The organism is Marinobacter guineae (genome assembly GCF_002744735.1).
Lineage (GTDB): Bacteria > Pseudomonadota > Gammaproteobacteria > Pseudomonadales > Oleiphilaceae > Marinobacter > Marinobacter guineae.
In genome coordinates this window covers 518,655-630,198 of sequence record NZ_KZ319340.1, presented here as the reverse complement: position 1 = coordinate 630,198, position 111,544 = coordinate 518,655, and the positions used below count along the sequence as shown (strand labels likewise).

Sequence of the window (111,544 nt, the reverse complement as noted above, 5' to 3'; positions counted from 1 at the left end):
TGGACGTGGATATTGTCTCGGTCAATCTGCCGGAACTGCTGGATGAAATCCGGGCCTTCTTCGCGCCCCGGGCCCGGGAAAAGGGGCTCGATTTCAGCATTATCTGTGAATACCCGTTGCCGGAGCAGATCCTCACAGACCCGACCCGGTTGCGCCAGATCATTATAAATCTGTGCGGAAATGCCCTGAAATTCACTGAAAAAGGCTCGATTTCCCTGGTTGTTCGATGCGATCGCGATCAGGAGCTTCTGGTGGCCCGGGTGGTAGATACCGGCATCGGTATGAAATCGGAGCAGTTGGGACGGCTGTTTGATCCCTTTGCCCAGGGTAGTGCCGCCATCTCCAGACAATACGGTGGAACCGGCCTGGGGCTCAGCATTTCCCGGCGTCTGGCGGAAATGTTGGGGGGCAGTATTCGGGTAAACAGTACCTATGGCGAGGGCAGTGAATTTGAACTTTCGATCCGTACCGGGTCACTGGAGCAGGTGCATTTCCTGCGGGATGCCTCGGAGCTGAGCCAGCGTCGCCGAACCATGCCCATGGTGGTGGCGCCGAGACTTTCTGGCCGAATCCTGTGTGCTGAGGACAACGACGTTAACCGGCGCCTGGTATCCCTGCTGGTTTCCCGCACTGGGGCAGAGCTGGTGCATGTGGGCAATGGCGCCGAAGCACTGGAGCTGGCCATTCGTGAGCCTTTTGATCTGATTCTGATGGATATCCAGATGCCAGTCATGAATGGTCGGGATGCGACTGCGGCGCTGCGCGAAGCCGGAGTGAATACGCCGGTCATTGCCCTCACGGCCAATGTGATGTCTGAGGACATTGCCGATTACCGGCTGGCGGGCTGTAATGAGCATCTGGCCAAGCCTATCGACAAACAGCGGTTTTTCGAAACCCTGGCCCGGTATCTGGTGGTGAGCCCGGACAACATCCATAAGTCCGCGCGGCGTTACCAGGGCAGGGTGCTGGTGGCCGAAGACAACGAGGAAAACCGCCAGCTGGTGGAGCGTATGCTGCGCCGCGAGGGGCTGGACGTGGTGGCCGTTACCACCGGAGATGAGGCGGTCAGGACGGCACTTTCAGACACCATTCATCTGGTCCTGATGGATCGTCATATGCCGGGTATGGATGGCGTTGCTGCCACCACGCTGCTCCGCCAGGCAGGGTTCCGGCGGCCAGTGATCGCCTTTACCGCCGGTGATCAGCAGGAAACGGATGCTCTGCTTGAGGCCGGTTGTGACGGGGTTCTGAATAAGCCCATTGACCAGTCGCATCTCCGGTCGTTGCTGGAACGGCTACTGGGTGCCAGCCCGGCCTCCGTCACGGAGGCCGATGAGGACGCCGAGATTGCCCACCTGGTTGCGCAGTTTCTTGATAGTCTGGCGGATCGCCGGAACAGGATGGAAGAGGCGCTGGCCCATCGCCAGCAGGGACTTATAAAAACAGAAGCCCATCAGATCAAGGGAACAGCAGGGGCCATGGGCTATCCGCTGATGACCCGCCAGGCGGGCAGGCTTGAAGATCTTTTGAAAGTCACTGACCCGGACTGGGATCGGGTTCGCAGCGAGCTTGAGGGGCTCGGTGAAATGATAGACCGCGCCCTGACTGCTTCGCAGACCCCGGGCTGAGATCTGACCCGTGAATAACCAACAGGAACAACGCAATGAGTGAACTTCCGGAACGCCGAGAGCACCATTCCCTCAGTATGATGTACGGGACCTACGCGGACATCCTGTTCGTTCTCTTTCCCTTTCTGATCATTGGCATGCAGCGGCTGTGGGAAGGCCGGTTGTACGAAACCCTGCTGCGACCGGATCTGAGTATTGCCGCTGCCATTCTGGCGGGTCTTGCCATTGGAAAGTTTGTGCTCGGGCTGGTGACCAACCGGGATCTGGGGCGCTACAAGGAACGCATTGTTTTCTTTATCGCACTTACCCTGTTTGTGGTGCTTGGCCCGGCAATCATTTTGATATTGAGTATACTGGGAAGTTCCGATGTGCCCGGCTTTGTTACCTTTGTTCAGCCGATTCTGCTGATCATCGCCATCTCCCTGTACACAACGGCGGTGAGCATCAGCAATATCCTGACCCGATTTGGTATGGAGGAATCACTTACCGGGCTGCAGGATGTATCGATCCGTTCGGATCTCAGGGAGCCGGACCAGCCCCGCCCTGCGCCACTGGATCTGCCCCGGCGCACAGGCAACGACCCAACAGCGTGACAGGAGCAAACCATGACGGATCTCAGAGTGTTGGTAGTGGAAGACGAGCCGGTGATGAGAGAGCGGCTGGTGGAGATGCTCTACAACGCCGGGGCAACGCAGGTGGCCGAATGCGTCGATGCGGGCTCAGCCAGGGCGGCTTTTGAAGCCCAGGAGTTCCAGATCATTTTACTGGATCTGGGCCTGCCTGACGGCGATGGCCACGAGCTGATGCTGGAGTTCAAGCGTAGCCGTGAGGAGCAGCATATTGTGTTGGTGACGGCCGACGATTCCATTGAGAGTATTCAGCGGGCCATAAGTGCCGGCGCTAACGGTTACGTCGTGAAGCCCTACTCTCAGGAGAAGATTCATGATGTGGTGAATAACTACGCCATGGTCCACGGGGGAGACACGGCCATGATGCAGGGCCTGAACCGGCGCCACTAACCGATTCAGGCCCTGAGCAGGGCGCTTACGCGACCTGCCGTGCAATCCAGGAGTCATAGCGGGTGGCCAGTGCCCTGACGTACCGCGCCTCTGCGTCGTTCAGGTTGCCCAGAACCCCCTTGAAGATCCAGCCCCGCTCGTATACACCCAGCACCCGCTGCTCGTCATCCAGGTTGACGCGCTGATTCAGTTTTTTGCAAATAGCATCCAGCAGCGGCAGCTTCTCAGGAGGCTTGATCGGCCCCTGGCGATTGTTCATGGGCTGGTTCGCTGCTCGTGTTGTAGGATGTCTTTTCATGATGTTCTCCTTGTCGTTTTGCGGCTGCAAAAACAAAACCCCGGTGCCGAAGGCGACCGGGGTTTCGCGGAGAAGCTGACCCGGTCGCTACAAAGGCTCCCGGGACTGACCGAAAGCCGTTAGATGTCTTTCACCATCGCGCGAGCAGACTGCCCTGTGTGGCAACCTGCGGCTGTGTAAGCAATGAACTGTGGAATCATTCTGGTCATATCGGCTCTTGTGTTTCGGTTCGACTACCAGTGTATAGGCTAACGGGCCGTTTGCAATAGCCCGCCATCTTCGGCAAACCCTTACAGACGGCCTTATACCACGTTGGCATAATTCCGACCGTCACGTGTTTTACGTTGTGCAATCCTGACTGCCTGCCGCGCCAGGCAGTTGATGGATCTCTCCTTTATACGCAGCCTTTATGGCTGCGTTTTTTTTGGCGTAGTGGAAACCTCGTAGCCACTAATTCGTACAGATTTCCGACCCTGTTCCGGTGATAATTCGCATACTAACCATTCATTTATTTCGACAGACAGAGGTTGAAATCTAGCAAAATGCCCGACGAAGCCGGATCTGCAAGCAAAAAGTTCCGTTCCCATGTTTTTATTGAGCTCGCCCTGATCGTTGCACTGGGTCTTTACCTGCTGGTAGCACAGCGACAGGTGGTGGGCGACGATTTTGTCTTCACGGTGGCTGGTGCCGGCCTGATGGCTCTGGTGACCTACTGGACACTCAACACCATGCGTGATGGCCTGGAAGTCATCGCACTGCGATCCCGCCGCATCAGACACTGATTTCCGGGTAAGTGATCAGGCCTGGCGGCTGTGACCAGCCAGTGGCAGTGCGGAGTCTTCTGCCAGGGCGATCCATTCCCAGGTTTTATGGAGGATCAGGGCGTCATTGGCCGCCCGGTGCACTGGCAAGCCGAGTTCTGAGATCACCTGCTGGCGCTTGGCGGACCAGTGCCTTAGCTGCCGCGAGTCCAGAAGCGCCGAGATAGATTCAAGCTGGAAACTGGGTCTGATACGGGCTGCCCTGAACAATCGGTGTAACCAGAAGCTGTCGAAGGTCCAGGCATCGCAAAATACCTGTTCCGGTAGCAGCTCATTCAGGGCGTGAGCCACTTCACTGGCCGCAACGCCCTCTGCCTCAAGCGTCTGGCGGGAAATACCGTGAATCTTTTCAGCGCTCTCCGACCAGTCTTGCCACAACACGTGCGGACAGATCAGCCAGCTGTGCAGGGTGCCGTCCGGCATACAGATGCCTACCTCAATTGGGTAGCTTGCGATCAGATCAAGACTGGATGCCTCGAAATCGATAAATGCCGGGCGGATAGTGGTCATGGATTTAGTGTAGATGATGAGTTGTTTTTCGCTGAGTTTACCCGCCCCGAACCCGAGACGCGAACCCAACCTGTGCCTGCACTGTTACAATATGTCCATTCATTGTAAAAGCCCGATGACAGCAACAGGTAGCGGGCGTGACAGTAAACCAGCCGAATTCGAATCGAACCATACGGGGAGCCCGAATGACTGACACCGTGGTTGTAATCTATTCCGGAGGCATGGACTCCTACACGCTGCTGCACCTGGCCAGAATTCGTGGTTGCAGGGTCCATGCCCTGTCCTTCAATTACGGGCAGCGGCACGTCCGGGAACTGGAATACGCCCGTTCGGTGTGTGAAACCCAGGGCATTCCCCACAAGGTGATTGATATCCGTGCCATGAGCGAGGTGATGTCCGGATCGTCGCTGACCTCCGATCGGGATGTGCCCGAAGGGCACTATGAAGAGGAAAGCATGAAGGCCACCGTGGTGCCCAACCGCAACATGATCCTTTTGTCCCTTGCGACCGGGTATGCGGTGACAGTGGGCGGCGGCACCGTGTGGTACGGCGCCCACGGTGGTGACCATGCCATCTATCCGGATTGCCGCCCGGAATTCGTGGCAAAAATGGATGCAGTGTGCCGGGTAGCCAACTATGAACCGGTGGGCATTGAGGCGCCCTTCATGGCCATGGACAAGGGCCAGATCCTGGCCGAAGGTCTCCGTCTCGGGCTGGACTATTCACAGACATGGACCTGCTATAACGGTCGCGAGCGTGCCTGTGGCCGCTGTGGCTCGTGTGTGGAGCGGCTTGAGGCGTTCGCTGCCAATGGCGTTACAGATCCTCTCGAGTACGAGGACAGTCGCTGATGTACCGGGTTAAGGAAGCCTTTTATACCTTGCAGGGTGAGGGCGCTCAGGCCGGCCGTGCCGCCGTCTTCTGCCGATTCAGCAAGTGCAATCTGTGGACCGGGAGGGAGAAAGACCGTGCCAGTGCGGTCTGTAATTTCTGTGACACGGATTTCGTTGGCACCGATGGCCAGAACGGAGGCCGTTTTGAGTCCCCGGAAGCCCTGGCCCGGCATGTTCGCAGCCTCTGGCCGAATGCGCCCGGAAAACCGTATGTGGTCTGTACCGGCGGCGAACCTCTGTTGCAGCTCGACACTGCCCTGATAGAGGCGTTCCACCGGGAGGGATTTGAAGTCGGCGTGGAAACCAACGGCACCCTGCCAGCCCCCGCTGGAATTGACTGGCTGTGTGTCAGCCCCAAGGCCGATGCGCCGGTGGTTGTCGAAGCCTGTGACGAGCTGAAACTGGTGTACCCGCAGCCCCTGGCGATGCCGGAGAGGTTCCTGCATATCCGGGCCAGTCACTACTTTCTTTCCCCGATGGCATCGCCTTCAGCGCCGGAGGGTAGTGTTGATGGCGTCAAGCAAAGCAATACCCACCTTGCGACGGAATACTGTCTGGCTCACCCGCAATGGCGTCTGACCCTGCAAATGCACAAGATTATCGGTATCGACTGACTACCCGGCTGCCAATATCCGGCGCGTTGGCGCTGGCATGGCGCCAGAGGCCTTCGAAGCATTTCGGTACTGGCTCGGGCTGGTGTCGGTCCAGCGCTTGAAGGCCCGGGTAAAATTGGCGGCATCGGCGTAACCCATGGCATCAGCAATCTGGCTAAGAGTCATGGTGGTGTTCCGTAGCAGGTCTCTCGCCCGCTCCAGGCGGACCCGATCCACCAGCTGCTGGAAGCTGGCCTCTTCCTCCTGCAACCGGCGCTTGAGTGTCCGCTCGGAGACAAACAGAGTGCCGGCAACCCGGGCGAGTTTCGGTGGGAACGGATGGCTGGTTTCAATAACCCGTCGTACCCGACAGGCGAATCCGGCGTCCTCGGTCAGCTGCCGTAATGCCTCTTCGCATTGGGCCCGGGACGAAGCGGCCAGCTGGTCGTCGGTGAACCGCACGGGCAGGCTAAGCCTGGAGACGGGAATCACCAGGGCATTGTCGGTGCCACCAAATTCCACCGGCACCGGTATCTGTGAGCGAAACCGCTGAAAATAGGCGGGTTCCGGGCCCCGTCTAAGAATCCGCAAGCCGTCAACGACCGATCCGGTCAACTGGGCTCCCATGGAAACGCAACCGAACAGCATGGCATCCATAATGAAGCCGTGCAGCGGCCCGAGGTCGATATCGCAGGTCACGAGGTACCAGGCGAGGTTGCGGTCTTCGCGCTTGCTGATCTGAAGGTGAGGTACCCGCAGCGTGAGATACCGGGTCATCAACTCCATGGCCTCATTCAGGGTGCGACTGCTCATGATGGCGGTTCCCAAAGCTCCATGGAGCGGAAGCTTCAATTCCCGGGCGAGCATGATACCGAGCCCGGGCTCTCCGCTTTCGATGATGGCCCGGGTGACAAACTCGCTGGCCTGGGTCTGGCTGACCCGGAGTTCGGTGGATTCCAGTCTGACGGGGTCCAGCCCGACCCGGAGCAGAAGGTCCCGCTCATCAACACCAATGGTGTTCAGCAGTTCGGCCAGAAGGTGCAGGTAAATGGCCGGCATGCCCAGATCCTGTGCCGTTGATACTGAGGCGCGCATGGGGTTTCCTCGTGTGGTTCTGTTCTTGTTATTTCGCGGATCGTTTGGCGCTTCAGATTATGACGCCTCAGGATGCATTCCCCCATGACTTCGCTGACGGAATAATTGGCCCGAAAGGCCAATTGCCGGTTTTTCTCAGAGCTTGAGGTCGACAATTACCGGGTTGTGGTCGGAGGATCGCCAGGGCCCTTGCTGGCCGGATGGGACAATGCCCTGATATCCGAGCGCCCGGGGTTCATCGGAATTGATCAGCCAGGTCTGGGCCTGGAGTACCAGTGGTCGGAGGCTTTTGGAGGCCAGGGCATAATCCAGAGAGCCTTTCTCGCCCTTGTAGCGATAGGTGTAGTGTGGGCAGTTAGCGCGAGTGCAGGGGTGGAACTGGTGCACCATGCTGGCAAAACCGGCCCTGGACAGAACGGAGAGAGGCTGCTCACGGGCATAACTGTTGAGGTCACCGACAATCAGGGTTCCGGCGGATCGGGTGTCCCGGGAATTGGCACCGGGCCAGTTGGCCAGGGCCCTGGCTTCGGCGACCCGCCGGCTGGCATAGCAACCCTGCCCGTCGGATTGATCCTGATCTTCGCCCACGGCGCCCCGGCAGGATTTTGATTTCAGATGGGGGACAATAATCCTGACCGTCTGCTCACCGACGGTACGCCGGAAATCCTGTGCCAGAGGGGGTCGGCCTCCGGATCGAAAGACACCGTCGGTCAGGCGGGCGGCCGCACCAACTGGAACGATCCGGTCGCGGCGGTATAGCAAGGCGGTACGGATTTCGTCGTCACCGTCGTTACCCGGAGTGCTGATAAATCCCCAGTGATTCCCCAGAAAACGGGCCAGCCCGGCGACTGCACTGGCGGAGCCATAGCCGTCATTTTCCAGTTCGGCAACCGCCAGGATGTCTGGATCTGGCTCCTGAAGGGTCTGAATCAGGCGCTGTCGCTGCTCGCGAAACTCAGCGCTGCTTTCAGCGCCTCGCGGGGTTGGAAAGCCAGCGCCCTGGCCATTTCCGTTGAAGAAGTTTCCAAGATTCAGGGCCATCACCCGCACAGAATCGCCCGGCGGACGTGGAGGTGCCTTTTTTCGAGGGTTGGCGGCAAGGAACCGGGGATCTTTCGCCGGTTGGATTCGCCAGGCGTCGAAGCGGAAATCGAGAATGCCAGCGAGTCGGTCGATCTGGTCACCGGCCCGCACGGTGGTTGATGGTGACAGCCCCATGGGTGGCCAGGGTACCGGCCTGGGATCCCGGACGGACTGGTTGTCGTCGAGCAACACACGGTTCTGGCGGTGGCTGGCAGACCGTCGGTGTGCCTGCTGCCCGGGTGACAGGTATTCGGTGGGCTGGACCTGATCCGATGCCGCCAATGCCAGTTCGCCGTATTTCGCCAGGTTGTAGTTATCCACCACTGTCAGGGGGTAGCGGAAGATCACCCTCATGTTTTCCAGGCTCTCGGGATTCATGGACCAGGGCAGCTCGATGGTGACCGGCTCCGGCTTCGTTTCCAGGCCGCACATCCGGATGCTCCGCACCGCTACCAGCTCGGTGAGTCCGTGAAATTCCCTCACCTTGCCGGTTACTCGCAGGCGCATGCCGGGTTGTCCGGTATCCCGATTGGTATAGACGAAAACCGCTTCAGAGGTGGCCGGGTTGTTGTCGGTCTGATGGTCTGCCTGTTGCAGATAGAAGCCGCCAAACCCACCTTTTGAGCGGGAGTCCTGGGTAAGTATGCCCTCCACCGTTACCGTCTGGCCGGTGAGCGCAGAGACGGGGCCGTTACCCTGGACAGCAGAAATAGCCGTGGCTGGCTCACCACAGGCTGACGCTGCCGTAGCTGCAACTGGCAGGAACGGCAGAACAAGAAAACTGAGGAAAGGAAGTAACCGGAATTCGACGCTCACACCGGCAGTTTAGCAGAGGCCGGCAACGGCTTTGAGTGCCTGTTCACGTTTGCTGCCGAATCCGAGCTGATCCGGGTTGGCCAGTTCAAGTTGCTGTACAAGCGGATCCGGGTGCTGGTTGTCGAAGGTAATCCCCAGCCTCGACAGTACGTAGGGGGCCAGTGCTGCCCGGGTATCAATCTCCAGCCGGCCGCGTTCCATGCCGTAATCTCCCGCAATAATCTGTTGCTGGGCCTGGGTCAGGCGCTGGTCCGGTGTGACGACCAGAGTAACCTCGCGATTCCAGTCTTTGTCCTGCTCACGGGTGTGTTTTGCACGTTGTCTCAGGGCGTCCGGAGAGGTGCGGAAACGGCTCAGGGCGAAGTCGCGGAATTCCCGGTTTGAATCACACCAGGCCCTCAGGTGCCAGCTGTTGCCTGCACAAACCAGGGTGTGTGGTTCAAGGATGCTTTCCACGGCTTCCGGCCGGCTCAGGGACGCGTAGCTGGCCCGTAACTGTCGGCCTTGCCGCGTCGCAGTAACCACCGCGCGCATGGTTTCCGGCGCAATCACCCGGTTGGGGCCCTGGACAACGATACTGTCGGGCAGGCCGATGTCCAGGGACTCAAAGGTGTTGCTCAGGTTTTGCTGGCGGGCAAGCAGGTCCAGGTACTCGTTCACCAGTCCCCGGGTAACCACCGGCCGAAATTTTTCGGCTGGTACATAGCCCTTCAGGTGGCGATCGTAAACCAGATTGCCGGGCGCCAGCTCACGCAGGTAAGTATTGATGTCCTTGGATGCTTGCTGACGACCAATGCCAAAGCTGTGACAGATGTGGTTAGTGGTCAGGCGACCTTCCCACAGGGCAATGGTTTCAATCAGTCGGTAGCGAAGCAGCAAATCCCAGCGGATGGGCCAGTCCGTTTTTTTCATAACCAGGCGCTCATGATCCTATGAATAGCTTGGTTTCATGTTACCCGCTCCGGCAGGCAGGGTCTGTTACGGCACATTAATGTAAAACTCTGTTAAACAGCATTATAGCGGCCTTTGCCGGTTTTTGTGATGCAGTTAACGGGTTGCGGGAAGTGCTTAGTGGTTTCACCTCAGGCTCCTGATCTAATACGCAGCCGGCAAAGTCCGGTGGTTGCTGCTACTTTGAGTTTCATCATTCCGAAATCACCCTGTAACGCCCGGAGCTGCTGTAATGACCCGAATGGTCACCTCCCTGTCTGCCCTGATGTTGAGCATCATTCTGCTGGTCAGCGGTAATGCGTTCCTGATGACTCTGTTGGGCATCCGTCTCAGTATTGAGGCCATATCGCCGGATATTATCGGCTGGATTCTGGTGTGTTACTCCATAGGGTTTGTTCTGGGCACACTGTACGTTCACCGGATTATTGGCCGGGTCGGTCATATCCGTGCATTTGCAGTGTTTGCCGCTATCGCGGCTGTAACTTCCCTGCTCTATCCGATGGCCATCTCCGAGATTTTCTGGGCGGCATTGCGAGTGCTTTCCGGTTTCAGCATTGCAGGGGTTCTGGTTGTTATCGAGAGCTGGTTTTCGAGCCGGGCAACCAACGCCAACCGGGGCGCATTGTTTGCCATTTACCAGATTGTATTTTACCTCTCGGCTGCCGGTGGCCAGCTGATCGTCAATATTGGCGACCCAGCCAACTTCATGCCGTTCTCGATTGCCGCAATTTTGTTGGTACTGGCCCTGGTGCCGCTGTCGTTGACCCGGATGGAAGCACCGGTGATTGAGCAGGTTCAGCGCATTTCCATCTTCACCCTGGCCCGTGAGTCCTTCACCGGCGTCGCCGGTGCTTTGGTGTGCGGCATCATGATTGGCGGTTTTTACGCGCTCGGGCCGGTTTACGCCACGTTGATGGGGCTGGACGTTGCCAGGACATCCACCTTCATGGCCAGTGCTATCGTGGCCGCAATGATACTGGCCTGGCCCCTGGGCCGGCTCTGTGACCGGTTTGACCGTCGTCGGGTGATGTTCTGGGTGGCCTTGTTTGCCGCTTCCGCGGCTGGCGGTGTCGGGGTTCTGGGGGCGTCCAACCTTTGGTTGCTGACCCTGCTTGTGGGCTTGTTTACCGGCCTCTCCGCCACCCTGTATCCAATTGCGGTGGCCATCACCAATGACCGCATGGAGAGTACCCGCATTGTCGCTGCCAGCGCCACGCTGCTGCTGAGCTACGGGGTTGGCAGTGTGATCGGGCCTGTCGCCATGGCCGAACTGATCAATCTGCTGGGGCCAAAGGGGCTGTTTCTGGGCAATGCCGGCTTCCTGCTGATGCTTGCCGTTATCACCAGCTACCGGATCAGTCATACCGAGGATGTTGCGGTGAAAGATCAGGAGCACTTTGTGCCGGCCATGCCGGAAACATCACCGGTGCTTACCGAAATGGATCCACGGAATAACGAGTTCCACCAGTCTCCTGAAGTCGATGAGATGCAGGACGAGCTGCGTCAGGCTGGCTGACGCAGCTCTCGGTTTTCCCCGATTTTGTTTTTACTTCCACATCTGTTTTTATTTCAATGGTTAGCATACTATTGGTAACTTTCCGATAGTGTGATTTGTTGGCCGATTGCCAGTCTTTCCGAAGGCTTGAACTTGGCCCTTATTGAACGGAGTGACGACAGATGAGAGACCAGTTTCCTTTTGCGGTAGCCCGGGTTACCCGCCGCTGGAGAAAAATGCTGGATGAGCGCCTGAAGGATCTTGGCGTAACCCAGGCACGGTGGAGCACCATGGTTTACCTGGAAAAAGGCGGCGAAGGCCTGACCCAGCGTGAGCTGGCCAGCCTCATGGCTATCGAGAATCCGACCCTGGTTCGGCTTCTGGACAGCCTGGAACAGCAGGGGCTGATTGAACGCCGGCCCTGCCCGAACGATCGCCGGGCCCGCCGCCTGCACCTGACGGACGCAGGCCGCGCCTTTATGAATGATCTTTCCGGGCGCGCCGAGGTGCTTCGGGAGGAAATGCTCGAGGGCATCAGCGACGAAGAGATCGAGTGTACCGTCAAGGTTTTCCACAAAATCCTGGAAAACGCTGAAAAGCAGAAGTAATCCTTGGCTGATAACTCGGTTGAGGGCCTGAAGGCCCGCTACGGAGATCGCTGGCGTTGGCTGGCACTGGTTACGGTGGTTACAGGTACCATGGCCACTGTTCTCAGCGCCACTGTGGTCAACGTGGCGCTTCACGACATCATGGTGGAATTCGGTATCCGTCAGGGCCAGGTGCACTGGCTGGCAACCGGATTCATCGCCGCCATGACCACCACGATGCTTGCCTCTTCCTGGTTGCTGGATCATTTCGGGGTTCGCAAAACCCTGGCCACGGCCATGTTCCTGTTCACGCTGATTTCCGTCGCCGGTGGCTTTGCCAGCTCGCCCGAACAGTTGATTGCTGCGCGGATTGGTCAGGGCGCCATGGCTGGTCTTATGCAACCCATGGGGATGTACCTGGTGTTCCGTATTTTCCCCCGGAACCGTCGCGGCCAGGCCATGGGCATCTATGGCATGGGCGTGATCCTGGCGCCGGCTCTGGGCCCGGTACTGGGCGGCTTTCTGGTTGATCAGCTGAGCTGGCGATATGTGATGTTTGCCCCGGCTCCGGTCACGCTTGTCGGTGTCCTGATGGCCTGGCGCTTCCTGCCTCTGCCAGTGTCCCGGCCGGCCCCCTACCGTTTTGACCTTCCCGGCCTGGTGCTGCTCGGGGTTACCATTGCACTGTCACTCGATACCCTGAACAGGCTACAGCAAGCGGACGGACAGCAGGCATGGATCGCAGCCGAGGCACTATTGGCCTTGGCAACGCTGGTGTTCTTTATTTTTCGGGAGCGGCGCACCCGGCACCCGTTAGTGAACATTAGCCTTTTGCGCAAGCCGTCTTTTTTCTATGCCTGCCTGGGGGCTATGGCATTGGGTTTTGCCCTGTTCGGATCCACCTACCTGATTCCCCTGTTTGTGCAGACTGCCCTGGGATTCACGGCGACAGAAGCCGGGCTGTTGATGTTGCCGGCCGGTATTGTTCTGGGCATGATTTTCCCGTTGGCGGGCCGGCTGGCGGACAAACAGAGCGCCCGCAAGCTGGTGATCTTCGGCATTGCAGTATTTGCCCTGTCGGCGGTGCTGTTTGCCCTTTCGGATCTGGATCTGGCCTTTGGCTGGCTGGTGCTATGGGCAGTGCTGGGCCGGATCGGTATCGGCTTTATGCTTCCGGCACTGTCAACGGGCGCTCTTAATCCGCTGGAACCTCGGGAACTGGGTGCCGGCTCCAGTACCCTGAACTTCATGCGGCAGCTCGGTGGCGCATTCGGTGTCAACCTGGTGGCACTGACCATTGAGTTTGGTGAGCACAGTGCGGGAATGCCAACGATCAACGCCTTCCATTCGGCCTGGTGGCTGGTGGCGGCGTTTGTTGCCGTCGCAGCGATACCGGTATGGCGGATGCGGGTCTAGTCCCGTCTGGGTAATCCCGGGAACCACGGTGGGGATGTTGCTCGTCAACATACGGGTTATTATGGCGGGGCACTCGCTGATGGAATGGTTGTCCCTTGCCGCAGCGCGACGCGAATTGGTGCGAGCGTTCTGTTTATTGCGCTTGCTGTAATCACGGTATGGGCGACCAACGTGAACTCCTGAAGGTACCTACTGTCATTACCGGGGTGCCCTGATGCTTTCGGAACTTTGTCTATGTGGTTGAGATGTTTAGCGGTGCTTTTCCTGGCGCAATCTCTGATGCTCCCGGCGCTTCAGGCGGCGGAGCCGGCAGCGGGCGTTGCTGCAAACGGTGCAGGGAATGCCAGCGATCCCGAAAGCCCGGCAGCGCCGGATCGAAGCCCCCGTGTTCCAACTTTTCCGGTTCAGGGCGATCTGGCGGGACAGTTGGGAGTCTATGAGACCAGTTACGAGGATACCTTTGCGGCTATTGGCAATCGCCTGGCCATGGGGTATCTGGAGCTGGTTAAAGCCAATCCCGGCGTCGACCCCTGGCTGCCCGGGGAAGGCACAATGATCACCCTGCCGCGGCAATATGTGCTTCCGGATGCCAGGCGGGAGGGTATTGTCATCAATTTGGCGGAATACCGTCTGTACTACTTTACTGATGAAGGCGTGCAGGTTTATCCAGTCGGGGTGGGCACCGCGGAGAATCCGTCACCGCTGACTGACGCGAAGGTGACCATGCCACTGGAATCCCCTGCCTGGTACCCGCCGGCCAGCATTCGGGCTGAGTATGAGGCGTCGGGTGATTACCTGCCCCGGATGATTCCTCCTGGTCCTGGTAATCCACTGGGTAGTCATGCCCTGATGCTGAGTAAAGAGGGTTACCTGATCCATGGCACCAACAAACAGTTTGGTGTGGGTATGCCGGTCAGCCATGGCTGTTTCCGGATGTATAACGAAGATATTTCAAGGTTCGTGTACCAGGTCGAGAAGGGAACACCCGTCCAGATAGTGCGTGATGCCGTCAAGATTGGTTTGTCCGAGGGTGAGGTCTGGCTGGAAGTGCACCGTCCTTATGAAGAGTACCCCCGTGAGGATCGGGATCGTTTGTGGCAGCAGGTTTTCTCGGAGGTTGAGGCCTTCCGCGCCGGCAATCCGGGTGTCGAGGTCAAGAGGGCCGCCATTGAGCTTGCGGTGGATCAGGCTGATGGTATACCTACCATGATCGGGGAACGGGTTACCCAAATGGCTGCGGACAAGACAGTCGAGGAGAAAGCGCCTGACTCCGCGACGGAACCCGAGCAGCGGCTTTATTTCTGAGACGGCCCGGCCCCGGCCGGCACCACCATTACAATAACCGGAAACAGCGAGTGTCCATGAGCCAGACCATTCTGATTACCGGTGCCAGTTCCGGCCTGGGCGAAGGTATGGCCCGGGAGTTCGCGGCCCAGGGTGACAACCTGGCCCTGTGCGCCAGGCGCACAGACCGTCTGGAAATCCTGAAGGCAGAGCTCAACCGCGACTACCCGAAAGTGACTGTCAGCCTCCGCGCCCTTGATGTGAACGATCACGATCAGGTGTTTTCGGTGTTCCGGGCATTCCGGGACGAATTCGGATCCCTTGACCGGGTTATCGTGAATGCCGGAATCGGCAAGGGGCAGCCACTGGGTACCGGAAAATTCGGTGCCAACCGGCAGACTGCGGAAACCAATTTCGTGGCGGCTCTCGCCCAGATGGAAGCGGCCATGGAAATTTTCCGGGAACAGAACCGGGGACATCTGGTCACCGTATCTTCCGTAACAGCGATCCGGGGGCTGCCGGGTAATGTCACTACCTACGCGGCAACCAAGGCTGGCCTGGCTTCTTTGTCCGAGGGGTTGCGGGTGGAGCTGGCAAAAGCGAAATCCCCGATAAAGGTGACTACACTTTATCCAGGATACATTCGCACCGAGATTAACGAGAAAGTCCGGAATACCCCGTTCATTGTTGACGCAGAAACGGGATGCAGGGCCATGGTAAAGGCCATCAACTCAGGCAAGGCAGAGTGCTTTGTGCCAGCCTGGCCCTGGACACCCATCGGATTTTTGCTTCGGCGTCTGCCGGTTTCGGTGCTGGCCCGAATCTTTTGAATTTCTTCCGCATCCGGGGAGGCGTTATGCAGGTAAACCGTCCCATGCGATCTCGGGGTCCCGTCCGCCTGCGGCTTTGGGCGCTGGCATTGCTGACTGGCGCGTTGCTGGCACTGAGTTCCTTGGCGCACCAGGTATTTGCTCAGCAGAATTCTTCCGGTACCGCTCTGGTGCTGACGGTTGAAGGGGCAATCGGCCCCGCCACCATGGATTATGTCACCCGTGGCATTCGTCAGGCTGAATCCGAAGGTGCCGGCCTTGTCATCATCGAAATGGACACGCCCGGCGGGCTGATGGACTCCATGCGGGACATCATCAAAGTCATCCTTGCCTCCGAAGTCCCAGTGGCCACCTATGTTTCTCCTCAGGGCGCCCGGGCAGCCAGCGCCGGAACCTACATTCTGTATGGCAGCCACATCGCCGCCATGGCACCGGCAACCAACCTGGGCTCGGCGACTCCGGTCCAGATGGGCGGCCTGCCGGGAAGTCCGGAGCCGGAGAGTGAACCTGCATCCAAAGACGCTGATGCCAAGCAGGGTGATGGGTCCGGGGCTGAATCGCCTGCTGCCGAAGAAGGCACCGGGGAAGAGGACAGCAAACGTCGCGGCAGCACTGCCATGGAGCGTAAGGTACTGGAAGATGCCGTCAGTTACATTCGCGGGTTAGCTGAGCGCCATGGCCGCAATGCTGACTGGGCAGAAGAGGCGGTGCGGGAAGCGGTGAATCTTGGTGCCGCCGAAGCGCTCGAGAAGAACGTTATAGACGTGGTTTCTCCGAATCTTCGGGATCTGCTTCAGCAAGTCGACGGCCGCACGGTTCGCATGGCTTCGGGAGACATGAAACTGGCAACCGGAAATCTTGAAATCGTCCGCTCCCAGCCAGACTGGCGCACCCGCCTGTTGTCCGTGATTACCGATCCAAACGTCGCCTATTTCCTGATGATTATCGGGTTTTATGGCATTATTTTCGAACTGGCCAACCCCGGCGCCGTGGTTCCCGGCGTGATTGGTGCCATCTGCCTGATTCTGGCTCTGTTTGCCTTTCAGGTGCTGTCTGTCAATTACGCTGGGTTGGCGCTGATTATGCTCGGTCTTGCTTTCATCGTCGGGGAAGCCTTTGTGCCCAGTTTCGGGATCCTGGGTGTTGGAGGAATCGTGGCCTTCGTAACCGGTTCGGTCATCCTGATGGATGGCAGTCACCGGGATATTTCCCTGCCGACGATTGGCGGCACTGCAGTCGTCGCTGGCGGGTTTATCCTCTGGACCGTCACCAGGTTCATTGGTCTGCGTCGCAGGCACCCGGTCAGTGGTGCGGAGCAGTTGAGTCATGAAGAGGGCGTGTCACTGGACGATTTTTCCGGAGAGCACGGTCACTTCAGGGGTCATGTCAGAATCAGCGGTGAACGATGGAATGCCATCAGTGATGAACCAGTCAGGGAGGGTGACCGGTTGCGTGTTACGGCAATCGAGGGTTTAACGGTAAGTGTCAGGGTCATTCCGGAAAACGGCTGATCCGGCAAACAGCGACGAACGGCAAAACAAGGAGGCCATATGATTGGCGAATTGGTTCCCTATCTTGCACCCATCGTGGTGTTACTGCTGATTCTTGGTTCGGCCATCAAGATTCTGCCGGAGTATGCGCGTGGCGTTGTCTTCTTCCTCGGTCGGTTCCAGGGGGTGAAAGGCCCAGGCCTGATGATCATAATCCCGGGTATCCAACAGATGGTGCGGGTTGACCTGCGGGTCATTGTACTGGATGTGCCCAGTCAGGACGTGATTTCCAAGGATAACGTCACGGTTCGGGTAAATGCCGTGCTCTATTATCGGGTAGTGGATCCGGAGCGAGCGATCATCCGGGTTGAGGATTTCAACTCGGCCACCAGCCAACTGGCCCAAACGACACTGCGCTCAGTGCTGGGCAAGCATGATCTGGATGAAATGCTCTCTGAGCGGGACAAGCTCAATGCCGATATTCAGGAGATTATCGATGCCCAGACCGAGGAGTGGGGCATCAAGGTGGCAAACGTGGAAATCAAGCACGTGGACCTGAACGAATCCATGATCCGGGCCATTGCCCGTCAGGCGGAGGCTGAGCGCGAACGTCGCGCCAAGGTGATTCATGCCGAGGGCGAGTTGCAGGCCTCAAAGAAGCTGGTGGAAGCTGCAGATGTAATGTCCCGAAATTCGGGATCAATGCAGTTGCGGTACCTGCAGACCCTGGCGGATATGAGTAATACCAATTCAGCCACCATCGTCTTCCCGTTGCCGATGGAACTGATGACCACGTTCCTGAAGCAGAACAAACCGGTGACTCCGGAAAAACCGGAACCCGAGGCATAAAAAAGGCCGGCAGTGCCGGCCTCTTCCATCACGCTTCAGCTTTACTTCTGGCTGGAACGCTCGAGCATACGCTTGGCACGCTCGTTTGCTTCGTCAGCAGCTCTCTGGGCTGCCTTCGCTGCGGCCAGTGCTTCTTCCGCAGTCCGCTGGGCGGTGCGGGCAGTACTGGCAGCGCTGTTAGCGGTGTTCATTGCATTTTCAGCAGTGCTCTCAGCGGAGCTTGCTGTTGCATTTGCTTCGTCGATGGCACCCTGATCCGTTGTGGCACAGCCTGCAGTCAGAGCAGTGGCAAGTGCTAAACCGGCGATCGTCAGTTTACGCATTGTAAATCCCCTTATTGGTCGAGTTATTTCCTGTGATCCGAAAGTCAGTATAGACGACATCCTGTCGACCTGCCCGATAGGTGCAATAGGCAATGACTACCGGAGTCGTTAAACAGTGTAAAACACTGTAAGGCAAAATGTTAACTCAGGATAGGTAAATATTCCTGGCCTATGACAACAACTTAATCCTGGTGCCAGACTTTCTTCAGGGACGCTTCAGGGATGAATACTGATCGGAGTGCCGTTGGAAACAAGTTGCCAGATTTCGTCTATCTCTTCATTGGTAACGGCGATGCAGCCGTCGGTCCAGTCCAGTCCGCGATAGGCAAACGCCATGTCTTCCTCGCCGTTTGGCAAGCCGTGAATCATGATGCTGCCACCGGGATCCAGCCCCCAGGCAGATGCCAGCTCCCGATCCCGCTCGCTGGGGTAGGAAATGTGGATGGATCTGTAGAAATCGCTTTCAGCGTTGCGCCAGTCCAGGGTGTAAGTGCCTTCAGGAGTGCGTTCGTCACCCTCGTACAACTTGTGGCCCTCCGGATTGTCGCCCAGGGAAATGCGATAACTGCGCACCACCCTTTCGCCATTCATCAGGTACAGTCGCCGCTCATTTTTTCGAACCACCACCTTGCTGACATCCTCGATATCGGCGGGGGTGTATGTGGTTTCTGCAGGCATCCGGGTGTCGGCTTTGGCCAGCAACTCCGTGGCCACAGCCTGAGGTGCCATTGTCAGCCAGAACAGGACCAGGGCGGAGAAAGCAGCGCGAGTAATCAGCATATCGTTAACTTACCAATGATTAATCTTTGTACAGACGGGTTATATCATAGCCCGCCTGCGATCTGTTAAGGGGTTTTGTTAACTTTTTTGGCTATCCCGTGAACTGTCCATCTTGAGACCCACCTTGGTCACCTGGTCAGCATTGGTGGCCCTGGCAACCAGTGTGACCGGCCCAAGAGTTACGATATCACCAACAACCGGGTGCCCCTTGGTTCGCCTGGCGAAGCATTCGGCCAGGGACAGTTCCGGGGGCAGTTCGTCGAATTCGATGCCGTAGACCTGCTCTACATCTCCCAACAGGGCATCGCCATTGAGCACGAAATCACCGAAGAATGCCCGCTCGGCAAGGTATTTGGGGGCATGGCGACCACTGAGAGCCTTGCCCAGCTCTGGCAATACGCCAGGCGTGGCGAACATCGCCACCATATCGCCACTGGCCACTTCCAGATCACCTTTCGGTTGCAGGCACACCCGGTTCCGGAATACACCAGCGACCGCCGTGTTCTCCGGGAATCTCAGCTGGCTAAGACGGCGCGGTGTCTCCCAGCTCTCACCGCGCAGGGGGAAGAGCATCAGCTCGTGATCACCCGCCGCAGGGGCATCGAGGGGTAGCCGGCGGTAAGGGTCCTCGCCGGCGGGAACCTCCAGTCGCAGTTTGCGGGCCAGGGGCGCCATGGTGGTGCCCTGAACCAGCAGGGAAACAAGGACGATAAAGAAGGCGGCATGGAACACCAGCTGCGCCTCCGGCAGGTCCGCGATAATCGGGAACAGTGCGAGAACGATCGGAACCGCTCCGCGCAGCCCAACCCAGCTGATAAATCCCAGCTCCCGCCGATTAAAGGCAAATGGCCAGAGGGTGAGCATGACAGTGAGCGGGCGAATCACAAAAATCAGTGCCAGCGCCAGTATCAGGCCACCACCGGCCAGCGGAATCAGATCGGACGGATTGACCAGCAGGCCGAGCATCAGGAACAGGCACAGCTGGGCCAGCCAGGCCAGGCCATCGTGGACCTGAAGAATCATCGGCATCATCCGCACATGGCGATTGCCGATCACCACACCGGCCAGGTAAATCGCCAGGAAACCGCTGCCCCCCAGCGCGTTGGTGGCGGAAAACACCGAAATGCCGGCAGCTGCCACCAGTAACGGATAGAGTGAGGGCGTCAGGCGAATGCGGTTGGCCAGCTCCACGACCGCAAAGCCGCCGAGAATGCCCGCGATACCGCCGATTCCGAACTGTTTGATCAGCAAGGTCAACGCTGCCCAGCCGGCCTGGTCGCCGGTGTTGGCAATCAGGGTAACCAGCATCAGGGTCAGGAAAATGGCCATCGGATCGTTGCTGCCGGATTCAATTTCCAGGGTGGCACTGACCCGCTCGTTCAGGTGCAGGCCGCGGCCCTGAAGCAGGGAGAATACGGCGGCGGCATCGGTGGAGGAAATGATGGCGCCAATCAGCAGCGCAGTCAGCCAGTGCAAATCGAACACCCACCAGGCGACAATCGCAGCACCGCCAGCTGTCATGGCCACACCGAGCGTCGCCAGCACGAGGGCGGGCTTCAGACCGACCCGGAAAGTTTCGGCCCGGGTGCGCATGCCGCCATCCAGCAGGATGACGCCCAGTGCCAGATTGGCAATCACGAACGCCAGTTCAAAATCATCGAACTCGATTCCGCCCGGGCCGTCCTCGCCCATCATCATGCCAACAACCAGAAAAATCAGCAGCACAGGCATGCCCACCCGGCTGGAAAGCGGGCTGAGCACGATGCTGATAACCAGCATCAGGGCGCCAATCAGGGTCAGGGTGGGGTCCATTTATGCTCCAGACAGAATGCTTGCCCCGGGGCGGGCAGAGCGCTTATATTGCTCTCGCAGTCATCGCGTTCGCGGGTGTAGTTCAATGGTAGAACGGCAGCTTCCCAAGCTGCATACGAGGGTTCGATTCCCTTCACCCGCTCCAATTCTATCTTCTCATACTCCCCTGCATCATCCGTAACATCTTTTGCATCATATGGTTGCGCATTTGCGAGCCTTTCGCCCTCTGCAGTTTGCGCAATCCGGAGGCCGTTGCTAGCTTTTAATACAGGTGTCCAGCATGGCGGCTGTTAGGTCGCTGAGGGGAAACTCCATGTTCGAAAGCGTGCAAAATGGCAATGCCGAATATTGGGCTACCGGCTTTTTTATCCTCGCGGTAATGGGTCTTTGCGCCTTTATGGTGGGTGCATCGAGTCTTCTGGGCGGGCGTAGCCATGGCATCAGCAAATCCCTTCCTTTTGAATCGGGCATTGTCGGCGCCGGCAGTGCGCGTCAGCGTTTTTCGGTCAAGTTCTACCTGGTAGCCATGCTGTTCGTGATCTTCGACATCGAGGCGGTGTTCCTGTTTGCCTGGGCCCTTGTTATCCGCGATGTCGGCTGGACCGGATTCTGGGGGGCTGCCGTGTTCATCTTTATCCTGCTGGCCGGTCTCATCTACGACAGCCGTAGCGGCGCCCTTGACTGGGCCCCGCAAACCAGGGCGGCAGGCAAAAGCGGTTCTTAGCAAGTCATCCCCTGCTCCTCCTGGCCCGTCGGGTGACAGGATCGAGAGGGTTGCGTGAGCATCAATGGAGGATTTCCATGGCCTATACCCTGACCCGGGCCGAGGGTTCGCCGGGGGGCGACGCCCGTTATCCGGTTGACCGCCGGGAAAGAACCGAGGACCCGGTGAAGCAGCAGCTTGAGCGCAATGTGTTTACGGGCAGGCTCAGCGAGGTACTCAATTCGGCGGTGAACTGGGGCCGGAAAAACTCCTTGTGGCCTTACAACTTCGGGCTGTCCTGTTGCTATGTGGAAATGACCACCGCGTTTACCTCACCCCACGACATTGCCCGTTTCGGCTCGGAAGTGATCCGGGCGTCCCCGAGGCAGGCGGATTTCATGGTGATTGCCGGCACCTGTTTCATCAAGATGGCGCCGGTTATCCAACAGCTCTATGACCAGATGCTGGAGCCCAAGTGGGTGATTTCCATGGGCTCCTGCGCCAACTCCGGAGGCATGTACGACATCTACTCAGTGGTCCAGGGGGTAGACAAGTTTCTGCCGGTGGATGTCTACGTGCCCGGATGTCCTCCTCGGCCCGAGGCGTTCCTGCAGGGCCTTCAGTTGTTGCAGGATTCGATTCAGGAAGAGCGGCGCCCGCTGTCGTGGGTGGTCGGCGATCAGGGGGTTTATCGGGCCGAGATGCCCTCCCAGCGGGAAAAGTGGCGGGACCAGCGGATCCAGGCCACTGAATTGAGGACGCCAGACAAGCTGTAGAACTGTTCGCCGTCGTTTCATAACCTGGATTCAGGAGTCAAACCACGAGCATGAACACAGACACCGCCGAAGCCGAACTTGTCGAATCCCTGCAACGGGACTTCGGCGACCGTGTGCTGCACTGTCAGCAGACCCGTACCGGTATGCCTGTGCTCTGGGTAATGAGAGAATCTCTGACCGATGTCCTGGGCTACCTGAAGAGCCTGAACGCCCCCTTTGACCTGCTGTACGACCTGTCGGCCATCGACGAACGGCTGCGCGGCCACCGCCACGGCCTGCCGGCTTCGGATTTCACCGTTTTCTACCAGCTGATGTCGATTACCCGGAATCGGGACATCATGCTGAAGGTGGCCCTGAGCGAAGACGACCTTAGTGTGCCCACAGCCACCGGTGTGTTCCCGGCCGCGAACTGGTACGAGCGTGAGGTGTGGGACATGTTCGGGATAGGATTTTCCGGCCATCCCCACCTGGAACGACTCCTGATGCCTCCAACCTGGACCGGTCACCCGCTGCGCAAGGATTACCCTGCCCGTGCGACCGAGTTCGATCCCTACACGCTGACCGTGAAAGGTCAGGCAAAGGAGCAGGAAGCCCTGAGGTTCGTGCCGGAAGCCTGGGGCATGGCGCGGGAACGGGAAGGTGCCGAGTTCATGTTCCTGAACCTGGGACCGAACCATCCCTCCGCCCACGGCGCCTTCCGTATTGTGCTGCAACTGGATGGTGAGGAAGTTGTCGACTGCGTGCCGGACATCGGCTACCACCACCGGGGCGCGGAAAAAATGGCCGAACGCCAGTCCTGGCACAGCTTTATTCCCTATACCGACCGCATCGACTACACCGGCGGAGTGATGAATAACCTGCCCTATGTGCTGGCGGTGGAAAAGCTGGCGGGCATTGAGGTGCCAGACCGGGTGAAGACGATTCGGGTGATGATGGCCGAAATGTTCCGGATCACCAGTCATCTGCTGTTCCTGGGTACCTACCTGCAGGACCTTGGGGCCATGACGCCGGTGTTCTTCACCTTCAGTGACCGGCAGCGGGCCTATAAGGTGATCGAGGGTATCACCGGCTTTCGCATGCACCCGGCCTGGTACCGCATTGGCGGAGTGATGCAGGATTTACCCGTGGGCTGGGAAAAACTGGTCCAGGAGTTCCTGGACTGGATGCCGCCGCGGTTGCGTGAGTATGAGCGGGCGATGATGGAGAACGCCCTGGTGCGGGAGCGGACCGTTAATGTGGCGGCCTTTGATACCGCCGAGGCCATCGCCTGGGGGGTCACCGGCCCGAATCTTCGAGCCACAGGCTGCAATTTCGACCTGCGCAAACAGCGCCCTTACTCCGGCTACGATAACTTCGAATTCGAGGTGCCGTTGGGTGAGCACGGCGATGTTTTCGACCGTGGCCAGCTCCGTATAGAGGAAATGCGCCAGAGCCTGCGGATTATCCAGCAGTGTGTGAATCACATGCCGTCCGGCGACTTCAAAGCGGATCATCCGCTCACCACCCCGCCGCCCCGGGAGCGGATGCTGGAGCACATTGAAACTCTCATTACCCATTTTCTGCAGGTGTCCTGGGGGCCGGTACTCAAGCCCCAGGAATCGATGCAGATGGTGGAGGCTACCAAGGGCATCAACAGTTATTACCTGACCAGTGATGGCAGCACCATGAGTTACCGGACCCGGATCCGGACGCCGAGTTTCCCACACCTGCAGCAGATTCCGAGTGTCATGCGGGGCGGCTTCGTGCCGGACCTGATCGCCCATCTGGGCAGCATCGATTTTGTTATGGCTGACGTGGACCGCTGATGATGAAACAGACACAGCCTTCAAACCAGCAGACCCTGGCCACTGACGGGTTCCGACTGCACCCAGAGGACGAGGCCGCGATGCGTGAGGAGGCCGGTCATTACGAACAGCCCCAGGCGGCCTGCATCGAGGCCCTGAAAATTGTCCAGCGCCGCCATGGCTGGGTGCCCGATGGAGCCATTCCGGCCATTGCCAGGGTGCTGGGGGTGGGCCCGGCCAGTGTTGAGGGAGTGGCCACCTTCTACAGCCTGATTTTCCGTCAGCCGGTCGGCCGCCATGTGATCCTGGTTTGCGACTCCAGTTCCTGTTTTCTGACCGGGTTCGACCAACTCCACCAGGCCCTGAGCGATCAGCTGGGCATTGGACTGGGGCAAACCACTGCCGACGGCCGCTTTACCCTGCTGCCGGTGTGTTGCCTGGGCGCCTGTGATGGCGGCCCGGCCATGATGATTGATGACGATGTCTACGGGCCGGTGGGCGCCGACGAGCTCCCCGGCCTGTTGGAGGACTATTCGTGACCAGCCAGCGCCAGTCTCCCGTGTACCGGAGCCGACTGCTGCAGCCAGCTTCGGAGCGACAGCCGGACACCCACCCGCTGACCTGGCGGCTCCGGGATGATGGTCAGGTGGTGGATCTGAAAGACTACGAATCGAAGGAAGGCTACTGCGCGGTCAGTCAGGTCCTGAGCGCCCACGACCCCCAGTCGGTGATCGCCGTTATGAAAGAGGCCAACGTTCGTGGCCGGGGTGGAGCGGGGTTCTCCGCCGGGCTGAAATGGAGCCTGACCATGCAGGGCGGCGACATGCCCCGGGGGTATATCGTCTGCAACGCCGATGAGATGGAGCCAGGCACTTTCAAGGATCGTTTGCTCATGGAGCAGCAGCCTCACCTGTTGATCGAGGGCATGATTCTGGCGGCGTTCGCCAACAACGCCCGCTACGGCTACATCTTTTTGCGGGGTGAGTACGTGGAATCCGCCCGGGTTTTGACCCAGGCCCTTGCGGAGGCCAGGAACGCTGGCTGGCTCGGGCCCGACATCGCCGGCAGCGGCTTCGATTTTGATATCGCGGTGCATACCGGTGCAGGGCGCTACATCTGCGGCGAGGAAACCGCACTGCTCAACTCCCTGGAGGGGCACCGGGCCAACCCCAGAGCCAAGCCGCCGTTTCCCGGCCAGTCCGGGGCCTGGGGCAAACCCACGGTGGTCAACAACGTGGAAACCCTGTGCAACGTGCCTGCCGTGATGTTGCTCGGCGCCGACTGGTACCAGGGGTTGTCCGGAGGTCGCACCAAGGATGGCGGCACCAAACTTTACGGCGCGTCGGGTCTGGTCAACCGGCCCGGGCTCTGGGAACTGCCCATCGGCACTACCGGCCAGGAGATTCTGGACCGGGCCGAAGGCCTGCGCGACGGCCGAAAACTCAAGGCCTGGCTCCCCGGCGGCGCCAGTACCGGCTTTCTGTTGCCGGAGCATCTGGAGCTGCCGCTGGATTTTGACACCGTGGGCAAGGAGGGCAGCCGCCTCGGGACCGGCCTCATTACGGTCGTCACCGAGGACCAGAGCCTGGTCTCGCTAATGCGCAATCTGGAGGAGTTTTTCGCCCGGGAGTCCTGCGGCTGGTGCACGCCCTGCCGGGACGGCCTGCCCTGGACGGTGAAACTGTTACTGGGCCTGGAGCGGGGCGAAGGCGAGGCAGGCGATGTCGAACTGCTGGACAAACTTGCGGCGGACTGTGGCCCGGGGCTGACCTTTTGTGCCCATGCCCCGGGCGCGGCCATGCCGCTGCAGACCGCCCTCCGGCATTTCCGGCACGAATTCGAGCAGGGCGTTCATTACCCGAAGGGCAAGGCCCACGCGGATCCGATTCCGGTGGGGCAAGTATGAACCGGCAACCGACGGGCAACAGGGAGTAAACCGGCACCATGGCAACCATTCATGTGGACGGCCAGAGCTACGAAGTCAACGGTGCAGACAACCTGCTCCAGGCCTGCCTGTCCCTGGGCCTGGACATCCCCTACTTCTGCTGGCACCCGGCCATGGGCAGTGTCGGGGCCTGCCGTCAGTGTGCCGTGCGCCAGTACAAGAACGAGGACGACGACAAGGGCATGCTGGTGATGTCCTGCATGACGCCCGCCGCGGATCAGACCCGGATTGATATCGAGGATGAGGAAGCCCGGGCGTTCCGTGCCAGCGTGGTGGAGTGGCTGATGATCAATCACCCCCACGACTGCCCCGTGTGTGAAGAAGGCGGTCATTGCCATCTGCAGGATATGACCGTAATGACCGGGCACGACCGCCGTCGTTACCGGTTCCGCAAACGCACCCGCCGTAACCAGTACCTCGGGCCGTTCATCGCCCATGAGATGAACCGCTGTATTACATGCTATCGCTGTGTACGCTTTTACAATGACTACGCTGGCGGAACCGACCTGGGAGCCTTCGGGGCCAAGGACAACATCTATTTCGGGCGCTATGAGGAAGGCACCCTGGAAAGCCGGTTTGCCGGCAACCTGACCGAGGTCTGCCCGACCGGCGTGTTCACCGATCAGAGCCATTCCGATCACTACACCCGTAAATGGGACCTGCAATTCGCGCCGGGCATCTGTCACCAGTGCGCCATGGGCTGCAATATCAGCCCGGGCGAGCGCTATGGGGATATCCGCCGGATTGAAAACCGCTATCACGGAGACATCAACGGTTATTTCCTCTGCGATCTGGGTCGGTTTGGCTACGGCTATGTGAACCGCAACGACCGGCCCCGGGTGCCGGAGTGGCGGCCGAACCCTGGCGACCCGCCGGCAGAACTCGAGGTGGATGCGGCACTGGCCCGTATTGGCGATGCCCTCAAACACGCCCGCCGGGTGATCGGCATCGGCTCACCCCGGGCCAGCCTGGAGAGCAATTACCAGCTCCGGGAGCTGGTGGGCCCGGCAAATTTCTCGACCGGAATCGAAGCGCGGGAACAGGACTGCCTGGTGCGTATGAATGACATCACCCGCAGCTGTGGCCTGTCCGTGCCCACGCTTCGGGAGGTCGAGGAGCACGATGCAGTGCTGGTGCTTGGAGAAGACCCCATGGAAAGCGCGGCCCGGCTGGGCCTGTCCATTCGCCAGGCGATTACTGCCCCGCCGGCGGAACGGGCGGCGAAGCTGGGGATTCCTGGCTGGAACGCCGAAGCCATGAAAACCCTGGCCCAGGATCATCGCCAGCCGCTGTTCATTGCCTACCCCGCAGCCACCGAACTGGACGAAATCGCCCGGGCCAGGCTGTCCCTGGCACCCGATGACATTGCCCGGCTGGGCTTTGCGGTCGCTCATGCCATTGATGCATCGGCACCGGCGGTTCCGGACCTTGCCGACGATCTTCGGAAGCGGGCCGGGGAAATCGCCCGGACACTCATGAATGCGGATCGCCCTCTGGTGGTCAGTGGTGGCTCACTGGCTTCGCCCGCTGTGCTGGATGCGGTGGGGAACATTGCCCGGGCGCTGGCCCGGCGCGCGTCCAGGGCTGGTCTGATACTGGTACGCCGGGAAGTGAACAGCACGGGGTTGTCCCTGATGGGGGGCCAGACCCTGGACTGGGCGCTGGATCAGCTGTCCGGCGGAGAAGCCGACGCCGTGGTGATTCTCGAAAACGACCTGTACCAGCGCCTGCCGGATAGCCGGGTCGATGCGGCTCTTGAGCGCGCAGAGGTTCGGGTTGTGGTGGATCACCAGCGCACCCGCACCCTGGAACACGCCACCTTCGTATTACCGGCCGCCACCTTTGCTGAAGCGGATGGCACGCTGGTCAGCCTGGAGGGACGGGCCCAGCGCTTTTTCCAGGTTTTCGACCCGGCCTATATGCGGCCGGAGGCCCGGATCCATGAGAGCTGGCGCTGGCTGCACGCGCTGTCAGCCCGGGAAAAGAACGCCGGTTCCGGGGAGGTCACCCTGGATCAGGTCACCGGGGCCTGTGCCAGCGCCTTTCCTGATCTGGCACCGATGTTGGACGCCGCACCAAGCGCCGGATATCGGGTTGAGGGACTCCGGCTGGCCCGGGAACCGCACCGGTACAGTGGCCGCACTTCCATGCGGGCCAATCAGAATGTCAGTGAACCACGGGCGCCCCAGGACCCGGATACCGCCTTCGCGTTTTCCATGGAGGGCTACAGCGGCTACCGGGAGCCACGACAACAGGTGCCGTTTGCCTGGGCGCCGGGCTGGAATTCGCCCCAGGCCTGGAACAAGTTCACCGATGAGGTGGGTGGCCATTTGCGCGGCGGTGATCCCGGCATCCGGTTGCTGGTTCCGCAGCCCGGGCAGTATCACTACGTCTCGGCGATCCCCGACGCCTTCGGGCCCTCCGGTGAGGGCTGTCAGGCTCTCGTATTGCCGCGCCTGTTTGGCGGAGAAGAGACCTCTGCTCTGGCCGAACCTATTCGCCAGCGCATGGAGCGCCCTGCGCTACTGCTATCGGAAGCCGACGCCACGCGACTGGGCGCGGAGCTGGGCGGCTTGGTCACGGTGACCGGCGAGCAGGCCTGTGTCACGCTTCCAGCCTGCGTGCAAACCGGCTGGCCCTCCGGCCTGGTGGGTCTGCCAGCGGGTAGCGCCCCGGCGGGGATTGCCTGTGGCCGGGTGACACTGAGCGCCGGGCCGGGGTCGACGCCTGGCCCCGGTGAGGAGGTGCAACCATGAGCTGGCTGAGCCCCGAACTGCAGGCCATTCTCTGGGGCATGTTCCAGGCCCTGGTGATCCTGTTGGGCGCAGTCCTGCTCGGGGCCGCCCTGACCATCGTGGAACGGCGCCTGCTCGGGCTATGGCAGGACCGCTACGGGCCCAACCGGGTCGGGCCGTTTGGCACCCTGCAGCTGGTGGCGGACATGATCAAGATTTTTTTCAAGGAGGACTGGATTCCGCCGTTCGCAGACAGACCCCTGTTTGTACTGGCGCCGGTCATTGCCTTTGCCTCCCTGCTGCTGTCGTTCATCATCATTCCCATTACCCCTGGCTGGGGCATCGCGGACCTGCATATCGGGCTGCTGTTTTTCCTGGCGATGGCCGGGATCAACGTCTACGCGGTGTTACTCGGGGGCTGGGCCAGTGGCAACAAGTACGCACTGCTCGGCGCCATCCGTTCTTCAGCCCAGACCGTCTCCTATGAGGTGTTCATGGGCCTGTCGCTGATGGGAGTGGTGGCTCTGGCCGGCTCGTTCAACATGCGTGAGATTGTCGCGGCCCAGGAGGGACTCTGGTTTGTGATTCCCCAGTTTTTCGGCTTCTGCACCTTTCTGATTGCCGGCATTGCCGTCACCCACCGTCACCCCTTTGACCAGCCCGAGGCTGAACAGGAGCTGGCAGACGGTTACCACATTGAATACTCCGGCATGAAGTTCGGCCTGTTCTTTATCGGTGAGTACGTGGGCATGGTGCTGGTGTCCGCTCTCATCGTGACCCTGTTCTTCGGTGGCTGGCACGGCCCCTGGCTGCCACCGATTCTCTGGTTTGCGATCAAGACCGGTTTCTTCCTGATGCTGTTCATCCTGTTGCGGGCCTCGCTGCCGCGGCCCCGCTATGACCGGGTAATGAGCTTCGGCTGGAAGGTGTGTCTGCCCCTGACCCTGATCAATCTGCTGGCAACCGGCGCGGTACTGCTGCTGGTTGGCCCGTAAGCCTGAGGAAGACCCTGTTATGGAGAAGGAAAAGGTCCCGTTTATCAAATCCGTGTTCTGGCTGGTACCCGCGACCTGGAGCCAGTTGCGCACCCTGGGCATGGTGTTCATGCACAGTTTTCGCAAACGCGAGACCGTCAATTACCCGGAAGAGGCGGTCTACCTGCCGCCCCGTTACCGGGGCCGGATCGTGCTGACCCGGGATCCGGACGGCGAGGAGCGCTGCGTTGCCTGCAACCTGTGCGCGGTGGCCTGCCCGGTGGACTGCATTTCCCTGCAGAAGGGCGAGCAGGAGGACGGCCGCTGGTACCCGGAATTCTTCCGGATCAATTTCTCCCGCTGCATTTTCTGCGGCATGTGTGAGGAAGCCTGTCCCACCTCGGCGATCCAGCTGACACCGGATTTCGAGATGGCGGAATACGACCGGCAGCAACTGGTGTACGAGAAGGAAGACCTGCTGATCAATGGTCCGGGCAAGGATCATGATTACCACTTCTACAAGGTGGCGGGGATGGCCATCGGTGGCAAGGACAAGGGCCAGGCACTGAATGAAGAGGAACCGGTGGACGTACGTTCACTGTTGCCATAGATCAGGAGGAGAAGACCCATGGAGCTGGCATTTTATCTGAGTGGTCTGGTGGCGATACTGGCCACGGTGGGTGTGATCACCGGCAGAAACCCGGTCCATGCCGTGGTCTATCTCATCGTGTCGCTGATTGCAGTGGCCCTGGTGTTCTTCGCCCTGGGAGCACCGTTTGCCGGAGCCCTGGAGATCATCGTTTACGCCGGCGCCATCATGGTCCTGTTCGTTTTTGTGGTGATGATACTCAACCTCGGAGAGGACGACGACAACGATGCCGAGGGCTGGCGCCACCCCCGTCACTGGATCGGTCCCTCGATGCTGGCCCTGGCGCTGCTGGGGGTGCTGGTGTATCTGCTCGCCGGCGGCGACATGGCGCGGGCCATTGATGGGGATCTGCTGACGGCACGGACGGTGGGACTGACTCTGTTCGGGCCCTGGCTCATGGTTGTGGAGCTGGCGGGCCTGCTGTTGCTGGGGGCGCTGGTGACAGCCTCCCATGTGGGGCGCCGATCGAACCCATTGCGGCAAAGGAGTGGTTCCTGATGGCGGGTATTCCCATGGAGCACGGCCTGATTCTGGCCGCCATTCTGTTTGTATTGGGTCTGGCGGGCCTGATGGTACGACGTAACATGCTGTTTGTGCTGATGAGCCTTGAGGTGATGCTGAACGCGGCGGCGCTGGCCTTTGTGGTCGGCGCCACGGCCTGGAACCAGGCGGATGGCCAGGCCATGTTCCTGCTGGTCATCACCCTGGCCGCTGCCGAAGCAGCCGTGGGCCTGGCGCTGATGATCCAGCTTTACCAGCGGGTACGGTCCCTGAACCTGGACCTGGTCAGCAGGATGCGCGGATGATGGAATTGCTGGTTACCCTGTCATTTACTTTTCCCCTGCTCGGGACCCTGGTGCTGGCGCTCTCCGGCGGTCGTCTGGGGCCTCGGGTGGGCACCGTGGTGGGCGTTGCCAGCGTCGGCCTGGCGGCCCTGGCGACGGCCTGGGCAATTGCAATCTACGGTGGCGGTGACGGAGCGGTTCGTTTCACGCTCTGGACCTGGATTGAAGCCGGAGCGTTCAAACCCACCATTGGTCTGGCTGTCGATGGCCTGGCCCTGGTGATGATGGCAGTCATTACCGGCGTTGGGTTTTTCATTCATCTGTTCGCGGCCTGGTATATGGCGGGAGAGGCCGGAATCACCCGGTTCTATGCCTGGATGAACCTGTTCGTTTTCAGCATGCTGCTCCTGGTACTCGGGGATAATCTCCTGCTGCTGTTCCTGGGCTGGGAAGGTGTCGGTCTGTGCAGTTACCTGCTGATTGGCTACTACTACCAGAACAGTGCCAATGGCCGGGCCGCGTTCAAGGCGTTTGTGGTGACCCGGATTGGTGATGTGTTTCTGGCCCTGGGTCTGTTCCTGATCTTCCGGGAGCTGGGCACCCTGGATATCCAGCAGGTAATGGCGCGGGCCTCCGAGGTCTGGGCACCGGGTGATCCCACCGCCGCTCTTGTTGCGTTGCTGGTGCTTGGCGGTGCCCTGGGCAAGTCCGCCCAGGTGCCGCTGCATACCTGGTTGCCAGACGCCATGGCCGGCCCCACTCCGGTATCGGCACTGATTCATGCGGCTACCATGGTGACCGCCGGGGTCTACCTGATTGCGCGCCTGAACGGGCTTTTCCTGCTGGCACCGGATGTCCTGTGGCTGGTCGGTGTGATCGGCGCTGTCTCTCTGTTGCTGGCGGCGTTTGCCGCCCTGGCCCAGACCGACATCAAGCGGATACTGGCCTTTTCCACCATGAGCCAGATCGGTTACATGTTTCTGGCCCTTGGCGTCGGGGCGTTTGATGCCGCTATTTTCCATCTGGTTACCCACGCCTTCTTCAAGGCGCTGTTGTTCCTGTCGGCTGGTGCCGTGATCACCAGTTGCCACCACGAGCAGGAGATGGCCAATCTGGGCGGGCTGAGAAAGCGCCTGCCGGTGGCCTATGGCGGTTTCCTAGTAGGTGGTGCAGCCCTGGTGGCGCTGCCTCTGGTGACCGCAGGCTTCTACAGCAAGGATGAAATTCTCTGGCAGGCCATGGCTTCGGGTCACAATGGCCTGTTGTTGGCCGGCCTTCTGGGCGCGTTCCTGACCTGCCTGTACACAGTGCGGCTGATACTCGGCACCTTCCATGGCGAATGTGGCAGCGACAAGGCCCGGAACGCCGAGCCGGGCACTCACCTGTTGACCCATCACCTGCCTCTGGGAGTGCTGGCAGTACTGTCTACCTTCGTGGGCGCCTGGCTGTACCCGCATCTGGAGAGTCTCTTCCCGTCGCCACCCGGGGCCAGCGCGGAGACTGGCCATACCCTGATTCAGGTACTGGCCATCGGCACCGTGATTGCCGGCCTGGCCGTGGCAGGCTGGCTGTTTCTGTCGCGGGCCGGGTGGTTGCGTCAAAAGGTCAGCCAGGGGCCAGGCGCAGTGCTGTGGTCACTCTGGCACCGGGCCTGGGGTTTCGATGCCTTATATGATCGGCTACTGGTGCGGCCCTGGCAGTTTCTGGTCAGGATGCTGCGGCACGACCTGGTGAATCTGACGGTCAACCTTCTTGCACTCCTGGCCCGGCTTCTGAATGGCGGTCTGGTGCGCGCCCAGAACGGCCGGATGCGGAGCTACGCGACCGTTATGATCCTGGGCGCGACCGTGATTCTGCTGGCTCTGGCCATTGGCCCGGGAGGTGTTTCATGATCCTGGTCTGGCTGATCCTGATTCCGTTCCTGGGTGGCCTGCTGTGCTGGCAGGCCGACCGCTGGGGCGAACAGGCACCGCGCTGGATTGCCCTGGCGACCATGCTGTTTGTGCTGGTGATCAGCCTGTGGCTCTGGATCACCGGTGACTTTGTCCTGCCCCAAGGGGGGCAGTATCAGTGGCTGCTGGAGTGGCGTGCGCCCTGGATTCCCCGGTTTGGCATCGAGATCCATCTCGCCATGGATGGCCTGTCGCTGATCCTGGTGGCCCTCACGGGTTTTCTCGGTGCCCTCGCGGTCCTGTGTTCCTGGCACGAGATCGGCCATCGCATCGGTTTCTTTCACCTCAATTTGTTATGGATTCTTGGTGGGGTCGTGGGTGTTTTCCTGGCGCTGGATCTGTTTCTGTTCTTCCTGTTCTGGGAAATGATGCTGGTGCCCATGTATTTCCTGATCGCGCTCTGGGGACACAGCGGCTCCGCCGGCCAGACCCGGATTCGCGCCGCCACCCGCTTCTTTATCTACACTCAGGCCAGTGGCCTGCTGATGCTGGTGGCGATCCTGGCCCTGGTGTTTATCCACTTCGGAAATACCGGCCAGCTGTCATTCAGCTACGAGGTCCTGCGCCAGGCAGAGGTACCGGAGGCCATCGCGCCCTGGCTGATGCTCGGGTTCTTCGTCGCGTTTGCGGTCAAGCTGCCAGTGGTGCCCCTGCACGGCTGGTTGCCCGATGCCCATGCCCAGGCACCCACTGCCGGCAGTGTCGATCTGGCGGGCATTCTCCTGAAAACGGCCGCTTACGGCATGCTGCGCTTCGGTCTGCCGCTGTTCCCGGAGGAATCCGCTGAGTTTGCCCCGGTGGCTATGACCCTCGGCCTGGTCAGTATCATCTACGGCGCGGTGCTGGCGTGTGGCCAGCAGGACATCAAGCGGCTGATCGCCTACACCAGCATTTCCCACATGGGCTTCGTGCTGATTGCCATTTATTCCGGCTCGGAACTGGCGATTCAGGGAGCCGTCGTATTGATGGTGGCCCACGCCTTCTCCTCGGCCGGACTGTTTATTCTGAGCGGGCAGTTGTATGAACGCATCCATACCCGGGATATGCGCACCATGGGCGGTCTCTGGGGCCGGATACCGTCCCTTCCGGGCTTCACGCTGTTTTTTGTCGCCGCCTCCCTGGGCATGCCAGCCACGGCGAATTTTGTTGGGGAGTTCATGATCCTGTTCGGCACCTTCCCGACCGCCCCGGTGGTCGTGGTGATTGCCAGTGCCGGGCTGGTGTTGGCCGCCATTTATTCCCTGATCCTGATGCAGCGGGTGCACTTCGGGCCAGTGTACCGGGAGGGTTCGCTGCCGGGGCCGGACTGGCGAGAGTATTTCATGATGCTGACGCTGTTGGCCCTGGTGCTTCTGGTCGGACTCTATCCCCAGCCCCTGCTGGATACCACCGCCGGCCTGGCCGCGACCGTTGCTGAACTCTTTGCCGATGGTGCCGGTGACCGGCTGGTTGAGTTATCCGGGGAGGTGCGCTGATGCTGACGGCTGCCCACCTTCTCACGTTATTGCCCCTGATCATTGTCGGTTCCACGGCCGTGGTGGCCATGCTCTGGATTGCCTGGCAGCGACATCACGCGGGTACTGCCCTGGTGTCGGCGGCGGGACTGGTTGTCGCTCTGCTGGTCCTGCCCCTGACTTATCCAGCGGCGAGCTCGCCGCCACTGATGCAGGTGGATGGGCTGGCAGTGATGGCGGGCGCGCTGATTCTGCTGTCGGCTCTGGTGACGGTAATCCTGAGCCATCATTACCTGACCGGTTACATCGGCCCACGGGAAGAGTTTTACCTGCTGCTGCTGTGTGCGACGGCGGGCGCCCTGGCACTGGTGGCCAGCGATCATCTGGCGATGCTGTTTATCAGCCTGGAGCTGCTGTCCATGCCCTTGTACGGCATGCTGGCCTACAGTTTTCGCGCCGAACGTTCACTGGAGGCGGGGATCAAATACCTGCTGCTCTCTGCGGCTGCCACCGCCTTCCTGCTGTTCGGCATGGCGCTGATCTATGCCCGCACGGGTTATCTGGATCTGGCGGGCCTGACCGGTGCATTGGTCGATGCTCCGGATGCCTGGATGCTCGCTGGCGCTGCGCTGATGGTGGTGGGGCTGGGCTTCAAACTCTCGGTGGTGCCCTTTCACCTGTGGACGCCGGACGTCTACCAGGGTGGCCCGGCACCGGCCACCATCTTTCTCGCCACCGTCAGCAAACTGGCGGTGTTTGTGGTGCTCCTGCGCCTGGTGCTTGCGGCGCCTGTGTTCAGCAGTGAATGGCTGCAGACACTGGTCACGGTGCTGGCGCTGCTGACCATGCTCGGAGGTAATCTTCTGGCCCTGTTCCAGGCCAATCTCAAACGGCTGCTGGGTTATTCCTCCATCGCCCATTTCGGGTATCTGCTGGTGGCTATCGTGGCGGGCAACACCCTGGCCATGGAAACCACCGGGGTTTACCTGATCACCTACCTGGTGACCACCCTGGCGGCCTTCGGTGTGGTCACCCTGGTATCTAGCCCGTTCCGGGGCGAGGATGCGGACGGCCTGCCCTTGTATCGCGGCCTGTTCTGGCGGAGGCCCTACCTGGCAGCCGTGATGACTGTCAGTTTCCTGTCCCTGGCGGGTATTCCCTTAACCGCCGGGTTTATCGGCAAGTTTTACGTGATTGCCCTGGGCGTGGCGGACAGCCGCTGGTGGCTGGTCGGGGGGATCGTCGCAGGCAGTGCCATCGGTCTGTATTACTACCTGCGGGTAATGGTCACCCTGTACCTGCCAGAGCCTGGCATGCGTCGGCGGGACGTGACCAACGATTGGGGCAGCCGCCTTGGCGGAATCACCCTGATGGCCCTGGCGGTGGCGATACTCCTGCTGGGTGTTTACCCGGCGCCCATGATCGACTGGGTCCGGCAGCTCAGCATGGGTTAGTGCAGCTTGAGCCTGGGGTGCATGGCCCGGCTGATCCGGTCCATCAGCCAGATGATGCCGGTCCGCAGCATGCCGTGCAGCGCGACCTGATGCATCCGGTAGAGCGACAGATAGAACAGGCGCGCGACCTTGCCTTCAATGTACATACTGCGACCGGACAGGTTGCCCATGAGATTGCCAACGGTGGTATAGCGGCTGAAATTGATCAGTGAGCCGTGATCGTTGTAGACGAAGGGCACAGCCTCGCCTTTCTCCAGCCGGTTGCACAGGGTCTTGAACAGGGTGGTGGCCTGCTGGTGGGCGGCCTGGGCCCGGGGTGGCACTGGCCTGTCGGAATCCGGTTGTGGGCAGGCGGCGCAGTCACCCATGGCGAAGATATTGGTGTCCTGGGTAGTCTGCAAGGTCTGCTCCACCACCAACTGGTTGCTTCGGTTGACCTCCAGGCCGTCCAGCTCGGCCAGGAAGGCCGGGGCCTTGATGCCAGCCGCCCAGATGGTCATCTCGGAGGGCAGCTCGGTACCATCCTTCATCACAATGCTGGCCTCCCGGACCTCGCTGACCGGCTGGCCAGTGAGTACCTGTACCTTCTGATGCTCCAGTTCACGCGTGGCCGCGGCCGAAAGCCGGGCTGGCAGGGCCGGCAGGATGCGGTCAGCGGCTTCGATCACACTGATCGAGACATCTGAGGCCTGCAGGTGATTCATTCCATATACCGGCAACTCCCGGGACGCCAGGCGAAGTTCTGCCGCCAGTTCCACCCCGGTGGCGCCAGCGCCGATAATACTGATGTTCAGGGTGTGGTCTTCACCTTGCAGTGCCTCGTGATTCTTGCGCAGGAAGGCGTTGAGCATAAGGTTGTGGAACCGGCGGGCCTGTTTCAGGCTGTCAAGAAACAGGCAGTTGCCCTGGGCGCCGGGGGTGCCGAAATCGTTGGCGGTACTGCCCACGGCGATCACCAGGGTGTCGTAGCTGATGTGCCTTTCCGGTACCACTTCCGCGCCTTCCTCGTCGCGAAACGGGGCAATGACCAGCCTTTTGGCGGCGCGGTCCAGCCCGCTCATCCGGCCGAGCTGGAATTCGTAGTGATGCTTGCTGGCATGGGCGCGGTAGTTGATTTCGTTGGCGTTCGCGTCCAGGGAACCGGAGGCGACTTCGTGCAGCAGGGGCTTCCAGACATGGGTCAGCCCGGAATCCACCAGTGTGACTCGGGCTTTGCGTTTCTTCCCAAGTTTATTGCCAAGGCTGGTAACCAGTTCAAGACCACCGGCGCCGCCACCGACTACAACGATATGATGAAGGTTGTCCATAACAATCAGACCTGTAAGTGAAGAAAGCCAAGCGCTCTTCCGGGAAAACGCTTGGCTGTCCTCACTGGGAACCGTCAGGAACCGCAAAAAAAGGTAGGGTGCTAATATTGCCATGCTGGCTGCATAAATACTAACGCGGGAGGGTGGCCGGCACAATTCTCCGGAAGTGCCGCTACCTTTAACCCCGGCGTCCGGCACCGGGGTCCCGCGGAGAGCGAGCAGGCTCAGTGGTGGGTGCGAAAGCCTTCCAGTATGGCCGCCATATCGTTACCAAGATCCTGCATGGCTTGCGGGTCCAGATTCCGTTCACCCATGGATCTCAGCCCCATGATCTGAGCCTGGAGCAGCCGGGCCAGACGGCCGCAATCCACCGATTGAACGAGCTCACCCCTGGCTCTGGCCTTTTCCAGCAGTTCTGCTATTGACTGCTCAATGGCGGCGAGAATGCTGTTGGCCTGGGCGGCCAGGGCCGAGTGCGTGTTGCTGGATTCCAACAGCGTTTTCACGATCATACAGGCCCGGGAGGGTACCGCGTTCTCGTCGCCGCAACGGCAGGCGATGCCACGCAAATAGTCCTGTAACCCGTCAACGATGGAATCGTAGCCTTCCAGGTGGGCTGACAATTCCCGGCCGCCTTCTTCCGCGTAGGCCGCCAGGGCTTCCGAAAACAGGCCATCCTTACTGCCGAAGGTGGCGTAGATGCTCCCCGGCCGCATGTCGAGTGCCTGCTCAATCTGTTTCATTGAGCTGCCGTGATACCCCTTCTCCCAGAAAAGACCAACGGCCTTACCCAGGGCGGTTTTTCTGTCATAGCGTGCGTGTCTGGCCATTACAACAATTCACCAAAGTCGTGGTTTGAATGACTGCTCAATTATAGCTTGAATGACCGCTCAATAACAGTTAGCCTGAAGCTGTAATTGAGCAATCGTTCAAAAAGGAGTTCGTGATGACTGACTTTCCAATACATGATGTTGAATCCGCCCCGGAAAAATCGAAACCGCTTCTTGAGAATTCCCTCAAGGGCTTCGGCATGATTCCCGGCCTTCACGCTGTCATGGCAGAAGCGCCAGGAGCGCTTGAGGCGTACCAGAAGCTGCACCAGTTGGTGCTGGACAGCAGCTTTGATAATGACGAAAAAACCGTGGTCTGGCAGACCATTAACGTTGAAAACGCCTGCCACTATTGTGTTCCGGCACACACCGGCATCGCCAAGATGATGGAAGTCTCGGACGACATCACCAATGCGTTGCGGGATGAAGCACCGTTGCCGAGCGACAAACTGGAGGCACTACGGACCTTTACGCTCGCCGTGATGCGCAAAGATGGCAATGTCAGCAAAGAGGACCTGGACGCTTTTTACAAGGCAGGTTACAACCACCGCCAGGTGTTGGAAGTGATTCTGGTGCTGTCCCAGAAAACCCTGAGCAACTACATCAACCACATTGCCGAAACCCCGGTTGATGAGCCGTTCAAGAAATTTGAGTGGCAGAAGAAGCAGTAATTCAGCGCTTGCTGGCGGGCGGGTGCGGCTTAGCCCGCATCCGTTGCCAGTATGTTTTCCCGCCTTGACCGCTTTTTATTCTTGAGCCGTTTGTCGACGCATTGGGTGTCGTCTTCGAGAATAACGACGCATTCCAGGCACTGGATGCACTCGTCGTAATCGATTCGGCCATCCTTGCGGATGGCATTGATGCCGCATTCGTTTTTGCAGTGCTGGCAGGGGGTGCCGCAGAGCTCAACCCGGTCCAGCCAGCTGAACAGTCGAAACCGGCCAAGCACCGCAAGGCCGGCGCCCAGCGGGCACAGGTAGCGGCAGTAGAATTTGTGGATGAACATGCCGAGCACCAGCAGGCCAACGGCGTAAAGTACGAAGGGCCAGTGGCGAACAAAGAACAGGGTAATACTGGTTTTGAAAGGCTCCACTTCCGCCAGTTTCTCGGCAATGGTCAGGGAGTAAAACGCCGTGCCAACCAGGCCCACCAGTATGGGGTATTTGAGCAGGATCAGCCGCCGGTGCCATTGCTCTGGCACATTGATCTGGCTGAATTTCAGTTTCTCGCCAAGCCAGGCGGCCATTTCCTGCAGGGCGCCAAATGGGCATAGCCAGCCACAGAAAAGGCCCCGGCCCCAGATGAACAGGGTTACGAAGGTGTAGACCCAGAGAATGAAGATGATCGGATCCAGCAGGAAGACATTAAGGGAGAAACCGTCCCAGATAGCCAGGAACAGGGTGTAAATGTTAACGACCGAAAGCTGGCCCTGGGCGTAGAAGCCAATAAAAAACAGGGTGAAAAACAGGAATCCCCAGCGGAACCGATGCACCAGCTTTGGATTGCGGCTCAGGGTTTTCTGTCTGGCGAAGAACACGGTCAGAACGGTCAGACCGAGTACCAGCAGTGAGATCTGCCACCAGCGTTCTTTCCAGAGCCCGATCCAGACTGGTTGCCGGGTGTCCTCCGGATTGGGGGCCACCTCGACAGCTTCGAACAGTTCGTCGTTGAATTGAACCGGGATATCCAGGGATGTGCGGTCAACCATCAGATGATTGCGGGCCAGTTCGACGTTGAGCTTCAGGTTGGCCTCTGCCCCCGGGTTAAAGCCCGCGTTGCCGCCCACCCGAAACAGGTTGCCGGCATCGAACGAGGGCATGCCGGCGGCGCGGAAGTCGAGATTCTGATCAAGCAGGTTCAGATCGCGCATTTCCACGGCCAGGTTGTTCTGGGTAAGCCCCACGCGATCCGGAGAACTGCCTGGCACGAACTCGCGGGAAACATGGGGAAAGGCGCCGCGGGACATCACAGCCAACACCTGCGCACCGTCATCGAGTCGTTGCATCAGGCGCCGGTAGCCCTCGTCTCCGAGCAGGTTGCGCCCCACCATGGGTGAGTTGATATAGCCGAAGAACAATTCGGAGAAGGGTTCGCCCTCCGGCGGCTCGATGTCCATGGGGTAGTCGGACAGTGGCCGGCCCAGTTCAGCCTCAATGGATTCGGCGGCGATCTGCCAGTGGCCGATGAAGCCCCGGTCGATCAACTGCTGCCAGGACAGCGGCTCGTAGAAATCGGGCTTTGCCTGCGTGGGGGCGCTCTGGGCAAAGCCCTCGAGTTTTTTACGGGCGACTTTCAAGGCGGACGACAGCACGGTGTCGTTGATGATCAGCACCGAAACCGTGGCCTTGCTCACTCCGTCAAAGTGCACCACGCTGCCAGTGCTGGTTCGCCCGGATCGGCTGCTGTTGGAGGTGTTGACAATAATCTGCTCTCGAAGCGAATGGCCTTCGTACTGGTCTACGAATTCGAACAGGGGTCCTTCGCCAAGGCCATGTAAAAAGACAGGCTCATGATGATTCAATACCTTCACCCCAGTGAAGCGGCCTTTGGTGTCCAGGCCGATGAGCATACTGATAGGTTTGCCGGCAAAGCCCTGGAGGCGGCTGTGGTCCACCGTTTCGTAGGCATAGCCGAGCAACTCCTGGAGTTGATACACCGGATACACGGGGAAATCCGGCGACTTGTCCTCAATGACCGTTGCCGAGGGGAACAGCTCCTGGATCAGCGCCCGCTTGCTGCCTGACAGCTCGGCCTGAACCGGGGGCAACACAAACAGACAGGCAAGAAGGAGCACAATGCGCCCTGCCATGGGGTACTCCTGTGGTTCTTTTTGTTTGATCTTCCATGCTAGAGTTTTCGGCCCCGGGCTCAATGCGACCTCGGAGCCACCTGACTGCTACTTTGTGAGGAGAAATGCCATGACCGACGCTACTTACACACCGCCCCAAGTCTGGAAATGGGACTCCGAGAGCGGAGGTCGGTTTGCCAGTATCAATCGCCCGATCGCCGGCCCGACCCATGACAAAGAGCTGCCGGTCGGCAAGCATCCTCTGCAGCTTTACTCACTGGCGACGCCTAATGGTGTAAAAGTGACGGTGATGCTCGAGGAGCTGCTGGAGCTTGGCATTAAAGAAGCCGAGTACGACGCCTGGCTTATCAAGATTACCGAGGGCGACCAGTTTGGCAGCGGTTTTGTGGAGGTGAACCCCAACTCCAAGATTCCCGCCATGATGGACCACAGTGTCACCCCGTCCATTCGTCTGTTCGAATCCGGGTCCATCCTGCTCTACCTGGCGGAAAAATTCGGGGCGTTCCTGCCCAAGGATATCGCCGGACGCACGGAAACCCTGAACTGGTTGTTCTGGCAGATGGGCAGCGCTCCCATGCTTGGCGGCGGCTTCGGTCATTTCTACGCCTACGCGCCGGAGCACTACGAGTACCCGATCAACCGCTACACCATGGAGGTTAAACGTCAGCTGGATGTGCTGGACCGCCAGCTGGCAAACAACCGCTACATCGCCGGCGATGAATACACCATTGCCGATATGGCCATCTGGCCCTGGTACGGCGCCCTGGTGAAAAACAAGGTGTACGACGCGGCTGAATTCCTGGAAGCGCACACCTACACCAACGTCATTCGCTGGGCCGATGAGCTCGCTCAGCGCCCGGCGGTCAGGCGTGGCCGGATGGTAAACCGGGCCTGGGGTGAGCAGAGCAGCCAGCTGCACGAGCGCCACGATGCCAGCGATTTCGAGACCCGGACCCAGGACAAGATCGGAGACGGTGAATGAAGAAGGTCGCGGTCTATTGCGGCTCCCGGACTGGCAACGATCCGATCTTTGCGGACAAGGCCCGGGAGCTGGGTGATTATCTCGGTCGCAATGGCATTGAGCTCGTGTTCGGCGGTGGCCATGTCGGCCTGATGGGCATAGTGGCCGATGCGGTATTGGCCGCTGGCGGCAGGGTTCACGGGGTGATTCCCGAGCATCTGCGGGACCGGGAGCTGGCCCACTCCGGCCTGACCGAGTTGCACGTGGTGAGGAACATGCACGAGCGCAAGGCCCTGATGGCGGATCTGGCAGACGGTTTTGTCGCGTTGCCGGGTGGCATTGGCACGCTGGAAGAACTGTTTGAAGCCTGGACCTGGGGTCAGTTGGGCCTGCACCGGAAGCCCTGCGCAATTTACAATGTGAACGGCTTTTTCGACCCTCTTCTGGCCATGGCTGAAACCATGGAGCGGGCCGGATTCCTCAAGCAGGAATATATAGACATGCTGATCCGTGCGGACCAGCCTGAAGAGCTGCACCAAGCTTTTCAGGCCTACCAGAGCCCCGGAGAGAAGTGGCTGTGAACACCGGCAACCCGGCGCGTCCGGGTTGCTATTCCTTGTCGGCTTTTGCCTTCTGAATGGCCTCCAGTTTTTCGTGCAACAGGGCCTCAAGCTTGATCAGCTTCTCCCGGTTCTTCTCATTTGGCCGATTGGTGTACAGATCAACGTAGGTTTTGGTGACCTCGCTCAGCATCGGGTGGAGCTTTTTGTAGTCTTCCTCGCTCATGGTAGTAATCCCTGACAGTTTCTGTGAATTTCCTACCACTAACTATGGTGCATCCTCACCAATCCTCAAGGATCCAGATCAAATCCCCCGTGGATTACTGCTCATTCGAGGCGGCTGACCTTGGTCATAAGCTGGCGCCAGTCGATGGGTAGCCGGGTTTCCAGCTCCACCAGAATCGGGTCTTTTGAATGGACTGACTGGAAGTGCTGTTTACTGGCGTAAATGACCGTGTTGTTGCTCTTGCTTTTGAACATCAGCAGCACCGCAAAGTGTTTCTTCAGTTGCCTGAAATACGGCCCTTCCACATCCGGCGTTCGATGGTAGTTCAGCACCAGCCAGCCATCGCTGCCAAGCACTCGGGCACATTCATCCACAAAGTTGCGCTGAGCCTGGGCCGGGCTCATGCGATCAGCGTTATAGAGATCGGCCAGAATCATGTTGGTGCTGGCCTCCGGCATCTTTTCGAGCGCATTCCGGGCATCGGCGATGGTGACTGTGAGGCGTTCACTGTCCGGCAGGCCAAAGAATTCCCGGGCGGTATCCAGCACCGCCTGCCGGAGTTCCACTGCGTGGATCCGGCATTCCGGGTAAAGGTGGTGGAAAGCGCTGGCCATAACGCCCCCGCCGAGGCCGAGGATGGTGATATGGCGGGGGTTGGCAAAAGCCGCTGGTAACAGCATCGCCCTGTTGTATTCGTGCACCGGGAGATGCGGGTAGCGCCGGTCGATCTTGCTCTGTTCAAACACCGAGTTGAATGTCAGTACCCGGTGTTTGCGGTAATCGATCACCAGAATGCTGCCAAGGGCATCCCGGGTGTGGTAAATGATGTCGCCCTTGTTGAACATGGCGGGTTACGGGTTCGAGTCGCTGATCAGGCTCCGGACGCTGTCCGTTTTCGCCAGTGTGAACGCAGTGTCGCCCTCGTTATTCCGGGCCTCGGGATCGGCTCCTTTTTCCAGTAAAAGACGGACCGTCTCCGTATGCCCGTTCCGGCTGGCCAGCATCAGCAGGCTTTCGCCCTCGCTGGTGCGCATGTTTACCGGTACGCCTGCATCCAGCATCACGCTGAGTGGACCGGCACCGCCATTGCGGGCGAGGTCGAAAATACCCTGGGCAAAGGCAACGGCGTCCTCGTCCTTCTGGTTGGCGGGTTGTTGCGGCTGGCCGGGTTTCTGCTGGCTCATCTGGACTCCATGGTCACGTCAGTTGGTTTTGTGTTACAACCTATTATCACAGAATGGGCTCATTCCAGACACAGTCAGAGAGCCAAAGGCCAATGATCAACAGGAGGCGACACCGTGAAACTGAAGGTTCAAGGCATTGAAGAGGGCCAGCCGATTCCGGAGAAATTCGCGTTCGGGGTCTACAGCGAAGAGGATCATATGAGCTTCGGGCCCAATCGCAACCCCGAGATTGTCTGGGAAGATGCGCCCGAAGGTACAAAGAGTTTTGTCGTAATGGTGTTTGATCCGGATGTGCCCAGCGTGGCTGACGACGTCAACCAGGAAGGTAAAACCGTCTCCAGGGACATTCCACGGGTCGACTTTTTCCACTGGTTGCTGGTGGATATCCCGGCCAGTGTTACCCGGATTCCGGAAGGCGAGGACAGTGATGGTGTCATTCCCAAGGGCAAGGAAACCGGCCCGGGTCCCATCGGCATCCGCGGCGTGAACAATTACACCCAGTTCCTGGCCGGCAACCCGGACATGGCAGGCACCTATGCCGGGTACGATGGCCCCTGTCCGCCCTGGAACGATGAAATCATGCACCACTACCATTTTGAAGTGCATGCGCTGGATGTGGACAGCCTGGACCTGGAAGGCGAGTTCGATGGCAACGATGTTCGGGAGGCAATGGCAGGCCACGTACTGGCCAGCGCCCGGGTAACTGGCACGTACACTCTCAATCCGGGCCTGCGCTAACGGATCGTAGACATCGGTCAGAGGTGTTCCGGTAACCCACGGGTTACCGGATTGCCCCGACTTATGCTCCCGTGACTCCGTCCTGAAAGTCACAGAACTGTCTCCTCATTGTCATTTCCCCGTCACCGCACCTTGCCAAGGTGTCAGCATCCGGACTGGTTGAAAGACGGGAGACGACATGCGGAGCTACCGGAGCGTTTTCATTTCCGACGTACACCTGGGCACGGCAGACTGCCAGGCCGAGTACCTGCTGGACTTCCTGAGCCACGTGCGCTGTGAAACCCTCTATCTGGTGGGCGACATCATTGACCTGATCGCTATGCAGCGACGGGTACACTTTCCCGATTCCCATCAGGCGGTCATCCACAAGCTTATCGAGCTGGCTGCCAGCGGAACCCGGGTGGTCTACGTACCGGGTAATCATGATGACTTCCTGCGACGGTTCTGTGGCCAGACGATTGCCGGTATTGAGCTCCGCTACAAAGTTGTGCACACCACCGCAGATGGCCGCTGTTTCATGGTCTGCCACGGCGACCAGTTTGATCAGGTGGTGCGTTGCAGCCCGCTGATGCTGCTGGTGGGTGATCGTGCCCACGGTGTCCTGCTTCGCCTGAACCGCTGGTTCAACGCCTGGCGCCGGCTCAAGGGCAAGCCCTACTGGTCCCTGGCGGCCTGGGTCAAAAGCCGTATTGGCAAGGCACGCACATTTATCCGCCGGTTTGAGCTGGCAGCCCTGACTGTTGCGGAAAAGGGTAACTATGACGGCTTTATCTGCGGCCACATCCACTCAGCCGGATTTTTGCGCAGCGAAGAAGGTCTGTATTGCAATGACGGCGACTGGGTGGAGCACTGCACGGCACTGGTGGAGCAGGAGAACGGAAGGCTGGAGTTGCTGCACTGGTCGGAATCTCCGATAGTGCTGGCAAAAGAACCGGATGCTCCGCATCCGGATGTTTGCGGGGATGCCCGGCCGGTACTGGATATTGTCCCGGCCGGATTTGTGGAGCAGGTCAACCGATTAGCCAGTTGACCTTGTGTTGCCGTCATCCAGACTGTGGGCGCAGGGTGGATTGTTCCCACATTCGATGTCTTCGGCACTTACGCCCTCGGCGTGTGCGGTTGCGCCAATGGCGAAAGCGAACAGGGCACCTAATAAGGCTAAAATTTTCATGGTTGTATCCTCCGTATTGCTGATTTCCATCCAATGATCTTGCCCTTGGGCCAGGTATCAAAGGATGGTGCTCGCTACATAGACACCTGATACCTGGAAGCGTTACAGGATTGCTGATCGATGTTCTCCGGTTCGCAGTTCCCCTGCCTTGCCCTTTTTGCGTCAAGTTGTTGATGTTGCCTCAGTGTGTAACAGAACCGGTCTGAGTTGGTCTGAAGAACCGATTACCAAATCCTTATCAGACTGACTGGAGAGGAACCATGCGTGGCTATCCACTGTTATCCATAATTGTTGTGCTGGCATTGCTCCCGGGCAGGGCGCTTTCTGAATCCAATACAGGTATTTTTCAGCACTACCAGCATCTTCTTGATCGACATCTTATTGAAAAGACGCAGCCTGGGAATGGACTGGTTTCCGCTTTCGACTATCGCTCTGCCCTGGCCAGCGAAGGTCTGAAACAGACACTGACCGGGCAGCGCGAAACCCTGAAGGCGTTAAACCCCGACACGCTTGAAGGGCAGGCGGAATCTGTTGCTTTCTGGATTAACGCCTACAATTTTTTCATGCTCGATCAGATTCTCACCGAACGGCCGGACGGCGAGCTTGTGTCCTCCGTGTGGGACTATGGCGGCCGGGTGAATCCCTTTATCGACAGCGTGTTTGAACGGAGGAGCTTTGTTATCGGCGGGCGCGAGTACAGCCTCAACGATATGGAGAAGGAAATCCTGTTGGGGAAGGAATACGCCAGTAAAGGCTGGAAAGACGCCCGCGTTCATTTTGCCGTGAACTGTGCATCTGTCGGATGCCCGCCGCTGCGTGACACCCTTTACACCGCTGACAATCTGGAGCGTCTGCTGGCTGAGAATGCCCGGCGAGCGTTCAATACCTCACGGCATCTTCAGGTGAAAGGTGAAACCCTCTACGTGACCGAGCTGTTCAAATGGTATGAGGAGGATTTCGTTGAAGCGTCGGGTTCTTTGAAGGCATTTATTGAGGAGTGGGCCGATCCTGACGTGGCCGATCAAGTGGCTGCTACATCGTCCCTGGAATTTATCGACTACGACTGGACTCTTAACATGCCGGACAATTTCCCGGCCTTGCGACAGCCAGCTGATTGAAAAATAGCCATGAAAAAGGCCGCTATTCCGGAGAATAGCGGCCTTTTTCGTTGCGGGTTATCTCGCAGATACTTTTACGTCAGCAATCTGCTCGACGGCCTTACCCGGGTAGCTCTGCGCCTCATGATACCTGTCTGCCTGACCGTTCATGGCCAGGGCGGTTGTTGCAGAGAATGAAAGGGCGATAGCAGCGAAAATCAGTGTCAACTTTCTCATGGTCTGTACCTCGTTCGTTTCGATGAAATGCGGGGTCTGAATCGTATAGGAGCAGGCCTCGCTTACGGGGTATAGACACCGCAGTGTTGGGTTGCGTTACAGATTAACGTTCGGGTGTGGCAAAAAATCCGGGATTTCGATATAACAAAATACGATTAAAACGGGCCTATGCATTCCTCTCCCTGCGATTCATAATGATCATTCAAGAATTCGCAACGAAGGAGAAGCATCATGAGTCGTCTTCTGGCCCTTGTATTGATCGTTGCAAGCTCATTGGCAATGGCGAACGAAAACAAAACGCCGCCGCTTGTGGATGCCGACTGGCTTGATGCAAATCTGAATCGTAACGACCTCGTGGTACTGGATGTTCGTTCCGGTATTGATGATGGTGGAGATCGCAGCAGTTTCCAGAAGGCACACATTCCCGGGTCTGTCTACAGCAGTTACACGGGCGATGGTTGGCGGGAAGGCCGTGACGGAGTAGCCGGTCTTTTGCCACCACTAGCCAGCCTCGAGCGCCTGATTGGCGGCCTGGGTATCAGCAACGATGACACTGTGGTCATCGTGCCCGCCGGAACCGGAGTGACGGATTTTGGCAGCGCAGCCAGAGTGTACTGGACCTTCCGTGTGCTCGGTCATGATCAGGTGACCATTTTGAACGGTGGTTTTGCCGGTTGGCAGGCAGCCGGGATGAACGATGCCAGCGGGCAGAGTGAGCAGCGAGAGGTGGTGAAGTTTAAGGGCACCCTCCAGCAAGATCTGATCGCATCGCTGGACGAAGTAAAGGAGGCCCGCAACAGTCAGGCGCAACTGGTCGATGCTCGGCCGAGTGACTACTTTACCGGTGAAACCCAGTCCCCGGCGGCAAAGGCTCCAGGCACGATTCCCGGTTCACGGAGCCTTCCCCACTCTGACTTTCTGGGGCAGCGGAACCAGGCCTGGTATCTTGATGAAGGCGAGATCACAGCGAGAGTGAATCAGGCAGAGCTGGACCCGGGCGCTCGCACTATTGCCTTCTGCAATACCGGACATTGGGCCGCCACAGACTGGTTTGTGCTGAGTGAACTGGCGGGCTTTGATGAAGTTGCACTGTATGACGGCTCGATGGCGGAGTGGTCCCAGAATAGCGATCGACCGTTGCAGGTGGCAAAGAGGGGCCTTGGCAAGCTTCTGGACTTTTTTAACTGATCTGAAAAGTGATTATTCATGGCTGATTCCGCAGTCCTCCAGCCCGGGTTCCAACAACCCGGCTGGCAGGTGGACCGATTTATTGTTTCGACTGCCCTTATGGGCTTTGCTCTGCTGGGCGGGCTGATCTGGCTGGAGACGGCACCGTTCATGGTGGCGCTTTTCGTGATCGGCACTGTGCTTGGCATGGCGCTTTACCACGGGGCATTTGGCTTTACTGCTGGCTGGCGCAATCTTGTCGTCAAGAAACGCGGCGCCAGCATGCGGGCCCAGTTGCTGCTATTCGCCCTGAGTTCCCTGATCATGGTGCCCATGCTTCACAGTGGCCAGGCGGGGCTGGTGGGTGCGGTAGCGCCCGTGGGGACCTCTCTCGTCGTCGGCTCCTTTATTTTCGGTATCGGCATGCAGCTTGGTGGGGGCTGCGGCTCCGGTACCCTGTTCACCGTGGGCGCCGGCAACATCCGCATGGTGGTTACGCTGGTGTTCTTTATTGCCGGTGCGGTTCTCGGCTCCATCCATCTGCCCTGGTGGCTGGACCAGCCCGGTTTTGATCCGGTACCGCTGGTCAACAGCTTTGGCGTCAGCGGTGCCATTCTGGTGCAGTTCGCGGGTCTCGGTTTGATCGCCTGGTGGGTCAACCGCATTGAGCGCAAGGCCCATGGAACCATCGAGCGCGATGAACTTCTGTGGAAAGGCCAGGGTCACGGGTTATTCAGAACACTGCTCAGTGGCCGCTGGCCCTTCACCTGGGCCATCCTGATTCTCGCGGCCGGCAATGCCCTGACCCTGGCCATCGGTGGTGCGCCCTGGAGCATCACGTTTGCCTTTAACGTCTGGGGCGCCAAGGCTTTGGAAGTGGTGGGCGTCAACATGTCCCAGTTCGAGTTCTGGACCTGGGACTACCCCGCTATGGCCCTGAAGGATTCGGTGCTGACCAACATTCCTTCGGTGATGAACTTTGGGCTTTTGCTGGGCGCCATGCTTGCCGCAGGCCTGGCCAACCGGTTTAACGAAGCCAGTCGAAACCGGCCCGAAGGCCGTCAGTTCCTGGCTGCCGTGGTGGGTGGCCTGCTGCTTGGCTACGGTGCCCGTCTGGGTTTTGGCTGCAACATAGGCGCGCTGTTCTCCGGCATTGCCTCGGCCAGCCTGCACGCCTGGGTCTGGTTCGCCTGCGCGTTCGTCGGCTCACTGATTGGAATCCGGTTGCGGCCGTGGTTCCGGTTGCCTGACTGATGCGGGAGGGAACGATGGAACGAGCCTACAGTCGCACCCGCATTCTGGTGACGCTTGGTATCATTCTGACGCTGATAATGGCGGACCACTTGAGGAGCCCGACTTTCGCGTTCAACTCTGGGCAGGGCAATGTAGAGACGGCGTTGATGCAACGGGACGAGACGGCTTGTGCGCCCTGCGGAGCGCCCTGTCCCTCAACACGGGATTGACCAGCAGCTATCCGGCTGTTCGGGTAAAGGCGGTTTTTACTGCACAGGACAGCCTTTTGGTTCGTTCTGCTGCTCGATTGGTGCCCATGTACCGTTCACAAGTGACTCAATATTCGTGAGGATAGCCGGGGCATCTTTTATCCGGGCCAGCCAGCTCAGGGGAATACCGTATTCGCCACCAACACCATGCAGTGCCGCCATGGCCGGCCCGATAATCCAGGCGCGGCCACAGGAATCGCCTCCGCACTGGATATTGGCGCGAACGGCTTCAGTGTAACTCGTTGCATGGCTGAGAATATGAAAGATCACTGGCATGGCTTCATGCAGATAGCAGGTACGGCCAAATGTGTCCCCCGCTCTTACCGCACCCAGCGATGAACCGGTCTGGGCGTTGGTCAGACTTTCCTGGTTCGGCGCCTCGGCTCTGGCAGCATCCAAGGCTGCAGGCATGGGCTCGCCCTGGAAAAGCTGATCCAGTAGCCGTGCTGCGCATTTTGCCCAGGCCACGGCGTCTTCATTGTGATTGGTCACCCGGACAGCCGCTTCGGTGACCTCCATCAGTTTATCGCTGCCGCAATAACTGGCCACTAGTGGTGGCAGTTTGGACACGGCTGGCAGCTGCATGTCATTGGCGCCACTTTCCGGCAGCAGGTGTTGGTCGATGGTCTCAGCCAGGTGGACCCCAGCTTCCTGGACCTCCGTTTCATGGTAGGTAAGGTCGATAGCCCTGCGAACGGGCTTCGCCAGTTGGTCGCCACTCAGGCTCCGGGTGTAAGGAAGGACCTTCTGCACCAGTATCCGTTTCTGTTCATCGGTCAGGTCGGCTGTGGTGGACGATTGCGCCTGTTCAATGGCTTTCTGCTCGATGGTGTTCAGGTTGTTGAGGGTCACCCTTGTAGGGTTGTCGATATAACCCTGCCACTGGCCGCCGGGGCCGAAGAAAGCGCGAAAGCGCCGTTGGTAATCGCGAATATTCAGTTCGCCGCGACCTGCCAGCAGACTGTCCGTTAATACCCCTGTGGCCGCACCATAGTGGCTACTGTCGCCAGACTGTTTACCATCATGAGCGAAGTAACCGAATCCGCCTTTGAAATAGTCGGCCTTCGGCGGCAGGAATTCCGGTGACTCGCCACCAACTTCCTGGATGCGCTGGCTATCGTAAAGCCAGTGAAGCCCGAGGCTGGCTGCATCTGCAACCCAGCCGCCGGAGAGAGCGGCGATTACTGAAGGCTTTCTGTTATTGGACACGTTGTTAGGCATTTGCAAATCCTCATTGATCGGTGGTGATCCTGATGAAACGTTAGAGCAGATCAACCCCGAATCGCTTGGCCACAACGGCCAACAGACCGAAACAGGTCACGGTGATGGCAGCACTGGATAACAGCGACAGCCAAAACCCTATCCTGGGCAACAGGAATGGAAAGATCAGAAACATGGGAAGAGTTGGCAGTACGTACCAGAAGGTGTACCAGGCGTGGTTGCCGATCTTTTCCGAAGGCTGGCTTTCCAGATACAACCAGATCATGGCCAATACCGTCACAGTTGGTAAGGCAGCAATGAGTGCGCCCAGTTTGTCACTGCGTTTCGCCACCTCAGAGATCAGGACGACCAGTGCTGCAGTAATGGCGTACTTAGTGATAATCCAGGTCATTGGTGGTTCCTGTTTCTGTAGTAATCCGCAGGGTGTCATGCCAGTACGTTATAGAGAACAAACCCGCCGCCGTTGGCATGCAATTTAATTGTAGCCCACACCGGAAAAAACTTGTCTCCACCCTTTTTTGATTTTCTCTTCGATCAATCAGAGTCGATTCTGGCGCCAGGAGCCTGGGCTCTGGTAAGGCTCTTGTTGTCACTGATTCAGTTGAAGCCAACGGGCCAACCGTGAACCAGGGTGTCGGCTGATGGACCAGGGCAACCACATCATGACGATGAGAATTGCTGTGCCCGCCAGTACTGTTAGCACTGGGTTCAGTTTGAATGTGTTCCCCAAGCCTGCGAACACCACCGTCATCGGCAGCATGCCGACCAGGGTTGCGATGGCAAAACGCCAGGCCTTTATGGCAGTAACGCCGGCGGCGTAACTGATCAGAGCGAAGGAGAAGACCGGAACCAGCCGGGTCAGCAGAACGGCTATGGTCAGAAAACGCTGAGATCCGTCTCTCGCCAGCGCCGGGTGGTCCGGGAATCGGTTGCAGATGGCCTCCCGGCCGAGGCACCGGGCAATCCAGAACGCGGACATGGCCCCGAGCAGCGCGCCGGTCGCTGCGATAGCGGTGCCCCAGAGAATGCCGAAGGCAAGCCCTGCCGTTGCGCTTACGGGCAAGGTCGGAATGGGCCCCACTACTACGGCAATTATCATCAACAGCATCAGAAGAATTGGGCCGGTCGAGCCCTGGCTTCCGAGCCATTCCGAAAGTGTGTCTGGTGAGAGATCCGCCGGCATGCCGAGACTCTGCAGCAGCCACCAGGCCCCTGTAAGAGCGGCTAAAACCACGGCGATTACGGCAATTCTGAAGGTCATTGACTGGTTGCTTCTCCTTTTTGCGCTGATTCGCCGAGACCGGTTCCAGATCGAAAGTGTGCCGAATCCGCCCGGCGAATGATATCAGCGCGGTCGCTTCTTCGCGGTCAAAGATAAATCTCCCCCTCTCTGTAACAGTTGCAAATCTCATGTGTCGGTAACCGTGAAACGCGAGAAATCAGTGCCCTGACGACGGGCAACAGACAACCGGAACGGAGAGCGCGACAAGATGACTCGGCATGATCGTCAGTACTGGATGGGTGGCAACAGGTCCTACGAGCAGGATCGCTTCTTCGAGGAGTCCCTCGATAAATCCCTGTGGCAAAGGGCCGAAGGCCCTGAAAACTGGGATGCCTGCTGGTACACCGGTATGCCGGACCCGGAATTTTTCAGCCAGGTGGGGCCGGAGCGAACAATTAACCACATCCCCGGCAACAATGCCCTCACGGTGAAAAGCCGTCTTTACCGCAGCCTGATGGACTTGCGGGATCGCGTCGAGCGACAGGAAAAGGGCGGCAAACATCTGACCGACCGCCTGGCGTTCGTGCCCAAGGTATTCTCAATGCCCGAGGACTACCATGCGTTCCAGCAGGCAGCGCTGGATAATCCGGACAAGCGCTGGTTGCTCAAGCCAAAGAATGCCGCCCGGGGCAAGGGGATTCAGCTGGTGGGTGATCCGGCCGACGTGCCGATGGAATCCTCCTGGATGGTTCAGGAGTACCTGGAAAATCCCCACACCATGCGCGGCCGGAAATATGTTCTGCGGTTGTATGTCCTTGTCTCTTCCGTTTCTCCCTTTCGTGTTTATTTGTATCGCCAGGGGTTCGCCAAGCTGGCCTCCATGCCTTATGACGAGGAAAACGCGAATAATCCCTACAGCTATCTCACTAATCCGGATGTGAACGCCCTGAATCTGGATGCCGACGTGCCCGTGGAATTCGTGGATCTCGAACGTTACCGGGCCTGGCTCCGTGAACAGGGACACGACGATGAAGCCCTGTTTGCCAAAATCGAAGACCTGGTTGCCCTGACCTGTCTGGCTGCCCTGGAGCCCATGCGAGAGCGTTCCCGGGTGATCGGCGCCGATACCCGTGGCTGTTATGAGCTGATGGGCATTGATTGTCTGATCGATGCTGACTTCAAGCCCTGGATCCTTGAGTGCAACCTCAGCCCTTCCCTGGAAGTGTGTGCCGGCCCGGAGAGTGGCGGTGACATTGAGGAAGAGGTCAAGGGCGGGATGGTTGCGGACATGGTTGAAATGCTCGGCCTGAACCGCCCCTCTGGTGAGGAGTCCGGCGGGTCCATGGTGGAGCAACTGGTTCGTGAGACCCAGGCCGAGATGGGCCGAAGCGGCGGCTTCAGAAATCTGATACCGGGGTCGAACCCCTCGGCGTACCTGCCTTTCATGGCGCTGTCGCGGTTGTCCGATTGGGTCGTCGCCCAGGCTCTCTCTGACCGGCCGCTGAGGCAACCCCGGCTGGAACGCTGGGTGGCAGAGGAAACCTTCAGCGAAGACCAGGTTTACCTCTATGACACCCGCCTCGGCCACCTGAGCAGCCTGAACGAGACCGCGTCGCTGATCTGGTTGATGGCCACAGAGGGTGCCGGGCCGGATGACATTGCATCGGCGCTGGTGGATTCCGCCCTCAAAAGCATGCCCACCGCCCCGGATGCCTGGGCTATACGAAACGATGTCTGGAATACCCTGGCGGACTGGGTCAACAACCGTTTTCTGGTTCAGTCCGAGGGGCAGTCGGGCGACCGGGATACGTCCGAACCTGGCCAGCGTCCGTTCCCGGAAACCTCCACCATGCTGTCGATGGCCCTGTCCTGCGGTCGCTTCCGGGCACGTTTCTTTACCGACAGTGCACCGCTGGTCAGCCGGATTGAAAGCCTGCTTGAGCCAATGGCGATTTCCGATGACGCGGGGAAGGATTCATTGCCACGACTTGAGATTGTTCGGGACACGCCGGGTTTTACATTGATTCTGGATGGCCAGGTGATCCGCTCGCGGCTTTCACTTGCGGCGGTCGTTCCGGCGCTTGCGAGCTGTCTGGCAACCCATGCGGCCAGACACGATGACATTGCCATAGACGCCGGTCTTGTTGCCGGTCCCGATAGCGGGATGTTCCTGGTCAGCCATTCCGAGCCGTCTCTGCGTGACGCGCTGACTTTGGCGCTGGCCACTAAATGGCGTGTGGATTGTGGCCGCGGTGCACTGCTCAAGGCTTCTGACGGGGCTTGCGTTGAAGGGTTGGGGCTGCCACTGCAGGACACCGCCCGAGAGGGTCAGTTTGTTGCCGCCCAAGCGGGCGTGACGGGCTATGTAGGCCGGGTACCCGCGGTACTTGTTCCCAGTGAAAATCCAGTCCCGGATAGCAGTGGAGTCCAGGCCGTGACTGTGAACGAGACCCTGAGACATCTGATCTCCAGCTGTTGTGGCGAAGATGGGCGGCCGCTGGATACCGATGGCTTCACCAGGCTGGCGGGTTGGCTGGAGAGCCGGCAGTGCTACCTGGTGGATATGAACAATCTGGAGGCCGCTGCAGCGGCGCTGTCCGGGCGGTGTTTCGAGAAGGCACCGCAAAAGGCATCCGGGGGCCGTTGAGCGTAAAAGCTTTTCGGCTCCGGGTATGGAGAGGCCGGGCGTGACGCCTGGCGGTTGTTACGTTAAATCAAGGGGGACACATCATGTCCAGAGAAACAAAGAAACAGAGATTGCTAGGCAAGCTTGCCCGGGGCATGGCCTATACCGGCCCCGTGTTTGCGGTTGTTATGGGTGCCTCGGCGTTCAACGTATCGGCCGCCGACGCCACGGCTGAACCGGGCTACCTGATGCTCGCCGCCGGAGAGGCGGAAGCCGAAGGCGAAGCGAAAGGCAAGGCTGAAGGCGAAGCAGAGGGCAAAGCTGAAGCTGAAGGCGAAGGTGAAGCCGAGGGAGAAGGTGAAGGCGAAGGTGAGGCCGAGGGAAAAGCCGAGGGCTAAACCGTTGATCGGGTGGGCACGAGCAACCCTTGTGTCCACGCGGTCGCTTTCATTGCCTCAGTTTCAAAGGCAACCGAACCCGGGACCAACAAGAAGCGGACGAATACCATGACTCAATCAGGCTCTGAGCGAGACGACACCGTTAACGACATTGTTGAAGAGAACGCCCATGCAATTGGGCAGCTCATTGAAATGCTGGAAACCTTGCCAGGGAATCTTTACCGGCGAAGTTTCGGTCAGCGTAAGCAGCATGTGATTGGCAAGCATGTTCGGCACATTATAGACCATTACAGTGCCCTGCTATCGGCAACAACGTCACCGGGAGCGCTGCTCGACTATGAAAACCGTGACCGTGAGCTGTCACTGGAAACCGATCGGCGGGCCGGGGCCAACCGATTGTCAGAGATTCTGCAGACATTGCGCAGCCGATTCAGCGGGAGCCACGCCGACGGGCTTGCCATGTTGCACACCAGCGATGCGCAGGGGCAGGTAGTCACAACCAGCGTGGATCGCGAACTGGTTTTCCTGGCCAGCCATACCATTCATCACATGGCGATTATCGGCATGCTGGCCGAGCAGGCGGGGGTGGAAGTCGGTGCCGGGTTCGGGGTTCATCCCTCCACCTTGCGGTACCTGCAAAGGCAGGCCCGGGGTATGGCCGAAAGCGCCTGATCTTATGTGTACCCTGAGCTGGCAGTACTCACCGGCCGGACTGGACCTGTTTTTTAACAGGGACGAGTCATTGCAGCGCCCTGAAGCGGAGCCACCCGTTATTGAGCACCGCGATGGCATAAGCACCGTGATGCCGAAAGATCCGGCGGGTGGCGGGACCTGGATCGCAGCAAACAGTCAGGGCGTCATTCTCGCCCTTTTGAATAACTATCGTTACCCATCCCGGATGCCTGCCGGGCAGGCGACAAGTCGGGGGCTCCTGGTCAGACGTTTAAGCTCAGCGCACACGATTGCCGAAGTCCGGGCATTCCTCTGGAGCGAGACCTTATTCCAGTATCCACCGTTTATTCTCCTGGCATTCAACGGGGAGCCCTCTGGTCCGTTCAAGTGGGAATGGACCGGCGAAACGCTCGAGGAAACCCGGGATGGGGCGGAGACGACCATCAGTTCTTCGTCTCTCATGCCGCGCTTTGTTCCCGCTTTACGCCGCTATCTGGTTCGCCAGGCACTGAAGCGTTGTGAGCCAGGCCAGGCCGCTGGGCGTCTTATGGAGCTGCACAGGAACAGGCATGGCTGGCCTGAGAGTCTCGCCATTGCCATGAAGCGAAAAGGGCGCGCCACGGTAAGCCTGAGTCATATCCGGGTAACTGAGACCGATGTCACTTTCAGATACTGGCCCGGTTTCCCGGGCAGTAACAAATGCGCGGCCGGGGTGTCCGTGCTTCAAAGGCCTGGATCGCAGGCCCGCACCCTGAACAAGGAAAATACGACCGGAGGTTGCAGAAATGTCCACAGACAAAAATCGAAAGGAACTTTTACGAAAACTGTCCCGGAACCTCATGGTGTCGGTTCCCATGATGACGGTAGTGGCCGTGGCCGGCTTCAATGCGAGCAGCGGCCCCGGGCTAGGACTGATCCCTTCGGCTGAAGCCGCCCAGGGTGAGGCTGAAGGCGAAGCGAAAGGCGAGGCGGAAGGTGCCGCCAAAGGAGAGGGCGAAGCCGAAAGTCGCGCCGAAGGTGAAGCAGAGGGGCGAGCAGAAGGTGAAGGCGAAGCTGAAGGAAAAGCCGAGGGCGAAGCTGAAGGTGAGGCGGAAGGCGAAGGTGTGTCTGCCAAGCTCAAAAAAGCGGTTCGCCGTCCCGAAGGCTATACCCCCTATCAGGGCAATGTTGCTGATCTGAGAGCCAGGGGTGAGAAGCTGTTCAACGACACCAGCTTGTCCTCCAACGGGCTTGCCTGTGCCACGTGCCACGCAAACGGGGCGGGCTACAACGCGACCTTCAAGAACGAATACCCGCATGCTGTCGCCATGGGCAAACGGGACTTTGGCATGGATATGGTCTACCTGGATGAAATGGTTCAGATCTGCATGGTGGCGCCAATGGCTGCCGAGCCTCTTGAGTGGGGTTCCGAAGAGTTGGCTGCGCTGACCGAGTACTCCCGGGTGCAGCAGAAGGAATTTATCGACAAGCAATAACGTCGCTTTGCATCGGTGAGTCTGCTGTCGATTTTGGGTGGGGGCTGGAGCCCCACCCTTTTTTGTAATTTAGAGGTCTCTCGGGTGTCTCTCTGGAAAGACCAGAGAAACGCGAGGACGTATGAAACCGGTCGTGGGACTAGAACCAGAAATAACCAATCGGGAAATGGCCGGAGAGGATCAAGCGCTTGCCAGGCGGTCCTTCAGCGAGTGGGCCAGACAGCTTTCAGGCTGCCGCTTGTGCCGTAATCTCACACTGGCGGCCTTTGCGGCCATTCTCGCCATTGAAGTCGCGATTCTTATTCCCTCTTACCGCAATTACGAAGAAGACCTGTTGAGTGAACGGGTTGATGTTGCCAGTCAGGCGATCATCACTTTCCTGAAGTATTCCCGAAGCCGAGAAATAACAACCGATGCCCTGGAATTGCTGATCGCCAGCAGTCCGTTGACCGGCGTTTCCTTGCGCAGAGACGGTATCGAATATCAGGCGGGAGAGGTTGTCAGGGCGCCACACCCAGCGGATGGGTTGCTTCGCTCAGCGCCCCGAACAGCGCAGGGGATGATTGATCTCTCCTGGCGCGCCGATCCATTGCTCTCGCATTATGAGGTGCTGGCCCGGGTGGATGTCAGTAACGTTTCTTCGGAGCTGGTTGCCTTTGTGCTCCGGATACTGGGTCTGTCGCTGCTGATCGCCGTTTTTGTGACCGCCGTGACCATGTTCGTGGTCGATCGTATGATGCTGTCTCCGCTCCTCAAACTCCGTGATCGCATATCCCGCGCTGGCGAGGACGCCGAACATCCCCTGAAATACCTGACGCCCGCCGGCCGCTGCGATGAGTTCGGTGAAGTGGAGGGGGTGTTCAACAGCATGCTGAAGCAGAATGCGGCTTACCTGTCACGCCTGAAACTGCTGAACCGGGAGCTCGACCAGTTACTCGAAGAGCGAACCCGCACCCTGCGCAGAACCGAGCAGGAACTGGAGATCCGCACCCTCTATGATCAACTTACCGGCCTTGCCAACCGTAGCCTGTTCGAGGAGCAGTTGGACCGCCATTTCAGCGATCCAGACCATGGCGGAGAGGAAGAAGCCGTTCTGGTCCTCGGCCTGAACGATTTCCAGGCGCTCAATGGCCTGGCAGGCCACGAGACTGGCGACCGGGTGTTGCAGGAGATTGCCCGCCGTATCGCAGGCTTTAGTGCCAATCATGGCCGGGTTGCCCGTCTTGGAGGCGATGTGTTCGGGTTGCTGGTCGGTGAGCGGGGGCGAGCTTCGACGGACATTGAAGTCCGGATTTCAGCCGTTATAGAAGCCTGTCAGCGGCCGGTCCAGATTGGCCGGAAAACATTTGAGTGTGAAGTCAGTGCCGGCGTAGCGGTCTTTGGCCTGGACGGACAGGATGCCAGAACCCTGCTCAGTCACGCTGAAATTGCCATGCATCGGGCGAAGAAGTCACCGAGCCAGAGGGTGCAGTTCTTTGCCTCGGAATTCGGAGATCAGGTCCTTCACAGGCAGGAATTGATCCACAGTCTCAAGGCGGCCATCGAGAACCGGCAGTTGCAGCTGTATTTCCAGCCGCAGTGCGATCGTCTCAGGCGGAACACCGGTTATGAAGCGCTTCTTCGCTGGCATCATCCCACCCTGGGCCCGGTTTCGCCGGCCGAGTTCATTCCGTTGGCGGAGGAAACCGGGCTTATCGTGAAAATCGGTGACTGGGTCCTGGAGCAGGCAGTTGCCACGTTAAAAGGTTGGTCGGAACAGGGGTTTACAGGGCGCATGGCGGTGAATGTCTCTGCCCTGCAACTTCACGATCCGGGTTTTGCCGACCGCATTGCGGTTTCACTTCGGAATAAAGGCGTTTCGGCTCGTCAGCTGGAACTGGAAATTACTGAAACCGCTTTGATGCAGGATATCGAACTGGCCATGGCAACCCTCAATCGCTTTCGGGAATTGGACCTGACCCTTGCTGTGGACGATTTTGGTACTGGCTATTCGTCATTGGCGTATCTCAAGGCACTGCCGGTCTCCCGTATCAAGATTGACCGGACCTTCGTGACAGGGCTTCCCGATAACGAGCAGGACGAGGCCCTGTGTCGAACCATAATCACCATGGCCCATTCAATGGGCTGCGAGGTTATTGCCGAGGGTGTTGAAACCGAAGCCCAGGCAAGCTGGCTGGCGTTGGCGGGTTGCGATGAACTGCAGGGGTTTCTGCTGGGTAAACCCGGACTGCAGGGGTTCCAAAGTGCGGCGGATGCGGATGATAGCTGAGTTGGCGAATCATTCCGCCCATTGGAATTGCCGGTAATCGAATCCCTGCTCCAGGGTGGGTTTGATCACGTCGAAATAGGGGGATGCGTCAAAGTCCCGAGGGGCAAACAGAGAGTGATGCCGAATCCGGAAGTACTCCCGCCGCTGGGCATCCGAATCCGCGTCATCTTCAGAGTCAGCCAGGCGTTCCGGCAGTATCGGATACCGGATCGACTGGAAGCCTTGAGCGATAAATGTGGAACAGATGGCCCGGGTTGGGTCGCCACTGCCCAGTGCCAGCATGGAACGACGATAATGGGTTGGTACCGGTGGTGTGGGGCACAGATAGCGTGCCAGGTCCCAGACGTTTTTCAGGTCGTACTGGTGCCCGAGCCGGCTTTTCGAGTAGTCGATCAGCTTGCGGATATCCTGCTCACTGAGCCCCACGGGCCGGCAGATCCGGGTGTGAAAGTGTCGGTAAAAAGACAGCGGCAGACAACGAATACCGTCCTCAAGATCCGCCTCGACCAGAACGCGATCTTCGCCTTTTTCAGAGAGACCCAGATTCGCCTCTGGGCCGAGATAGAGCACCGCATGCGACCAGGTGGACTGGGTCAGATACTTGATAGCTGTGCTGATTCTGGTGTTTCCCTCTACCAGAAGCACGTCGCCGGGCTTTATCGACGCCTGTATGGCTGCCCAGGTGGATGTCCGGACTGAGTGGCATTTAATCTGTTTGGAAAGATAGGCAGCCAGTCGCCTCGACAGCCAGTTCAGCAGCATGGTTCACCCCGATTGAGCGTCTGTTGTTATTAATAGCAGAGACAGGTAACTACAAGGAATGTTACAGGTCGATTCGACCGTACGGTAAAGCCCCCGATCCAATTAACGGGTGTAACAAATGATTCCAGGGGGTGTCATGATTCCTCAGTTAACAGCATTCAGCGGACACAGATTCTAATGTCGTTCATACAGATTTTACGCACCCCGGCCCGGGGCTGCAGGGAAGCCTGCGAGCTTGCGGTAGGCCACGGCACTCCACGACGTGCCGCAAAGCTGGCGGCAGTTGTTGGTACGCTTCTGGTGCTCATCAATCAATGGGAAGCGGTCACCGGCCCCGCTTCCATGGACTGGCTGAAAGTTGCGCTGACGTACTGCGTGCCTTATTTGGTATCAACCTACACCAGTGTGAGCAAGGACCTGACGCTGCTCCGGGAGGCCGAAGCAGCGGAGCAGACGGTTCATGAAGAGGCCCGGAAAATCCAGATGCAATAAGGTTCCGTGTAACAAACCGGCTGGTGCTGTGTCTCTCGCCTTAACAGGAAGCAGGGTCTTGTCTCCTGCCTGGGAGGTGAGCATGAAAATGCCAATCACGAGAGCGTTTGCAGTAACCGTTGCAGTGGCCGTTTTATTGAGCTGGAACAGTGTGTTGCTGGCCGGTGAGGTCATTGAAAAGAGCAAGGGCGCGCCGGATTCCCGTGTTGTTCTGTTCTCGCAGCCATTCTGCCCGGGTTGTGAAGCGGCCAAGTATTATTTCCACGAACACCAGATCTCCTACCTGGAGTTCGATATAACCGCCTCCCGGGCTGCTCGGGACACATTTGAACGACTCGGCGGCAGGGGGACACCGTTTTTTCTGATTGGTGGCGAGCGACTGCATGGGTTTTCCGTTCCGAGAATTGAGCAGCGACTGAAAGAGCTGGGCATCTCGGGGAGGAGTCATGAATAGATTTAACGACCTCACGATTCTGGCAATGGCATCGCTGCTGTTTGCCCAGCCAGCTTTCAGTCAAACCAAGAATGGATTTGAGCTTGGTAATGCCCTGGTGCCGGTAGAGGAGATTCTTCCTGGAGGGCCGCCCCGGGACGGCATTCCATCCATTAATGAACCGCTTTTCCAGGACCCTGAGGACGTATCCCTCTGGCGTTCCGATGACCTGATGCTGACCTATGATAAAGGAGAAGTGAGCTTTGCTTACCCCATTGGTATCCTGAACTGGCACGAGATTGTGAATCATGATCTCGGTGGTTCACCACTGCTGATCACCTTCTGCCCACTGTGCGGTACCGGAATGGCATTTGACCCAAGGGTAGACGGGCAGTCTCTCACGTTCGGAGTTTCGGGGCTGCTGTATAATAGTGATCTACTGATGTACGACCATCAGACCGAATCCCTCTGGTCGCAGATTGAGGGGCGAGCGGTTTCGGGGCCGTTGGCCGGAACGGTATTGGAACCTGTCGCTATTCGCCATGAGCTCTGGCAACGCTGGCGGGAGCGGGTTGACGAAAACGGAAAAGTGCTTTCCACGGATACCGGCCACCGCCGTAATTATCGACTGTCGCCCTACGGCGATTACGACCACTCCGAGCGACTCTATTTCCCGGTCACCCACACCAGCCGGAAATATCATCCGAAAACCTGGGTGTTAGGCTGGTCACACAATGGTGAAAGCAAGGCCTGGCCTTTCCCGGAACTGGCTGACCACGGTGCGGTACTTGAGGACCGTATTGGTGGGAAGGCCGTGCAGCTGCATTATGACCCGGAAGTGCCATCGGCGGAGCTGCGTGACGAATCAGGCAACCTTCTTCCGGCGACCCGGGCGTTCTGGTTTGCCTGGTACACCTTTCACCCGGATACCGATGTATTCGAGGCTGAATGAAAAGAAGTGTTCAGGGAGTATTACTCCGAATCACTACCTCTGATTTTACGAGCATTCAGTGCCTCGGCCACCCGTTCGTCAATCCGGCGCAGAAATTCCTCGTCGGCCTTCCCTGAGGAGTGGGCGCTTAGCAGGTTGCTGCTTGCTCGTAGGTTGCCGATAAACGTCCGGCAGTCCTTGCACATCATCAGGTGCATTTTCACAGACAGATTCTGCCGGCCGTTGAGTTCGCCATCGATGTAGTCACTGGCAATTTCGGCCAGGTCCCTGCACATTAACATTCGCCCGTCTCCTGGAAGGTCTCCACCATGAGAAAGATCTTCTGCCTCGCACGGTGTAAAAGTACACGAAGGTTAGAGGCACTGACATCCAGAATGTTACAGACGTCATCGGATTTATGCTGGTGAGCTTCGTAAAGCATCAGGGCAGAACGCTGGGTTTCCGGCAGCGCAGAGAGGTGTTTGTCCAGGCAATCGCTGAGTTCGCCATTTTCCATCAGGGTGTCTGCGGACTCATGGAATTGCAGCTTGGGCGGCAAATCCCAGCGCCCTGTAGAATTGAATCGGTTAGCCAGTTCTGGCTCCAGGGTCTCGGAGAAATCCGTTGCGACTTCCCGGTTGGCCGTACGAAGGCGGTTCTTGCAGCGATTGGCGACAATGCGGTGCAGCCAGGTTTTCAGGCCAGAGCGGCCCTCGAACTTCTGGACTGCATCAATCACCGTCACCCAGCAGTCCTGGACAATCTCTTCAGCGCTTGAGTGGTCCAGGTAAAACCGGGCAACTGCCAGCATGCCGGGAGAGTACTCGCGCACTGCCTTCTGATAGGCAGTTGAATCTCCCCGTTTGAGCTCTTCGATCAGTGACGCTTCAGATTCCGGATGCACCGCGGTGTCCATGGGTTTCCGTCCCTTGTAAGTCTCGATTGGCGGGTTGTGACTGTATAGTGTTTCTGAATCGGTAAAAGTTCCGTTATTCTGTAGCAATTGTTCAAAAATAATAGTTCAGGAGCGATGTAACATCCAGCCGGTGATCGTGTCTTGGCTATAACAGCGTATTGGTTTATACACTACACACAGGCATGGATATGAATCGCAACAAGCTTTTACTCATTCTGATTATTGCCGCCATCGTGGGAGCTTTCCTCGGTTTCGACGGCCATAAACTCCTCACCCTGGAAAACCTGCAGTCCCATCAAGAGTCCATCGGGCAATGGATTGACCAGAATCTGGTTCTGGCGGTGGGCGGCTATGCTGCGATTTATATCGTGGTGACAGCGCTTTCTCTGCCGGGCGCCACCATTATGACGTTGGCCGGTGGTGCCTTTTTCGGCAATCTTTATGGTCTGGCAGCCGTCTCCATTGCCTCAACTATTGGCGCATCCCTGGCGTTCCTCGTGGCCCGGTTCCTGATGCGCGATACCCTGCGCAGGCGCTATGCCGAGACGGTGGCGAAAATGGACCGCGGCATTGAAAAAGACGGCGCGTTTTACCTCGCAACCCTGCGGCTGGTGCCGGTGTTCCCGTTTTTCCTGATTAACCTGGCCATGGGCCTGACTTCCATGAAGTTGCGCACCTATGCCCTGGTGAGCTGGATTGCCATGCTGCCCGGCACCTTTGTTTATGTGAACGCTGGTACCCAGTTGGGCCAGATCCAGTCCACCGGTGACATTGTTTCGGCCGATCTGCTTCTGTCCTTTGCCCTGCTGGGTCTGTTCCCGCTTATTGCCAAGTTTGTGGTGGGCTTCATCCGCCGCCGCAAGGTATATGCCGGCTGGCAGAAACCGGAACACTTTGATTACAACCTGCTGGTGATTGGCGGCGGCTCCGCCGGGCTGGTCTCTGCCTACATTGCCGCGGCGGTGAAGGCGAAAGTGGCCCTGATCGAGAAGCACAAAATGGGTGGCGACTGCCTCAATACTGGCTGTGTGCCCTCCAAGGCGCTGATCCGCAGCGCCAAGGCGGCGGATACCCTGCGCCATGCCAATCGTTACGGGCTGGAATCGGTACCGGTTAAAGGCTCGTTCAAAAACATCATGAACCGGGTCAAGGATGTCATCGCGAAAGTGGAGCCCCACGATTCCCCGGAGCGTTACCGCAAGCTGGGTGTGGACTGCATTGCCGGCGAAGCCAGCTTCGTGTCGCCCTGGGAACTGGAGGTTCGGCACAATGATGGCCGCACCGAACGCCTTACCGCCCGCAGCATCATTGTGGCCACCGGTGGCAAACCGGCGGTACCTCCGATTCCCGGTCTCAAGGACATGCAGCCGCTGACTTCGGACAACCTGTGGGAATTGCAGGATCAGCCGGAACGTCTGCTGGTGCTGGGCGGTGGCCCGATCGGTTCGGAGCTGGCCCACGCCTTCGCCCGCCTGGGCAGTAAAGTGACTCAGGTAGAAATGGGCGAACGCCTGCTGGCCAAGGAGGATGTGGATGTCTCCGAGCTGGTGCTGAAGCAGTTCCAGGCGGACGGTGTGGATGTCCGGTTGAAACATTCTGCGGTGGAGTTCCGTATAGAAGAGGGCGAAAAGATTGCCTACTGCGAGCATGAGGGTGAGCGGGTACGCATTCCTTTCGACGAAGTGGTGGTTGCTGTCGGTCGCCGGGCCAATACCGCCGGCCTGAATCTGGACCGGATCGGCGTGGATACCCTGCCGAACGGAACCGTGCCGGTGGAAGACGATATGAGCCTGCGTTATCCGAACGTTTTTGCCTGCGGCGATGTGGCCGGTCCGTACCAGTTCACCCACGCGGCGGCACATCAGGCTTGGTATGCGGCGGTAAATGGGCTTTTTGGTCAGTTCAAACGCTTCAAGGTGGATTACCGGGTGATGCCCTGGGTGACCTTTACTTCACCGGAAGTGGCGCGGGTCGGGCTTAGTGAAGCCGAAGCCAAAGAGAAAGGGATCGCATACGAGGTCACCCGATACGGTCTGGATGACCTGGACCGGGCCATCGCAGAGAGTGAGGATCATGGTTTTATCAAGGTGCTCACGCCGCCGGGCAAGGACAAGATTCTGGGGGCGGTTGTGGTTGGCTCTCACGGGGGTGAAATCCTCGCAGAGTTCACTCTGGCAATGAAGCATGGCCTTGGCCTTAACAAGATTCTGGGTACTATTCATCCGTACCCGACCTGGAACGAGTCCGCCAAATTCGCCGCCGGCGAATGGAAGCGCGCCCATGCTCCCGCAGGCATCCTGAAATTGCTGGAAAAGCTGCACGGCTGGCGCCGCGGCAAAGACACGAAAACACCGAGGAGTCTCTATGTCCCTGACTGAAAGCCCGACGGCTCGCAGAAAGCGCATCCCGGCTGTGGAAGTCCTTGAACCCAGGGCGTTCGACAGCTGGACCCACACGCGCAACGGTAATCCCCGGGGCTTTATTGATGCGGACAAGCTGAAGGAACTGTGGATTCACACCGGCACCGCCTGCAACCTGGCCTGCCCCTTCTGCCTGGAAGGCTCCCACCCCGGTGACGGGCGGATTCCGGGTATGAAGCTCAGCGATGTGAAACCCTTTATCCACGAAGCCATGGACATGGGCGTTGAACAATTTTCCTTCACCGGCGGCGAGCCCTTTGTGATCCGGGATTTCGTCAACATCCTGGACTACGCCAGCCAGCACCGGCCCTGCTTCGTGCTCACCAATGCCACCGAGCCGCTGCTGAAGCGCCGGCACCAGGTGCTTCCGTTGCTGGACAATCCCTATCCGATCCATTTCCGGGTCAGCCTGGATTTCCCCGACCGTGCCCGCCATGACAAGGACCGCGGGGACGGCAGCTTTGACCAGGCCCTGGAAGGCATTCACTGGCTGATCGAGCAGGGCTTCAAGGTATCCATTGCCCGCCAGACGGATCCGGAGGAAATCCCGGCCAACGTGGAAAAAGCATTCCGAGCGATTTTTCGTGACTGGAGTATTCCCGAGAACCTGGCGTTTACGGCGTTCCCGGATTTGGGCACACCGGGGTCTGAGGACGGCAGCCCGGAGATTACTGAAACCTGTATGGAGAAGTATCCGACGAAGGAGGCGCGGTCTCACTTCATGTGCACCTATACGCGGATGCTGGTGAAGAAAGGCGACCAGGTTCGGGTGTATGCCTGCACGCTGGTGGATGATGATCCGCAGTATGATCTTGGGGGGTCGTTGGCCGAGAGTATGGATGAGCGGATTATGTTGCGGCATCACCGGTGTTTTTCCTGTTACCGGTTTGGGGCTAGTTGTTCGGCGCCCGGCTGATTAATGCGTTAGTTCATTTGCAGGACTGATAGCTGGGAGTTGGCGGCCTGGGAGGTGGGGGCAAATTCCCCTTGGAAAAAACAACTCGCTTCGCTCAGACATTTTTTTCCGGCGGAGAATTTACCCCCACCTCCCAGACCGCGGATAACGCGCTGCTATTCGCTGAGTAAAGATGAACAGAAAAAGGAAAGCCTAAAGGTTTTTTCTCTGGCAGCTTGCGGCTCCGCCGGGGAAACCAGAACTGAAGTTGAACAAGGGGATGGCAGGCAGGGGGTCAAAAAATGTGGAGCGCCATGGACGGCGCGACCAAGCCCCCCATGGATGGGTTCCCGGGCGTTTTTTTGACCCCCTGACTGCCAGCGCCGATACCCCCTAAATAAGAATCCCGGGAGAAGTCCCGGACCACACAACGGAACAAGACAATGAATTTTACAGAGGCCTCCCTGTTCTGGGGATTTCTGCTGGTGTACGGCGTGGTGATGTATGTTTTGTCGCCCAAGAGCAGGAACGCGAATTCGTTTTATAAGGGCGCGGACGATAACGGCAACCCGGTTGGTCAGTGGTCGCTGACGGCCAGTATTTTTATCAGTTGGATCTTTGCCAAGTCGGTGACCAATGCGGCGAACCTTGGTGCGGCTTATGGTGTGGTGGGCGGTCTGGCCTATGCCAGTTATTGGCTGTCGATTCCGGTGGCGGGGTATGTGATCTACCTTATCCGGACCCAGACCGGGGCCCGGAGTTTGCAGGATTTTCTGACGTCACGGTTCGGTCGGCTGGCGAGTCTGGCATTTGCGGCGGCGATTCTGATCCGGCTTTATAATGAGGTCTGGAGTAACACCGCGGTGGTCGGTGGTTATTTCGGACTGCCCGGTGAGTGGGAGTACTACGCCGCTGCTATGCTGTTTACCGTGTTTACCCTGGCTTACAGCCTGAAAGGCGGGCTGCGGTCGTCGATTTTTACCGATGTGATCCAGGCATTCGTGTTTGTGTTCTTCGTCGGGGCAGTGTTGTTCCTGATTATTCCGGCCAACGATGCCAGTGCTCTGCTGAGCAATGGCGAATTCAGACTCGATGCTGGCTTTGATCTGCTGCTGGTGGCCTTGCTGCAGATGTTCAGTTATCCATTTCATGATCCGGTGCTGACCGACCGGGGCTTTGTGAACAAGGAAAAGACCATGCTCAAGAGCTTTGTGGTGGCCGGGCTCCTGGGCTTTGTGGCGGTGTTTATCTTCAGTCTGGTGGGTGTTCATGCGCGGCTCAATGGCATTGAGGCCATGGGCAATGCGCCTGCGGCGGTTGGGCAGTCGTTGGGCCTGGCGGCTTTGTTCTTTATGAGTGTGGTGATGATGACTTCGGCTGGCTCGACGCTGGATTCCACCTTTACCTCGCTGGCGAAATCTCTGGCTGTGGATCTGCCGCGGCTAGCGCGGCGGGCCCAGGAGCGCTTGCCCAGCATTCGTGTGGGAGCAATGGTGATGATCATCTTTGCCTTCGCGGGCAACCTGCCGATGTTCGCGGGCACCGATATCCTCAAGGCGACCACCATTTCCGGCACCATGGTCATGGGCCTGGCGCCGGTGTTCCTGTTTTACGGCTTCACAAAATGGTCACCCTGGAGTTTTCATCTGAGTTTCTGGACCGGCCTGAGCCTGGGTGTGCTGTTGGCTGTGGGCCTGATTCCATCAAGCTGGGCCATTGGTGAAGGCAAGTACGCCATGCTGCTGGGCGTGAACGCCTGGGGCTTTCTGATCTGTACGGCGGGATTCTTTGTCCCGCTGGTGCTTCGGCGCCTGGCGGGGCGTTCGCTGGCGGCGGGGGAGGCCTGAGGTTGGTTATGACTGAAGGTCGCAGCTGTCCGCTGGCGTATCGGTACTCTGCTGCATCGCTTTGCCAGGAGCCCCGGCAAGTCTCCGAGGATGTGCTGTATATCATCGGCGGACTCTATGGTAATCCCTGGGCGCTGGATGAAATCGAGCAGATGGCGCTGGCGGAGGAGCGCCAGGGGCATCGGGTAAAGTTGGTGTTTAATGGCGACTTCAACTGGTTCAACGCCAGCGACAGTCTGTTCCGGAGCATCAACAACCGGGTTCTGGACCATACCGTCAGTTTGGGCAATGTGGACTACGAGCTGGCCAATCCCAGTGCCGGTGCAGGTTGTGGCTGCGCCTATCCGGATTTCGTGGATCAGGGTGTGGTAGTGCGGTCGAATCTCATCATGGAGCGGCTGCAGGCCATTGCCAGCGAGCACCCGGACATTCAGAAGCGGTTGTCCCTTCAGCCAAGGTACCGATGCCTGTTGTTTGGAGGCCTAAAGATTTTGGTGGTGCACGGTGATCCGGAGTCTCTGGCCGGCTGGGGACTGGCCCACGAATCGTTTATTGCGGGCAACGATCACAAGCTGTCGGAATGGTTCCTGGCTTCCGGGGCCGATGTGATTGCCTCGACCCACACCTGTCTGCCAGTGCTCTGGTCGGGCCTGGTAAACGAACACAGTCGCGTGGTGGTTAACAACGGATCTGCGGGTATGGGCAACCTGTTGTCCGATCCCCGCGGGCTGATCACCCGGATCGGTCTTTCCAGTCCCGTCGCCAAGCCGGTTGCAGGCATTGAGCGCCATGGTCTGCATGTTTCCCTGCTGCCGGTGTCCTATTCCCTGAAGGCGTGGCTACCGGAGTTTGATCGGCTCTGGCCGGCCGGTTCGGCCGCTGCGGTGTCCTACCGGGATCGGATTCTCAAGGGTGCGTCTCTCAATTATGCAGATATCGTTTTTCCTTCCATTGTTTAATTATTTTGTCACTGGCGAATGGTGCAATCCGGTCTATTCTGAAAGAGTGAGCTGGGGTGCCACATCAGGCGGACATAGGGGCTGACTTGAAATATATTTTGTGGTCTATATAATTCAACACTAACTTTTTGACACGAACTGATCACGCTATGACATCAGAAGGATCGAATACCACCGCCATCACGCTTCGCACACCGGTGAAAGATGATGGCTTCAGGCTCCACCAGCTGGTGGCAGAGTGCCCGCCGCTGGACCCCAACTCGATTTACTGCAACCTGTTGCAGTGCAGCCACTTTGCCGAAACCGGCGTGGCAGCGGAGAAGGAAGGCGATCTGGTCGGCTTTATCTCCGGATACATCCCTCCCCAACAGCCCGATACCGTGTTTGTCTGGCAGGTGGCGGTTCACGAGAAAGGTCGTGGGCAGGGCCTCGCCAAGCGGATGCTGAAAGAAATCGTTGGTCGTGATGCGTGCAAGAACGTCACCCACATGGAGACGACCATCACCGAGGACAACGAGGCCTCATGGGCGCTGTTCCGTTCATTCGCCCGTGATATGGGAGCCGAGCTCACCTATCACGAGCACTTCGAGAAAGAGACCCACTTCGGCGGGCAGCATGATTCCGAGTTTCTGCTGCGCATCGGGCCCTTCACGAAGCCAGTCTGAGAGCCCCGGTCCAGGATCGGACCTGACGTTTCATCAGGGCCGTGAACGACTGTAAAGCTGTGATCTGGATTAGCCGGCAGTCCACTGAGGTAGGTCTGCCACAAGGCTTTAACCAACGCACGGTGGGCCTATCGCGACCGCATCTGCATTATTCTGATAAGCCACCGCGCATCTACCTCGAACCTGACATGCTAAGAGGCAAGACAATGGAAATCTTCAAGTCGACTGAATCCGAAGTACGTGTATACAGCCGTGCGTTCCCGGTCATCTTTAACCGCGCCAAGAACGCGCATCTGTACACCGAGGATGGCAAGGAATACCTGGATTTTCTCGCTGGCGCCGGTTCCCTGAACTACGGTCACAATAACGACATCCTGAAGAAAGCCTTGCTTGAGTACATCGAAGCAGACGGCGTCAGCCAGGGCCTGGACATGTTTACCACGGCCAAGCACGACTTCATGGAATCCTACAAGAAGCACATTCTTGATCCCCGTGGCCTGGATTACAAAATGCAGTTTACCGGCCCTACCGGCACCAACTGTGTGGAAGCGGCGCTGAAGCTGGCCCGCAAGGTAAAAGGCCGCAGTGGCATCATTTCTTTCACCAATGGTTTCCACGGTGTAACCATGGGTGCGGTTGCCGCCACGGGTAACAAGCACCACCGGGGTGGCGTCGGTACGCCGCTGGGTAACGTCGATTTCATGTTCTACGACGGCTATCTGGGTGACGACGTGGACAGCCTTGCCATCATGGACAAGTTGCTGAGCGATGGATCTTCCGGCTTTGAACTGCCGGCTGCGGTGATCGTCGAAGCGGTTCAGGGTGAAGGTGGTCTGAACGCCTGTCGCGCAGAGTGGCTCAAGGGTCTGTCTGAGCTGTGCAAGAAGCACGACATCCTGCTGATCCTTGACGATATTCAGGCCGGCAACGGCCGCACCGGTGAATTCTTCAGCTTTGAATTCGCCGGCATCAAACCGGACATCGTCACCGTGTCCAAGTCCCTTAGTGGCTATGGTCTGCCGATGGCGCTGGTACTGTTCAGGCCGGAATTGGACGTCTGGGATCCGGGCGAGCACAACGGCACGTTCCGTGGTAATAACATGGCCTTTATCACGGCCCGCACCGCAGTGGATACTTACTGGAAAGACGACGCTTTCGCCAACGAGGTGAAGGCCAAGACCAAGGTGCTGGGCGACGCCCTGCAGGCGATTTGCGACAAGTACCCTGGTCAGTTCAAAATGAAGGGGCGCGGTTTGATGCGTGGTATCGAAGCAACCCATGCAGATGTTACAGGCCCGATCACCAAGCGTGCCTTTGAGCACGGCCTGATCATCGAGACCAGTGGTCCGAATGATGAAGTCATCAAGTGCCTGATGCCGCTGACAACCAGTGAGGATGACCTTAGAAAAGGTGCTGCACTGCTTGCGAAAAGTGTGGACGAAATCATGCAGGAAGGGCTCAGCGAGGCGTCGTAAGACGCCCGCATCTCCGGACATTCATGCTGCAGGATAGCGAAGGCAAACCTATGACAAGCCAACTACATACCGTTGAAAAAATCGGCGGTACGTCGATGAGTAACTACGAGGTCGTACGCGATAACATCATTTTCGGTAATCGCAGCAAAGACGACCTGTACCAGCGCATTTTCGTGGTGTCGGCCTATGGCGGTGTGACCAACGAACTGCTGGAACACAAAAAGACTGGTGAGCCGGGCGTTTATGCCCTGTTTGCCGATGCCGAGTCGGACTGGGCCTGGGGGGACGATCTTACCAAACTGGTGAAGTTCTTGACCGACATCAACGGCGAGCTTTTCGAAGATCAGATGCTTAAGCAGCAGGCGGACCAGTTTATCACCGACCGTGTTGAAGGTGTACGGGGTTGCCTGATCGACCTGCAGCGCCTGTGCTCGTATGGCCAGTTCCAGCTGGAGGAGCACCTGCTGACGGTACGCGAGATGCTGGCCGGCATCGGTGAGGCGCACAGCGCTTTCAACACCGCCCTGAAGCTCCAGCAGGAAGGCATTAATGCCCGCTTCGTGGATCTGACCGGTTGGCGTGACAACGAGTTGCTGCCGCTGGACGAAAAGCTCAAACAGGCCTTCGACGCGGTGGACCTGACCCGCGAGCTACCGATTGTTACCGGTTACGCTCAGTGCAAGGAAGGTCTGATGCGCACCTTCGACCGGGGCTACAGTGAGATGACCTTCAGCCGGGTGGCTGTGATCACCGAGGCGCGCGAAGCGGTTATCCACAAGGAATATCACCTGAGCTCCGCTGATCCCAACATCGTTGGCGCGGACAAGGTAGTACCGTTGGGTCGCACCAACTACGACGTGGCCGACCAGCTGGCCAACCTGGGTATGGAAGCTATTCACCCCCGTGCCGGCAAGGGCCTGCGCCAGAGCGAGATCCCGCTGCGGGTGATGAACACCTTTGAGCCGGACCACACAGGTACCCTGATCACTGGCGACTATGTCAGTGAGAAACCGCAGGTGGAGATCATCGCCGGCGCCAAGGGCGTGTTCGCTGTTGAAGTGTTCGATCAGGACATGCAGGGCGAGCCGGGTTCGGATCGCCGTATTCTGGACGTACTGGGCCGCTTCAAGGTGCGTTTCATGTCCAAGGACACCAACGCCAACACTATCACCCACTATGTTGGCAGCACCCTGAAGCACGTCAAGCGGGTGGTAAAGGCCTTGAAGGACGAGTTTCCCAATGCCGAAATCAATACCCGCAAGGTAGCTATGGTGTCTGCCATCGGTAGCGATTTGAAGGTGCCGGGTATTCTTGCCCGTTCCGTCAAGGCACTGGCCGACGCGGAGATCAGTGTGCTGGCAATGCATCAGTGTATGCGCCAGGTGGATATCCAGTTTGTGGTTGATGAGGATGATTACGAGAAGGCTATCGTGGCCCTCCATGGTGTTCTTATCGAGCCCCACAAACATGAGTACGCCATTGTTGCAGCCTGAGCTGCAATAGCCTCGGCGGTAATGCCCATAAATACCCACAGGTGAACCGGTCGCTTCGCCTGTTGGTATTTACCTATCCTCCTCCCGTAAATCCATCAGTTGTCTGATGTCGTATTCTCTGTAAATTCCGACAGGTACCTTAGCCATGCAAAGAACCGACAGGCTGGGACCGTCTCCGACAACGCCCAACGATGGTGAAAGGGATTCCCTGGTCGGGCTGTACTTCAGGGATGCGTCCCGGTATGAACTGCTGACTGACGGGGCGGAACGCCGCCTCTCCCGCAAACTGACGCTGTGTTACCGGATTATCAGTACCGAACTGGCCTTGCCGGAGGAGACTCCGCAAACCTTTCGGGAAACGGTCGGTAGCCTGGGTGATGCCTGTGGCTTCTCGCCCAGATGTCGACGTGCTTTCCACCTGGCAACGGCGTGTCGTCGCAAACTGATCCAGAGTAATCTCCGTCTGGCGGTGCACATTGCCCGCCGATACGGTCACCACGGCATCCCCATGTCGGATCTGATCCAGGATGCCAATGTGGGCCTGATCAAGGCCGTGGAGCGATTTGACCCCACCAGGGGCTTCCGGTTCTCCACCTACGCCTACTGGTGGATCAGTGAGGAAGTGAAGCGCTGTCTGCAGCGCGGCACACGACTGGTGCATACACCTGAAAACGTAGTGGATGAGATCCGTCTGCTGCACAAAATGTCCCTGCGGATGCATCAGAGTCTTGGCCGCACTCCGTCCCAGTCCGAGCTGGCCCGTGAGATGGAAGCCAGTCCGTCACGGATTGGTGAGTTGCGGGCGCTGGCAGCGAGGGAATTGTCTACCGATGTTCCCCTGCTGGAAGACGGCTCTGTGACGCTGGGCGACAGCCTTGGCGCGGCTGGCCAGATGGAACCGGATCATCCGATGTCGGACCGGGATCGCCGTCGAACCGTCACATCGATGCTCGGTGAGCTGACTGACCGGGAAAAGGATATCTTGTCCCGCCGCTATGGTCTGGGGCTGCCCGAACCGGAAACGTTGCAGGTCATTTCCGATGATCTGGGCATTAGCCGGGAGCGGGTGCGGCAGATCGAGAAGACGGCGCTGCGGAAGCTTCAGAGCCGGTTCGAGACCCCGGAAGATGCCTTCGGAGCCTGATCACTGATCAGGCTCCGCTGTTCAGGCAGAAAAGCCAGAAGGTCAGTGGGCGGGAAGAAGGAAGAACCAGGCCGCCGCCGACAGCTGACACGCGACCACCACCGACGTAAGCACCAGGCGCAGCCGCAGATACCAGGCCGGCCAATACACCCGCATCCAGCGCGCATCGACCAGATAGAGTGCCAGGTAGGCGATGGTGTAGAGCAGAATCTGTCCGGAGGTGGGTAGCAGCAAACCGATACCGGCGGCCACGAAGAACACCTGGCTGAGCAGCATGGTTACCAGCGGCGATACCGGATAGCAGCAGTTATCCAGCTGCATGGCGATGGGCCAGTAAACCCCCGCCATAAATGCCAGGATGCCGGCGCTGTAAAGGTAGAAGTAACTGATCAGCGCGATACTGTGTTGAGGCATGAAAAACAGCCCGGTGATCATCGCCATAAAGGGGATCAGCCCGGCAATTCCAACCATAATGGCAAGTCTTGCTACCGCAATCACGTTTTCTGCCTCTGTACCCTGATCCGTAAGGGCTCTATTTCCGCGGGCTCCATACCGACCATTTCGTGGTAGGCAGAGGGGTGCACGACCTGGGTCTCCCGCACATCGAAGGAAGCGAGGGTATCCTGAATCTGCCAGGCGCTCCGGAACAGACTGGTAGTTCTGTTTTTGTCGGATAACAGAAGCAGCTTGCCATCCATGCTCAGGCGAGCCATGTATTGTTGGCCTTCAAGCGATAGGATCTCAAGCAGATCAATGACCGCACTCTGCTTGCGTCTGAGTTCGTCGAGGGTGATTCTCACGGTGAAGCTCCGGGGTTTAAAACACTCCAGAACTTACGACCCCCCAGGTTATTAAGATCATTGACTCAGTAAATAGCATTCCTGATGTTGCGGGCACTGCACCAGGTGGTCATTGATCATGCCGGTGGCCTGCATAAAGGCATAGACAATGGTAGGGCCGACAAAGGTAAAACCAGCCCGTTTCAGGGCCTTGGACATGGCCTCGGATTCGGGTGTTGCCGTGGGCACTTCGGACAGGGAGCGCCAGCGGTTCTGAATCGGCTGGTTTTCGACAAATGACCACAGAAATTCACTGAAACCAAGCCCTTGCTCCTGCAGATCCAGATAACCCCGGGCGTTCTTGATGATCGACTGAACCTTCAGGCGGTTTCGGATAATGCCCGGATCAGCCAGCAGTTCTGCAACCCGGGGCTGATCGTAGTGTACGATCTTCTCCGGGTCGAAGTGATCGTAGGCGGCCCGGTAACCCTCCTGTTTTCTCAGGATGGTGATCCAGCTCAACCCGGCCTGCTGGCCATCGAGGCAGAGTTTTTCAAAAAGTGCGAGGTCGTCGTATTCGGGGCGCCCCCACACGGTGTCGTGATAGTGCACGTAAAGCGGATCATTGCCGCACCAGGGACAGCGTTCGGGGTTATCCATAATAGTGGCCTCGTTTACTTCTGCCTAACGTTTCGGGCGGATGGTACGCTGGAATAGCGGCTCCCAGGAAGTCTCGATCGGCAGGGCATCCATCAGGGTGAAATCCCCGGGTGGTGGTTCCAGCAGGGTGATGTCAGGCCATTGTGGCCGGCTTCCACGGAATACCAGGGTCACCAGGTAGCCCTCGATGTAACAGCACGAAGCTTGCCAATCCTCCTCGAGCTGGTCTCCGTAGATTTCGAAATTCTTGCGCACTTCCAGAGTCTGCAGGTTGCCGGCAATACCCCGTTCGGTGGCTTTCAGCCAGGCTTCTTTCAGGGTCCAGACCTTGAGGAAGGTATTGGGATCGTCCTCCCGGAACAGCCACTCCTGTTCCACCGGAGAGAACCAGCGCCTGGCCACCTTTTGCCACTGCGGGTGGCGCTGGCAGGGCTCCAGGTCCAGACCAACTGGCGAGCCGGCACGGGTGGCGCAGGCCGATAACCCCTGGCTGTGGCTCAGGGACAGTCGCCACCCGCCGGGGCTATCGGACGCCACCGGGCGGCCATCGACCGGGCGACAGTGATGAGGCGGCTGGTTGGCGGATTTTCCGATGGCCTGCCGAATCAGCCAGCGGCTGGTCAGGTATTCCCGTTCGCGGGGGCCACTGAATTTGCTCACTGTGTCGCGTTCATACCCGGTCAGCCAGTCCGGGTGGGCAATCTCGGGGCCATCCGTCTGGTGGCACAACCAGATGGCTGGCCGGGGATCAGGGCTGGAGCCGTTGGATGAGCCAGCCATCGCCTTCCCTCTCATATTCAAAGCGGTCGTGAAGCCGGCTGGGCCGACCCTGCCAGAACTCAATGCGCTCGGGAACCACCCGGTAACCGCCCCAGAAACTGGGCAGGGGTACTTCACCGTCGGTGAACTTGCGTTTTATCTCGGCAACCTTCTGTTCAAGCAGGCCTCGGGAAGTAATGGCCTTGCTCTGTTCGGAAACCCAGGCACCAATCTGGCTGCCCCTCGGCCGGGATGCGAAGTAGCGCAGTGATTCCGATTTGCTGACTTTTTCCACCTGGCCCTGAATTCTCACCTGGCGGTTCAGTCCAATCCAGGGAAACAGCAGAGCTGCCTGCGGGTTTTCATCCATTTCCCGGGCCTTGCGGCTGCCGTAGTTGGTGTAGAAAACGAACCCGCTGGCGTCGAAGTACTTCAACAACACGGTGCGGAGGTCCGGCATGCCATCGCGCCCCGTTGTCGCCAGTGACATGGCGTTGGGCTCCAGAATGCCGGCTTCCCGGGCATCCTCGAACCAGGTCTGGAACTGCCTGACCGGGTTGTCATCCAGTGCATCGCGATCAAGACCTTCACTTTCAAAATCACGACGCATATCGCCGATGTCCATAAACCTTCCTCTCGCTCGCGTATTGTTAACACGGGATGAATACGACCGCTGAGCATATCGGGTTCAGGACCGTCTGTCAGCGCTGACCGGCCAGGACATTAGCCATACTGGCTGACAAACAGGCCCTGGGCCGACTATCCTTGTGAGCAGGAAGGTGGGCAAGATTGCCCCGGGATTCCGCCGCTTATAAGGAGATGTCCGTGGCCCAGAGCCGTCAACGCAGTCGTGTTCCCAGGAATCTGTTGATCGGATTCCTGGTCCTTCTGATTCTGTACACCCTAGCAGGTTTCCTGCTCCTCCCCTGGTGGTTGGAGCGTTCGATACCTGCCCAGCTGGAACAGCGTATGGGGTGGCAGGCGGAAGTAACTGACATCAGCACCAATCCTTACACGCTGAGTGTCGAAGCACTCGGACTTTCGGCCACCGACAGTGACGGCGAGTCAGTGGTTGGTTTCGACCGGCTGCTGGTCGACCTGAATTTCTTTCAACTGATCCGTGGTATCGCCGGCTTTGAGTCAATTCAGCTGGATGATCCCTATATCCGGGTTGACCTGCTGGAGGACTACAACGTCAATTTTGCCCGGGATTGGCAAAATGCCAATCCCGAACATGCCGGGGCAGAGGAGCCGCCCGCCGCCAAAGATGGTACTGAGCCACCCCGCGTCTATTTCCGGAAGATCGTTGTCAATGGCGGCGAATTGCTCTTCCGGGATTTCACCAAGCAGCAAATGGCTGAATTCCGTGTAACGCCACTGTCCGTGACTATGAATGACCTCGCGACCTGGCGCCGTGAGGGCGAGAACAGTGACTACTCCCTAAGCGCCGCACTGGGCAGCCAGACTGTCGAGTGGGAAGGGAATCTCAGTATCTCGCCTCTCTATTCCAACGGCTCCCTGAAAATTTCTTCGGTGGACTATGAAACCATCGCTCACTTCCTTGGCCCCTACTTTCCCTATGACCTGCGTGGCGGAAGCGTCAGCCTCAGTTCCGACTATGAACTACAAGCCGGTGAGATTTTCTATCTGGAAACCAGCAACGGCCAGTTGGCTCTCGAGGATCTTGCCATTGCCCTGAATGAGGACAGTGAGCAGGCCCGGTTGAGTAACGGAACCCTGTCTGTCGATGCTGTCGGGGTTGATCTGAACACGCGGGAAATCGATGTAGGCCAGGTCTCCGTGGAAAACCTGGATCTGGCGCTGGCCCGGAGTGAGTCCGGCGAGATTGACTGGCTGGCGCCACTGGCCCCGGATCCCCAAACCGGTGAGGCACAGAATAATGGGGCCGAGCCGGCAGTCGCCGGTGAGCCGTTCCGGTGGTCTGTGGCGGGCGTAACCCTGTCTGACGGCAGCGTTCTCTGGCAGGACAATCAGCCGGAGAACCCTGTTGAACTTGTGCTGGAGCAGTTATCCGTGTCTACCGGGGCAATCAGTCATCAGCTGGAAGAACCGGTGACTTATAAGGTGCAGGCTACCCTGGCCAGTGGTGGGCAGTTGTCGCTGACCGGGCAGCTAACTCCCTCGCCATTCACTCTGGAGGCCGCCATTTCCGGTGCCGGGCTGGAGCTTGCTGCCTTTGAACCCTATGTCCAGCAAGCTGCCAATCTCGACATAACCAGTGGCAGCCTCGGAGTAGATGGCAACCTGGACCTGGATGGCCAGCAGGACCCACTCACGGGCACCTTCAGTGGCACAGCGGAAGTCGCCGGGTTGAATGTGCGTTTGCCCGACAGTTCCGAGCGGCTGGTATCCTGGCAAACGCTGCGACTGGCGCCCATCGAATACAACGTTTATCCCGCCCGTCTGGAAATCGGCACAGTCACCCTGGCACAGCCGGTAATAAATGTGGTTCGTAATGCTGACAGCGTCCATAACGTCGAGCGGATCTTCAGAAGCTCTTCCACTGGCGAGCAGAAGGAATCCGCTTCAAGTCAGCAGGAAGGGGGCGATTCAGAGCCGGAGTTTATCTTCAGGATCGGACAGCTGATGCTTGAGGATGGCGCCTTGGCCTACACGGATCGCACGCTGCAGCCAGCCTTCACGACCTCGTTCGATGAGCTGAACGGCAGCATCACCGGGCTGAGTAATATCTCCCCGCAAGAGGGCAAGGTTTCGATCAACGGCCGCGTCGACGGTGGGGCGGATCTGGATTTTGAAGGCACCATCGGCACCCTCGGTACCGAAGATGTCAGCGAGCTCCGGCTGATCATGCAGAATCTTTCCCTGCCCACGCTCTCACCCTATTTCGGTCGATACCTGGGGTACGGAGTAGACAGTGGCAAGCTTGATCTCAACCTCGATTATCAAATATCCGGCACACGGGTCGATGCTTCCAACCTGGTGGTTATGGACCGGCTTGAACTGGGCTCGTCGGTGCCGAGCGATCAGGCAGTCAGTGCTCCGGTCAAGCTTGGCCTGGCCCTGCTGCGGGATCGGAAAGGCGTTATTGAAGTGAACCTGCCGATCAGCGGCGACCTCTCCAATCCGGACTTCAGTGTCGGTCAGGTTGTTATGCGTGCGTTCGTGAACCTGTTGGCGAAAGCCGCGACGTCTCCCTTCAGCATGCTGGGATCCATTGCCGAGCTGGCAGGGTTCAGTGGCGAAGAGCTTGGCAAGGTAGGCTTTGTTCCCGGCAGTATTAAGCTGGCAGACGGTGAAGCGGACAAACTTTCGGCGCTGGCGGACGCACTGCTGGAACGGCCGAATCTGCTTCTGAATATCCGTGGCAGTGTCGAGCCTCAAGCCGATGGCCTGGCGTTACTGCGAGAAAAACTGACCGCTGGAGGCCAGCGGGAATTGTCCGAGGAAGCCTGGCAGACGGCCCGGGCGGAGTACCTTGCGGGAGAGCGGGAATTGGCGCCGGAGGCCCTGAGTAACCTCGCCTCGGCTCGCGGTGTTGCGCTCCGAAACCTGTTGCAGAATACCCTTGAAGTTCCGGGGGACCAGTTATTTCTGCTGGATCCCTCCCGTAATGCGGAGGTGGGCGGGAAAGGCAACGTGATCGTCGCGTTTACACTCAATGTCCGTTAAGTACCCCTGATGCCTGTTGGGCTTCGAAGCTGGTCAGGAACCCGGCTGGCAACTGCAGCCCCCATTTTTCGACAAGACGGCGGTATTGACCATTCTTTACCAGTGGTGCCAGCAGTTGCATCATTTTTTCCGCGCTCGCTGGACCATCCTGACGAGCAATGATGCTGAGCTGGTAGCGCTGGTCCGGCTTGTCCGAAATCAACAGTTTGCTCCAGTCCTCCGGGTGCTCGGCGAGGTGCATCTGCAGATAGGAATAGCTGACGATGGCCACTTCGGCAACCGAGGGCCTGTCTGCTTTGATCAGTTCAAGACTGCGACTGTGACTGTCGGAGAATTCGATGTTGAATCGTCGCTGCAGAACGGAATTGTCGGTTTCAAACCCGGCAAAACCATAATGGTAGCCTGAGATGGCCACGATGGAACGTTTGCTAATATCGTCGAAAAATGAAAGGTCTCGTCCTGGTTTCTTGAGGGCTACGTACAGCTCTTCGTCCGCCAGAATAGGGCGGCTGATGGTCACTTCTTTGTCTGTCCAGCCCCAGTTCGGGCTTTCAAAGAAAATGACATCGTATAGCCCGGCGTCAAAATCCAGGAAACGGCGTTTCGGTGAGGTGTGGACAACCCTGAAAGAGTTATTCTCGTGAGTCTGTTCAAGTGCGTCTACCAGATCACCGACCAGCCCCGTTGGCTCTCCATCGGGGCCGACGCCGGCGACCGGTGGGAAGTGATATACACCGATGGTAATTTCAGTTTCAGCAACACATACCGTGGCCCACGCCAGCATGAGGCTGGCAGAAAGCATAACCAGGAATTTTCGAATAAATGTTTGAGCGGGCACGGTACTCCCCGACTATGTAACAATTGAATGCATATTCAGATTAGCACGGGGAATTTGCCCCACTGAAGGAAAACATTATGAACTTATGCAAAATGGGACTATGACTGATGGGTGAAGTTGTCAGCCATTTTTTTGCCTATGTCTCCCGCCTGCGCTGGATCAAGCGCTGGGGATTGATGCGGAATGCCATTGAAGAGAATGTCGCTACCCACTCCTGGGAAGTGGCCACTCTGGCCCATGCCCTGGCCATCATCCGTAACCGGCATTTCGGGGGGCAGGTTAACGCCGACCGAATTGCGGCAGCCGCGCTCTATCACGATGCGACTGAAGTGATCACCGGAGACATGCCGACGCCGGTTAAATACCACTCCCGGGTCATGCGCGAAGCGTTCGGGGATATTGAGCATAAAGCGGAAGCGGAATTGCTGGCGTTGCTGCCGGAAGACCTGAGGGAGGAATTCTCGCCCTACGTTCGCGAGTCCCAGTTACCGGCGGAGGACAGGGAGCTGATCAAGGCGGCCGACCGGCTGTCAGCGTGGCTCAAATGCCAGGCTGAAATCCGGGCCGGCAACAAGGAATTTGAGCCAGCCGCCCGCCAGATTCGCCAGCGGCTGGATGAGGACGGGCTGCCAGAGGTTATCTACTTCCTGAAGGTATTTGCCCCCAGTTACGAACAACCTCTGGACAACCTGCTGGGTTGACCCCTCACGCGCAGGGTCGCTCAGCTGTTACCGGCAGAGCCGACCAGCCCGCCGCGCAGGCCGTCACGCTGGAGGTGCTGGCGAACCGTATCTTCCGGGCTGCCCGCCAGCTCACGGAACATGCCCATGGAGCCCAGCAGCGCTGACGATTCATAGGGCACGAATACTCGTTCCCCGTCCTTCGCCATGTTGGGCAGAACCTTGATGTAGCTCTGGCCCAGCAGGTATCCGATAACGGTCTGTTTGTTGTCTTCGGAATCCCCGATGGCGTTGAGCACCAGCTTGATAGACTCCTGCTCGCCCTGGGCCCGAAGAATGGCGGACTCCTTGTCACCCTGGGCATTGAGGATCGCCGATTCGCGCTGGCCCTGGGCCTTGGCAATGGCCGCTGACTTTTCACCTTCGGCTTCGGTAACCGTGGCCCGGCGCTTGCGCTCCGCGGCCATCTGCAAGCGCATGGCCTCTTCTACTTCTTCCGGCATGCTGATGTCCTGAACTTCCACCCGGGTCAGTTTTACCCCCCACTTCGAAGCTGCTTCTTCCATTTCGGCCTGGATGGCATTGTTCACCTCACTGCGGGATTCGAACAGCTTGTCCAGCTCCATCTTGCCCACTACCGAACGCAGGGTAGTCTTGGCGAGGACTTCCACCGCCTGGCTCATGTTGGCGACTTCGTAGACAGCCCGGCGAGGATCAATGATCTGGTAGTACAGGGCACCGTTAATCTTCACCGTAACGTTATCGGTGGTGACGACCGGCTGGCCCGGAAAGTCCATGACCGTTTCCCTTCGGTCGATCCGGATCTCATCGCTCATCACCGGATGGTAATCCTCTCCCATGCGCACGTAGCGAAGCATGCTGATGGCCCGTGGCCGCTCAATGAAGGGAATAATGATGTTCACGCCGCTTTCGAGGATGCGGTTGAACGCGCCCAGGCGCTCAATAACCATAACCTCGGACTGGCGTACGATCACCAGGCCTTTGGCGATGATGAAAATACCGATAACGACAACAATCAGGCTGATGATCAGCCCGGGTGAAAGATACGGTTCCATGCTTACTGCTCCTTGTGTGTGATCGTCTGGACAACGGCGGTGGTGCCGTCAAAATCTCTGAAAATGACCTCGGTCCCCTCCGGAAGGTCGGTGGCTCCGGTGTCGCTGACACGCAAGCGGTAAAAATCACCGTTTACCTTGATGCCGGAGGCACCGTCGAAATCCCGCTTCAGTGTCTGGTAGCGCCGGCCCTGCTCCACCCCGGTGCCGGTGGTGCCATAGGCCACTCCCCGGGGTGAAAAACGCGGACGTATCCAGCGAATGGCAACCGGTACCAGAATTCCCGAGAATACGCCCATGGCAACGAGTTGCCACTCGAACGGTACGCCAAGAAATGCCAGCAGGGCGGTCAGTGCTGCGGCAATGCCCAGGGCCAGGAGTAACAGAACGCCGGACGCCAGCTCGGCGAGGCTTAACACCAGAGCCAGGATCAGCCAGAAATGCGTAAGACTCCATTCCATATAGAAAGTCCAAAGGTTTGGGGACAGGTGGGCGGGGGCTGTGAGCCACCCGGCGGTTATGGATTGTACCCAAAACCGGGGGCCGCGTCAGAGGGTGGCCGTAATGCCTTGAGGCACAGTTCACTAAAGCCAACTCTCAGCATCAGGCAACTGTTAGAGTATCTGCTTCAATTGCCAGAGCACACTACAAGAGGTCTGTGACCATGAAAAATCTGAACAATAAAGTGGCTGTCGTGACCGGCGCTGGCTCGGGTATCGGGCGGGCACTGGCCAAATCCCTGGCCGATCACGGTTGCCGGCTGGCGCTTTCGGATGTCAATGAAGCAGGTCTGGCGGAGACCGCCAAATCACTCAAGAGCGCCAATGTGAAGACCTATCGCCTGGATGTGTCTGATCGTGACGCCATCTATGCCCACGCCGAGGAAGTGGTGAAAGACTTTGGACAGGTCAATCTGGTGATCAATAACGCTGGCGTTGCCCTTTCTGCCACCGTTCGGGAGATGACGGACGAGGATTTCAAGTGGGTCGTGGACATCGATTTCTGGGGTGTGGCCCACGGCACCCGCGCCTTTCTTCCCCACCTCATTGCCTCCGGTGATGGCCACGTGGTGAACGTTTCCAGTGTGTTTGGCCTGATTGGCGTCCCCAAACAGAGTGCCTACAATGCTGCCAAATTTGCGGTTCGTGGATTTACCGAGGCCCTGCGGCAGGAAATGAAACTGGAAAACCAGCCGGTAGCGGTAAGCTGTGTGCACCCGGGCGGAATCCGGACCAACATCGCCAATGCTGCCCGCATGGGTAAATCAGAAAATGCCGATGCCCAGCGTAAAGGGTTCGACAAGCTGGCCATGACCACACCGGAGAAAGCAGCCGAGATTATAATAAAGGGCATTCGGAAGAATGAATCCCGCATTCTGGTGGGCCCGGATGCCTGGGGTATTGATGCCATCAATCGCCTGCTGGGCTCAGCCTACCAGCCCCTGGTAGAGCGTTTCTCGCGCAAGAATCTCTATCTCTGATGAATAAGTGAGGCCAAAGTGGGCCCGATGAATTTCGGGCCCGCTGTATATTTTACAAACAGTTTTTCAGGACTATACTCGAAGGCTGATCCAAGGAAGAGTCAGCATGAATACGCCTCACCATCCTGACCTGGGGGCCACTCTGGAACAGAGCCGCTCGGGTTTGCGCGACAGCCATCGCCGCTCACTGATGCGGCTCCTGTTTTTCGTTACCGGTTCTGCTCTGGTGGTTTTTGCCTGCCTGCAGATTCTGAATGGTTACCTATGGGTTGGCGCCGGGGAGCTGACAGCTAGTGCGGTACTGTATTTCGGCGTTTGGCGGCTGAAAACCACACCCTATCTGCAGCAGTGGATTTACGCCTATCTGGTCACGCTGTTCGCCTTCTTTCTGGTGATCATGCTTTTGCCGGAAGCGTCTGTCGCCGCGTTTGTCTGGGTGCTCATGATGCCCGCCCTTGCCTACCTCTTGCTCGGAAAGCACGAGGGCATGATTCTTAGTGTGCCCTTCATGCTGGCGGGTGGAGTGATCTACTACATTCATCTCGGCCAGGTGGGCAACCCCGGTGCGCTTATCGACCTGCTCAACATGGTGTTGTGTGGCGTGCTGATGCTGACGTTTATCCATTTGTACGAGGTGCGCCGCGAAGAGGCTGAGCAGCGCCTGGTGGATATGGCCCAGACCGACGCGCTGACCGGCCTGGCCAATCGCAGTAACTTCCACGGTAACCTGAACCGCACCATTGCCGAATGTGAGCGCAGTGGCGCGGGCTTTGCCCTGGTGGTGATGGATATCGATCACTTCAAGGTGGTGAATGACACCCTCGGCCATGACGCCGGCGATCATGTACTGAGAAACATCGGCCGCTGCCTGACCGCGCGTCTGCGTGGCACCGATTTCGTCGGGAGGCTTGGTGGTGAGGAGTTTGGCCTGATCCTCCGGGACGTTAAGCCGGCAGATGCCTTTGAACTGATGGATGAACTGCGCCAGCGCATTGCCGAGCAGGAACTGGCCTATGGCGAGGCCCGCATCCGCGTAACTGCATCTTTCGGCATTGCCCAGTGGCCCGAACATGGCCAACAGGCCGAAACCCTGTTCCGGGTCGCCGACCGCTGCCTATACAGCGGCAAGCGCGCCGGCCGCAACCGAGTTGCCCGGGCCGGGGCTAATCAAAACCCTCGCCAACTGGAGATTCTGGCTGGCGAGGCCGGTTAATTCCGGTATTCTTGGGTGAAACTCATCCCCCGGACGGAATGAAACAGCCCCATGTGTGAACTGCTGGCCATGAGCGCCAATACGCCCACAGACCTGTGCTTCAGCTTTACCGGCCTGACCCGACGAGGCGGTGAAACCGGGCCACACAAGGACGGCTGGGGTGTCGCATTCTATGAAGGCAAAGGCGTTCGCGCCTTCCACGACGCCGATGCCAGCGCCAATTCCCGAATCGCCGAAGTGGTCCAGACCCACCCGATCAAAAGCGAAGTGGCCGTCTGCCACATTCGCCAGGCCAACGTCGGTGACATCTGCCTGGCCAACACCCATCCCTTCATGCGTGAACTCTGGGGCCGCTACTGGGTGTTCGCCCACAACGGCCAGCTCTCTGCGTTCCAGTCGTCGCCAGGGTTCTATGAGCCCGTCGGCACCACGGACAGCGAAGCCCTGTTCTGCGATATCCTCAACCATCTACGAACGCACTGTGACCGCAATACCGGAACCGACGATGTCGTCGACCGCCTGGTCCGGCTTTCCAGCGCCTACGCCAGTCAGGGTGTCTTCAATCTCCTGCTGAGCAATGGCGATTGGCTGTTCACCTACTGCACCACCAGAATGGCCAGCATCACCCGCCGGGCTCCTTTCGGGCCGGCCCGTCTGAAAGACGCGGATGTGACGGTGGATTTCGAATCCGAAACCACACCCGATGATATTGTCAGCGTGATCGTCACAGAACCTCTGACGAGTGATGAGCTGTGGGATGTTTATCAGCCAGGTGAATGGCGGTTATGGCGGAAGGGCGAGGTTATCCGCTCGGGCCGAGCAGATGCCGAAAGTCGAACACTGAGCGAGTAAGCGGGAAGGTCTTGCCAAAATCGTGCGGAGCCATGGATGGCGGAGCCGAGCGTACAGGGATGTATTTACAGCGTATTTTGGCAAGACCTTCCCGCTTACTCGCGGAGTTAACCCATTACTGAAGCGTCCGGCGATTCCCCTTCTGATACTGCGGCGCAATATGCGCCTGGATTTCTTCTTTGAAACGGGCAATCAACTCGCTGTTGTCATGATCCCAGGGGTGGAAACCCGGCTTGAAATACTCCAGCCATGTGGGGATCAGGCTTGAGAAGGTGCCGTTTATGCCCCACAGGCGCCACAGACCTGTGGCGGTGTCTTTCAAAGAGAAGCTCTTCCGATCATTGAGCATCATCCGGCTGGTGAAATAGGTGCTCATTACGCCCAAAGCCGCAGTGCTGAATGCGAGGTAAAATGTACGCTCGGCGTAGGTGCCGCCAGCCGCCTGGAAAACGTCGTAGGCAACCGCCTTGTGCTCGGTTTCTTCAATCGCGTGCCAGACCCACAGCGGACGCATGGATTCATCCATGTCCTCGCGCACATCATCACGCGCCAGCAGCATGTCGGCCATCATTGCGGTGAGGTGCTCGAGGGCACAGGTAATGGCCAACTGGTGACGTTTGGGCAGCTTCCTGGTGATACCCAGAACCACTTCCAGATGTTTTTCCAGTTCTTCAACCGGCATGCCCTGATCACGAACGTGCTGGTTCATGGCGATGTGCTCCAGGGAATGCATGGCTTCCTGGCCAATGAACCCGCGTATCTCCTCTTTCAGTTTGGGATCGGAGATCTGGTCCCGGAACGCTCTTACCGAATCCACGAAGAACTGCTCGCCCTGCGGAAACAGCACCGAGAGCGCATTCATGATGTGGCTTATGGTGTAGCTGTTGTCGACCCAGTAACGGGGTACCTGCTCACCGAACTCAAAACCCATGCGCTGGGCTGTGATGGTGACGTTGTCTGGTGTGTTGGAGGCCCGGTTAACCGGAGCCGTCTTGTTTTCTGGGATTTTGCTGCTCAGCATGTGTGTACTCCTCACTTTGGCTGATGTCATGGCTCCAGTGTGGGGCAGTCAACGTCGGGCAGGAATGCGCAAAGGGGACGGCGGTCGATCAGGATGGGACACGGACCGGAAATTGATTGGCTAAGTTGACGGCAAGCACGGTGTGCCTGGCCCCACTGTCGTGGCGGAAGGCATCTGATAGAGTCAGTTGACGTGCTTCAGCCAACTCAATAATAAGGAATGCCAATGAGCGCAACCGGTCCGGACAAAGAACGGCAGATGCTGGGATTGTTCCTGGTGCCGGGCGCTTACCTGCGGGTTCTGGCCGAAACGGTCCGGCAGCTAGGCTATAACGACCGGTTACTCTACGAAGGCCTGGACTTCACCCCGGACGATCTCAAGTCCAACGACAGCCGGGTGTTTGTTACCGATGCCATCATCATGGCCAAGCGGGCCCTGAACCTGGCCGGTAAGGACGGCCTCAGCTTTATGCTGGCCCGTGAGTTGCGGCTGACGATTCACGGCACCCTGGGCTTCGCCGCCCTTACCAGCCCCACCTTCGCCGATGCCCTGGATTCGGTGCGCCGATACCTGCATCTGCGGGTGCCGTTTCTCAGCATGAGCCAGTCCGAGGCCGATGATCAGGTGCTGGTTAAGCTTTGCACTGAAATCGAAGTGCCCGGCCTCTATCCGTTTCTGGTGGAGACGGTCAGCGCCACGCTCATTCTGCTGACCGAGCAGCTATTGGATCGCGAAGACGCCGCCAAACGTGGCTTCGCCCTGGAAGACGGCAAATTGACGGGCGTCACGATTCGCCTGAGCGCGCCGGAACCGCCCTGGTACCGGCAGTTTGCGGACCAGCTGCCGGTCCGATTCGAATATGGCCAGCCTGAGGAGATGATGGTGTTTCCCCGGGAGCTTCTGGACGTGCGCATGCGCTTGGCCGACGCGGAAGCCTCCCGCATGGCCCGTGACCAGTGCGAGTTTGAACTGCAGAAGGCCCTGAAAGAGCAGGGCGATATCGTTATGGCCATCCGCAACATGCTCCGGATGATGCCCGGGCCGCTGCCATCGCTGGAGGCCATGGCTGAACGTTTTTGCGTATCTTCCAGAACCCTCAAGCGCCGGTTGGCAGACCGGGACACGAACTACCGGGAAATCGTCGAATCGGTTCTCAAGGATCGGGCTATCCAGCTACTTCGCTACACCAACCAGTCGGTCAGCGAAATAGCTTACGAACTCGGCTATGCTGATCTTTCAAACTTCAGCCGGGCGTTCCGGAAGTGGACCGGGAAATCGGCCAGTGAATTCCGTGAGGGTGGTCCGGATCCGGCTCCGGAAGTCGGGCCATGAGTACTCGGAGCATCCTGGTTTATTTATCTGTTTAGTTTGTTTTTCCTTGCTCATGCCACAATGGTGTGAAGTACGCGAACAAAGCCAGAATGCAGCACCAGGTTAAAAGGACCGAGCAACAATGAGAGAACGGACAAACACGCACAGCAAACTCATCGGCTACCTGCTCTGGATCTTCGGATTCCTGGGCTCACACCGTTTCTACTATGGCAAACCCATAACCGGAACCATCTGGTTCTTCACTCTGGGGTTGCTCTTCGTCGGCTGGATCATCGACCTGTTCCTGATTCCGGCCATGGACCGGGAGGCGGACCTGAGATTCCGGGAAGGCGAAGTCAATTACAGCATTGGTTGGCTGCTGCTGACCTTCCTGGGTGTGTTCGGGCTTCATCGGATGTACATGGGCAAGTGGATTACCGGCATTATCTATCTGCTCACCGGCGGGCTGTTCCTGATCGGTGTGCTCTATGACTTCTGGACCCTGAATGATCAGATCTCAGAACGTAACCGGGAGCAGCGCTTCGGCCACAATTAAAAACTGTACGTCACGGTGCTTAACGGCAATCAAGATAAGATTGAGTTATACTCTTATGCCGTCTAAAGCGGCAGGTGCGCCAGAGGGTAAGAGTCGTTTGCTTTAGAATTGCCGGAGATCGTGTGCTGAAGTTTCTGATGTCTGCCAGTCTGATGATGGTTTTGTCGGCGCTCTTGTCTCCGTCCGGTTTGGCCTCTCAGGCTTCTCCGTCGTTGCTCATCGGGCAGGACTCGCGCTATGCCCTGTCTGGGCAGATGTCGATCTACCGCAACGGTACGTCGGACCTGACGATCGAAGAGGCCGCCGAGCTCTATCTGGATAGTCAGTTCGAGCAACCGGAAACCAATGATCCGTCCCATACGAACTTTGGGCTGACAACCGAAGAGATCTGGCTTGGCCTGGAGTTTTCAACAAAGAAGGAAGTGCACAGGTATTGGTTTCTGGAGGTTGGCCATGCCTCTCTTGACGACGTAAGCGTTTACCTTCTGGAAAACGGTGATCTGGTTTTTCAGGGACGGTCAGGGGATCTTCTGCCGTTCGTCTCGAAACCGGTCAGCCATCGCAATCACGTGTTTCCGGTTTCGCTGTCCAATGGCAATGACTATCAACTGTTTTTGAGTGTTCGTTCCGAGGGCACCCTGACGGTGCCAGTGACGCTTTGGCAGGGCGAAGCCCTTTGGGCCAGTGATCAGCAGACGTATGGTGCTCTGAGCCTTTACTACGGCGTCCTGCTGGCGCTTCTGGTGTACAACCTTTTCCTGTTCTTTTCCCTGCGAGACTTGCTCTATCTGACCTATGTGGGCTTTATCGGCTGTCTGGCATTGGGGCAGGCAGGGTTGTCAGGGCTTACCGGGCAGTTCCTGTGGCCCAATGCTCCCTGGCTGGTTCATTTATCCCCGACCGCCGGTGTTGCAGCAGCGGGCGTATTCGGTGCCCTTTTTGTCCAGCGTTTTCTGGCAGGCACGCCAGCGAGGCTGAAACTTGGGTGGTTGATGCCATCCCTGAGTGTCGCCTACGAATTGACGTTCCTGACGGCGGTTTTTGGCTCATATCACCTGGCAGCAATTGCGGTCAATCTGATCTCCATGGTGTTTGCCGTTGCCGCTTTGCTGATGGGCGCGGTGAGCCTGCTTCGCAGGGAGCCAGGTGCCCGATTCTTCGTTCTGGCATGGATTTCGTTTCTACTGGGTGTGCTTGTTATAGCCCTCCACAATGTGGGTGTTCTGCCTTCCAACAGTTTCACAACCAATGCCTTGCTGATCGGCTCTGTCACGGAGATGCTGCTGTTGTCCCTGGCGCTGGCCGACCGAATAAACGAACTTCAGCGATCCCGTGAACTGGCTCAGGATCAGGCCCTGGAGAGTCGCCAGAAAATGCTTGAACTGGTCAAGGAAAATGAACGATATCTTGAGAGCCGGGTAACCGAACGCACGCAAGAACTGGAAACGGTCAACCAACAATTGCGGAAGAGTCAGCAATTACTGGAAGAACAGGCCAATCACGATATCCTCACCGGTCTTGCTAACCGGAAGCTGCTACAGGATCGCCTCGCCGGAGCCAAGGCCCGTGCCAAGCGTTCGGGCGACAGTTTTGCGCTGGTCGTTGTGGATCTGAACAAGTTCAAGGAGATCAATGACACCTTTGGACATGTGGCCGGAGACGAGGTGCTGGTCGTTGTGGGCAACAGGCTTAACGAGGTACCGAGGGAGTCAGATACCGTGGCGCGAATTGGCGGCGACGAATTTGTCCTGCTGCTCGAAGAAATTCGAGACGCCCATGATCTGGATCGTCTGAAGGCAAAACTGTCACAGGTTGCTGATGTCCCGATTGCCTTGCCTTGTGGTACCGAGGTCAGGGTGGGTCTGAGTATTGGTGTCGCCAGATACCCTGATGATTCCAGGGATCTCGAACGGTTGTTTTCGCTTGCGGATGCCCAGATGTACCGCAACAAAAATAAGCGGGAAGCGGAACTCAATCCGAATTAGAGTCCCGCCGATTGCTCCAGTTCTGTCAGGCTCTGTTCCAGGTGGTCCAGCATTTTCTGCAGGCTTGGCAGGGTGCGGCGGCAGCCGATCAGGCCGAACTCCACCTGGTCGTCGTAGCTGGTCAGCGTCATATTCAGGGCCAGGCGGTCCATGGCGATGGAGACCGGGTACATGCCATCGAGCTTTGCACCGTTCCAGTAACAGGTTTCCCGTGGCCCGGGGATGTTGGAGATAACCACGTTGAAGGTCTGCCATTTGGGGGCCATGCCAGTGAGCAGATGAAAGGCCGCCGGTGCCAGGGTCAGGGCTGTGTAGTTAAGAATCTCTTCTGCCGACATATGGGCGTAGCGGTCCTTGGCGGCTTTTACGTCCCGGTGGATCTGCATCAGTCGTGTTACCGGGTCGTTCACATCGGTGTGCAATGAGGCGAGGATCACGCCCACCTGGTTACCGCCTGAACTGTCATCCTTGCGCAGGGATACCGGCACCATGGCGATCAGAGGTTTCTCCGGCAGGGCGTCCTGGTTCATCAGATAGGTGCGCAGGGCGCTTGCGCACATGGCCATTACCACATCATTGACGGTGGTTCCGTAGGCCTTGCACACGCCCTTGATCCGGTCCAGGCTATAGGATTCCGCAGCAAAACGCCGGGAGCCGGTGATCTTCTGGTTCAGGATGCTGCGGGGTGCGTGGAAGATGGACGAATAGGCCGGATCCTTCCGGGCGTCGTTGATCGTTTTGAGCAGTTCCCTGGCAACCGTAGGCACAGTCCCCAGTTGTTTGCCGGACTCGCCCAACAGGCGGCCGACGCTGCGCCACAGCGAGGGGCCGCCATCATCGCCTTCTCGCGTTGCGCGGGGCGGCATGGCCCAGATGGGTGGCATCTCCCGTTGCCCGGTCTCCTGGCACAGCATCCGCTGAACCATGCGCATGGCGGACACACCGTCCACCAGGGCGTGATGCACCTTGATGTAAACCGCGAACCGCCGCTCCCCCAGCCCTTCAATCAGGTGAAACTCCCACAGCGGGCGCTCACGATCCATCAGGTGTGAATGCTCCGCCGAGACAAACGACAATAGCTCCCGGACCCGCCCGGGAGTTGGCAGGGCCTCGAAGCGAAAATGATGCTCCAGGTCCAGATGCTCGTCCTCCACCCAGACCGGCTGCCCGAACCGGTAGTCGAGGCGCTGGTTAAACGGTGGCGTAACCACCGTATACTGCCGCAACCGGTCAGCCAGCTGCGCCACATAGTCGTCCGGAGCGCCTTCGGGAAAGGAAAACAGCTCCAGGCCACCCACATGCATGGGCTGTTGCCGTTTCTCCAGCCAGAGGAAGAGTTGGTCGGTAGGGCTGAGGGGTTTCACGGAAGCGTCCTTGTTATTGGTGTTTCCGTTGATCTTACCTCAGCTTTGCCGGCATGTTCAGATTATGCCGCTATTGATTCATGTTGTATGACCGGGACCTCCAGACGAATACGGTCGCCGTCCAGCAAAACCGGATAGACTTTGACTCTGACGGAGTCATCCTCCAGGCACAGTCCAGTCCTTAAACTGAAGTGCTGCTTGTACAACGGCGACGCCACCACCGGCTCACCCTTCAGATCTCCGGTAATCCCCCGGGCCAGCACATTGGCGCCACTGAACGGGTCACTGTGGCTGATGGCAAACAGCGCCGGCAGCCGATGCGGCAGATAGAACACCGCCACAGGCCCGTCTTCGGTCCAGACCGCAACACCGGATTCCGGCACCAGGTCATCAACTGTACAAACCTCATCCCAACGAGTACGTGCTTTCATAGTCAGTCTCCAAAACGTTATCCAATTCACTTCGAACGGTTTTCTCCTCGATATCTCACCAATAGCCTGTGAGCGAGGGGTGTGGGGTGCTTTTCTGCCGGGAAAAAATGTCTGAGCGAAGCGAGTTGTTTTTCCCAGAAGAAAAGCACCCCATGCCGCCTCGCTCTTCACCAAAACCGGAAGGCTACACAGATTCCAGAGCAGGCCGACGCTGCCCCCGCTCAATAGTCCACTCCTGCTCCGGATCACTCTGCGAAGGCGCATTCACAAACTCCCGGAAGCGCTTCCGCTTCTCCGGATCCTCCACTGCCGTCTTCCACTCGCACTGGTAAGTGCCTACCAGATTCTCCATGTGCTGCTCCAGCTCCTCACCAATCCCCAGGCTGTCCTCCAGCACCACTTCTTTCAGGTACTCCAGACCACCCTCCAGGTTCTCCATCCAGACACTGGTGCGCTGCAGCCGGTCGGCGGTGCGCACGTAAAACATCACCACCCGGTCAATGGTGCGGATCAGCGCCTCATCGGACAGATCCGTGGCGAACAGGTCCCCGTGCCGGGGCCGCATGCCACCATTGCCGCAGACATACAGGTTCCAGCCGTTTTCGGTGGCTATCACTCCGAAGTCCTTGCTCTGGGCCTCCGCGCATTCCCGGGTGCAGCCCGAGACCGCCATCTTCACCTTGTGGGGCGCCCGCAGGCCCTTGTAGCGGTCCTCCAGGCGAATCGCCATGCCCACGCTGTCCTGCACACCGTAACGGCACCAGGTATTGCCGACGCAGGACTTCACCGTGCGCAAAGACTTGCCGTAGGCGTGGCCGGTCTCGAAGCCGGCGGCGATCAGCTTTTCCCAGATCTCCGGCAGCTGGCTCAGGGTAGCCCCGAACAGATCCACCCGCTGGCCGCCGGTGATCTTGGTGTACAGGTCATACTCTTTCGCCACCTGACCGAGCACAATCAGTTTGTCCGGGGTGATCTCGCCGCCGGGAATGCGCGGCACAATGGAGTAGGTGCCGTTTTTCTGCATGTTGGCCATGAAGGTGTCATTGGTGTCCTGAAGGGGCACATGGTCGGTGGCCAGGATGTGCTCGTTCCAGCAGGTGGCCAGAATGGAGGCGACCGCCGGTTTGCAGATATCACAGCCGTGGCCTTTGCCGTGCTGGCTGATCAGGGCGCGGAAGGTGCGGATGCCATTCACTTTCACGAGGTGGAACAGTTCCTGGCGGCTGTGCGGGAAGTGCTCGCACAGGTCCTTGCTCACTTCCACGCCGCGCTTCTCAAGTTCGTTGTCCACCACGTTTTTCAGCAGTGCCGTGCAACCCCCGCAGCCGGTGCTGGCCCTGGTTTCGGCCTTGACGCTGCCAAGGTCCGAACAGCCGGCATCAATGGCGCCGCAGATATCGCCCTTGGTCACGTTGTGGCAGGAGCAGATGGAGGCGGTTTCCGGCAGGGCATCCGGGCCCAGGGCCGGGACGCCGCCCTGGCTTTCCGGCAGGATCAGCGTTTCCGGATTCTCAGGCAGAGTGATGCCGTTGAGGGCGTATTGCAAAAGGGTGTCGTAGTGGCTGTTGTCTCCCACCAGAATGGCGCCCAGCAGGGTCTTGCCGTCTTCACTGATCACCATGCGGCGATAGTGGCCGGCCTGCTCATCGTTGAAGCGGATGTTGCGAGCGCCCGGGGTCTGGGCGTGGGCGTCGCCAATGGAACCGACATCCACGCCCAGCAGTTTCAGCTTGGTGCTCATATCGGCGCCGGTGAAGGCCGTCTCACGATCGCCGTTCAGGGCGGCGGACAAGGTACGGGCCATGGTGTAGCCGGGGGCCACCAGGCCGTAAATCTTCTGTTCCCAGAGCGCGCACTCGCCAATGGCGTGCACATGCGGGTCCGAGGTGGTGCATTGGTTATCGATGACAATACCACCACGCTCACCAATCTCCAGGCCGCTGGCCCGGGCAAGGGCATCCTGGGGGCGGATCCCGGCGGAGAAGACAATCAGATCCGTCTCCAGGAAGGATTGATCACTGAAGTTCATGCGCAGGCGGGCGCTTTCACCGTCGACAATGGACGTTGTCGCCTTTTCGGTATGTACCTGAACACCCAACTCTTCAATTTTGCGACGCAACAGGGCGCCGCCGTCGGTGTCGAGCTGAACCGGCATCAGGCGAGGAGCGAATTCCACCACATGAGCCTCCAGCCCCAGGCACTTGAGGGCATTGGCCGCCTCCAGTCCCAGCAGGCCGCCACCGACAACCACGCCGGTGCGGGCGCCTTCGGCGCTGGTGCGAATGGCATCCAGGTCATCCAGGGTGCGGTAGACGAGGCAGTGAGGATGATCATTACCGGTGATCGGCGGCACGAACGGGTACGAGCCGGTAGCCAGTACCAGTTTGTCATAGTGGTAACTGCCTCTAGATGTGGTCACCCTGCGAGCTTCGCGGTTAATGCCGGTCACCTGCTCGTTCAGGTGCAGCTGAATGCCCTGTTCGCTGTACCACTCCAGTGTGCCCATGGCCAGATCCGCATGGGTGGAACCGCCGAAATACTCCGACAGGTGGACCCGGTCATAGGCCAGCTGTTTTTCCTCGCCGAAGACTATGATCTGGAAGCCGGTGGCAGCCGCGCTGGCGGTAAACTGTTCCAGGAAGTGATGGCCGACCATGCCATTGCCAATCACGATCAGGGTTTTCTTGCTCATGCCGCTTCTGCCTCCGTAACAACAAAAAAAACCGGAGCATCTATTCCCGAGGGAAATCGATGGTCCGGCGCCAATGCCAACAACAATGATCTGATGGTCCGGCCTGATCCTTGGCCGGGACGTTCGTCCTTGTCAGAAATAAAGCGATCTTCGTGCCAGTTTTCTGTCTGTTTAAAATCAATGGGTTGGGTTAATGGGGTGCTTTTCGTGTGAATGCAACCTTCATCGCCTGCCCTGTAGCGGGGCAGATTGCACGGCTTTGGCGCCTGTTTTGGGTGGCCCGGTAATTGCTCCGCTTTCCTGCAGTTGCTTTTAAGTCCCCAACTAAGGCATCACAGGGGGCAGGTCCCCCGGAGCTATCCATGAATACCAAACGCAATTCCGTTTCCGATATACCCAGTGCCGGGGATTACCTGATTGCATCAAAAGCCTGTGAACTGATGAACCTTCAGTATTTCCTGCAAATGGGCAAGCTGACCCAGTGCGTCAGCAATCTCGTTCATAGCCTGCAGCGGGAAAGGGGGGCTTCCAACATGTTTCTCGGCTCCTCGGGTAAAAGATTTGTGGAAGAGAGGCAATCCCTGGCAGTCGAGTCGGACCGACTGAGGCGTGAGTTTGAACTGGCGCTGGCAGAGATTCACGAGGAGCTGACCGGGCACACGGTAAGTAGTCGGTTGCTGAACCAGATTGCCAGCGCCCTGCATAGCCTTGATGGCTTGAGCGAGTTGAGACGCTGCGTGATAGCACAGAAAATCACGGCCGAATCGGCGACCGAGGATTACAGCTGTCTGATTCAAAATCTCATTGCGGTTGTGTTTGAAGCGGCCGATACGGCTGTAGACCCCACCATTGCAGGACTCCTGGTTGCCATGGTGCATCTGATGAACGGCAAGGAGTTGTGTGGACAGGAGCGGGCAGTGGGCTCCGCAGGGTTTTCGAGCGGCACGTTTGATCGTGCACTTTCACAACGCATAATGCACCTTATTGATGCGCAAGAGCGCTGTTTTAAGGTGTTTGCCAGCTTTGCTGATAAGCATTCCCTCATCCTTTGGCAAGAGGTACGTGCCAATGAGCGTGAAGGAGAGATTGAACGGCTGCGGCGTCTGGCATCGTCTGTTGGTCCTTTCAAAGATCTGGATCCGGAGCTTGCAGATCAGTGGTTCACGCTGATGACGGAGCGTATGGACGCGCTAAAACAGGTCGAGGATTCAGTGGAGGGCTGTTTTCACGCCCGCTGCACGGAACGTTTTGCTGATGCCCGGAACTCCCTGGCGCACCAGGAGACCCTGATTGCGTCGCTTGAAACCGGAGGGGCCTCGACTCAGCCACTGCTGGTACTCTGTAATTCCGAAACTGAGGGCACCACGGGCGCTGCATTTTCAAGTGGAGGTGTAAGTCAGCAGTTTGGCCGCTCCATCTTTGAACTGGTGCAGGACCAGAGCCGCCGTCTGCAGCAGATGAGTGACGAACTTCAAAGTGCCAGGGAAGCTCTTGAAGACCGGAAAACTCAGGAGAAGGCAGTTTTGTGGTTGATGGAACATCGTCGGATCAGTAACGACGAGGCGCACCGCCTGCTTAGAAAGCTGGCAATGGATCAGGGCAGGAAACTTCCAGAGGTTGCCCGGGCACTTATTTCAATGGCAGGTGTCCTGAAGTAACGAAAGCCGGTTATCGGTGCACGAGTGGGCTTAGCATCTGAACCGGCACCCGATAGCGCACCCCTCTTGAGTGCCCGATGCCGTCAACGGTGCAAGTCTTGCGATTGACCCGGATGATCTGCCCCTGCAGTTCCCGGCGGCCGGCCCCGAAGCTAACGGTATCACCCACTTGCCAGTGGGCCAGATGCTGTCTGGTGTCGACCGGCTCAAAGGGGGTGTCTGGCAAGGCCAGCCCCTGGCCTCGGGCCTGGTCGGCGAGCGCAGCCCGAGTAGCTTTGGCAGCTCCGCTTTCGTGCAACTCATCCAGAATGCTGTAGAAATGCCGGTTATGGACCGACCCCCGGAACCGCTGCCCGGCACTATGCTGGAGCAAGTGGGCAAACTCGTGGCAGCAGGTATGGGCCAGAAGATTCAGAGTACTGACTTCCCCGCCGAAGTAACCACGCTTTAGTATTTCCCGTGCCGAAAGCCAGCCAATGGCAGACTCGGGCTGGTGCTTGGCGGCAATCATGCGGACACCATAAGTGATCTGATGTTGCCTGTCGCGGGGATCAAAGCGGTGATACGTGGCTTGTCCGGAACCAACGCGGCAGCGCAGAGAGCTTCCCGGGTATCGCTCGCGGACCCAGCCTTCAGCGGGTTGCCAGAGATAGTCCCGGGTCACCGAGCACATCAGTTGGCCGAGTTGGAATATGTCGTTGGTATCCATTTGTCGCACAGTGAACGGAAGGACTGTGGCGATGATACCCGTTGGCAGGGTTGGGTAAAAGCAACAGTGGCCGGCAGTGGCGGTTCTAATCGAAGGCCAGGGAAGCAAGCAGGGCCAGTAACAGCAAGGCGGACAGGCCCTGCCAGAAGGCGACCGGATGTCGCTCAATCAGCGGCGGACGCTGCCTGCCCTGCCAGTCCCTGCCGGGGTGGCGGAGGTCATACAGATACTCCGAGAGTGCCGGGTAGCGTTTGTGAGCCTGGGGGTGAACCGCTTTTTCGATAGCGTCATCAACCCAGCCGGGCACATCCTCCCGGAACAGCCCGGCAGGTTGATAAGTGAGCCGGCGCAGCTGGCTCCGCTTATGCAGCTTTGGAACCTCGGCCCCGTAGGGTAGTTGGCCGGTAAGCAACTGGTAGGTAATCACTCCGAGGGAAAACTGGTCAGCCGCGGGGCTTCCGGGATCTCCAAGAAAGGTTTCCGGGGCGCTGAACAGGGCAGCGCCGCGCGGGCCGGGCTGCTCGTCTGCGGTGTCCGATTCCTGCAGACCGGCGACCCGGGTGGCGCCGAAATCGATCAGGGTAACGGTACCGTGGGTATCCACCAGTACGTTCTCCGGTTTCAGGTCCTGATGCACCATTTCCAGCCGGTGGAAGGCACGGAGGCCTCTGGCAATCTGCTCCACCAGTTTGCGCACGGTTTCGAGGTCCGGGGCGGGGTTATCCAGCAGCCATTGTCGGAGCGTGCAGCCGGCGACAAATTCGGTTGCCAGGTACAGATATCCGGGTTGCCGGTCCGGCGCAAACGGGCGCACCACATGAGGGCTGTTAAGCCGCCGGGCAATCCACTGCTCCATGAAAAACTGCTCCAGATACACCGGATCATGCCGCTGGTCCATGGATGGCAGCTTAAGCACCACGGAAGCTTCGGTAGCTTCGTCCACGGCCAGGTATACGTGGCTGCGGCTGCTGGCATGAAGCTGTCGCTGAATCCGGTAGCCGTCCAGGGTCTGCCCGGGTTGGAGTTCCGGGGCGAACGGCAGGTTGGCCAGATGTTGGAACAGCTCGCTGTTCTCGCGCGAGGAAGGTACCGAGTCAATCCGGATAATCTGCGCGGTCAGGTTGTCACTGCTGCCGTGCTCCAGGGCGGTGGCTGACAGGCGGCGGGCAGCGGCGTCGAGATCGTCTCCGGATTCCCGGATGATGGCCGCCATTCGGCGCTCATCAATGTGCTCATGGATGCCGTCTGTGGCCAGCAGGAAGGTGTCGCCCGGCTGTATCGGCAGGCTCTGGTAATCAATGTCCAGCTGATCCCCGATGCCCATGGCGCGGGTCAGGCAGCTGTTTTCCTGGGATAGCCAGAGCCGGTGATCGTTGGTGAGTCGCTCCAGCTGTCCGGGGTGAACCCGGTAAATGCGGGCATCACCGACATGAAAGATGTGGGCGGTGGCGGATTTGAGCACCATCACGCTCAAGGTACAGACGTAGCCCCGGTCCCGGTCATAGCGGTACTGGCTTTGCCTGGTCTGGGCATAGAGCCAGGCATTCGTCGCCCGCAACACCCGTTGGACAGACTGTTTGACGGACCAGCTGTCCGGCGTTGAAAAATAATCACTGAAAAAGCCGGCGACCGCCGATTCGCTGGCGATCTGGCTGACGTTGCTGGAGCTGACACCATCGGCGATGGCCACTGCAATGCCTTTGGTCAACAACTGATGGTTGTCCGGTACCAGCAAGCCGTGGAAATCCTGGTTCACCGGCTTTTTGCCGGCCTCAGTATGCTGGCCGGAGGAGACAGAGAGGGAGGTGGCCATCGTCAGACAGGATTTCCGCCGTGAAATGAAAGGCAACTCCGGCGGGTGCGGCAGCCGGAGTTGCGGGAGTGTCTGGCTTAGTTGGACCGGGCCAGCGCGGTGTCGTTGAAGGCTGCAGTAGCATTGCGCTTCGGCGCGGTGCGCACGTGGGTGGTGTAAAGGGTCAGACCAGTAAACGCAATGCCGCCGACCAGGTTACCAAGCACCGTCGGGATTTCATTCCACCACAGGTAGTCCATCACCGAGAACTCGCCACCCATGATGAGAGCAGACGGGAACAGGAACATGTTGACGATGGAGTGCTCAAAGCCCATGAAGAAGAACAGCATGATTGGCATCCACATGGCCAGGATCTTGCCGCTGACGTTGGTCGAGATCATGGCGCCAACCACCCCCATGGACACCATCCAGTTGCACAGCATGCCGCGGATAAAGATGGTGGCCCAGCCGGCAGCGCCGTACTCCGCATAACCCAGGGTGCGGGCTTCGCCGACGCTGGCGATCTTGGCGCCAACCGCGCCGGGATCCGTACTGAAACCGTAAGTGAATACGAACGCCATCATGAAGGCGACGGTCAGGGCGCCACCCAGGTTGCCAAGAAACACCCAGCCCCAGTTGCGCAGGACACCCTGCACGGTAACGCCGGGCCGTTTGTCGAGCAGTGCCAGCGGCGTCAGCATGAACACGCCCGTCAGCAGATCAAATCCCATCAGGTACAGCATGCAGAACCCGATAGGGAACAGAATGGCACCGATCAGAAACACGCCGGTCTGGACCGCGACGGTGATGGCAAAGGCAGCTGCCAGTGCCAGTATGGCGCCGGCCATGAATGCCCGAATGAGAGTGTCCCGGGTGGACATGTAAATTTTAGATTCGCCCGCGTCGACCATTTTGGTGACGAATTCCGAAGGCACGATGTAAGACATAGTGTGTTCCTCTGACCTTGACCTGATAACCAACCCGGTGGACTGGCCACAAAAAAACGGCGCTGCCTGCTGCCTGCAATCTGCAGGTGCAAGTAGACGCCGTCGTCTGAATGAATCTGTCGCTTTGAACGGAACCGAATTTGACTCCGTTGTTTCTGAGGGTGCAGAGACCGTGCCAGAGTGCTCGTGGTTTTCGAAATGGCCCTAAAATCAACAGTGTTAAAGTCGCCGCCAGGGCCGTTGCGGACGTCGGAGAATGCGGGTGGCCCGATATGGCGCACCTGATCAGTGCGTGTCTGTTGCGCCGTGCTACTCCTTGGAGCAGTGAGATCCAGAACCGATCAGCGAAGGCTGAAGCGCACGGGAAGGACATAGCGAAAGCGTTTTCCGGCCATCTCCCCGGGCACTTCAGGCAGGGGGGCTGACTGCCTCAGCATGGCCAGAGCCGCCTCATCCAGAAGTTCATGGCCCGAACCGGTTTTCACGCTGTCAGCTACCAGTGTTCCGTCTCGCCGGAACTCAAAGACGATCACCGGAGTGCCTTCCTGTCCGAGTCTTCTGGCCCGTCGAGGGTACTCGTAAAAACGGGCAAGGTGACGGCTGAGTCGGCTCAGGTAATTGTCCACCGCGGCACGTTCGCCTGCGTTTTGCAGCGTAACGGTGGCCTGGACATCGGTTTCAGCGAACTCAGCTTCCGCTGATTGTGAGGTGGCCTTTTGGGTCTCTGTTTCAGGCTGGCTGGACTCGGGCGGCACGGGGATTGACTCCGGCACCGCTGTCTCCGCCACAATTTCTGGCTCTGGCTCTGGCTCTGGCTCTGGCTCTGGNNCTCTGGCTCTGGCTCTGGCTCTGGCTCTGGCTCTGGCTCTGGCTCTGCTATGGCTGCCGACGCGGGTTCAGGAGCAGGGACAGCTTCCGGTTCAGGCGGCTGGTCGCTGGCAAGTTTGATGCGGATGGCCGGAGCGGTGTTGATGGCTGAATCGCCAAGGGTGTTGAGCTCCACGGTTTCCCTCGGCGCGGCCATCACCAGGGCCGCAACCGTGATGGCACACGCCAGGATCAGCAGAACAAACCGTGAAAGGCGGGACTGCCCGTTCATCCACCCGGCTCCGTCAGCAGCAGAATGTCGGTGTATCCACCTTGTTCCAGTACCCCGAACAGGGCCTCCAGATCCGCCATGGCGATGTTTTCTGCCGCGGCTATTCTCAGCGGTTGCTGTTGATCGGGCGCTGGCAGACGGGCGATAAGGGATCTCTTGTTGAGAGTCTCTTCGCCGATTAACCAGTTGCCTTCGGCATCCACGGTCAGGTCTGCAAGGGGTGGTTGTTGCTCCCGGGTCTGCGAGGTTGCAGGGAGCTCGGGCAACGGCTCGTCGGAAATCTGACCGGCGACAATGAAAAACATCAGCAGCAGGAACACCAGATTGATGAGCGGGAGAAGCGCGTCTTCCACTCGCTCCATCAGTGACTTACCGGAAGTAAAGGGAGGTGGAACCAGGTTGGTCATGGTGTCTTGGCGCTACTCCGCTTCCAGTGAACATCGATGCCGCGGGCTGCAAGTTCGCTGAGTGTCCGGGTAAATGCCCCGAGGCTGGTGTCCGCCCTGGTGCCCAGGTTGACTTCGGTTATACCGGCAGCGATCAGCTCCGGGAGAAGATCCCCCAGCGGCAGGGTGAGATCCTGCCACTGTACCTGGCCGTTGGCCGTCACGGTCAGTTCCGGAAGCGGTTCGCCAGGGACCGGGCTTCTGCTCGAAGTGTTGTTGGCCAGCTCCAGGTGGTCTACCGGCAGCAGCCGGCTGGTGAGCATAAAGAACACCAGAAGAATGAAGACCACGTCGATCAGAGGCGTGATGCGGATTGGAATCCGGCGGCTGGCCCTTGGTTCAACCAGCCACATTAAGGGTCGACACCAGCGTGCTGTTGATGATTTTGTGAATGCGGCGTAAACGGAACTCCACCCAGGCCGCCAATGCGGCAAAGGGAATGGCGACTACCAGGCCGGCGGCGGTGGTTGTCAGGGCTTCGTAAATACCCCCACTCAACTGGGTGGCGTTGGCGCGTCCTTCGGTGGCGGCCATGGCACTAAATGCCTCCATCATGCCCAGAACGGTCCCCAACAAGCCCAGTAAGGGTGCCAGGGCGGCAATCACCTCAATGATTTTAAGGGGCGCCTCGAACGGCTCAAGTGCCTGCTGCGCATCGCGGGCCGCTGTTTCACGAATCTGGCGGTCATCCTGCCGGTTTTTCAACGCATCCATGGTATCAGTAACCAGATGCAGCAGCGGGTTCAGCCTGCCCCAACGACCAGCTTCCCTGCGAACGGTATCCGGAGATACGCCGCCGGGATTCTGTTGCCAGCTGGTTACGGTTTTTTTAAGTTTGCCCGGCAATCTGGGTGCGTAAAGTGTTCCCAGAAGCATCAGATAAACAAACGTGACGATCCCGATTAGGGCAAGAACCAAAAGTACAACCATCACAGGCCCGCCCATATCGGTCAGTTGGCCTAGCAGGCCGTTGCCAGCGGGTAAGCTGATATCGGTCATGGTATGATTCTCAGTTGTGTTGAAAGTAGATCTAAATAATAACAATTATCATCTAATTTACAAGAGCGTAACCTGACATTGAAATCGCCTCTGGTAGAATTCAGTAAGTAATAAGAATCAAAAGCACACCATCAGAATGGAGGTACAGGTCATTACTGGTCGTTTGGCCCAACCGGGAGTGCGTTTGTTGTGTTGATCAAGCGTTGGTTTGGCAGTCTGGCGAACCGGGCAGTTGCCCTGGTGGTCGGTGTGATCATCGTTTCGACCCTGTTGGTCACAGTTGCCGGTTTCCTGCTCAGCCGGTCAGAGCTTGAGCAACAGGCTCGCAGCCAGCTGGAGACCATTGCTGCACTGGTGGCGGGTGAACTTGATGAAAAGCTTGCGCTACGGCTGAACGCCCTGAATCATGTCGCTCAAAATCTCACCATGTCTACCCAGGCATTGGATTCCCGGGCTCGACTATTGATCCGGCGGCAAACCGCACTGCAGCATCTTTTTGATGCTGTCTACCTTATTGATGCTAAAGGCGAGGTTCTGGCGGAGCACCCGGAATCCTTCCGCCAGACCGGCCTGGATGTCAGTGGTCGGGAATACTTCCGGCGGATCTCCTCTACGCTGACACCGGTGATCAGCGAACCCTACATTTCCAATTATCAGGACAAACCCGCCGTGATGGTGGCAGCGCCGGTCTTTGACCATCGCCAGCGTTTTATCGGAATGATTGGCGGAGCGGTTCAGCTGGACGGCGAAAATTTCATGGAAAAGTTCATTAACCTGCAGATTGGCAGAACCGGCTACCTCGGAGTCGCTACCCGCAGCGGGGTGACGGTGGCTCATGGCAATGGCGTCGGTGCGATGGCGCCGGTTCGGGTTGCTAACCCGGTTCTGCGGGATGCGATGGAAGGTTTTGAGGGCACGCTGCAAACCCGAAATGGTGAGGGTGAGACTACAATCATGTCGGTGCAGCAAATGACCCAGGTACCCTGGTTCGTGGCTGCGGTCTGGCCGTCGCGGGAGGCTTACGCCCCGATAACCCGCACTATCGATACCTTTATCTGGATCCTGCTGGTGGTGATCCTGATGATTGCGCCCCTCGCCCTGTGGCGTTTCCGGCGGCTGATGGCGCCGTTGAAGGTGCTGGGCGATCAGATTCGTGAGCGCCATCTCGGGATGAGGTCGGATCCGGTTGATGTTTCCGGGGGAACTGAGATCCGTCAGGTCGCGGAGATCTTCAATACCGTCATGGATGAACGGGATGAAGTGCTGATGTCGTTGGCAGAGCGAGAAGCCTTTTTCCGCTCCCTCACCCGGAGTGCACCCATCGGCATTGTGCAGGCCGACGTTCTGGGCCGTATCGAGTTTGCCAACCCGGCCTTTGAGGCCATTATCGGACGGCCTTCCGAGGAACTTACTCAAACCTACCTCTCGGCGAGGGTTCACGAGGCAGACCGTGGTGCTGCCATTGCCGGCTGGAGGCAGGCGACCAGGAATCAGGCCGTATTCCGTGGCCGGTTCCGGCTGGAATCACGGGAGCCTGGCCGGCTGATCTGGGGAGATGTGATGACCGCGGCCATTGAAACGCCTGAGAAAGCACTGGGTACCATTACCGTCGTCAGGGACATCTCCCATGAGCTGGAGGTGGAGGAGGCGCTGCGTGATGAACAGCAGCGGGCCGAGACCATCCTCGGAGTGCTTCAGGAAGGGGTTCTGATGGTCGATACCGAAGGCGTAATCCGTTACGCCAACGATGCGGCCTGCCGTTTTCTCGGCGTGGAAGGCGAGTGCGTGTTGCGCAACTTTTTCCAGTTGATAACCATCAATGCCGAGGAGCGGAATCTGACACCTCAGGAGTTCCTCGACGGCGAGGACCTGGACAGTGTCTACGTAACGCTCGAGAACACGGCGGGTGACTCCTTCGATATCGATCTGACCATGCTCCACATCCGCAGGGGCCGCGAGGATGAACGCCTGGTCTTTGTGCTGCGTGACGACAGTGATCGCCGCCGCGAAGAGGAGCGGCTCTCCTGGGAAGCAACCCACGACAGCCTTACCCAGTTGCTTAACCGCCGGGCATTCAGTGCCTCCCTGATAAAATGTCTGGGCGAGGCCGGCCGCCAGGAGGTGCGCTCCGTGCTGATGCTGATCGATCTGGATCACTTCAAACCGGTAAACGATGAAGGTGGGCACCTGCTGGGTGATGACCTGTTGCGCCGGCTCGCGGACCTGCTGAAGGAGTCCGTTCGCCAGTCCGATACGGTAGCGAGGCTTGGTGGTGATGAATTTGGCATTATTCTGCCAGCCTGTGGACTTGCCAGAGCCGAGGCGCTGGCCGAGAAGATACGGGCGAATGTTGAAGCCCTCCGCATAGAGCAGGACGGTCGGTCGTTTGGAGTTACCACCTGTATCGGTCTGACCGAGCTGGCGCCAGATGACAACGGCCCCAGGGAGGCTCTGGCCCGGGCCGACGAGGGTTGCTATCTCGCCAAGTCCCGCGGCCGTAATGCGGTTGTGGTGGTGCCGTCACCACCAGCCGGATGAGACGCTTGCCTGCCAAAGCAGGCGAACGGCAAGGGCTGTCAGCACGATGTTGAAGATCAGGCTGAACCTGCGATTGCTCAGGGAGTTAAGCACATGCAGTCCGAGCCAGGTGCCGGCAAACCCGCAGGCAATCATCGCGAGTATGAACGGCAGCCATTCCAGAAATACAAACCCGGCCATTCCAAACACCAGCGCCTTGGGCGCATGCTGTAACGTCATGGCAGTAGCAAAGGTGGCAACGGTTTTAAACCGATCGGCATGAATCTGTTTGATAAATGCGGCGACCAGGGGCCCGGTGGCGCCCACGAACAGGCTCACGAAGCTGGTCAGTGCCGAGGCCAGAAAAACCCCGGGTGCTCCGAAAGCGCCCTTGGGCAGAGCCGGGCCCCAGCAGAGATAAAGGACGAACAGGGCGATGGTCAGCTGCCAGATATGGGCCGGGAGGTTAACCAGTAGCCAGGCGCCCAGGGCCGCGCCGATGAGAACGCCTGGTGCGAAGGCGGCAATGACCCGCCAGTCCACATGGCGCCAGGTCAGTGCGGCCCGGCCGACATTGGAGCCCAGCTGAATCATGCCGTGTACTGGAATAATCGCCGCCGGCGGCATCCAGGTGGCCATCAACACCAATAACAGCACGCCTCCACCGGCGCCCAGACTGGCCGTAATCATGGAGGTGATGGTGGAGCTGGCAAGCAGGAAAACCGCGACGGGAAGGCTGAGGCTTTCGGGCATCAGGTAGTCGGGAATAAAAGCTACTTCCATTCACAGAATTCCGTTGGTTTCAGGCGCGGCGTGCGGCACAGCGCTTCGGTGGCCAGCTGGACATCGGCAACATAGTACAGCGAGGCCAGCCCCAGTCTGTCGCGGCCCAGATTGTGGAAGATCAGACCGAACGCAATGTCACCGGCGGTAAATCGTTCGTGGTTGGCGGCAAAGTACTCTGCCGGCTTTGACAGAACAGGGTCTTCGAGCAAAGCCTGAACCCGTCCAACGCCGCCATGATAGGCCTGTATCAGCAAGAGGCTGAACAGCCGGTTCCTTTTGCTGTCGGGCAGATGGCCAAAACGTTGCTGAAATACCGGTTCAAGATTGCGGGCGTTCTGGTTCATCAGGCGCAGGGCGCAATCAATCTGGGCCAGCCGGTGCCAGGTGTTTTCCGACGCGATCTCGCAGTCGCCGAGGGCAGCGGGAGACAACTGCAGTATGCCTCGGGCATCAGCCCGGGAATGGGCCCGGGCCTGCGCCCCGCTCTCGATCAGAATCTGGCCGGCAAGATATAGGGGCAGGGCTTCGGGCAGAGAGAGGCGGTTCTGGCTGTTGCGGTACTCTGAAACGTAAATCAGTGCATCATGAAGCGCGCCCGGCTGCCCACTGGTGGCAAAGGACAGGTCATCCCAGGCGCCCCAGATCCGGTCGCCGGGCAGAGTGCCGAGGTAGCGGGCAACGGCCTCATCGATGTTCACGTGGGGCTGGTCACAGGAAAGGGCGAAGGGGTAGCCCGTTTGGCCTGCATCGCCCGGCACCCAGGTGTCCACGCGGCCCTTGTCGTGTAAAGACCTCCGGGTTTTATTGAGGAGGTGCTGGGTGGCCTCGCGGTTATTTCCGTCACTGATCCAGGCCAGAAACTGGCCACGCATGTCGAATATGATGTGTCGGTCAGCGCTTGTACAGTAGCCGGACTCCTTCAGTACCCAGCGCCGGATAGTCAGAATGTTTTCGAACACTCCCTGGCTGACCCAATAGGGCGATGTCCGCACTATACGGGTCCAGTCACGGTCGTCTGACAAGGCTTCCTCACCCTCCTGAGCCATGGCTGCTGTTGTTACAGTCAGGATGAAAGCCCAGGCCAGGTGGCGTAAGCTCTTGAGAAATCTGATCATAAGCGTTATATCCATGGCCTTCTTCAGAACACAATAACAAATGGAACCTGTGATGAAGCAATCCGAATACCTTCGTTACGACGCAACTGCACTGGCTGATCTGGTCCGCCGGGGCGAGGTAAGCTCCAGGGAAGTATGCGAGGCGGCCGTGGAACGGGCAACCCGCGTGAATGGAAAGCTCAATGCCATCTGTTATCCCCAGTTTTCCGAGGCGCTTGGCCAGAGCGTTCCCGAGCAGTCAGTCTTCGCCGGCGTTCCACTGTTGCTGAAGGATCTTGCCCAGGAGCAGGCGGGGCATCCCTGTACCTATGGCAGCCGAGGCTTGAAAAAGAACATCCCGCCCCAGGATTCGGAATTTGTCCGCAGGGCCAGGAGTGGTGGCCTGGTCTTTCTCGGGCGAACCGCAACTCCTGAATTTGGTTTAAAAGCGGTAACCGAATCCGAGCTGTGGGGCCCGACCCGCAATCCCTGGGACACGGAACTGACCCCCGGCGGCTCCAGTGGCGGCTCAGCTGCCGCCGTCGCGGCCGGTATTGTACCCATGGCCGGTGCCAACGATGGCGGCGGTTCCATCCGGATACCGGCTGCCTACAACGGCCTGTTCGGCCTGAAGCCGTCTCGTGGTCGCGTTTCCGTTGGGCCCTTCATGGGGGAAGCCTGGACAGGTGCGTCAACCGATCATGTGGTCTGCCGGACGGTGAGAGACAGCGCAGCCATGCTGGATGTGCTCAGTGGACCTGCCCCGGGGGATCCTTTTGAAATCCCGGCGCCGACCTCAGCCTATGCCGATCTGATGCAGAAGTCACCGGGCAGTCTGCGAATCGGCGTTTTCACGTCCTCCCCCTATAACACCGAGGTGGCTCCGGAGTGTGTCGAGGCGGTGGAGGAAACGGCGCGGCTCCTCGAGAACCTTGGCCACAAGGTCGAATATGCTGCGCCGGAATTCGACGGCATGGCCCTGGCGCGCTGCTACCTGGGGCTTTACTTCGGGGAGGTGTCCGCGTTGATGGCCAGGGCAAAAGAGCAGTTTGGCGCCCGTGACAGTGATTTCGAGCTGGATACCCGCCTGATCGGTATGTTGGGCGAAACCATGCCGCTGTCGGATTACGTCCGCCGTCGCCAGCAGTGGAACGAGTTTGCCCGTGCCCTGGGAGTCTTCTTCGGCAGGTATGATCTTTACCTGAGTCCGACCACCGGGCAGCTGCCGGCCACCATTGGGGAGCTCCAAACGCCGCCTCATCTGAAACTGGCGGCCAGGCTAATGTTGAAACTGCACGCCGGTAAGCTGGTGCATCGCACCGGTCAGGTGGACCAGATGGCCCTGGAAAGTCTGGCCCGCACGCCATTCACCCAGCTGGCAAACCTCACCGGGACGCCAGCCATGTCTGTCCCCATGCACTGGACTTCCGGAGGTTTACCGGTTGGTGTCCAGTTCGGTGCGCGCCACGGAGCCGAAGCGGTTTTGCTTCAGCTGGCGGCTCAACTGGAAGAGGCCAATCCCTGGTTCAGCAACTATGAAAGGCTCGAGGGCGCCTTCTGAATGGTCAGGGGTTGTGATCTGCCTCGTGAAACTCCACGTTTATCTTTGTAGGCGGAACAGGCTATGCTGTTAGTCAGGAAGACCCTTTCTTCCTGATAGACCCTGATGGCATCGAGGAGGCGAGCGTATTATGAACCAACCGATGGCAATCGACGAACTGGTATCAGTAGCACAGGCCGAGGCTATGGGGGAGCTTGACGCCCCGATGATGGCCATCGTTCTGTCCAGCGAACAAAGCTATGACTTGCCCATCAATTCCCTTGAAACCGATGCCGACAAGGCCCGCTGGGGTTTGATCCTCCGCGCCGCCCGCGAGCATGTTGAAGCGGATGCCGTGGCCGTGCTCTATCCGGCCTGGACTACCATTCGCCATAAAAAGCCTGAAGTGGAAGCCGAAGCGGCCTCCGAGGATGTGCCGGAAGAGTCCGATGGCTCTGACGACTCAGACGGCCCCATCGATACCCTGTTCGTGCAGCTGCACACCCGGGATCATGTCTACTGGCGGGGTTTTGAACAGATTCGGGATCCCAAACACCAGCGCATTATCGGCTTCCGCCGGATAAAGGCGCTGTCCACCGACTACAAGCGTGACGAAGCGCCATCGGTCACCTCATGGCTGAGCACGTTGTTTGAGCCCTTGCCGGAAGAAGGCGAGGAAACCAACGTTGACCTCGAACTGGCGGATCTGTTGGAGGAGCCGGAAGTCAGCGCTGCGCTTTATCCCCGGCAGATGCGGGCCCTGCACTGACTTAAGCACCTTGGCCCGGGGCTAGGCCCCGGGTATCAGCGGCTGGAAAGCAAAGTCAGGCAAAGCTGGGCGTTCTGGATGAAATGTCCGAATGCCGTCAGCTGGTCCTTCGAAGGCATGTAGGCCCCGGCTGCATTGTCCGCGTAAAAGAGTCCGATCAGACGTCCGTTCGCCTTGATCGGGCCGATCAGGGCGGGAATCTTGCCGAGCCAGCGGTCGTAGGCCACACCCTCCGATGTCGATTTTGGCTCATAGATGCTGCAGTGGGCATGGGGCAGAAGCGAGCCCAGTGGCCCGGTTCCATCTTTCTGGATCACAAGGTGGTCGCGCCACTCTTCGGTTCCGCGCCCGCCAAGCTTCCTCGGTACCAGTTCGTTGCCTGTCCGGTCGCTCATCAACAGGGCGACTCGCTGCATACCGACCGCCCTGTGGATTCCTTCGATGACAAGCTGGCAGACTTCGTTGATGTCCGGCTTTTCTGCCAGGCACTGACTCAGTTCACGCAGAATTTCCAGTTGCAGCTCCGGGTCCATATCCGGTGCTCTGATTGCGGCGTCACCGGCCCCTCGCTCGGCACCCGGCATCATGGCCGTGACCTGGGGAATGCCCAGAGAGACCGCAACCCGGGTTGCTTCCGATGCGTTCACCTTGAGTTGATCGCGGACCACGGCAGGGCTTTCGCCGATGTCCTTGCCCAATCGTTCCAGAACCTTGTCCATCTCCGGGCCGCTCCAGCCCTGTTCAGACAGCCTGGCCATCTCCACGGAATTGCGCACAAGACTGGAAGCCATGGAATTGGGCTGGCCGGGCGAAACCACGTCCCGGATGAACGGTCCCAGAGACCAGGCCTCCACCAGCCCACGGGTAATTTCGGTAAACGTTGAGTGCAGTACTGCTTTCTGCGCCTCCACCGGAGGCTCATCCAGCCGAAGGCGTTCTTCCAGCTCCTTGGCCTGATCGGTTTCGCAGGACCAGAATGCCAGCTCGCCGATGTTCATCAGCAGCGCCCCGATGAACACCTCTTCCAGCGCGGTTTCGTTCCTTTTGGGCATCAGGCACCGGGCCTGGACCGCCGCATGAATCGCCCGCGCCAGGCAGCGCAGCAGGTGGGGGCGGTCATTGCGTTGCAGGAGTGTGTCCACGACCAATGAGGAAATCGCCATGGATTTCACGGCGTCGAACCCGATCAGGGTAATGGCCCGGCTTACGGTGCTCACCTGTGTTCGGGTCTGGTTGTAGAACACGGTATTGGACAGCCGCAGAACCTGGGACGTGAGCTGGGCATCGTTGAGGATAACGTTTGCCAGCTCATTGACCGTGCTGTTCCGGTTGTCCGTCAGTTCGTTGATGCGCCGGAGCGTATTCGCCAGTACCGGCAGCTCGACTTTGCTGAGATAGGTGACCCATGCCTGGGTGGAGTTCATCCTTGAGGGCGTTGATTGTTTTTCGTCGGTCACGTTAGTGAGTCTCTGGGCAGCGCGCCTCTGGGAAATGTAAGGTTCTTTTGCGATCCAAGTTTAGTTCAGGCGGGTGTCTCGTGTCAGGTAACCGTTTGTGTAGGGATATTTACCCACCCGGCGAATCTGTCCGGAATTCGGGTTTGCCCGCCGTATCGGCTATAATCGCCGGTTTTAACGCTGCACCCACAAGGCGCTGACCGTGATTGTATTTGACCAGGTACAGAAGTCGTATCAGGTAGGCGGCCGGGCGATCCCCGCGCTACACCCCACCGATATGACCGTTGAAACCGGCGAAGTATTCGGCATCGTTGGCCACTCCGGCGCGGGCAAATCGACGCTGGTGCGACTGATCAACCTGCTGGAGCCACCCACCGGCGGCCGCATTCTGATCGACGACGAGAACATCACCGATTACGACGCCGCCGAGTTGCGGGCTTTTCGCCGCAAGGTCGGCATGATTTTCCAGCATTTCAATCTGCTGTCTTCGAAAAC

Annotated in this window: 109 protein-coding genes, 1 tRNA gene and 2 pseudogenes (2 of these 112 only partly in view); 66 read left to right on the top strand and 46 right to left on the bottom strand. The window is 58.6% G+C overall.

Annotated elements, in window-relative coordinates:
- The 3 genes in view from CLH62_RS10970 to CLH62_RS10960 are tightly spaced (at most 35 nt apart) and all read left to right on the top strand, a layout consistent with a single transcriptional unit that may run on beyond the window.
- On the top strand, window positions 1–1,628 hold the final stretch of the coding sequence (locus CLH62_RS10970; protein WP_228152830.1) for a response regulator. 1,858 nt of this gene lie to the left of the window's left edge; 1,628 of the gene's 3,486 nt are visible here — the last part of the coding sequence; the start codon falls outside the window, past its left edge; it ends in the stop codon at window positions 1,626–1,628.
- Between the two features lie 35 nt (window positions 1,629–1,663).
- Entirely contained in the window at window positions 1,664–2,221 is a 558-nt protein-coding gene (locus CLH62_RS10965; RefSeq protein WP_099618192.1) for a hypothetical protein, read from the top strand.
- Between the two features lie 12 nt (window positions 2,222–2,233).
- A complete protein-coding gene (locus CLH62_RS10960) occupies window positions 2,234–2,647 on the top strand; it encodes a response regulator (protein WP_099618191.1) in 414 nt (137 codons plus the stop codon).
- 25 nt (window positions 2,648–2,672) lie between these two features.
- Here CLH62_RS10960 and CLH62_RS10955 read toward each other — a convergent pair whose 3' ends face one another.
- Window positions 2,673–2,945 carry a hypothetical protein gene (locus CLH62_RS10955; RefSeq protein ID WP_099618190.1) on the bottom strand — a complete coding sequence of 91 codons (273 nt, stop codon included), beginning with the start codon at window positions 2,943–2,945 and terminating at the stop codon, window positions 2,673–2,675.
- A gap of 527 nt (window positions 2,946–3,472) precedes the next feature.
- Between CLH62_RS10955 and CLH62_RS10950 the strand changes: the two genes are divergently transcribed.
- Window positions 3,473–3,727 carry a hypothetical protein gene (locus CLH62_RS10950; RefSeq protein WP_228152829.1) on the top strand — a complete coding sequence of 85 codons (255 nt, stop codon included), beginning with the start codon at window positions 3,473–3,475 and terminating at the stop codon, window positions 3,725–3,727.
- A 15-nt stretch (window positions 3,728–3,742) separates the two neighbouring features.
- On the opposite strand, the gene CLH62_RS10945 is transcribed toward CLH62_RS10950, so the two are convergent.
- Window positions 3,743–4,276 carry a 3'-5' exonuclease gene (locus CLH62_RS10945; RefSeq protein WP_099618843.1) on the bottom strand — a complete coding sequence of 178 codons (534 nt, stop codon included), beginning with the start codon at window positions 4,274–4,276 and terminating at the stop codon, window positions 3,743–3,745.
- Window positions 4,277–4,461: 185 nt separating this feature from the next.
- On the opposite strand from CLH62_RS10945, the gene queC reads away from it, so the two are divergent.
- Both queC and queE read left to right on the top strand, forming a co-directional pair.
- Complete coding sequence (gene queC, locus CLH62_RS10940) at window positions 4,462–5,127, top strand: 7-cyano-7-deazaguanine synthase QueC (RefSeq protein WP_099618188.1); 666 nt, start codon at window positions 4,462–4,464, stop codon at window positions 5,125–5,127.
- Window positions 5,127–5,783 (top strand): 7-carboxy-7-deazaguanine synthase, encoded by a 657-nt coding sequence (gene queE / locus CLH62_RS10935; RefSeq protein WP_099618187.1) that lies wholly within the window; start codon window positions 5,127–5,129, stop codon window positions 5,781–5,783. Before queC ends, queE begins: the two co-directional genes overlap by 1 nt.
- On the opposite strand, the gene CLH62_RS10930 is transcribed toward queE, so the two are convergent.
- From CLH62_RS10930 to CLH62_RS10920, 3 genes are all read right to left on the bottom strand, one after another.
- The gene (locus tag CLH62_RS10930) at window positions 5,784–6,857 is read right to left on the bottom strand and encodes an AraC family transcriptional regulator (RefSeq protein ID WP_099618186.1); all 1,074 of its coding nucleotides are present in this window, start codon (window positions 6,855–6,857) and stop codon (window positions 5,784–5,786) included.
- A gap of 135 nt (window positions 6,858–6,992) precedes the next feature.
- Complete coding sequence (locus CLH62_RS10925) at window positions 6,993–8,756, bottom strand: ExeM/NucH family extracellular endonuclease (RefSeq protein ID WP_099618185.1); 1,764 nt, start codon at window positions 8,754–8,756, stop codon at window positions 6,993–6,995.
- A gap of 9 nt (window positions 8,757–8,765) precedes the next feature.
- Entirely contained in the window at window positions 8,766–9,668 is a 903-nt protein-coding gene (locus tag CLH62_RS10920) for a helix-turn-helix transcriptional regulator (RefSeq protein WP_099618184.1), read from the bottom strand.
- 271 nt (window positions 9,669–9,939) lie between these two features.
- Between CLH62_RS10920 and CLH62_RS10915 the strand changes: the two genes are divergently transcribed.
- The 7 genes from CLH62_RS10915 (at window position 9,940) to CLH62_RS10880 (ending at window position 17,658) form a co-directional block, all read left to right on the top strand.
- The gene (locus CLH62_RS10915; protein WP_099618183.1) at window positions 9,940–11,223 is read left to right on the top strand and encodes an MFS transporter; all 1,284 of its coding nucleotides are present in this window, start codon (window positions 9,940–9,942) and stop codon (window positions 11,221–11,223) included.
- A 161-nt stretch (window positions 11,224–11,384) separates the two neighbouring features.
- Window positions 11,385–11,810 carry a MarR family transcriptional regulator gene (locus tag CLH62_RS10910; RefSeq protein ID WP_099618182.1) on the top strand — a complete coding sequence of 142 codons (426 nt, stop codon included), beginning with the start codon at window positions 11,385–11,387 and terminating at the stop codon, window positions 11,808–11,810.
- Window positions 11,811–11,813: 3 nt separating this feature from the next.
- Window positions 11,814–13,205 carry an MDR family MFS transporter gene (locus CLH62_RS10905; RefSeq protein ID WP_099618181.1) on the top strand — a complete coding sequence of 464 codons (1,392 nt, stop codon included), beginning with the start codon at window positions 11,814–11,816 and terminating at the stop codon, window positions 13,203–13,205.
- A 234-nt stretch (window positions 13,206–13,439) separates the two neighbouring features.
- Window positions 13,440–14,510 carry a L,D-transpeptidase family protein gene (locus CLH62_RS10895; protein ID WP_099618180.1) on the top strand — a complete coding sequence of 357 codons (1,071 nt, stop codon included), beginning with the start codon at window positions 13,440–13,442 and terminating at the stop codon, window positions 14,508–14,510.
- Between the two features lie 56 nt (window positions 14,511–14,566).
- Complete coding sequence (locus CLH62_RS10890; RefSeq protein WP_211285730.1) at window positions 14,567–15,319, top strand: SDR family oxidoreductase; 753 nt, start codon at window positions 14,567–14,569, stop codon at window positions 15,317–15,319.
- A 44-nt stretch (window positions 15,320–15,363) separates the two neighbouring features.
- Entirely contained in the window at window positions 15,364–16,830 is a 1,467-nt protein-coding gene (locus tag CLH62_RS10885) for an NfeD family protein (protein WP_228152828.1), read from the top strand.
- A gap of 39 nt (window positions 16,831–16,869) precedes the next feature.
- Window positions 16,870–17,658 (top strand): slipin family protein, encoded by a 789-nt coding sequence (locus CLH62_RS10880; protein ID WP_099618177.1) that lies wholly within the window; start codon window positions 16,870–16,872, stop codon window positions 17,656–17,658.
- A gap of 41 nt (window positions 17,659–17,699) precedes the next feature.
- Here CLH62_RS10880 and CLH62_RS10875 read toward each other — a convergent pair whose 3' ends face one another.
- From CLH62_RS10875 to CLH62_RS10865, 3 genes are all read right to left on the bottom strand, one after another.
- Window positions 17,700–17,981: an Lpp/OprI family alanine-zipper lipoprotein gene (locus CLH62_RS10875; RefSeq protein ID WP_099618176.1), complete on the bottom strand. Its 282-nt coding sequence runs from the start codon at window positions 17,979–17,981 to the stop codon at window positions 17,700–17,702.
- Window positions 17,982–18,197: 216 nt separating this feature from the next.
- Window positions 18,198–18,761, bottom strand: coding sequence for a L,D-transpeptidase family protein (locus tag CLH62_RS10870; RefSeq protein ID WP_099618175.1), 564 nt, complete (start codon window positions 18,759–18,761; stop codon window positions 18,198–18,200).
- A 78-nt stretch (window positions 18,762–18,839) separates the two neighbouring features.
- Window positions 18,840–20,573: a potassium/proton antiporter gene (locus CLH62_RS10865; protein WP_099618174.1), complete on the bottom strand. Its 1,734-nt coding sequence runs from the start codon at window positions 20,571–20,573 to the stop codon at window positions 18,840–18,842.
- Between the two features lie 71 nt (window positions 20,574–20,644).
- Here CLH62_RS10865 and CLH62_RS10860 point away from each other — a divergent pair.
- The 14 genes from CLH62_RS10860 (at window position 20,645) to nuoN (ending at window position 35,784) form a co-directional block, all read left to right on the top strand.
- Window positions 20,645–20,718: transfer RNA gene (locus CLH62_RS10860), tRNA-Gly, on the top strand.
- A gap of 168 nt (window positions 20,719–20,886) precedes the next feature.
- Window positions 20,887–21,297 (top strand): NADH-quinone oxidoreductase subunit A, encoded by a 411-nt coding sequence (ndhC, locus tag CLH62_RS10855; protein ID WP_099618173.1) that lies wholly within the window; start codon window positions 20,887–20,889, stop codon window positions 21,295–21,297.
- 77 nt (window positions 21,298–21,374) lie between these two features.
- The gene (locus CLH62_RS10850) at window positions 21,375–22,052 is read left to right on the top strand and encodes a NuoB/complex I 20 kDa subunit family protein (RefSeq protein WP_099618172.1); all 678 of its coding nucleotides are present in this window, start codon (window positions 21,375–21,377) and stop codon (window positions 22,050–22,052) included.
- 50 nt (window positions 22,053–22,102) lie between these two features.
- Window positions 22,103–23,857, top strand: a complete 1,755-nt coding sequence (gene nuoC / locus CLH62_RS10845; protein WP_099618171.1) for an NADH-quinone oxidoreductase subunit C/D — start codon at window positions 22,103–22,105, stop codon at window positions 23,855–23,857.
- A complete protein-coding gene (nuoE, locus tag CLH62_RS10840; RefSeq protein WP_407657777.1) occupies window positions 23,857–24,375 on the top strand; it encodes an NADH-quinone oxidoreductase subunit NuoE in 519 nt (172 codons plus the stop codon). The genes nuoC and nuoE overlap by 1 nt, the downstream gene beginning before the upstream one ends.
- Window positions 24,372–25,742 carry an NADH-quinone oxidoreductase subunit NuoF gene (gene nuoF, locus CLH62_RS10835; protein WP_099618170.1) on the top strand — a complete coding sequence of 457 codons (1,371 nt, stop codon included), beginning with the start codon at window positions 24,372–24,374 and terminating at the stop codon, window positions 25,740–25,742. The genes nuoE and nuoF overlap by 4 nt, the downstream gene beginning before the upstream one ends.
- A gap of 38 nt (window positions 25,743–25,780) precedes the next feature.
- Window positions 25,781–28,537: an NADH-quinone oxidoreductase subunit NuoG gene (nuoG, locus tag CLH62_RS10830; protein WP_099618169.1), complete on the top strand. Its 2,757-nt coding sequence runs from the start codon at window positions 25,781–25,783 to the stop codon at window positions 28,535–28,537.
- Window positions 28,534–29,511 (top strand): NADH-quinone oxidoreductase subunit NuoH, encoded by a 978-nt coding sequence (gene nuoH / locus CLH62_RS10825; protein WP_099618168.1) that lies wholly within the window; start codon window positions 28,534–28,536, stop codon window positions 29,509–29,511. The genes nuoG and nuoH overlap by 4 nt, the downstream gene beginning before the upstream one ends.
- Window positions 29,512–29,530: 19 nt before the next feature.
- On the top strand, window positions 29,531–30,100 hold the full coding sequence (gene nuoI, locus CLH62_RS10820; protein ID WP_099618167.1) for an NADH-quinone oxidoreductase subunit NuoI: 570 nt from the start codon (window positions 29,531–29,533) through the stop codon (window positions 30,098–30,100).
- 18 nt (window positions 30,101–30,118) lie between these two features.
- On the top strand, window positions 30,119–30,637 hold the full coding sequence (gene nuoJ / locus CLH62_RS10815; RefSeq protein WP_099618166.1) for an NADH-quinone oxidoreductase subunit J: 519 nt from the start codon (window positions 30,119–30,121) through the stop codon (window positions 30,635–30,637).
- Window positions 30,637–30,945, top strand: coding sequence for an NADH-quinone oxidoreductase subunit NuoK (gene nuoK, locus CLH62_RS10810; protein WP_099618165.1), 309 nt, complete (start codon window positions 30,637–30,639; stop codon window positions 30,943–30,945). Before nuoJ ends, nuoK begins: the two co-directional genes overlap by 1 nt.
- The gene (nuoL, locus tag CLH62_RS10805; RefSeq protein WP_407657776.1) at window positions 30,942–32,816 is read left to right on the top strand and encodes an NADH-quinone oxidoreductase subunit L; all 1,875 of its coding nucleotides are present in this window, start codon (window positions 30,942–30,944) and stop codon (window positions 32,814–32,816) included. Before nuoK ends, nuoL begins: the two co-directional genes overlap by 4 nt.
- On the top strand, window positions 32,813–34,351 hold the full coding sequence (nuoM, locus tag CLH62_RS10800; RefSeq protein WP_099618164.1) for an NADH-quinone oxidoreductase subunit M: 1,539 nt from the start codon (window positions 32,813–32,815) through the stop codon (window positions 34,349–34,351). The genes nuoL and nuoM overlap by 4 nt, the downstream gene beginning before the upstream one ends.
- The gene (nuoN, locus tag CLH62_RS10795; protein WP_407657782.1) at window positions 34,348–35,784 is read left to right on the top strand and encodes an NADH-quinone oxidoreductase subunit NuoN; all 1,437 of its coding nucleotides are present in this window, start codon (window positions 34,348–34,350) and stop codon (window positions 35,782–35,784) included. The genes nuoM and nuoN overlap by 4 nt, the downstream gene beginning before the upstream one ends.
- Here the strand turns inward: nuoN and CLH62_RS10790 are convergent.
- Window positions 35,781–37,091 carry an NAD(P)/FAD-dependent oxidoreductase gene (locus CLH62_RS10790; RefSeq protein WP_099618162.1) on the bottom strand — a complete coding sequence of 437 codons (1,311 nt, stop codon included), beginning with the start codon at window positions 37,089–37,091 and terminating at the stop codon, window positions 35,781–35,783. The genes nuoN and CLH62_RS10790 overlap by 4 nt on opposite strands.
- Window positions 37,092–37,315: 224 nt before the next feature.
- Entirely contained in the window at window positions 37,316–37,921 is a 606-nt protein-coding gene (locus tag CLH62_RS10785) for a TetR/AcrR family transcriptional regulator (protein WP_099618161.1), read from the bottom strand.
- Window positions 37,922–38,037: 116 nt separating this feature from the next.
- Between CLH62_RS10785 and CLH62_RS10780 the strand changes: the two genes are divergently transcribed.
- Window positions 38,038–38,592 (top strand): carboxymuconolactone decarboxylase family protein, encoded by a 555-nt coding sequence (locus tag CLH62_RS10780; protein WP_099618160.1) that lies wholly within the window; start codon window positions 38,038–38,040, stop codon window positions 38,590–38,592.
- A 29-nt stretch (window positions 38,593–38,621) separates the two neighbouring features.
- Here the strand turns inward: CLH62_RS10780 and CLH62_RS10775 are convergent, their stop codons facing one another.
- Window positions 38,622–40,730: a NosR/NirI family protein gene (locus CLH62_RS10775; protein WP_099618159.1), complete on the bottom strand. Its 2,109-nt coding sequence runs from the start codon at window positions 40,728–40,730 to the stop codon at window positions 38,622–38,624.
- 109 nt (window positions 40,731–40,839) lie between these two features.
- On the opposite strand from CLH62_RS10775, the gene yghU reads away from it, so the two are divergent.
- Window positions 40,840–41,712, top strand: a complete 873-nt coding sequence (yghU, locus tag CLH62_RS10770) for a glutathione-dependent disulfide-bond oxidoreductase (RefSeq protein ID WP_099618158.1) — start codon at window positions 40,840–40,842, stop codon at window positions 41,710–41,712.
- On the top strand, window positions 41,709–42,272 hold the full coding sequence (locus tag CLH62_RS10765) for an LOG family protein (protein ID WP_099618157.1): 564 nt from the start codon (window positions 41,709–41,711) through the stop codon (window positions 42,270–42,272). Before yghU ends, CLH62_RS10765 begins: the two co-directional genes overlap by 4 nt.
- A gap of 28 nt (window positions 42,273–42,300) precedes the next feature.
- Here the strand turns inward: CLH62_RS10765 and CLH62_RS10760 are convergent, their stop codons facing one another.
- The 3 genes from CLH62_RS10760 to CLH62_RS10750 all read right to left on the bottom strand — a co-directional run bounded on the left by CLH62_RS10760 (window position 42,301) and on the right by CLH62_RS10750 (window position 43,661).
- Window positions 42,301–42,477: a hypothetical protein gene (locus CLH62_RS10760; RefSeq protein WP_228152827.1), complete on the bottom strand. Its 177-nt coding sequence runs from the start codon at window positions 42,475–42,477 to the stop codon at window positions 42,301–42,303.
- Window positions 42,478–42,578: 101 nt separating this feature from the next.
- On the bottom strand, window positions 42,579–43,322 hold the full coding sequence (locus tag CLH62_RS10755; protein WP_099618156.1) for a spermidine synthase: 744 nt from the start codon (window positions 43,320–43,322) through the stop codon (window positions 42,579–42,581).
- A 6-nt stretch (window positions 43,323–43,328) separates the two neighbouring features.
- Window positions 43,329–43,661, bottom strand: a complete 333-nt coding sequence (locus CLH62_RS10750; RefSeq protein WP_099618155.1) for an ankyrin repeat domain-containing protein — start codon at window positions 43,659–43,661, stop codon at window positions 43,329–43,331.
- Between the two features lie 114 nt (window positions 43,662–43,775).
- Here CLH62_RS10750 and CLH62_RS10745 point away from each other — a divergent pair, with 114 nt between their 5' ends.
- Together CLH62_RS10745 and CLH62_RS10740 are read left to right on the top strand one after the other, a co-directional pair.
- Complete coding sequence (locus tag CLH62_RS10745; protein ID WP_099618154.1) at window positions 43,776–44,399, top strand: YbhB/YbcL family Raf kinase inhibitor-like protein; 624 nt, start codon at window positions 43,776–43,778, stop codon at window positions 44,397–44,399.
- 178 nt (window positions 44,400–44,577) lie between these two features.
- Window positions 44,578–45,429, top strand: a complete 852-nt coding sequence (locus CLH62_RS10740; protein WP_099618153.1) for a UDP-2,3-diacylglucosamine diphosphatase — start codon at window positions 44,578–44,580, stop codon at window positions 45,427–45,429.
- Here CLH62_RS10740 and CLH62_RS21120 read toward each other — a convergent pair.
- Complete coding sequence (locus tag CLH62_RS21120) at window positions 45,418–45,570, bottom strand: hypothetical protein (RefSeq protein WP_170005787.1); 153 nt, start codon at window positions 45,568–45,570, stop codon at window positions 45,418–45,420. The two genes, CLH62_RS10740 and CLH62_RS21120, sit on opposite strands and share 12 nt — an antisense overlap.
- A 260-nt stretch (window positions 45,571–45,830) precedes the next feature.
- Between CLH62_RS21120 and CLH62_RS10730 the strand changes: the two genes are divergently transcribed.
- Window positions 45,831–46,688, top strand: a complete 858-nt coding sequence (locus tag CLH62_RS10730; RefSeq protein WP_099618151.1) for a DUF547 domain-containing protein — start codon at window positions 45,831–45,833, stop codon at window positions 46,686–46,688.
- A gap of 57 nt (window positions 46,689–46,745) precedes the next feature.
- Here CLH62_RS10730 and CLH62_RS21115 read toward each other — a convergent pair whose 3' ends face one another.
- Window positions 46,746–46,904, bottom strand: coding sequence for a hypothetical protein (locus CLH62_RS21115; protein WP_170005786.1), 159 nt, complete (start codon window positions 46,902–46,904; stop codon window positions 46,746–46,748).
- 231 nt (window positions 46,905–47,135) lie between these two features.
- On the opposite strand from CLH62_RS21115, the gene CLH62_RS10725 reads away from it, so the two are divergent.
- The 3 genes from CLH62_RS10725 to CLH62_RS10715 are packed head-to-tail and all read left to right on the top strand — an operon-like array spanning window position 47,136 to window position 49,534.
- Entirely contained in the window at window positions 47,136–48,092 is a 957-nt protein-coding gene (locus CLH62_RS10725; RefSeq protein WP_099618150.1) for a sulfurtransferase, read from the top strand.
- 18 nt (window positions 48,093–48,110) lie between these two features.
- Window positions 48,111–49,325, top strand: a complete 1,215-nt coding sequence (locus tag CLH62_RS10720) for a YeeE/YedE family protein (protein ID WP_099618149.1) — start codon at window positions 48,111–48,113, stop codon at window positions 49,323–49,325.
- Between the two features lie 14 nt (window positions 49,326–49,339).
- Window positions 49,340–49,534 (top strand): hypothetical protein, encoded by a 195-nt coding sequence (locus CLH62_RS10715; protein WP_099618148.1) that lies wholly within the window; start codon window positions 49,340–49,342, stop codon window positions 49,532–49,534.
- Between the two features lie 36 nt (window positions 49,535–49,570).
- Here CLH62_RS10715 and CLH62_RS10710 read toward each other — a convergent pair whose 3' ends face one another.
- From CLH62_RS10710 to CLH62_RS10700, 3 genes are all read right to left on the bottom strand, one after another.
- Window positions 49,571–50,794 (bottom strand): ADP-ribosylglycohydrolase family protein, encoded by a 1,224-nt coding sequence (locus CLH62_RS10710; protein ID WP_099618147.1) that lies wholly within the window; start codon window positions 50,792–50,794, stop codon window positions 49,571–49,573.
- Window positions 50,795–50,834: 40 nt separating this feature from the next.
- Window positions 50,835–51,185: a DUF3147 family protein gene (locus CLH62_RS10705; protein WP_099618146.1), complete on the bottom strand. Its 351-nt coding sequence runs from the start codon at window positions 51,183–51,185 to the stop codon at window positions 50,835–50,837.
- 198 nt (window positions 51,186–51,383) lie between these two features.
- Window positions 51,384–52,055, bottom strand: a complete 672-nt coding sequence (locus tag CLH62_RS10700; protein WP_099618145.1) for a TVP38/TMEM64 family protein — start codon at window positions 52,053–52,055, stop codon at window positions 51,384–51,386.
- A 229-nt stretch (window positions 52,056–52,284) separates the two neighbouring features.
- Here CLH62_RS10700 and CLH62_RS10695 point away from each other — a divergent pair, with 229 nt between their 5' ends.
- The 4 genes and pseudogenes from CLH62_RS10695 to CLH62_RS21405 form a co-directional block, all read left to right on the top strand.
- Complete coding sequence (locus CLH62_RS10695; RefSeq protein ID WP_099618144.1) at window positions 52,285–54,663, top strand: amylase; 2,379 nt, start codon at window positions 52,285–52,287, stop codon at window positions 54,661–54,663.
- Window positions 54,664–54,746: 83 nt separating this feature from the next.
- Window positions 54,747–55,040, top strand: coding sequence for a hypothetical protein (locus CLH62_RS10690; protein ID WP_099618143.1), 294 nt, complete (start codon window positions 54,747–54,749; stop codon window positions 55,038–55,040).
- A 108-nt stretch (window positions 55,041–55,148) separates the two neighbouring features.
- Window positions 55,149–55,712: a DinB family protein gene (locus CLH62_RS10685; protein WP_099618142.1), complete on the top strand. Its 564-nt coding sequence runs from the start codon at window positions 55,149–55,151 to the stop codon at window positions 55,710–55,712.
- Between the two features lie 4 nt (window positions 55,713–55,716).
- Window positions 55,717–56,016: pseudogene (locus CLH62_RS21405) on the top strand (NRDE family protein); the annotation flags it as partial.
- Window positions 56,017–56,193: 177 nt separating this feature from the next.
- Here the strand turns inward: CLH62_RS21405 and CLH62_RS21400 are convergent.
- Window positions 56,194–56,505, bottom strand: coding sequence for a hypothetical protein (locus tag CLH62_RS21400; protein WP_228152863.1), 312 nt, complete (start codon window positions 56,503–56,505; stop codon window positions 56,194–56,196).
- On the opposite strand from CLH62_RS21400, the gene CLH62_RS10675 reads away from it, so the two are divergent.
- Together CLH62_RS10675 and CLH62_RS10670 are read left to right on the top strand one after the other, a co-directional pair.
- Window positions 56,498–57,187 (top strand): hypothetical protein, encoded by a 690-nt coding sequence (locus CLH62_RS10675; RefSeq protein ID WP_099618141.1) that lies wholly within the window; start codon window positions 56,498–56,500, stop codon window positions 57,185–57,187. The two genes, CLH62_RS21400 and CLH62_RS10675, sit on opposite strands and share 8 nt — an antisense overlap.
- 133 nt (window positions 57,188–57,320) lie before the next feature.
- Complete coding sequence (locus CLH62_RS10670) at window positions 57,321–59,456, top strand: putative bifunctional diguanylate cyclase/phosphodiesterase (protein ID WP_228152826.1); 2,136 nt, start codon at window positions 57,321–57,323, stop codon at window positions 59,454–59,456.
- Between the two features lie 9 nt (window positions 59,457–59,465).
- Here the strand turns inward: CLH62_RS10670 and CLH62_RS10665 are convergent, their stop codons facing one another.
- Window positions 59,466–60,218: a YiiX/YebB-like N1pC/P60 family cysteine hydrolase gene (locus tag CLH62_RS10665; protein ID WP_099618140.1), complete on the bottom strand. Its 753-nt coding sequence runs from the start codon at window positions 60,216–60,218 to the stop codon at window positions 59,466–59,468.
- Window positions 60,219–60,395: 177 nt separating this feature from the next.
- On the opposite strand from CLH62_RS10665, the gene nrtS reads away from it, so the two are divergent.
- The 3 genes from nrtS (at window position 60,396) to CLH62_RS10650 (ending at window position 62,095) form a co-directional block, all read left to right on the top strand.
- Window positions 60,396–60,710, top strand: coding sequence for a nitrate/nitrite transporter NrtS (nrtS, locus tag CLH62_RS10660; RefSeq protein WP_099618139.1), 315 nt, complete (start codon window positions 60,396–60,398; stop codon window positions 60,708–60,710).
- Between the two features lie 82 nt (window positions 60,711–60,792).
- Window positions 60,793–61,164, top strand: a complete 372-nt coding sequence (locus CLH62_RS10655) for a glutaredoxin family protein (protein ID WP_099618138.1) — start codon at window positions 60,793–60,795, stop codon at window positions 61,162–61,164.
- Entirely contained in the window at window positions 61,157–62,095 is a 939-nt protein-coding gene (locus tag CLH62_RS10650) for a DUF3179 domain-containing protein (RefSeq protein ID WP_099618137.1), read from the top strand. Before CLH62_RS10655 ends, CLH62_RS10650 begins: the two co-directional genes overlap by 8 nt.
- A 20-nt stretch (window positions 62,096–62,115) precedes the next feature.
- Here CLH62_RS10650 and CLH62_RS10645 read toward each other — a convergent pair whose 3' ends face one another.
- Window positions 62,116–62,376 carry a zf-HC2 domain-containing protein gene (locus CLH62_RS10645; protein WP_099618136.1) on the bottom strand — a complete coding sequence of 87 codons (261 nt, stop codon included), beginning with the start codon at window positions 62,374–62,376 and terminating at the stop codon, window positions 62,116–62,118.
- Window positions 62,370–62,990 carry an RNA polymerase sigma factor gene (locus CLH62_RS10640; protein ID WP_099618135.1) on the bottom strand — a complete coding sequence of 207 codons (621 nt, stop codon included), beginning with the start codon at window positions 62,988–62,990 and terminating at the stop codon, window positions 62,370–62,372. The genes CLH62_RS10645 and CLH62_RS10640 overlap by 7 nt, the downstream gene beginning before the upstream one ends.
- A 188-nt stretch (window positions 62,991–63,178) precedes the next feature.
- Between CLH62_RS10640 and CLH62_RS10635 the strand changes: the two genes are divergently transcribed.
- From CLH62_RS10635 to CLH62_RS10600, 8 genes are all read left to right on the top strand, one after another.
- A complete protein-coding gene (locus CLH62_RS10635) occupies window positions 63,179–65,368 on the top strand; it encodes an FAD-dependent oxidoreductase (protein WP_099618134.1) in 2,190 nt (729 codons plus the stop codon).
- Window positions 65,355–66,326: a radical SAM protein gene (locus CLH62_RS10630; protein ID WP_099618133.1), complete on the top strand. Its 972-nt coding sequence runs from the start codon at window positions 65,355–65,357 to the stop codon at window positions 66,324–66,326. The genes CLH62_RS10635 and CLH62_RS10630 overlap by 14 nt, the downstream gene beginning before the upstream one ends.
- A 422-nt stretch (window positions 66,327–66,748) precedes the next feature.
- Entirely contained in the window at window positions 66,749–68,152 is a 1,404-nt protein-coding gene (locus tag CLH62_RS10625; RefSeq protein WP_099618132.1) for a sodium:solute symporter family transporter, read from the top strand.
- An 8-nt stretch (window positions 68,153–68,160) separates the two neighbouring features.
- Window positions 68,161–69,111: a hypothetical protein gene (locus CLH62_RS10620; protein WP_099618131.1), complete on the top strand. Its 951-nt coding sequence runs from the start codon at window positions 68,161–68,163 to the stop codon at window positions 69,109–69,111.
- Window positions 69,112–69,260: 149 nt separating this feature from the next.
- Entirely contained in the window at window positions 69,261–69,776 is a 516-nt protein-coding gene (ectA, locus tag CLH62_RS10615) for a diaminobutyrate acetyltransferase (protein WP_099618130.1), read from the top strand.
- 206 nt (window positions 69,777–69,982) lie between these two features.
- On the top strand, window positions 69,983–71,251 hold the full coding sequence (gene ectB / locus CLH62_RS10610) for a diaminobutyrate--2-oxoglutarate transaminase (RefSeq protein ID WP_099618129.1): 1,269 nt from the start codon (window positions 69,983–69,985) through the stop codon (window positions 71,249–71,251).
- Between the two features lie 50 nt (window positions 71,252–71,301).
- On the top strand, window positions 71,302–72,744 hold the full coding sequence (locus CLH62_RS10605; protein ID WP_099618838.1) for an aspartate kinase: 1,443 nt from the start codon (window positions 71,302–71,304) through the stop codon (window positions 72,742–72,744).
- Between the two features lie 145 nt (window positions 72,745–72,889).
- Window positions 72,890–73,888, top strand: a complete 999-nt coding sequence (locus CLH62_RS10600; RefSeq protein WP_099618128.1) for a sigma-70 family RNA polymerase sigma factor — start codon at window positions 72,890–72,892, stop codon at window positions 73,886–73,888.
- Window positions 73,889–73,930: 42 nt separating this feature from the next.
- On the opposite strand, the gene CLH62_RS10595 is transcribed toward CLH62_RS10600, so the two are convergent.
- The 5 genes from CLH62_RS10595 to pdxH are packed head-to-tail and all read right to left on the bottom strand — an operon-like array spanning window position 73,931 to window position 76,711.
- On the bottom strand, window positions 73,931–74,386 hold the full coding sequence (locus CLH62_RS10595; RefSeq protein WP_099618127.1) for a DUF3429 domain-containing protein: 456 nt from the start codon (window positions 74,384–74,386) through the stop codon (window positions 73,931–73,933).
- Window positions 74,383–74,688, bottom strand: a complete 306-nt coding sequence (locus tag CLH62_RS10590; protein ID WP_099618126.1) for a DUF6482 family protein — start codon at window positions 74,686–74,688, stop codon at window positions 74,383–74,385. The genes CLH62_RS10595 and CLH62_RS10590 overlap by 4 nt, the downstream gene beginning before the upstream one ends.
- Before the next feature lie 57 nt (window positions 74,689–74,745).
- Window positions 74,746–75,327, bottom strand: a complete 582-nt coding sequence (locus tag CLH62_RS10585) for a DNA-3-methyladenine glycosylase I (protein WP_099618125.1) — start codon at window positions 75,325–75,327, stop codon at window positions 74,746–74,748.
- A 24-nt stretch (window positions 75,328–75,351) separates the two neighbouring features.
- Window positions 75,352–76,107, bottom strand: a complete 756-nt coding sequence (locus CLH62_RS10580) for a 4'-phosphopantetheinyl transferase family protein (protein WP_099618124.1) — start codon at window positions 76,105–76,107, stop codon at window positions 75,352–75,354.
- The gene (pdxH, locus tag CLH62_RS10575; RefSeq protein WP_099618123.1) at window positions 76,076–76,711 is read right to left on the bottom strand and encodes a pyridoxamine 5'-phosphate oxidase; all 636 of its coding nucleotides are present in this window, start codon (window positions 76,709–76,711) and stop codon (window positions 76,076–76,078) included. Before pdxH ends, CLH62_RS10580 begins: the two co-directional genes overlap by 32 nt.
- A gap of 194 nt (window positions 76,712–76,905) precedes the next feature.
- Here pdxH and CLH62_RS10570 point away from each other — a divergent pair, with 194 nt between their 5' ends.
- Window positions 76,906–79,737, top strand: coding sequence for a DUF748 domain-containing protein (locus CLH62_RS10570; RefSeq protein ID WP_099618122.1), 2,832 nt, complete (start codon window positions 76,906–76,908; stop codon window positions 79,735–79,737).
- Here CLH62_RS10570 and CLH62_RS10565 read toward each other — a convergent pair.
- Window positions 79,724–80,575, bottom strand: coding sequence for a substrate-binding periplasmic protein (locus CLH62_RS10565; protein WP_228152825.1), 852 nt, complete (start codon window positions 80,573–80,575; stop codon window positions 79,724–79,726). The genes CLH62_RS10570 and CLH62_RS10565 overlap by 14 nt on opposite strands.
- Before the next feature lie 107 nt (window positions 80,576–80,682).
- Between CLH62_RS10565 and yfbR the strand changes: the two genes are divergently transcribed.
- Entirely contained in the window at window positions 80,683–81,276 is a 594-nt protein-coding gene (yfbR, locus tag CLH62_RS10560; protein ID WP_099618121.1) for a 5'-deoxynucleotidase, read from the top strand.
- A gap of 20 nt (window positions 81,277–81,296) precedes the next feature.
- Here yfbR and CLH62_RS10555 read toward each other — a convergent pair whose 3' ends face one another.
- Window positions 81,297–82,331 (bottom strand): SPFH domain-containing protein, encoded by a 1,035-nt coding sequence (locus CLH62_RS10555; protein WP_099618120.1) that lies wholly within the window; start codon window positions 82,329–82,331, stop codon window positions 81,297–81,299.
- A 2-nt stretch (window positions 82,332–82,333) separates the two neighbouring features.
- The gene (locus CLH62_RS10550) at window positions 82,334–82,792 is read right to left on the bottom strand and encodes an NfeD family protein (RefSeq protein WP_099618119.1); all 459 of its coding nucleotides are present in this window, start codon (window positions 82,790–82,792) and stop codon (window positions 82,334–82,336) included.
- 203 nt (window positions 82,793–82,995) lie between these two features.
- Here CLH62_RS10550 and CLH62_RS10545 point away from each other — a divergent pair, with 203 nt between their 5' ends.
- The 3 genes from CLH62_RS10545 (at window position 82,996) to CLH62_RS10535 (ending at window position 85,876) form a co-directional block, all read left to right on the top strand.
- Window positions 82,996–83,811, top strand: coding sequence for an SDR family NAD(P)-dependent oxidoreductase (locus CLH62_RS10545; protein WP_099618118.1), 816 nt, complete (start codon window positions 82,996–82,998; stop codon window positions 83,809–83,811).
- Between the two features lie 106 nt (window positions 83,812–83,917).
- Window positions 83,918–85,024, top strand: a complete 1,107-nt coding sequence (locus CLH62_RS10540) for a GGDEF domain-containing protein (protein WP_099618117.1) — start codon at window positions 83,918–83,920, stop codon at window positions 85,022–85,024.
- A gap of 51 nt (window positions 85,025–85,075) precedes the next feature.
- Window positions 85,076–85,876, top strand: coding sequence for a class II glutamine amidotransferase (locus tag CLH62_RS10535; RefSeq protein ID WP_099618116.1), 801 nt, complete (start codon window positions 85,076–85,078; stop codon window positions 85,874–85,876).
- Window positions 85,877–85,991: 115 nt separating this feature from the next.
- Here the strand turns inward: CLH62_RS10535 and CLH62_RS10530 are convergent, their stop codons facing one another.
- Entirely contained in the window at window positions 85,992–86,897 is a 906-nt protein-coding gene (locus tag CLH62_RS10530) for a metal-dependent hydrolase (protein ID WP_099618115.1), read from the bottom strand.
- A 225-nt stretch (window positions 86,898–87,122) separates the two neighbouring features.
- Here CLH62_RS10530 and CLH62_RS10525 point away from each other — a divergent pair, with 225 nt between their 5' ends.
- From CLH62_RS10525 to CLH62_RS10515, 3 genes are all read left to right on the top strand, one after another.
- Entirely contained in the window at window positions 87,123–88,229 is a 1,107-nt protein-coding gene (locus CLH62_RS10525) for a helix-turn-helix domain-containing protein (RefSeq protein WP_099618114.1), read from the top strand.
- A gap of 121 nt (window positions 88,230–88,350) precedes the next feature.
- Window positions 88,351–88,764, top strand: coding sequence for an NINE protein (locus CLH62_RS10520; protein WP_099618113.1), 414 nt, complete (start codon window positions 88,351–88,353; stop codon window positions 88,762–88,764).
- Window positions 88,765–88,886: 122 nt separating this feature from the next.
- Window positions 88,887–90,749 (top strand): 7TM diverse intracellular signaling domain-containing protein, encoded by a 1,863-nt coding sequence (locus CLH62_RS10515; RefSeq protein ID WP_099618112.1) that lies wholly within the window; start codon window positions 88,887–88,889, stop codon window positions 90,747–90,749.
- Here CLH62_RS10515 and CLH62_RS10510 read toward each other — a convergent pair.
- The 3 genes from CLH62_RS10510 to nirB form a co-directional block, all read right to left on the bottom strand.
- On the bottom strand, window positions 90,746–92,113 hold the full coding sequence (locus CLH62_RS10510) for a WS/DGAT/MGAT family O-acyltransferase (protein ID WP_099618111.1): 1,368 nt from the start codon (window positions 92,111–92,113) through the stop codon (window positions 90,746–90,748). The two genes, CLH62_RS10515 and CLH62_RS10510, sit on opposite strands and share 4 nt — an antisense overlap.
- Window positions 92,114–92,175: 62 nt before the next feature.
- Entirely contained in the window at window positions 92,176–92,544 is a 369-nt protein-coding gene (gene nirD / locus CLH62_RS10505; RefSeq protein WP_099618110.1) for a nitrite reductase small subunit NirD, read from the bottom strand.
- Window positions 92,545–92,728: 184 nt separating this feature from the next.
- The gene (gene nirB, locus CLH62_RS10500) at window positions 92,729–95,236 is read right to left on the bottom strand and encodes a nitrite reductase large subunit NirB (RefSeq protein WP_099618109.1); all 2,508 of its coding nucleotides are present in this window, start codon (window positions 95,234–95,236) and stop codon (window positions 92,729–92,731) included.
- Window positions 95,237–95,598: 362 nt separating this feature from the next.
- Between nirB and CLH62_RS10495 the strand changes: the two genes are divergently transcribed.
- On the top strand, window positions 95,599–96,894 hold the full coding sequence (locus tag CLH62_RS10495; protein ID WP_099618108.1) for a nitrate- and nitrite sensing domain-containing protein: 1,296 nt from the start codon (window positions 95,599–95,601) through the stop codon (window positions 96,892–96,894).
- Between the two features lie 10 nt (window positions 96,895–96,904).
- On the opposite strand, the gene CLH62_RS10490 is transcribed toward CLH62_RS10495, so the two are convergent.
- From CLH62_RS10490 to CLH62_RS10460, 8 genes and pseudogenes are all read right to left on the bottom strand, one after another.
- The gene (locus tag CLH62_RS10490) at window positions 96,905–97,603 is read right to left on the bottom strand and encodes a hypothetical protein (protein ID WP_099618107.1); all 699 of its coding nucleotides are present in this window, start codon (window positions 97,601–97,603) and stop codon (window positions 96,905–96,907) included.
- A gap of 85 nt (window positions 97,604–97,688) precedes the next feature.
- Window positions 97,689–99,416 (bottom strand): bifunctional protein-serine/threonine kinase/phosphatase, encoded by a 1,728-nt coding sequence (locus tag CLH62_RS10485; RefSeq protein ID WP_099618106.1) that lies wholly within the window; start codon window positions 99,414–99,416, stop codon window positions 97,689–97,691.
- A gap of 77 nt (window positions 99,417–99,493) precedes the next feature.
- Window positions 99,494–100,342: a formate/nitrite transporter family protein gene (locus CLH62_RS10480; RefSeq protein WP_099618105.1), complete on the bottom strand. Its 849-nt coding sequence runs from the start codon at window positions 100,340–100,342 to the stop codon at window positions 99,494–99,496.
- Between the two features lie 341 nt (window positions 100,343–100,683).
- The gene (locus CLH62_RS21395) at window positions 100,684–100,968 is read right to left on the bottom strand and encodes an energy transducer TonB (RefSeq protein WP_228152854.1); all 285 of its coding nucleotides are present in this window, start codon (window positions 100,966–100,968) and stop codon (window positions 100,684–100,686) included.
- Between the two features lie 203 nt (window positions 100,969–101,171).
- Window positions 101,172–101,441: pseudogene (locus CLH62_RS21390) on the bottom strand (energy transducer TonB); the annotation flags it as partial.
- On the bottom strand, window positions 101,438–101,848 hold the full coding sequence (locus CLH62_RS10470; RefSeq protein WP_099618104.1) for an ExbD/TolR family protein: 411 nt from the start codon (window positions 101,846–101,848) through the stop codon (window positions 101,438–101,440). The gene CLH62_RS10470 and the pseudogene CLH62_RS21390, both read right to left, overlap by 4 nt.
- Window positions 101,845–102,240 carry an ExbD/TolR family protein gene (locus CLH62_RS10465; protein ID WP_099618103.1) on the bottom strand — a complete coding sequence of 132 codons (396 nt, stop codon included), beginning with the start codon at window positions 102,238–102,240 and terminating at the stop codon, window positions 101,845–101,847. Before CLH62_RS10465 ends, CLH62_RS10470 begins: the two co-directional genes overlap by 4 nt.
- Window positions 102,227–102,886, bottom strand: a complete 660-nt coding sequence (locus CLH62_RS10460) for a MotA/TolQ/ExbB proton channel family protein (RefSeq protein WP_099618102.1) — start codon at window positions 102,884–102,886, stop codon at window positions 102,227–102,229. Before CLH62_RS10460 ends, CLH62_RS10465 begins: the two co-directional genes overlap by 14 nt.
- A gap of 189 nt (window positions 102,887–103,075) precedes the next feature.
- On the opposite strand from CLH62_RS10460, the gene CLH62_RS10455 reads away from it, so the two are divergent.
- Complete coding sequence (locus tag CLH62_RS10455) at window positions 103,076–105,424, top strand: sensor domain-containing diguanylate cyclase (protein WP_099618101.1); 2,349 nt, start codon at window positions 103,076–103,078, stop codon at window positions 105,422–105,424.
- Here the strand turns inward: CLH62_RS10455 and CLH62_RS10450 are convergent.
- Together CLH62_RS10450 and CLH62_RS10445 are read right to left on the bottom strand one after the other, a co-directional pair.
- Window positions 105,407–106,186 carry a sulfite exporter TauE/SafE family protein gene (locus CLH62_RS10450; RefSeq protein WP_099618100.1) on the bottom strand — a complete coding sequence of 260 codons (780 nt, stop codon included), beginning with the start codon at window positions 106,184–106,186 and terminating at the stop codon, window positions 105,407–105,409. The two genes, CLH62_RS10455 and CLH62_RS10450, sit on opposite strands and share 18 nt — an antisense overlap.
- Window positions 106,177–107,304 carry a lysozyme family protein gene (locus CLH62_RS10445; RefSeq protein WP_099618099.1) on the bottom strand — a complete coding sequence of 376 codons (1,128 nt, stop codon included), beginning with the start codon at window positions 107,302–107,304 and terminating at the stop codon, window positions 106,177–106,179. The genes CLH62_RS10450 and CLH62_RS10445 overlap by 10 nt, the downstream gene beginning before the upstream one ends.
- 52 nt (window positions 107,305–107,356) lie before the next feature.
- Between CLH62_RS10445 and CLH62_RS10440 the strand changes: the two genes are divergently transcribed.
- Both CLH62_RS10440 and CLH62_RS10435 read left to right on the top strand, forming a co-directional pair.
- A complete protein-coding gene (locus CLH62_RS10440; protein ID WP_228152824.1) occupies window positions 107,357–108,844 on the top strand; it encodes an amidase in 1,488 nt (495 codons plus the stop codon).
- A 130-nt stretch (window positions 108,845–108,974) separates the two neighbouring features.
- A complete protein-coding gene (locus CLH62_RS10435; protein WP_099618097.1) occupies window positions 108,975–109,592 on the top strand; it encodes a hypothetical protein in 618 nt (205 codons plus the stop codon).
- A gap of 35 nt (window positions 109,593–109,627) precedes the next feature.
- Here CLH62_RS10435 and CLH62_RS10430 read toward each other — a convergent pair whose 3' ends face one another.
- Entirely contained in the window at window positions 109,628–111,049 is a 1,422-nt protein-coding gene (locus CLH62_RS10430; RefSeq protein ID WP_099618096.1) for an HDOD domain-containing protein, read from the bottom strand.
- A gap of 202 nt (window positions 111,050–111,251) precedes the next feature.
- Between CLH62_RS10430 and CLH62_RS10425 the strand changes: the two genes are divergently transcribed.
- Window positions 111,252–111,544 carry the start of a methionine ABC transporter ATP-binding protein gene (locus tag CLH62_RS10425; RefSeq protein WP_099618095.1) on the top strand. Its footprint extends 715 nt past the window's final position, so 293 of the gene's 1,008 nt are visible here — the first part of the coding sequence; it begins with the start codon at window positions 111,252–111,254; its stop codon lies beyond the right edge, outside the window.

What these genes read in the sequence shown, in the direction of transcription:
- CLH62_RS10645 (WP_099618136.1), bottom strand. Translation starts at nt 62,376, where the DNA reads ATGTTAATGTGCAGGGACCTGGCCGAAATTGCCAGTGACTACATCGAT.
- CLH62_RS10910 (WP_099618182.1), top strand. Translation starts at nt 11,385, where the DNA reads ATGAGAGACCAGTTTCCTTTTGCGGTAGCCCGGGTTACCCGCCGCTGG.
- yfbR (WP_099618121.1), top strand. Translation starts at nt 80,683, where the DNA reads ATGGGTGAAGTTGTCAGCCATTTTTTTGCCTATGTCTCCCGCCTGCGC.
- CLH62_RS10600 (WP_099618128.1), top strand. Translation starts at nt 72,890, where the DNA reads ATGCAAAGAACCGACAGGCTGGGACCGTCTCCGACAACGCCCAACGAT.
- nuoL (WP_407657776.1), top strand. Translation starts at nt 30,942, where the DNA reads ATGATGGAATTGCTGGTTACCCTGTCATTTACTTTTCCCCTGCTCGGG.
- CLH62_RS10880 (WP_099618177.1), top strand. Translation starts at nt 16,870, where the DNA reads ATGATTGGCGAATTGGTTCCCTATCTTGCACCCATCGTGGTGTTACTG.
- CLH62_RS10710 (WP_099618147.1), bottom strand. Translation starts at nt 50,794, where the DNA reads ATGCCTAACAACGTGTCCAATAACAGAAAGCCTTCAGTAATCGCCGCT.
- CLH62_RS10685 (WP_099618142.1), top strand. Translation starts at nt 55,149, where the DNA reads ATGACTCAATCAGGCTCTGAGCGAGACGACACCGTTAACGACATTGTT.
- nuoE (WP_407657777.1), top strand. Translation starts at nt 23,857, where the DNA reads ATGATGAAACAGACACAGCCTTCAAACCAGCAGACCCTGGCCACTGAC.
- nirD (WP_099618110.1), bottom strand. Translation starts at nt 92,544, where the DNA reads ATGAAAGCACGTACTCGTTGGGATGAGGTTTGTACAGTTGATGACCTG.
- CLH62_RS10535 (WP_099618116.1), top strand. Translation starts at nt 85,076, where the DNA reads ATGTGTGAACTGCTGGCCATGAGCGCCAATACGCCCACAGACCTGTGC.
- CLH62_RS10445 (WP_099618099.1), bottom strand. Translation starts at nt 107,304, where the DNA reads ATGATCAGATTTCTCAAGAGCTTACGCCACCTGGCCTGGGCTTTCATC.
- CLH62_RS10890 (WP_211285730.1), top strand. Translation starts at nt 14,567, where the DNA reads ATGAGCCAGACCATTCTGATTACCGGTGCCAGTTCCGGCCTGGGCGAA.
- CLH62_RS21120 (WP_170005787.1), bottom strand. Translation starts at nt 45,570, where the DNA reads ATGAAAATTTTAGCCTTATTAGGTGCCCTGTTCGCTTTCGCCATTGGC.
- nuoH (WP_099618168.1), top strand. Translation starts at nt 28,534, where the DNA reads ATGAGCTGGCTGAGCCCCGAACTGCAGGCCATTCTCTGGGGCATGTTC.
- nrtS (WP_099618139.1), top strand. Translation starts at nt 60,396, where the DNA reads ATGTCGTTCATACAGATTTTACGCACCCCGGCCCGGGGCTGCAGGGAA.
- CLH62_RS10785 (WP_099618161.1), bottom strand. Translation starts at nt 37,921, where the DNA reads ATGGCCAGACACGCACGCTATGACAGAAAAACCGCCCTGGGTAAGGCC.
- CLH62_RS10635 (WP_099618134.1), top strand. Translation starts at nt 63,179, where the DNA reads ATGAATCGCAACAAGCTTTTACTCATTCTGATTATTGCCGCCATCGTG.
- CLH62_RS10870 (WP_099618175.1), bottom strand. Translation starts at nt 18,761, where the DNA reads ATGCTGATTACTCGCGCTGCTTTCTCCGCCCTGGTCCTGTTCTGGCTG.
- CLH62_RS10740 (WP_099618153.1), top strand. Translation starts at nt 44,578, where the DNA reads ATGCGGAGCTACCGGAGCGTTTTCATTTCCGACGTACACCTGGGCACG.
- CLH62_RS10465 (WP_099618103.1), bottom strand. Translation starts at nt 102,240, where the DNA reads ATGTGGCTGGTTGAACCAAGGGCCAGCCGCCGGATTCCAATCCGCATC.
- CLH62_RS10580 (WP_099618124.1), bottom strand. Translation starts at nt 76,107, where the DNA reads ATGGCTGGCTCATCCAACGGCTCCAGCCCTGATCCCCGGCCAGCCATC.
- CLH62_RS10570 (WP_099618122.1), top strand. Translation starts at nt 76,906, where the DNA reads ATGTCCGTGGCCCAGAGCCGTCAACGCAGTCGTGTTCCCAGGAATCTG.
- CLH62_RS10705 (WP_099618146.1), bottom strand. Translation starts at nt 51,185, where the DNA reads ATGACCTGGATTATCACTAAGTACGCCATTACTGCAGCACTGGTCGTC.
- CLH62_RS10715 (WP_099618148.1), top strand. Translation starts at nt 49,340, where the DNA reads ATGGAACGAGCCTACAGTCGCACCCGCATTCTGGTGACGCTTGGTATC.
- CLH62_RS10955 (WP_099618190.1), bottom strand. Translation starts at nt 2,945, where the DNA reads ATGAAAAGACATCCTACAACACGAGCAGCGAACCAGCCCATGAACAAT.
- CLH62_RS10435 (WP_099618097.1), top strand. Translation starts at nt 108,975, where the DNA reads ATGAACCAACCGATGGCAATCGACGAACTGGTATCAGTAGCACAGGCC.
- CLH62_RS10700 (WP_099618145.1), bottom strand. Translation starts at nt 52,055, where the DNA reads ATGACCTTCAGAATTGCCGTAATCGCCGTGGTTTTAGCCGCTCTTACA.
- CLH62_RS10625 (WP_099618132.1), top strand. Translation starts at nt 66,749, where the DNA reads ATGAATTTTACAGAGGCCTCCCTGTTCTGGGGATTTCTGCTGGTGTAC.
- pdxH (WP_099618123.1), bottom strand. Translation starts at nt 76,711, where the DNA reads ATGGACATCGGCGATATGCGTCGTGATTTTGAAAGTGAAGGTCTTGAT.
- CLH62_RS10720 (WP_099618149.1), top strand. Translation starts at nt 48,111, where the DNA reads ATGGCTGATTCCGCAGTCCTCCAGCCCGGGTTCCAACAACCCGGCTGG.
- CLH62_RS10725 (WP_099618150.1), top strand. Translation starts at nt 47,136, where the DNA reads ATGAGTCGTCTTCTGGCCCTTGTATTGATCGTTGCAAGCTCATTGGCA.
- CLH62_RS10485 (WP_099618106.1), bottom strand. Translation starts at nt 99,416, where the DNA reads ATGGCCACCTCCCTCTCTGTCTCCTCCGGCCAGCATACTGAGGCCGGC.
- CLH62_RS10495 (WP_099618108.1), top strand. Translation starts at nt 95,599, where the DNA reads ATGAATACCAAACGCAATTCCGTTTCCGATATACCCAGTGCCGGGGAT.
- CLH62_RS10665 (WP_099618140.1), bottom strand. Translation starts at nt 60,218, where the DNA reads ATGCTGCTGAACTGGCTGTCGAGGCGACTGGCTGCCTATCTTTCCAAA.
- CLH62_RS10920 (WP_099618184.1), bottom strand. Translation starts at nt 9,668, where the DNA reads ATGAAAAAAACGGACTGGCCCATCCGCTGGGATTTGCTGCTTCGCTAC.
- CLH62_RS10550 (WP_099618119.1), bottom strand. Translation starts at nt 82,792, where the DNA reads ATGGAATGGAGTCTTACGCATTTCTGGCTGATCCTGGCTCTGGTGTTA.
- nuoM (WP_099618164.1), top strand. Translation starts at nt 32,813, where the DNA reads ATGATCCTGGTCTGGCTGATCCTGATTCCGTTCCTGGGTGGCCTGCTG.
- CLH62_RS10965 (WP_099618192.1), top strand. Translation starts at nt 1,664, where the DNA reads ATGAGTGAACTTCCGGAACGCCGAGAGCACCATTCCCTCAGTATGATG.
- CLH62_RS10695 (WP_099618144.1), top strand. Translation starts at nt 52,285, where the DNA reads ATGACTCGGCATGATCGTCAGTACTGGATGGGTGGCAACAGGTCCTAC.
- CLH62_RS10765 (WP_099618157.1), top strand. Translation starts at nt 41,709, where the DNA reads ATGAAGAAGGTCGCGGTCTATTGCGGCTCCCGGACTGGCAACGATCCG.
- CLH62_RS10605 (WP_099618838.1), top strand. Translation starts at nt 71,302, where the DNA reads ATGACAAGCCAACTACATACCGTTGAAAAAATCGGCGGTACGTCGATG.
- CLH62_RS10440 (WP_228152824.1), top strand. Translation starts at nt 107,357, where the DNA reads ATGAAGCAATCCGAATACCTTCGTTACGACGCAACTGCACTGGCTGAT.
- nirB (WP_099618109.1), bottom strand. Translation starts at nt 95,236, where the DNA reads ATGAGCAAGAAAACCCTGATCGTGATTGGCAATGGCATGGTCGGCCAT.
- nuoK (WP_099618165.1), top strand. Translation starts at nt 30,637, where the DNA reads ATGGCGGGTATTCCCATGGAGCACGGCCTGATTCTGGCCGCCATTCTG.
- queE (WP_099618187.1), top strand. Translation starts at nt 5,127, where the DNA reads ATGTACCGGGTTAAGGAAGCCTTTTATACCTTGCAGGGTGAGGGCGCT.
- CLH62_RS10885 (WP_228152828.1), top strand. Translation starts at nt 15,364, where the DNA reads ATGCGATCTCGGGGTCCCGTCCGCCTGCGGCTTTGGGCGCTGGCATTG.
- nuoI (WP_099618167.1), top strand. Translation starts at nt 29,531, where the DNA reads ATGGAGAAGGAAAAGGTCCCGTTTATCAAATCCGTGTTCTGGCTGGTA.
- CLH62_RS10470 (WP_099618104.1), bottom strand. Translation starts at nt 101,848, where the DNA reads ATGACCAACCTGGTTCCACCTCCCTTTACTTCCGGTAAGTCACTGATG.
- nuoJ (WP_099618166.1), top strand. Translation starts at nt 30,119, where the DNA reads ATGGAGCTGGCATTTTATCTGAGTGGTCTGGTGGCGATACTGGCCACG.
- queC (WP_099618188.1), top strand. Translation starts at nt 4,462, where the DNA reads ATGACTGACACCGTGGTTGTAATCTATTCCGGAGGCATGGACTCCTAC.
- CLH62_RS10545 (WP_099618118.1), top strand. Translation starts at nt 82,996, where the DNA reads ATGAAAAATCTGAACAATAAAGTGGCTGTCGTGACCGGCGCTGGCTCG.
- CLH62_RS10450 (WP_099618100.1), bottom strand. Translation starts at nt 106,186, where the DNA reads ATGGAAGTAGCTTTTATTCCCGACTACCTGATGCCCGAAAGCCTCAGC.
- ectA (WP_099618130.1), top strand. Translation starts at nt 69,261, where the DNA reads ATGACATCAGAAGGATCGAATACCACCGCCATCACGCTTCGCACACCG.
- CLH62_RS10490 (WP_099618107.1), bottom strand. Translation starts at nt 97,603, where the DNA reads ATGGATACCAACGACATATTCCAACTCGGCCAACTGATGTGCTCGGTG.
- CLH62_RS10775 (WP_099618159.1), bottom strand. Translation starts at nt 40,730, where the DNA reads ATGGCAGGGCGCATTGTGCTCCTTCTTGCCTGTCTGTTTGTGTTGCCC.
- nuoG (WP_099618169.1), top strand. Translation starts at nt 25,781, where the DNA reads ATGGCAACCATTCATGTGGACGGCCAGAGCTACGAAGTCAACGGTGCA.
- CLH62_RS10525 (WP_099618114.1), top strand. Translation starts at nt 87,123, where the DNA reads ATGAGCGCAACCGGTCCGGACAAAGAACGGCAGATGCTGGGATTGTTC.
- CLH62_RS10555 (WP_099618120.1), bottom strand. Translation starts at nt 82,331, where the DNA reads ATGGAACCGTATCTTTCACCCGGGCTGATCATCAGCCTGATTGTTGTC.
- CLH62_RS10690 (WP_099618143.1), top strand. Translation starts at nt 54,747, where the DNA reads ATGTCCAGAGAAACAAAGAAACAGAGATTGCTAGGCAAGCTTGCCCGG.
- CLH62_RS10730 (WP_099618151.1), top strand. Translation starts at nt 45,831, where the DNA reads ATGCGTGGCTATCCACTGTTATCCATAATTGTTGTGCTGGCATTGCTC.
- CLH62_RS10875 (WP_099618176.1), bottom strand. Translation starts at nt 17,981, where the DNA reads ATGCGTAAACTGACGATCGCCGGTTTAGCACTTGCCACTGCTCTGACT.
- CLH62_RS21115 (WP_170005786.1), bottom strand. Translation starts at nt 46,904, where the DNA reads ATGAGAAAGTTGACACTGATTTTCGCTGCTATCGCCCTTTCATTCTCT.
- ectB (WP_099618129.1), top strand. Translation starts at nt 69,983, where the DNA reads ATGGAAATCTTCAAGTCGACTGAATCCGAAGTACGTGTATACAGCCGT.
- CLH62_RS10480 (WP_099618105.1), bottom strand. Translation starts at nt 100,342, where the DNA reads ATGTCTTACATCGTGCCTTCGGAATTCGTCACCAAAATGGTCGACGCG.
- CLH62_RS10460 (WP_099618102.1), bottom strand. Translation starts at nt 102,886, where the DNA reads ATGACCGATATCAGCTTACCCGCTGGCAACGGCCTGCTAGGCCAACTG.
- CLH62_RS10655 (WP_099618138.1), top strand. Translation starts at nt 60,793, where the DNA reads ATGAAAATGCCAATCACGAGAGCGTTTGCAGTAACCGTTGCAGTGGCC.
- CLH62_RS10945 (WP_099618843.1), bottom strand. Translation starts at nt 4,276, where the DNA reads ATGACCACTATCCGCCCGGCATTTATCGATTTCGAGGCATCCAGTCTT.
- CLH62_RS10760 (WP_228152827.1), bottom strand. Translation starts at nt 42,477, where the DNA reads ATGAGCGAGGAAGACTACAAAAAGCTCCACCCGATGCTGAGCGAGGTC.
- nuoC (WP_099618171.1), top strand. Translation starts at nt 22,103, where the DNA reads ATGAACACAGACACCGCCGAAGCCGAACTTGTCGAATCCCTGCAACGG.
- CLH62_RS10530 (WP_099618115.1), bottom strand. Translation starts at nt 86,897, where the DNA reads ATGCTGAGCAGCAAAATCCCAGAAAACAAGACGGCTCCGGTTAACCGG.
- CLH62_RS10790 (WP_099618162.1), bottom strand. Translation starts at nt 37,091, where the DNA reads ATGGACAACCTTCATCATATCGTTGTAGTCGGTGGCGGCGCCGGTGGT.
- CLH62_RS10850 (WP_099618172.1), top strand. Translation starts at nt 21,375, where the DNA reads ATGGCCTATACCCTGACCCGGGCCGAGGGTTCGCCGGGGGGCGACGCC.
- CLH62_RS10630 (WP_099618133.1), top strand. Translation starts at nt 65,355, where the DNA reads ATGTCCCTGACTGAAAGCCCGACGGCTCGCAGAAAGCGCATCCCGGCT.
- CLH62_RS10755 (WP_099618156.1), bottom strand. Translation starts at nt 43,322, where the DNA reads ATGTTCAACAAGGGCGACATCATTTACCACACCCGGGATGCCCTTGGC.
- CLH62_RS10930 (WP_099618186.1), bottom strand. Translation starts at nt 6,857, where the DNA reads ATGCGCGCCTCAGTATCAACGGCACAGGATCTGGGCATGCCGGCCATT.
- ndhC (WP_099618173.1), top strand. Translation starts at nt 20,887, where the DNA reads ATGTTCGAAAGCGTGCAAAATGGCAATGCCGAATATTGGGCTACCGGC.
- CLH62_RS10675 (WP_099618141.1), top strand. Translation starts at nt 56,498, where the DNA reads ATGTCCACAGACAAAAATCGAAAGGAACTTTTACGAAAACTGTCCCGG.
- CLH62_RS10650 (WP_099618137.1), top strand. Translation starts at nt 61,157, where the DNA reads ATGAATAGATTTAACGACCTCACGATTCTGGCAATGGCATCGCTGCTG.
- CLH62_RS10865 (WP_099618174.1), bottom strand. Translation starts at nt 20,573, where the DNA reads ATGGACCCCACCCTGACCCTGATTGGCGCCCTGATGCTGGTTATCAGC.
- CLH62_RS10620 (WP_099618131.1), top strand. Translation starts at nt 68,161, where the DNA reads ATGACTGAAGGTCGCAGCTGTCCGCTGGCGTATCGGTACTCTGCTGCA.
- CLH62_RS10960 (WP_099618191.1), top strand. Translation starts at nt 2,234, where the DNA reads ATGACGGATCTCAGAGTGTTGGTAGTGGAAGACGAGCCGGTGATGAGA.
- CLH62_RS10585 (WP_099618125.1), bottom strand. Translation starts at nt 75,327, where the DNA reads ATGGATAACCCCGAACGCTGTCCCTGGTGCGGCAATGATCCGCTTTAC.
- yghU (WP_099618158.1), top strand. Translation starts at nt 40,840, where the DNA reads ATGACCGACGCTACTTACACACCGCCCCAAGTCTGGAAATGGGACTCC.
- CLH62_RS10540 (WP_099618117.1), top strand. Translation starts at nt 83,918, where the DNA reads ATGAATACGCCTCACCATCCTGACCTGGGGGCCACTCTGGAACAGAGC.
- CLH62_RS10895 (WP_099618180.1), top strand. Translation starts at nt 13,440, where the DNA reads ATGTGGTTGAGATGTTTAGCGGTGCTTTTCCTGGCGCAATCTCTGATG.
- CLH62_RS10520 (WP_099618113.1), top strand. Translation starts at nt 88,351, where the DNA reads ATGAGAGAACGGACAAACACGCACAGCAAACTCATCGGCTACCTGCTC.
- CLH62_RS10915 (WP_099618183.1), top strand. Translation starts at nt 9,940, where the DNA reads ATGACCCGAATGGTCACCTCCCTGTCTGCCCTGATGTTGAGCATCATT.
- CLH62_RS10640 (WP_099618135.1), bottom strand. Translation starts at nt 62,990, where the DNA reads ATGGACACCGCGGTGCATCCGGAATCTGAAGCGTCACTGATCGAAGAG.
- CLH62_RS10780 (WP_099618160.1), top strand. Translation starts at nt 38,038, where the DNA reads ATGACTGACTTTCCAATACATGATGTTGAATCCGCCCCGGAAAAATCG.
- CLH62_RS10750 (WP_099618155.1), bottom strand. Translation starts at nt 43,661, where the DNA reads ATGAGCCAGCAGAAACCCGGCCAGCCGCAACAACCCGCCAACCAGAAG.